The organism is Allobosea eneae, from assembly GCF_042657265.1.
GTDB classification, from domain to species: domain Bacteria; phylum Pseudomonadota; class Alphaproteobacteria; order Rhizobiales; family Beijerinckiaceae; genus Allobosea; species Allobosea eneae.
Genome location: NZ_JBHSLW010000007.1, coordinates 1 through 100310, shown reverse-complemented (window position 1 = coordinate 100310; position 100310 = coordinate 1). Strand labels below are relative to the sequence as shown.

The following is a 100310-nucleotide window of genomic DNA, read 5'->3' as shown; positions in this document are numbered from 1 at the left end:
CCACCATCGCCTCCGCGACGGCCTTCCTCTACGCAGCCGCCGCCATGGTTCTTATCCGCCGCATCGCGCGAGCGTCATGAGTTCCGGGACGGACTCTGAGCCCGTCCGGCGAGACCTCGACCTTTTCGGCCAGCAGCGGCTTCACCTCCGAATCCTCGCCATAGGCGACGAGCCCCTCGACGACGTGCAGCATCACGGCGTCGGTGTTATCGTCGCGGTTGACGCCCGGATTGATGCTGCGGATGTCGGCATTGAGGTGCACCCGCAGCGTTGCAGCCGCGGCCGGCAAGGCGGCTATGGTCGCAAGGCCCAGTCCGGCGAGGGCGAGGGAAAGGCGGCGTCGGCTGTGCATCGGCGGGTTCCCCTGGTTTTATGATTGGCTTGAAAGCTGAGCTGTACCAGCCGCCTATTCGGCGGCCTGCGCCAGCGTCACCGGCTCGTCGGTGAGGCTGTAGCGGGTGAAGATGCGGTTGAGCGCCGGCAGCGGTGCCACCTCCATCGTGCCCTTGGCCGGCTGCATGATCACCATCGCGACGGTGGCCGAGAGATTGCCGGTGTCGTTGAGGCGCGGCGGCCGGCAGACCGAATGCGGGGTCAGGAAATCGTCGAAGAAGGCCTCTTTCAGATCATCGACCGTGAGCTTGCGGCCGGCCTCGTTCAGCAGCTTCCTGACCCGCCAGTCGCGATAGAAGCTCTCGGGCACGCGCGGGATGCCGGTGTCGGTGATCTTGGTCAGCGCGACCTGGCCGATCCAGTGATTGGCGTGCACGATCAGCCCGTCTTCCGGATAGAGCGGGAAGGCGGCGTCGGGTGCGCATTCGAAGTCGATGCCGAAGCCGGCGACCGTCGAGAGCATCATGTTGTTCGAGCAGGCCTTCGGCGTCGTCGCCACCGCCTTGATCGCGTAGGCGAGATGCTCCTGCTCCAGCACCTTGCGGCGGATCAGGGCGAGCGGCACGCCGGTTTGCCTGAAGTCGCGCTCGCTTTCGAGATAATTGGCGGTGATCGAGATGCCGGCCGCGTTCATGCCGCAACGGGCGAGGCCGCCGGCCTCGACGAAGGTCAGGAAGTCCGGACCGTCCTCGCGGCGCACGCGCAGCACGATCGCCGTCTGAGCGCATTCGGCCTTCCAGTCCCAGTTCTGGCCGTGGATCAATTCGCCCGAGGCGCTGCGCTCGGGCAGGATGATCGCGCCGGTGCAGCCATCGTCGAGCTCCTCTTCAGCCCCGACCGACTTGCTCTTCTCCAGCTTTGCCTTGGCGATCACCTCGGTGCGGGCGTTGATCATGATAACGTCTTCGAGGGTGACGCCGGCGCCGTCGGCGATGCCGCGCATCTCCTCGACATAGTGCTTGCCGAAGGCCTCGATTTCGCGGGCGAACTCGCCGATCAGGCGCGACTTGGCGAGGGCGTCATAGCCGAGATCGCCGAGCTGTCCGCCATAAAGCTCGATCGAGCGCTTGACGCGCCCTGGCACCGCCGCACCATGCTGGCGGCCGCGCTCATAGGGCGTGCCGGAGACATCGACGAAGGGAAAGGGCTCGACCATGGCCGGGTCTCCGCAGGTTCGCGCTGGTGCTGTATTGGGCTATAATGTATTTCATTTCAAACTAAGACAATCAAGAGCCTTTCGATGACGACGCCGACACGATTGCAGCAGGAGATCGCCGAGCGGATCCTCCGGATGGTCCGCGAGGACGGGCTCGAAGCCGGCGCCTGGCTCAACGAGAACAGCGCGGCGCGGCGCCTCAACGTCTCGCGCACGCCGGTGCGCGCCGCGATCGATCATCTCGCCCGGCAGGGGCTGGTGCGACGGCATCCGAACAAGGGCGTCGAGCTGCTGAGCGCGCCCGAGCCATCAGCCGATCTTGGTGCCGGCTCCGATGCGACCGAGCTCGCCATGGTCAAGGTGGCGCAGGACCGCCATGGCGGGCGCCTGCCCGATGAGATCTCCGAGCTCGAACTGATGCGGCGCTACGAGCTCGGCCGGCCCGAGGTGCAGCGCCTGATGGCGCGGCTCGCCGATCTCGACATGGTCGAGCGCAAGCGCGGCTATGGCTGGCGTTTCCTGCACGAGGCGCGGGACCAGTCGGCGCATGACGAACGCTATCGCTTTCGCCTGCTGATCGAGCCGATGGTCTTTCTCGAGCCCGGCTTTGCGCTCGATCAAAGCTGGATCGACGAGATGCGCGCCAGGCACGAGCTGACCCTGTCGCAGCCCTGGAAGGAAAGCTCGGCGATCGGCTTCTATGAGATGAACGCCGATTTCCACGAGGGCCTGGCGGCGGCCTCGGGCAATCGCTTCATCCACTCCGCCATCCGCCGCCAGAACCAGATGCGCCGGCTTTCCAATTACGACTGGACCTATGGCTATGAGCGCGTCGTGGTGAACAGCCGCGAACACCTGCAGATGCTCGCGACGATCGAGGCCGGCGATCTCGAGCTCGCCAGCGCGCTGATGCGCAGCCATCTCCAGCGCGCCATGCAATTGCGCCGGCCGGACGGGCTGGACTGAGGCGGATCGGCATTCTCGCTATTGTCTTTTAAATTCAAGAAAGACATCATACGGCGATCCCTAGCGAGGACCCGCTGATGACCGCGCATACCTTTGCCGCCGAAAGCCGCCGCGACAACGCTCCCGACGCATTCTGGATGCCGTTCACGCCGATGCGCGCTTTCCGGCAGGCGCCGCTGCTGTTCGAGCGAGCCGAGGGCATGCACTACGTCACCCCGGACGGACGGCGCGTGCTCGACGGCATGGCCGGGCTCTGGTGCGTCAATGCCGGGCACGGCCAGGCGACGATCACCGAGGCGATCCGCGCGGCCGCCGGCCGGCTCGATTTCGTCTCGTCGTTCAAGATGAGCCATCCCGACGCGCAGGCCTATGCTGCCAGGCTCTGCGACTTCGCGCCGGAGGGCATCGACCACGTCTTCTTCGTCAATTCCGGCTCGGAGGCGGTCGACACCGCCCTGAAGATCGCCCGCGCCTATCATCAGGCCCGCGGCCAAGCCTCGCGCACCAAGCTGATCGGCCGGGCCAAGGGCTATCACGGCATGGGCTGGGGCGGGCTCTCGGTCTCCGGCATTGGCCGGCACAAAGCCGTCTTCGGGCCTTTGCTGCCCGATGTCGCGCATCTGCCGTTGCCCTATGATCGCGCCAGTATGGCGTTCTCGCGCGGCCGGCCGGAAGGCGGGCTCGCTGCGGCGGAGGCGCTGGAGACCCTGCTGCAGGTCCATGATCCCGCGACGGTCGCGGCTGTCATCGTCGAGCCGGTGACGGGTTCCGGCGGGGTCTATCCGCCGCCGCAGGGCTATCTCGAACGCCTGCGCGCGATCTGCGACCGGTACGGCATCCTCTTGATTTTCGACGAGGTGATCACCGGTTTCGGCCGCCTCGGCGCGCCCTTCGCGGCGCAAGCCTATGGCGTCAGGCCCGATCTGATGAGCTGCGCCAAGGGCATGACCAATGGCGCGGTGCCGATGGGCGGCGTCCTCGTCGCCGGTCCTGTCTACGAGGCCTTCATGCCCGGCCCGCCCGAGGCGATCGAGCTCCTGCACGGCTACACCTATTCGGCCCATCCGCTCGCCTGTGCAGCCGGCCTCGCGACGCTCGACGTCTTTGCCGAGCAGGACATCCTGGGTAGCCTCGCCAAAGTGCTGCCGCTCTGGGACGAGCGGGCGCACCGGCTGAAGGGCGCGGCCCATGTCGTCGACATCCGCACCGCGGGCCTGCTCTGCGCGATCGATCTTGCGCCGCGTCCCGGCGCCGATGGCGCCAGAGGCGGGGAGGCGAATGCGCTCTGCCTCGATGCCGGCGTGCTGATCCGCAATGCCGGCGACACGCTGGTGCTGTCGCCGCCACTGGTGATTGCGCCGGAGGAGGTCGAAGAAATCTTCGCCGCGATCGAAGGGGCGCTGGGGCAGATCGACTAAAGCCTGCGCTCCCGAACCTCGCCGTCTTTCCGGGGCGCTGCACAGCAGCGAGCCCGGAATCCAGAACCGACGCGTGTCTGTACTAGGGCGCGGCCATGGCAGCGCTTTTCCGGATGCCGCCTCGGCTCTGGATTCCGGGCTCTTCGCTCCGCGAAGCCCCGGAAAGACGAGCTTTCCTCAGGCCCACTCGCCCTTGCGGAAGACCGCTACGCGGCTGCCGTCCGGCTTGATGCCGTCGATATCAACCTCGCCCGAGCCGATCATCCAGTCGATATGGATCAGGCTCTTGTTGCCGCCCTGCGCCGCGATCTGCTCCGGCGTCAGCGTGGTGCCGTCGATGAAGCACTTCGAATAGCACTGGCCGAGCGCGATGTGGCAGGAGGCGTTCTCGTCGAAGAGCGTGTTGTAGAACAGGATACCGCTCTGCGAGATCGGCGATGAGTGCGGCACCAGCGCGACTTCGCCGAGCCGGCGCGCGCCCTCGTCGGTGTCGAGCACCTTGTTCAGCACCTCTTCGCCGCGGCTCGCCTTGGCTTCGACGATCCGGCCTTCCTCGAAGCGCACCTGGATATTGTCGATCAAGGTACCCTGATAGGAGAGCGGCTTGGTCGAGGAGACATGGCCCTCGACGCGGCGGGCATGCGGGGTGGTGAAGACCTCCTCGGTCGGGATGTTGGCGTTGCAGGTGACGCCGTTCTTGGCGGTCGAGGCGCCGCCTTCCCATTCATGGCCGTCGGCGAGCCCGATCGTGAGATTGGTGCCCGGACCGGTGAAATGCAGCGCCGAGAAGCGCTGGCCGTTCAGCCATTTGGTCCGCTGCGCCAAAGCGGCATTATGCTCCGCCCAGGCGGCGATCGGGTCGTCGCGGTCGACCCGCGATGCCGCGAAGATCGCCTCGGCGAGACGGGCGACCGCGACCTCCTCGGCATCGTCAGGGAAAACCTGCTGGGCCCAGGCCGCGCCGGGATAGGAGACGATGTTCCAGTTGATGTCGAAATTGGCGATCTTCTCCAGCGCCGGCTGGTAGGCGATCGAGTTCGCCTTGTTGGCGCGCGCGACCTTGGCCGGGTCCTGCTCGGCGAGCAGCATCGGATTGTCGCCGACGATGGCGAGGCGGGCCGTGTTAGCGGCGAAGGCCTTGCCGACACCCTCATAGAGCCAGGACGGGGCGCGGTCGAAGCTCGCATCCTGCCCAAAACGATAGCGCGCCAGCGTCAGCGCCTCGTCGGAGAGGATCGGCGTGACCAGACCGGCGCCGGCCTGGTAGGCGTGCTCGGCGATGCGCCGGACCAGCGGAAGCGCCGCGACCGGGGCGGTCAGGAAGAGATCCTGTCCCGGCTGCAGATTGAGGCCGACCTTGACCGCGACCTGTGCCAGCTTATCGAGCTTGGCGGCATCGATGCCGGAGACGTGCTTGTTCATGGAGGCCTCGTCGAACTGATTTTTGAGAGGCCGCATTGCTGGCGGAAATCCTGTCCGGGTCAACCTTTCCTGAGCAGATGACGCATTCGCTCAGCGCCGGTCGGGCCGGGTGCGCCTTGCCTTGGAGCGGTCGCCGCGCCAATCGGCGACGGACATGGTCGGCAGGTCGAAATAGTCGCGTGTCGTGGCATAGCCATGCCCGCCCATGCGGCCGATCGCATCGAGCGCGACCGGATCGACGTAGTGCTTGACCTGATCGACCGTGTCGGCGCGGAAATGCGCATAGACGACCTCGCCCAGAATGATCTCGCGCGAATTGCCGATGCCGAGCGTGGTGTGGTGGCGGCATTCGAAGGCGGCCGGCGCCTGGCCGATCCAGGGGCAGGGCACCTTGACCCCGGGCATGGCGGTGAGGCCGGCCTCGGCCAGTTCGTCCGTGCCCGGCTCGAACGGCACGGCACAGGCATTCATGCCGTCGAGCAGCGCGTCGGAGACGATATTGACGGTGAACGCCAGTGTCTCGCGGACATTTCGGCCGGTGTCCTTCTGCCCGCCGGTCTGGCGATATTCGACGCCAAGCGCCAGGATCGCCGGATCGGCCGAGAGGCAGTTGAAGAAGGAGAACGGCGCGGCGTTGACGACGCCATTGGCGTCGATCGTGGTCACCAGCGCGATCGGACGCGGCACCACCGCGCCGATCAGCAGCTTGTAGCGCTCGCGCGGGGTCAGCGCGGCAAAGTCGAAGGTGACGATCTCGGCGGCAGCCGGCCGGTCCTGCGTCAGGGGCTGGGTCACGATGGGGTCAATCCTTCGCTCAAGGCATAGGGTGCGAGCACGTCGCGGATGTCGCGTTCGCCGCGCGGCGCCAGCAAGGCGCGGGTGACGACCGATTGCAGGTGGTCGTCCATCAGCGCGGCGGCGCGGGCGGCGTCACCGGCGCGCAGCGCCTCGATCAATCGGCGATGCTCGGAGACGGCGCATTCGGAGGAGTGCGGCCGGCCATAGATGGCGAGGATCAGCGAGCAGCGCGACGAGGCCTCCTGGACATAGCGCAGAAGCAGCGCATTACCGGTCATCTCGGCGAGCTTGATGTGGAACTCGCCGGAGAGGCGGATCGACTCCGGCCCGTCCCGCTCATGCGCCTTTTCCTCCAGCCGGACATGGGCTTCGAGCTCGGCCGATTGCGCCGGCGTCAATCGGCCGGCGAGGTTCTCGGCGACGAGGCGCTCCAGCCCGCGCCGGACCTCGAAGACGTCGCGCGCTTCCTCCAGCGTCGGGTAGGCGACATTGGCGCCGCGATTGGGCTTGAGCTCGACCAGACCCTCGACGGCGAGCCGCCCGAACGCCTCGCGCACCAAAGTGCGGCTGACGCCGAGCTGCTCGCCGATCGCATCCTCCGGCAGCTTCACGCCCGGCTTCAGCGCCTGCTCGATGATCGCGCGCCGCAGCGCCTTGTAGACAGCCTGGGCACGCGGCACCGGCGCGCTCGCCTCGGCCGTCTTGCCGTCGGGTCTAGGCTTGTTCGCAGCGAGCGGGCGGGCAGGGCGCGGCATGAATCGAGTTTCCGCTTGTCTTCAATAATCGCATACAATACGGTTCTTCTATCGTATGCAAGTTTGCTGAATTATCGCACACGAGATGGCGCGCAAAGCGTCACGGTGATCGCAGAGGTGGCAACGGAACGGCATTCCCCGGCGCGCCACGCGGGCCGGCGAGCAACGAGAAGGGGAGAGATCGATGACGAAGGCCTGGTTGTTGGCGGCGGTTGCCGCGCTTGCGCTCAACGGCGCAGTCGAGGCGAAGACGCTGAAATGGGGCTCGGCCCGCGAGATCGCCTCGCTCGATCCCTATTCCTTCGGCGAAACCTTCACGCTGTCGGTGCTGAACCATGTCTATGAGGGGCTGGTCCGCTATACCGGCGATCTCAAGATCGAGCCGGCGCTGGCCGAGTCCTGGGAAACGGTGAGCCCGACCGTGTGGCGCTTCAAGCTGCGCCAGGGCGTCAAGTTCCACAACGGCAACCCGTTCACGGCCGACGACGTCATCGCCTCGCTGGCGCGCGTCACCCACGACACCTCGCCGCTCAAGGGCAATCTGCCGGCCTATAAGAGCTCGAAGAAGATCGACGACTACACCGTCGAGATCGAGGTCAACGGTCCCTATCCGCTGCTGCTCAACGATCTCACCAACATCTTCATCTTCGACAAGGAGTGGATGGAGGCGAACAACTCGCTCCTGCCTACCGATTCCGGCAAGGGCGTGAAGGGCTACGCCACCGACAACGCCAACGGCACCGGCCCGTTCAAGGTCGAGAGCCGGCGTGCCGACGCCAAGACGGTCTTCGCCAGGAACACGGCGTGGTGGGATAAGCCGCAGCACAATATCGACGTGATCGAGTTCGTGCCGATCACCTCGTCCTCGACCCGGGTGGCGGCGATGCTCTCCGGCGAGATCGACTTCACCAATGTCGCGCCGCTGCAGGACCTGCCGCGCCTCACGGCCTCGACCGAGGTCAAGGTGCTGCAGACCAACGAACTGCGCTCGGTCTTCTTCGCCTTCAACCTGACCGACAAGCTCATCGAGAGCGACGTCAAGGACAAGAACCCCTTCAAGGACATCAAGGTGCGCGAGGCGCTCTATCGCGCCATCGACATCGATGCGGTGCAGAAGCGGGCGATGCGCGGCCTGTCGCGCAACACCGGCGCGCTCGTCGCCCCGGCGATCCCCGGCTACGAGCCGTCGCAGGACCAGCGCCTGCCCTTCGATCTCGCCGGCGCCAAGAAGCTTCTCGCGGAGGCCGGCTACCCCAACGGCTTCTCCTTCCTGATGAACTGCCAGAGCGACTCGCTCGTCAACGAGGAGGAGTTCTGCCAGGCGGTGGCGGCGATGTGGTCGCGCGCCGGGTTGAAGCCCAATCTCAGCCTCGCCCCGCGCAGCCAGCAGGCGCCCAAGCGTGTGAAGGGCGATTTCGACCTGATCTCCTTCGGCTGGGCCAATGAGCCGATGATCGACGCCTATTCGCTGCTGGTCCAGGTGCTGCGCTCGAAGAGCGGCACGGGCGGCGTGTTCAACTGGGGTAATTGGGGCGATCCGCGCATCGACGCGCTGGTCGACAAGGCCGGCGTCGAGCTCGATACGCCCAAGCGCATCGCGCTGATGAAGGAGGCGCTGAAGATCGCCAAGGCCGAGCAGCTCTTCATCCCGCTGCACCAGCAGCCGATGGCCTGGGCGATGCGCAGCACCGTCGCCTCCACCGTGCAGGCTTCGGACAACAAGCCGCGGCTGTGGCTCACCATGATGAAGTGAAGGCGCGCATAGCGCTTCTGGTGTGAGGTCGTCCCGGCCGGAGCCGCGTAGCGGCGCAGAGCCGGGACCCATGCCTGAACCGTTCCGGAATGGATCCCGGGTCTCCCTTCGGTCGCCCGGGATGACCAGACATCAAGTCGGCAGCGGAGTCCCCCAATGCCCGCCTTCCTGTTCAAGCGCTTCGTCAACGCCGCCGGCGTCATGCTGGCGGTGGCGTTCCTCGCCTTCCTGACCTTCCGCTTCGTCGGCGACCCCGTCGAGCTGATGCTGAACGAGCAGGCGAGCCAGGCGCAGCGCGACGAACTGCGCACAAGGCTCGGGCTCGACAAGGGCTTTGTCCTCCAGTTCGCGACCTTCGTCGGCAATGCGCTGCGCGGCGATTTCGGCATCTCCTATCGCAACCAGCAGGAAGTGTTCACGCTGATCGCCGAGCGTTTCCCGGCGACCTTCGAGCTTGTGCTGGTCGCGACCTTCCTGTCGCTGGCGGTCGGCATACCCCTTGGCGTCTACACCGCGATCCGACGAGAGAGCGTCCTCGCCAAGGCGCTGCAGTTCGTCTCGGTGCTCGGCGTCTCCCTGCCGAGCTTCGCGCTCGGCATCCTGTTCATCCTGGTGTTCTCGGTGAACCTGCAATGGCTGCCGGCCTTCGGCCGCGGCGAAGTCGTCCAGATCGGCTGGTGGAGCACAGGGCTGCTGACTTCCTCCGGCCGCAAGGCGCTGATCCTGCCCGGCATCACGCTCTCGCTGTTCCAGATCACGCTGGTGATGCGGCTGGTGCGGGCCGAGATGCTGGAGACGATGCGGACCGATTTCATCCGCTTCGCCCGGGCGCGCGGCCTGCCGGCCCGGGCCGTGAACTTCCGCCACGCTTTGCGCAACTGCCTGATGCCGGTGATCACGGTGACAGGCCTGCAGATCGGCAATCTCATCGCGTTCGCACTGGTCACCGAGACGGTGTTCCAATGGCCGGGCATGGGCATGCTCTTCGTCCAGGCCGTCACCTTCGTCGATATCCCGGTGATGGCGGCCTATCTGATCGTCGTCTCCTTCATCTTCGTCTCGCTCAACACACTGGTCGACCTGACCTATGCCTGGGTCGATCCACGCCTGCGCGAGGACGCGCTCTCGGGAGGCGCCAATGCCCGCTGAAGCCGCCAAGCCCGGCCGCCTGCGCCGCTTCCTCGACAGCGATATCGGCTGGAGCTTCCGGCGCACACCGGCGGCCTGGCTCTCGGCGCTGGTGCTGGCGCTGCTGATCCTGACCGCACTGTTCTGCCCGCTGATCGCGCCGCAGAACCCGCACGACCTCGCCCAGATCTTCATCGACAAGGCCGAGATCCCGCCGATCTGGTCGGCGGACGGCGAATGGCCCTTCCTGCTCGGCACCGATCCGCAGGGGCGCGACGTGCTCTCCGCCATCCTCTACGGCACACGGGTCTCGCTGATCATCGGCTTCTCGGCCGTCATGGTCTCGATGGCGATCGGCGTCTCGCTCGGTCTGATCGCCGGCTTCTATGGCGGGCGCATCGACAACCTCTTGATGCGGCTCGGCGACACCGTGTTGTCGATCCCAACGCTGCTGATGGCGATCCTGGTTTCGGCGATCTTCCGCGAATTGCTGCCGCCCAGCCTGCGCGACCCCTTCGCCGCGGCAGTGCTCGTTCTCTCGATCTCGCTGACCAGCTGGGTGCAATACGCCCGCACCGTGCGCGCCTCGACCATGGTCGAGCGGCGCAAGGAGTATGTGCTGGCGGCGCGAATCATCAAGGTGCCGGCGGGGAGGATCATGCGTCGGCACATCCTGCCGAACACGCTGACCCCGGTGATGGTCGCAGCCACGCTCAATCTCGGCCTCGCCATCCTCTCGGAAGCGACTTTGTCCTTCCTCGGGGTGGGCATGCCGATCACCCAGCCCTCGCTGGGCACGCTGATCCGCATCGGCAACCAGTATCTTTTCTCCGGCTCCTGGTGGCTCGTCGTCTTCCCCTCGCTGCAGCTCGGATTGATCGTGCTCTCGGTCAACCTGCTCGGCGACTGGCTGCGCGATGCGCTGAACCCGAAGCTGAGGTGATGGGGATGAGACGGATGAACCTCTCCGTCTTTCCGGGGCTTCGCGAAGCGAAGAGCCCGGAATCTATGAACGCTGGCGGCGCAGAATCTTCGCTGCCATCGCCGCGCCTACCCTCTTGGCCCCGTGTTCATGGGTTCCGGGCTCGGCCCTTTGGGCCGCCCCGGAATGACGGGGAGGTTCCGAACCTAGAACAAGCACAAACGAGGATACGCTTGCGATGACCGCCTCCCTGCTGCTCCGCAATGTCCGCCCCTATGCCGGCAAGGCCGTCGACCTCCTGATCGAGAACGGCAAGATCGCGCAGCTCGGTACGAACCTTTCCGCGCCCGCCGGCGTCGCGATCGAGGACGGCAAGGGTGATATCGTCATCCCCGGCCTGGTCGAGGCCCACACCCATCTCGACAAGAGCCTGCTCGGCCTGCCCTGGTACACCAACGAGGTCGGCCCCAAGCTGCTCGACAAGATCGACAATGAGCGGGAGAACAAGAAGCGGCTCGACATCAATCCCGAGCGCCAGTCCGCCCGTCAGAGCATCCTCTCCTCGCTCAAGGGCACGACCCATATCCGCAGCCATGTCGATGTCGACACCGAGCACGGCCTGTGGGGCGTCGAAGGCGTGATGCAGACGCGTGACGCCTATCGCGACATCGTCGACATCGAGCTCGTCGCCTTCCCGCAATCGGGCCTGCTGCGCCGGCCAGGCACGCTCGAACTGATGGATCAGGCGATGCAGGCCGGCTGCGAGATCGTCGGCGGGCTCGACCCCTGCACGATCGATCGCGACCCCAAGGGCCATCTCGACGCCGTCTTCGGGCTCTGCCAGCGCTATGGCAAGCCGCTCGACATCCATCTGCACGAGCCGGGCGAAGTCGGCGCCTTCTCGCTCGACCTGATCATCGAGCGCACCCGCGTGCTCGGCATGACCGGCAAGGTCACCGTCAGCCACGCCTTCTGCCTGGGCACACCCGACCCGGCCCTGATCGATCCGTTGATCGAGGAGCTCGCCGAGCTCGACATCGCGATCATGACGACGGCGCCGGCGAGCCGCCCGGCTCCGCCGGTGAAGAAGCTGCTGCAGGCGGGCGTGCGCATCTGCTCCGGCTCCGACGGCATCCGCGACACCTGGAGCCCTTACGGCAACGCCGACATGCTGGAGCGGGCGATGTTCGTTGGGCTGCGCAACAATTTCCGCCGTGACGATGAGGTCAGGCTGGCGCTCGACGTCTGCACCATCGAAGGCGCCAAGGTGATGGAGATCGAGGACTACGGGCTCGAGGTCGGCTGCGTCGCCGATCTCGTCCTGCTGCCGGCCGAGTCGATTGCCGAAGCCGTCGCGACCCGTCCGCCGCAACGCCGCGTGATCAAGCGCGGCAAGATCGTCGCCCGCGACGGCGTTTCGATCAGGACCGCGCCGTGAGCCTGCAAGCCAAGCAGCGGCCGCAAGGCCGCATCCTGATGACCGCGCGCTGGGTGGTCGGCCACAAGGACGGCCGCCATCGCCTCTATGAGAACGGCGAGGTCGTGTTCGAGAACGGCGAGGTCGTTTTCGTCGGTCACGCCTTCCCGGGCGAGGTCGCCCGGCGCCTCGATTACGGCCACGCCCTGATCGGGCCGGGCTTCATCGATTGCGACGCGCTTTCGGACCTCGACACCACCATCCTCGGCTATGACAACCAGCCGGCCTGGAAGAAGGGCCGCGTCTGGCCGCGCAGCTATCTCGAGGCTGGCCCCTACGAGATGTATACGCGCGAGGAACTGGCCTTCCAGAAGCGCTATGCCTTCTCCCAGCTGATCCGCAACGGCATCACCACGGCGCTGCCGATCGCCTCGCTGTTCTACCGCGCCTGGGGCGAGACGGTGCAGGAATTCGAGGATGCCGCCGAAGCCGCCGCCGATCTCGGCCTGCGCGCCTATCTCGGTCCGGCCTATCGCACCGGTAACCAGCTGGTCGAGACCGACGGTCGTATCGTCACGCATTACGACGAGCCGCGCGGCCTCGCCGAGCTCGACGCCGCCATCGATTTCGCCCGGCGTCACGACGGCGCGGCCGGTGGGCTGATCCGGGCGATGCTCGCGCCCGACCGCATCGAGACCTCGACGGCCGAGCTGCTGCGCCGCACCGCCGCCGCGGCGCGCGAGGTCGATATCCCCGTCCGCCTGCACTGCTGCCAGTCGAAGATCGAGTACGATCTCGTTCTCGCCCAGCACGGCATGAGCCCGCCGGAATGGCTGGAAAGCCTCGGCTTCCTCGACCAGCGCTGCCTGCTGCCGCATGGCACGGTGGTTTCCGGCAGCCGCCTGATCGACCGTCCTGGCCGCGACCTCGAGATCATCCGCGATTCCGGCGCCAGCATCGTGCATTGCCCGCTCGTCTCGGGCCGGCACGGCAATGCCATCAACCATTTCGGCAGCTACCGTGCCATGGGCCTCAATATCGCCATGGGGACCGATACCGCCCCGCCGGACATGGTGATGAACCTGCAGGTCGGCATGATCCTTTCCCGCACCATGGCCGGCAATCTCGGCGCCGTGCGCTCCGAGGATTACTACGACGCTGCCACGATCGGTGGCGCCAATGCGCTGCGGCGGCCCGATCTCGGCCGCCTCCAGCCCGGCTCGCGCGCCGACATCACGGTCTTCGCGTTGGACCGGCCCCATAGCGGCCAGGTCATCGATCCCATCCAGACGATGATGCTGACCGGCCATGGCCGCGATTTTTCGACCGTGGTGATCGACGGCCGCTTCGTCATGGAGGACCGGGCCATCCCCGGCCAGGACGAGGCCGCCGACAACATCCGCGCCCAGAAGCAGTTCGAAGGCGTGATGGCGCGCTATCCGGAGCGCACCTTGGGCCATCCGCCGATGAGCGAGATCTTCTCGTCGAGCTACCCGATCGAACGCAAGGAGGACGGCGCGTGAACGCCCAGTCAGCGCTGCTTTCGGTGCAGGATCTGCGCATCGTCTTCGACGGGCGGCGCGGCCCGCTGACGGCGCTCGACGGCGTCTCCTTCGAGATCGCGCCGGGTGAGATTTTGGGCGTCGTCGGCGAGTCCGGCGCCGGCAAGTCGCTGACCGGCACGGCGGTGATCGGCCTGCTCGATCCGCCAGGACGGCTGGCCGGCGGCGAGATCAAGCTCTCCGGCCAGCGCATCGACAATTTACCGGGCGAAGCGATGCGCAAGCTGCGCGGCCGTCGGATCGGCGCGATCTTCCAGGACCCGCTGACCTCGCTGCATCCGCTCCTGACCGTCGGCGAGCAGCTGGTCGAGACCATCACCACGCATCTGCCGGTGAGCAAGAGTGAGGCGCGCAAGCGCGCGCTCGACCTGCTCAAGGAGGTCGGCATCCCCGCCGCCGAGACGCGGATCGACCACTACCCGCACCAGTTCTCCGGCGGCATGCGCCAGCGCGTCGTCATCGCGCTCGCGCTTTGCGCCGAGCCGATATTGATCATCGCCGACGAGCCGACGACGGCGCTCGACGTCTCCATCCAGGCGCAGATCACCACGCTGCTGAAGCGCCTCTGCCGCGAGCATGGCACCGCGATCATGCTGGTGACGCATGATATGGGCGTGATCGCCGAGACGGCCGACCGGGTCGCGGTGATGTATGCCGGGCGCGTCGTCGAGATCGGCCCGGTCGAGGAGGTGACGCGCCGGCCGCGCCATCCTTACACCGCTGGTTTGATGGCCTCGATCCCCAGCGTCCACCGCCGCAATGCCCATCTCAACCAGATCGACGGCTCGATGCCGCGGCTGAACGCGATCCCGACCGGCTGCGCCTTCAATCCGCGCTGCGGCTTTGCCACCGATCTCTGCCGCGAGCACAAGCCCGGCCTGCCGGCATCCGGCCATGCCGCGGCCTGCCATTTCCCGCTGCGGGAGATCGCCCATGGCTGAGGCGAACACCATCCTCGAGGTTACCGCCGCCTCCTGCCGCTTTGACGTCTCGGCGCCGGCGCTGTCGCGGCTGTTCTCAGCTGAGCCGCGCCGCATCCTGCGCGCGGTCGAGAACGTCTCGTTCAGCGTCGAACGCGGCACCACTTTCAGCATTGTCGGCGAATCCGGCTGCGGGAAGTCGACGCTGGCGCGCATGGTCGTCGGCCTGCAAAGGCCAACGCAGGGCATGCTCGACTTCAAGGACATCAAGCGCGCCGACGGCTCGGTCGGGCCGCCGCGCGTGCAGATGATCTTCCAAGACCCTTACGCCTCGCTCAATCCGCGCTGGCGCGTCGGCGACATCATCGCCGAGCCGATCCGCGAATTGAAGCTGCGCAAGGACGAGAGCGAGACGGCGACCCGTGTCGGCGATCTCCTAGAGATCGTCGGCCTGTCGCGCGCGGATGCGAGCCGCTTCCCGCATGAATTCTCCGGCGGCCAGCGCCAGCGCATCTCGATCGCCCGCGCGCTGGCGACCGAGGCGGACTTCCTGGTCTGCGACGAGCCGACCTCGGCGCTCGACGTGTCAGTTCAGGCGCAGATCCTCAACCTGATGGTCCGGCTGCAAAAGGAGTTCGGGCTGACCTATCTCTTCATCAGCCATAATCTCTCGGTGGTCCGGCATATGTCGGACCATCTCGCCATCATGTATCTCGGCCGCTTCGTCGAGAGCGGGCCAGCGGAGGACGTGTTTGGCCGGCCGCGCCATCCCTATACGCGGCTCCTCCTCGACACGATCCCCGATGTCGAGAGGCCGAACCGAGAGCGGCGGCCGATGTCGGGCGAGGTGCCGAGCCCGATCGCGCCACCGCCGGGCTGCGCCTTCCATCCGCGCTGCGTACAGGCGGTCGAGCGCTGTCGCACCGAGGCGCCGGCGCTGCGGCGCGAGGGCGAGCTGGAGATCGCCTGCCATTTGGCTTGAACGTTCCCGTCATGGCGAGCGCAGCGAAGCAACCCAGGAGCGGCAGGGCGAAGTGGCTTGTTCCCCATAGATCGCTTCGCTGCGCTCGCGATGACGACAGCGCTCAGCAGAAGTCGAAATCGACGCCTTCGTCGGCCTGGAGCACGTGCTCGTCATAGAGCCGATCATAGCCGCGGCGTTCTCTGGCCGGCGGCTGCGGCAAGGCAGCCCGCCGCGCTGCGAGCTCGGCCTCGTCGACCAGAAGGTCGAGCTTCCGCTCGGCGACGCTGAGCCGGATGCGGTCGCCATCCCGGACCAGCGCCAGCGGGCCGCCGACCGCCGCCTCCGGCGCGACATGCAGCACGATCGCGCCATAGGCGGTGCCGGACATGCGGGCATCGGAGATGCGGACCATGTCCTTGACGCCCTTGGCGGCGAGCTTGCGCGGGATCGGCAAATAGCCGGCTTCCGGCATGGCGGCGGCACTCTTCGGGCCGGCGTTCTGCAGGACGAGGATATCGTCCGGACCGACATCGAGATCGGGATCGTCGATGCGGGCGGCGAGATCTTCCAGCGAGGAGAAGACGACGGCGCGACCCTCATGCTCCAGCAGGCGCTTCTCGGCCGCTGCCCGCTTGACGATCGCACCGCGTGGGGCGAGCGAGCCGAACACGGCGACGAGCCCGCCATCGGGATCGACCGGCTCCGCCCGCGAGCGGATGATGGCGCGGTCGACCTGGTCGGCGAGGGGCAAGTCGATCAGCTCGCGCAGTGTCTGGCCGGTGATCGTCAGGCAGTCGAGATGGAGCAGATCGCGGAGTTCCTTCAGCACGGCCGGCACGCCGCCACCGGCGAAGAAATCCTCCATGTAGTTGTTCCCGACTGGCTTCAGGTTCACCAGAACCGGCGTCTCGTCGGAGAGCCGGTTGAGGCGGTTGAGGTCGACCTTGATCTCGGCGCGGCGGGCGATCGCGGTGAGGTGGACGACGGCATTGGTCGAGCCGGAAATGGCGAGCAGCACGCGCCAGGCGTTCTCGATCGCCTGCTCGGTGACGATCCGGCGCGGCAGCAGCGTTTGCGTGCCGATCAGTTCGACGGCGCGCTTGCCGCTTGCCTCGGCGCAGCGCAGGCGGTCGGCATGGACGGCCGGGATCGCGGCCGAGCGTGGCAAAGCGAGCCCCAGAGTCTCGGCGATGCAGGCCATGGTCGAGGCGGTGCCCATCACCGCGCAGGTGCCGGCCGTGGTCGCGAGCCGGCCTTCGACCACGTCGATCTCTTTCTGGTCGATCTCGCCGGCGCGGAAGCGCGCCCAAAAGCGGCGGCAATCGGTGCAGGCGCCCAGCCGCTCGCCCTTGTGGCGGCCGGTCGACATCGGCCCGGCGACGAGCTGAACGGTTGGGACATTGGCCGAGAGCGCCGCCATCAACTGGGCCGGCACGGTCTTGTCGCAACCGCCCATCAGCACGACGGCGTCGATCGGCTGGGCCCGGATCATCTCCTCCGTGCCCATCGCCATCAGGTTGCGGAACTTCAGGCTGGTCGGGTTGAGGAAGACCTCGCCGAGCGAGATGGTCGGGAACTCGACGGGCAGGCCGCCGGCCATCAGCACGCCGCGCTTCACCGCCTCCAGCAATTCTGGGAAGTGGCGGTGGCAATTGTTGAAGCCGCTATAGGTGTTGGCGATGCCGACGATCGGCCGCGCCAGGGCCTCGTCGGAATAGCCCATCGAGCGGGCGAAGGAGCGGCGCAGATACGCTGCGAAGTCCGGGTCGCCGTAATTGGTCAGCCCCCCGGCGATGCCGCGCCCCTTAGGCTTGTCGCCTGCCATGCCCGCTTCTCCCTCGACTTGTTCTGAAGAAGAAGCTTGCCGGGATCGCCGGCGCTGTCGAGGCCGCCTCATGCAGGGCGGTCTCGCACTGGACACTCAGTAGCCGAGGGCGCAGCCGTCCTTGCGCGGGTCGGAGCCGCCGGTCAGCGTGCCCTTCTCCCAGTCGATCCAGATCGCCTGGGCGCCGCCCATCGGCGATTTCGGCATCTCGACCTTGAAGCCGCGTCCGGTCAGGGCCGCGCCGACGCTGTCGCGCAGGCGCTTTTCCGTCTCGACCGTGTTCGTGCCCGGCAGCGGGAAGAGGCGCGGCAGGTCGATCGCCTCCTGCAGGTCGAGGCCGTGGTCGAACAGCTTCGCCAGGAAATGGGCATGGCCCATCGCCTGGTAGTGCCCGCCCATCACGCCGAAGGGCATGACGACGCGGCCGTTCTCGGCGAGCATGCCGGGGATGATGGTATGCATCGGGCGCTTGCGCGGGGCGATCGCGTTCGGGTGACCCTGCTGCAGCACGAAGCTCTGGCCGCGATTGTGGAAGAGCACGCCGGACTTCTTGGTCATCAGCCCGCTGCCATAGGGCGAGAAGATCGAGTTGATGAAGGAGACGGCGTTGCGGTCCTTGTCGACGACGCTGATATAGACGGTGTCCTTGTGCTCGGCCCCGCCGGGAATGACCGGCAGCGGATCGAGTGCGCGATTGGGATCGATCATCCCGGCGAGTTCGTCGGCTAGCTTGTCCGAGAGCAGATGCTCGACCGGCACCTCGGCCTTGTCGGGGTCGGCGAGGAAGCGGTCACGGGCGGCATAGGCGAGACGGGTGGCTTCCAGCTCGATATGCAGGTTCTCGGCCGCGAGCGGGCCGCCCTTGGGCTGGAAGCGCTCGAGGATCTTCATGATCAGCAGTGCGATCACGCCCTGGCCGTTCGGCGGGCACTCATAGACGGTGCGGCCGCGGAAGGTCGCGCTGACGGGCGTGACGTATTCGCCCTCGGCGGCGGCGAAATCGTCCGCCGTGTGCAGGCCGCCCGCGGCCTGGAGATAGTCGACCATCTCGCGGGCGATCGCGCCACGATAGAAGGCGTCGCGGCCCTCGCGGCCGATCGCTTCGAGCGTCTCGGCGAGAGCCGGCTGACGCTGGACCGTGCCGGCCAACGGAGCCTTGCCGTCGACGAGGAAGGTCGCGGTGGCGTTGGCGTCCTGGATCAGGGTCTCGTGCTGGGCGGCGAGGTCATAGGCGACGCGCGGCGTCAGCGCATAGCCGTCGCGGGCATAGGCGATGGCGGGCGCGAGGACCTCGGCCAGCGGCAGGCGGCCATGATCCTTGACGAGCCGGGTCCAGGCGTCGATTGCACCAGGCACTGTGACGACATGCGGGGAGTGCCGCTCCAGCGTGGTGATGCCGGCCTTCGCGTACCAATCCAGCGTCGCGGCGGCGGGCGTGCGGCCCGAGCCGTTATAGGCGATGAGATCGGTCGATCCGCCCTGCGAATAGAGCACGAAGCAGTCGCCGCCGACGCCGGTCGAGCCGGCCTCGACGACGCATTGCACGGCGCAGGCGGCAATCGCCGCATCGATCGCGTTGCCGCCGGCCTTCATGATGTCGAGCGCCGCGAGCGTCGAGGCAGGATGCGAGGTCGCCGCCATCGCATTGCGGCTGATGGCGAGGGAACGGCCGGGAAGCTCGAGATCACGCATAGGCTAGCTTTCGTGGAGATAGGGGCCGGCGCTCGTCGCCGGCCATGCGGAATGAAGCGAAGGGCGCTCAGCCCTTGCGCAGATTGGTGAAGACCGGGACGCCGTTCAGCATGCCCGTCAGGTTCTTGCGATAGGCGACCGGCTGGAGGTACTGCCCGGCGGGGACGTAAGGCACGTCCTGCATCGCCTGCAGCTCGATCTCGCGGGCGATTTCCTTCTGCTGTGCCGAGTCAGCCGCGGTCAGGAAGCGGGCGCGCAGTGCCTCGATCTGGGGGCTGTCGGGCCAGCCGGGGCTGCCCTTGGCGCCGTTGCCACGCAAAGGCGAGCTCGTCGCCGGCGAGCCGAGATCGAGCCCGGCCCAATAAGTGACGTAGCAGCTCCAGCCGCCCTGCTCGACCGGGTTGCGGCTGCTGATGCGTTGCAGGACGGTGCCCCAGTCGGCGGCGACGAAGTCGACATTGACGCCGATCTTGCGCAGCGCATCCGCCGCGACGTCGCAGACCAGGGCGATGCGCGGCACGTCCTGCGCCGCAAGGAAGACGGCGCGCTCGCCCTTGTAGCCGGCCGCGGTGAGCTCCTGCTTGAGCTTGCCGAAGTCCTTCGGGCCCTTCAGGACCTTGGCCGCGACGTCGGATGCCATCGGCGAGTTGTTCGGGAAGAAGCCGATGCTGCCGCGCTCGACCTGAGGATCGCCGCCGCAGACCGCGTTCATGCACTCCTCCTGGTCGATCGCCTGGAGGATGACGCGGCGGATCGCCGGATTGTTGAAGGGCGGCTGCAGATGGTTGAGCCGCAGTTGCCCGGCCATTCCGGTCCGGTCCTTGACCTCGACCGTGATGTTCGGGTCCTTCCGCAGCAGCGGCAGCAGGTCGATGATCGGCTGCTCGACCCAGTCGACCGCGCCGGTCTGCAAGGCCGAAACCGCGGTCGCGGCATCGGGCATGACGGTGAACTCGATGCGGTCGAGATAGGGCGTGCGCGGGCCGGCGGTGAAGCTCGGCGTGCCCTGACGCGGAACGTAACCCTCGTGCCTGGCATAGACATGGCGGGCGCCGGCGATGCGCTCGGCGGTGAGATAGCGATAGGGGCCGCTGCCGATCGCTTCCGGTATCTGCTTGAACGGGTCGGTTGCGGCGAGGCGCTCCGGCATGATCGCGGCGACGAGCGCGCTTGGGCGGGCGAGCGCCGCCGGCAGCTGTGGGAAGGGCGTTTTCAGGCGGAAGACGATAGTGCGGTCATCGGGCGCGGAAAGTTCGTCGGTCACCGCCATCAGTGCCTGGCCGAAGGTGTCGCGGGCGCCCCAGCGCCTGATCGAGGCGACGGCGTCGCGCGCCAGCACCTTGCTGCCATCATGGAAGACGAGGCCGGGCCGCAGCGTCAGCGTCCAGCGCTTGCCGTCCTCCTCGACGACATGGCCCTCGACCATTTGCGGCTGCGGCTGGAACTGGTCGTCGAGCCCGTAGAGCGTGTCCCAGACCAGCAGCGCGTGGGTGCGGGTCGAATAGCCGTTGGTCCAGATCGGATCGATGATCGCGACGTCGGAATAGGGCACGAAGCGCAGGGTCTTGGCATCCTGCGCCGTAGCGAGATGCGGCGCGGCCGGCAGGAAGGCGGCCGCGGCCGAGGCTTTCAGGAACTGGCGTCGATCCATGGTTGATCCCCTCATTGTTCTGGCTGGCCCTCGGGCGTCCCCGGCAGTGCGGCCTTCTGTCGGGCCGCTCTGTGTTCACGTTCAGATCTGGGCGCTGACAGACCGGGTCGATGACATGCCTGCCGCCTGATCGCGGCTGCGCAGGAACTCCGCGAGGCGCGGCGCGGTGCGCAGAACGTGGTCGCGCATCACCGCCTCGGCATGCTCGGCATCGCCAGTCCTGATCGCCTCGACGACCTCGTCCTGGCGCTCGGTGGCATGGGCGGGCTGGGCGACATGATGGAGCCAGACCCGCATAGAGGGCTCGACGGCGATGTGCAGCGCCGCGATCTGGGCGATCAGCTTGGGGCGCCGGCTGAGGCCGCAGATATAGGCGTGGAATTCCTGGTGCTTGGTCAGCCAGTCGGCGCCGCCGGCCGCACCGGCACGGTGCATGCGGGCGACATGGTCGTCGAGTTCGGCCAGCGCCGCTGCATCGAAGCGCGGCATGGCCAAGCGAACCGCGAGCCCCTCCAGCACGGAGCGGATCTCGAACAGCTCGTAGATTTCCTCGATGGTCAGGCCGGAGACGACGCAGCCGCGATTGGGGCGGATGAGGACGAGGCCTTCATTGGCGAGGCGCTGGAACGCTTCGCGCACCGGCATCCGGCTCATGGCGAGCTCGCGCGCAATCGTCTCCGGGATCAGGCGCTCGCCCGGCTGATAGCGGCCGCTGCGGATGTCCTGGAGGATGGCGCGATAGGCCTCGTCCTGCGCCGTCGCGGCCATGCTTTTCGAGGCGAAGCCCATCCCGTTTCCCCGCAAGCCGTCTGCACTCGGTCACGTGCTCTGTATGAGTGTATCCACTATTACAAAGCCAGAACTCAGCGTCGCGCAAGGGTTTCCTAGCGTGGGGCAGCGCGATAGCGTCGGAGGGTCAGAGCGCGGCGATGTAGAATTCGAGATAGCGGCGGGCGACTTCGTGCCAGGAATAGGATGCGAGGTTCGAAAGACGCGGACGCGTATTGCCGGGATAGCGGACCAGATCGGCATGAGCCTGCTCGACGGCCAGGGCAGACTCGTCCGCATCGGCGAAATCGACGGTGCGGACGACCGGGAACTTGCTGGCGAGGCCAGCGAAGGCGGCATTGGGCTGGACGACCGGCACGAGGCCGGCGCTCATCGCCTCGACCAGCGCCAGGCCGAAGCCCTCGAATTCGGAGGCCGAGACGAAGAACGAGGCGCGGCTCATCACCTGCCTTGCGGCGGTATCGTCGAGGCCGAGATGCAGGGTGACGTTCTGCGCCATGCCGGCATCGGCGATCGCCTTGCGCAGCGCCTCCTCGGTCCAGTCCGAGGCGACGCCGAGCATGTCGAGATGCCAGGACGGATCGCGCCGCGCCAGGGCCGCCATCGTCGCGATCAGCCGGTCCGGCCGCTTGTTCTTGGAGAAGCGGCCGATGCTGACCAGGCGCCGCTGCGGGTCGGGACTGGAGGCGCCGGCGAATTTGTCGAGGTCGACGCCGTTCTCGATCACCCGGACCTTGCCGGGCGCGAGCCGCTCGAACATGCGGGCATCGCTCGTGCTGCAGCCGGCGATGCCGCGATAGACCTGGGCCGAGAGCCGGGTCGGGCCGTTGAACCAGAGCTTCTTCAGACCGGCGAAATCGGCGGTGTGGAAGAAGCCGCCATGGGTGGTGGCGACGAGCGGCTTGCGGTGGAGCAGCCACCCCACAGCGAGCGCGTCGAAGAAGAAGTCGATCGCGTGGACATGGACGAGATCGGCCTCGCGCAGATGCTTGAAGACCTTGGGCGCGAGCGGATAGCGCGTCGAGCCACGGAACGGGATGCGGGTGATGGGGATGCCGTCGATCTGCTCGCTCGCAGGCAGGATGAGCTCGGGCCGGGAGAACAGCCGATCGAGCGTCACCACAGAGGGCTTGAGGCCGAGCGCCAGCTGCGCCCGACAGAGATTGGCGACGACGTCTTCCAGCCCGCCGCGATTGGGCAGGAATTGGCGCACGACATGGACGATCCGCGTGCCGGCCGGCAGAATGGGCGCGGCGCGATGGGAGAAGGGGGCGGTCACGGTTTGGCCTCCCGGCCGCAAATGGCGCTCGGCCGCTTGGTCTTCAAGCGTTCCAGCAGCACCTTCATCTGCGGGCGCTCACCGGCCTTGGTCGGCTCGAGGTTGAAGATGTAGTCCGCCGGCCACCAGGGTCCGGCGCCCCAGGCGGTCCAGCCGAGCCATTGCTGCGGATTGGCGTCGACCTTCGCCGCCATCTGCCTGAGCGCAGTCAGGCATTCCGGCCTGTTCGAGGCGGCGAACTCGCCGAGGAAGCCGCGGCGGCCATTGGTCTTGAGCCAGGCGGTGACGTCGTCGATCGCCTTGAGCGCATTGGCGGCGGCCGAGCATTCCGGGGCGCGGCCGGAATAGTCGGCATCGAGATATTGATGGAAATCGTAGGCGTAGCGATCGAGCGGGTCGACGACGCCGAGGAGGTCGCGGCCGTTGTTGCCGACCGGCAGGTCGGAGGTCCAGCTATGGGCGCCGCCATAGGCCGTGCCGGTGACCAGCAGAAGCTGCTTGGCGCCCGCCTTGCGGATCGCGGCGATGGCGGCGTTCTGGATCTTCGCCCAGTCGGCGCTGTGGATGTCGTGGGGCTCGTTCATCAGCGAGAAGGCGAGCTTGGGGCGGTCGCGATAGTGCTCGGCGAGCCGGCGCCAGACATCGGCGAGCGCTTCGGCCGGGAGATCCTTCGAGCCGAGCTGCTTCTTGGCGTAGTAGCCGTAATTGTGCAGGTCGATGATGGCGATCAGCCCAGCCTCGTTGATCCGGCGCACCGTCTGGTCGAGATAGGCCAACTCCATGATGTCGAGGCCACCATTGAGCCGGGGCTGGATGCGTTCCCAGCGGAAGGGCAGGCGGATGGCGCTCGCGCCGAGCTTGCCGAGCCGCTGGATCGTCTGTTCGCCGGGATAGGTGTAGTCGGTGTCGATCTTGCCGGGCGTCTCGCCGAATTCGGCGCCCGACAGGTTGACGCCGCGCAGGCACGTTTCCGCCTGCGCCGGCAAGGCGGTGAGCAAGGCCAGAGCGAGTGCGGCCAGCCTCATGGCGCGACGATCCGCAAGAGCGCATCGAGCAGCCGGCGCCCGGCGGCGAGATGGGTGAAGTTGTGGTCGGCGTTCGGAATGATCGTCAGCGAGGCGTTGGGATAGGTGGCGAGGCGTTTCCCGCCCTCATCAAAATAGGTTTGGAATTCTGCGATGCCGACATCGCCATCGGCATAGATCAGCGACACGTCGACCTCGCGCGCGGCGAGCTTGGCAAAATGGCGATGGCATTGGTGGTAGAGCCGGCCATGCTTGGTCAGTCGCCCGAGCACGGGCGCGAGCTTGATCGAGAGCTGCTTGCGGTAGCGATAGATCAGATAGCGTCCCGCCGATCCGACGCGCAGCTTGCCGGTGAGCAGGCGGCGCAGGCCGTCCTTGCGAGCCAGCGTCGCGCCGAGATCGCCCGTGCTGCGATGGGCATAGCGGATCGCGTCCTCGACACTCTCGTCGGGATCCCAGACGAAGCGCTCATTGTTGACGATGACGAGGCGGCGTATGCGCTCGTCGACCACGGCGGCGTGGAAGGCGGCGTAGGCGCCGCTGCAACGCCCGATCAGGACGGGCGCGTCGAAGCCGCGCGCCTGCATGGCGTCGATGGCGAGGCGGACATCATCGATCTGCGCCTGCGAATAGAGGGTCTCTTCCGGTTCGTCGGGAGCCGTGCCGCTATCGCCGACGCTGCTGGCATCGAAGCGCAGCGAGGCGATGCCGCGCGCCGCGAAGGCGCGCGCCTGGTTCAGGGTGACCCGGGCCCAGCCGATATGGTAGTCGCGGCCGGCATTGACGAAGAGGACGAGTTCCCGCGCCGCCGGCCCGAGCGGTTCGCAGAGCACGCCGAACAGGCGCCCCTCCGGGCCAAAGCGGATCGGCCGCTCGACGAAGCCGTCGCCGAGGAGGCCTTGTGCCGGGCCTGGCGGCTGTGGCGTCCTGGCATCGGGCGCGGAGCCCGCCGCCTGAGCGCGCGCGACGATCCAGTCGACGATACCGGCGATCGTCGCCTTGGGCGGGCGAGCCGTGACCGAATCTGTGGTCAGCGTGTCGTAGCCCTCGTAGTCGCGCTGCGTGACGGTGGCGCCGAGGCCGGAGAGCATTTCGGCCAGGGTCGCGTCGCCACCATGGCCGGGTCGCGACAACAGCAGCACTTGCTTGGATGGCGCCTGTCGCAGCGTACCTGTATCGAGCGTGGCGAACGCAGACAGGCGGCCGGGTGCGATGCGCAGGCCGGCCACGGCGCAGTGCGTTTCATCGTCGGGATCGATACCCATGCCGATCCGGTCCGAGACGATGCGCGACCAGACCGAGAGTTCCCGCACATAGCGCTTGCCGTTGCCGACGGGCGCCAGCAACACGCTTGCCGCGACAGGCGCGAGGTCCTCGGCGAGCTTGAGCGCCAGGGCGCCGCCAAGTCCTTGGCCGAGCAGGACGAGGCGCTCGCAGCCGCTGGCGCGGCGCAGAAGGTCGGCGGCGGCGCGGATCGTCTCGAACCAGTCGTCAAGCCCCTGCGGATCGGCGGCTTCATGGGCGTCGCCCTGGCCGGGGTAGTCGAAGCGCAGGCAGGCGATGCCCTTGTCCGAGAGCGCTTGCGCCAGGCTGCGCCAGGTCGCGCGCAGGCAGAATTCTTCATAGCCGATGGCGCTGAGCATCAGCACGGCGACCGGGGCGTGGCCGGAATGGAAGACGCCCATGCTGCTACCGAAGGTGACGGGCTCGCCAAAAGGCGAGGTCGTGGCGTCGGGGTCCAAGACGGGATGCAGCGCGCTCCGAACCGATGTCTGCATCGATGATGGAGCTGCTTCGGCGTAAGCGAAAGTGGGCTGAGATGTCATTTCGCCGCTTCCGAAGTCACCGCGCCGGGCGCGACAAGGCCCAAGAACCGCCTGGCTAGTCGCCCGGGCTCGGATGGAAGGCGCTCCAGCAGATGGTCGAGCATTTCGGCATCCTGTTTCGGCACTGCCGCCAGCAGGCGCAGCATCGCGCCATAAACGACGGCCCCGGCGACAATGCCGGCAATCAGGCCGCTCGCCCCTGGCAGCATCCGCGTCGCGGCCAGCGCTGCGAGGCCGCAGAGAGCGCCTGCCGCGGCGATCTTGACGATCACCACCGTCAGCCCGCGCGATTCTCTCCTCAGTTTGATGCTCCACAGCAGAGCCAGGCTCATGGCCAGGAACACCAGATCACGGATCACGGCGGCGCCGATGCCGCCCCATTGCGGGACGATCAGGAAGCAGCCGCAGACCATCAGGAATGCCCCGAGGCCGCTGATCGCAAGGCGGTACTTCATCCGGTCCATTGCGTAGAGATATTGCGTGACGAGCTGAATGAAGACGGCCGCAGGAGCGCCGACAGCCATAATCGCGACGATGACGCCGGCCGGCTCGAAGGCCGGGCCGTAAACGGAAAGGACGAGCGGGGTGGAGATGGCGGCTAGACCAAAGCAAAGCGGAAACGTGATGTAGGCGAAATTCCGCACGACACAGGCGAAGATCTCTGCCGACGCATCCTCCTCCCCGGTGTGTTGCCTCTCGACATAGAAGGGTATGAGGCTGCCGGTCAGCTGGATCGGTAGTTGCAGCGCCAGGTTGGTAAGGGTCAGCGCCACCGCATAGAAGCCGACCAGCTGCGCTCCATGGAAATTCTGGAGGAAAACCAGCTCGGGCCGGGTCAGGAACACGGAGGTGAGCACAAACTCGAAGAACAGGATCATCGAGCTTCCCGCCAGCGTCCGCGGGCTGTGGCCGGCGTTGTTGGGCGCCGTCAGCAGGATTCGAATCGAATACAGAAATAAGACGGATTGCCCGGCTATATAGCCGATCAGTGCGCCCTCCACGCCATGGAGATAGGCGCCTGCGAGCACGACGCTGATCTGAAGCGCGGAGACGATGCCGGTGAAATAGAAGAATGTGCGCAGGCGCTGCTCGCCGATGAGGTAATTCTTGGTGAGCGAGCCTATTGATTGGACAAACAGCAACACTCCCGTGAGCGCGATCGCCGCTGGCGTGGAAGCGATCCACTGCGTGCCGCCAAACCAACAGAAGCTCCAGAAGAGCCCGACGAGAATCGTGGTGGCGAGCGCGACCGGCAAGGCGAGATAGGCGGCAAATCCGCGCCGCGCCCTGTCGTCCGCGCCTTGGGCCTTCAGCTGCGGCAGCAGACGCAACAGCAGGACGCCGGTACCGAACTCGGCTATCAGCGCCCCCGTTGCAGCGATCCACAATGCGAAGGCGATCGTTCCGTTCGCCTCCGGTCCCAGCAGGCGCGCCACGATCACCGATGAGCCGAACCCGCTCACCAGCAGCAGCAAGCCAGCTGCTGCATTCATGACCGAGTTCGACATGATGCTGCTACCGCGGGTCATCGAGACACCGGTCCATCCTGCATCTGGCCGTCAGCGCCGCGCGATGTGTCAATGTTCGCCAGGTCCGTCCTCATGTCTTGCTCGATTCAGGCAGCGGGCCGCTTGTCCAGCCGGACCCGCGGCCGGAGCGCCTCGCCATCGTCAACCGACCGGTCAAGGCGTGGACAGCCACGCCTGCCAGGGGACGTAAAAGCCGCGGCAAATGGACCAGAAAGCCGTAGCCGTGCTCGCGCATTGCGCATCAGATGTCCACGCATGCTGTCTGGACCTGTTCCTCGTCACCGCGTGCCTGCAGAACCGGCCTTCGCGAGGGCAGGAATAGCGGGCACGAGCTAAGCAATGGTTGGCGTGACCTGGGAACTTCTTCCTGTTGTAAACGAGACATGAACGCGGTGAACCGGATCGCCGGCGTCTCGGCGCAAGGCGAGGCCGATCAGGCCAATTTTCGTCAATATTGAACTATCATTGACTCGTTTCGAGTGAAATGTTTCTTTGCTGCTCTTTGATCGATTAGTTAATTTTTGAGGAGTTATTCACTTGAATATTTGAATAGAATTGTAATTATTCCGTTGCCGAAATGTTAACCACGCACCGGCAGGATGCGCGGTGGAATTCCAGCCGAGTCCGTCGGCGCGTCCGGCCGCGGATGCGCCGTGCCGGGCCGGATCGAGGAGGCTAGTGTGTCGGCTGCGTTGGAGGCGGGAGGACGGGAAGAGGCGTCGGCGCAAGGCCGCGCCTCCGCTGCTTTCAGCCTGTCCGAACTGCTCCAGCTGCTGCAACGCCGCCGCTGGCTGGTGATCGCTAGCGCCGGCGTCTGCCTGCTGCTGGCGCTCGCCTATCTCTCGGTGCAGGTGCCGGTCTACCGCGCCACCGCCGAATTGCTGGTCGACCCGCAGGCGCTCCAGGTCGTCGGCAAGGACATCGTGCGCACCGACACCTCGGCCTCGATCGACTTCGCCAATGTCGACAGCCAGGCGCTGGTGATGACCTCCACCGGCGTGCTGCGGCAAGTGATCGAGGAACTCAACCTCGAGAACGACCCCGCTTTCGTCAGGCCGCCGGGGCTGGTCTCGCGGCTGCTCGGCAAGCTGGCGCAGCCGACGTCGGAGCAGCGCCTGGCGCAGGCGGTCGACACGCTGAAGAAAGCGATCGTGATCCAGCGCGTCGACAACTCGCTGGTCTTCCGCATCACCGTCTCGCATCCGCAGGCCCAGAAGGCCGCAGATGTAGCCAATGCTCTGGCCCAGGTCTATTTCCGCCAGGGTAATGACGGACGGCGCGCTGTGGTCGAGCGCGCCAACACGACGCTGATCGAGCAGATCGCCGGCTTGAGGACGCAGCTCGACACGGCCGAGCGGGCCGTCCAGGCCTTCCGCAGCCAGCACAGCCTGGTCAGCACCGGCGAGGGCGGGCTGATCATCTCGCAGCAATTGCGTGACCTCTACGGCCAGATCAGCCTGGCGGAGGCCGAGATGGCGCGCCAGCAGGCGCGGCGCGACCAGCTCGCCCGCTATCGCAATGGCGATCCGCTGTCCGACACGCTGCCGGAGGCGCTCACCTCGTCGGTGGTGACCTCGCTCAGAGGACAATATGCGCAGAGCGCGCGCGAGGCGGCGAGCCTGGCCCAGACATTGGCGCCGCAGCATCCGCGCCTGATCGAGATCCGGGCCGAGCTTGCCGAGACGCGACGGCTTCTCACCGGAGAGCTGGCCCGCCTGCGAGCCACGGTGCAGGAGAGCTATCGCCAGGCCGAGGCCAATCTCGCCAATCTCAGGAAGCGGGCGACCGAGCTGACCAAGTCACAGGAGGTCAGCGGCGCCGCGCAGATCAAGCTGCGCCAGCTCGAGAGCGAGGCGGAGGCGGTGCGCGTGGTCTACAACGCCTCGCTGCAGCGCGCCAAGGAGCTGGAGCAGCAGAAGCGGATCGAAACCAACAATTCGCGCATGCTCTCGGAAGCGGTGGCGCCGGGCGCGCCGACCAAGCCGCCCGCGCCACTGGTGCTGGCTGCGGCCCTGCTCTTCGGCGCCTGTGCCGGACTCGGCATCGCCTATCTGCTGGAGTGGCTGCCGTCCTCGCGCATCCTGCCCGAGCGGCTGAAGCCGTTGGCGCCGCTGACGCCGGAGGCGGCCGGCCAGGCGATCGGTGTCGGCACTGTGGTCTCGCTGCCCGCCGCGGCAGCGCGCCGCGAGGATGCGCTCATACCGGTGACGCGCCTGCTGCAGAAGACGCTCGGTCCACATCTGCCGGCCTCGGTGATGATCGCCGGCTCCGTCGACGAGGCCACGCAGAAAGCCCTCGCCGAGCATCTCGCCAACAGCCTGGCGGCGCATGGCGAAAGCGTGCTGCTCTGCCAGGACGGCTCCGGCCGCGACATGAACATCCGCCGGATCGAGCCGGCTGCCGCGGCTACGGCCCGACCGGGACGGCGGCGCAACTTCATCGTCATGCGGCAGGCCTCGCCATCGGACGGTAAGGCAGGTGCGCGACCGGACGCGATCGTGCTCGCCTCTTCGCTCACCGGCGAGACTCCGCGCAGCCTGGTGGACCAAGCGGCAGCGATCGATCCGGTCGGCGAGCACATCATCGCGCTGGTCGTTCCCGAGGATACGGGGGGCGGTGCGCGCGGCCTGGCGTCGCGCTGGCTGCGGCGCCCGGCGCGGGCCGCGGCGTGACCCCGCGGGCGGGCAGCGCGGGCGGCATCGACCCGGCTCGCCCGATGCCGATCCTGCCACTGGCGCTGCTGATCGGCGCGCTCACCTTCAACTTGGCGTTGTGCTTCATCAACACCAACGTCGTGGGCATCAACGACACCATGGTGATGGGCTGCGAGGTGGTGCTGGTGGCGACCGCGCTTTACCTCGGCCTCGGCCGCAACGCCGCGCCCTATCTGCTCCTGGCGATCTTCCTGTCCTACGCCGCCATGCTGATGGCGATGCGGCCGCTGATCGACCCCAAGGCCGTCCGCGACTTCCTGATCCCGGTCGCCTTCTATCTGCTCGGCAAGAGCTGCGACGACCCGCGCGTCGCCGACCGCGCCGCCTGGCTCTGCGGGGTCATCGTCGTCGCCTTCGGCCTGTTCGAGTTCGTCGCGCTCGACGTCTACGTGAAATATTTCAACATCATCAAATACTATGTCGCGCGCGGATCGGTGGCGCCGGGCGACATCAGCAACCAGACCGGTGCGCTCTTCACCAGCGGCCTGCGTCCGGATGCGCGCACGCTGCTGCCTTTCCTCGGGCCGCATCGGGCCTCCTCGGTCTTTCTCGAGCCGGTCTCGACCGGTAATTTCGGCGCGATCCTCTATATCTGGGCGCTCAACCGCCCGGAGATGGCGAAGCGCTGGCTGACCATGGCGGCAGGCCTGGCGGCGATCGTGCTCAGCGACTCCCGCTTCGGCGCCAATGTCTGCATCGTTGCGACCGTCGCCTATTTCGCGGCGCCGATCACGCCGCGCTTCGTCTGGCTGGCTGCGCCTTTCATCCTGTTGAGCGGCTTTGCGGTCTACGGCTTCATCAGCGCCGAGGTGAAATGGGAGAACAATTTCGCCGGCCGCATGCTCTGGACGGCGCGGCTGATCACCTCGCTCTCGCCCGCCGCGGTCTTCGGCCTGTCGCCGGACAAGCCGTTCCTGGCGGATTCCGGCTACGCCTATTCGCTGAACCAGATCGGGCTGCTCGGCGTCATCGGCTTCTGGAGCCTGTTCATCTTCGCGCCGGAAAAGTCGCCGCGGGCTTGGCGCTTCAAGGTCTGCGTCGCGACCTATATCTGCCTTTTGATGATCGTCAGCGACTCCGTCTATTCGATCAAGACGGCGGCCCTCCTCTGGTTCATGACCGGATCGAGCGATGGCGATCCGGGAACCGAGTCTGAACCGGCTGCGCGGCCTAACCCGGCCCCAAGCTTTTCTGCTGCCGCGGCTGGTTGAACCCCGGATCTTTCTGATCGGATCAGCTCGTCATCCCGGAGCTGTGCCGCTTCGCTGCGGCCGGAATGACTCAACAGGATGATCGAAAAATACTCTAGAAATCGAGTATTCGTCGCAATCTGCTGTTTACCACATCTCCAGACGCCAGGACCTGAAGCACATCAGCCAGTCTTTCTGCTGCGGGTGCAAGGTAACTTTAAATTTTATGCGTTAGCCCTGACGCAACGAACAAAACGGCGTCAAATCAGCCGACCGAAGCCCTCTGACGGCGATCGCGAGCGCCCTGGCGCAAGCGTCTCCCGCAGCATGGCAAAGTCGCACCATGACGGGGCCGCTAGGCGGCACCGGTCGATCAGACAGGGCAGGACCGAACGATGAAGACCAGGATCCGCGAAATCCTCAAGACCACCGGCAAGCTGCCGGTCGATGTCGCAACCCTCGCCGACGAGGCCGATCTCTACAATGCCGGCCTCACCTCCTTCGGTACCGTCGAGCTGATGATGGCGCTCGAGGAGGCGTTCGAGGTCGAGTTCCCCGACAACATGATGAACCGGCGCAACTTCGCCTCGATCGCCGCGATCGAGAACGCGATCCGCACCATCCAGAGCGAGCACGTCTGATGACGACCCTCGCCCGCCTGGCCGAAGCCGGCTACCAGCTCACCTCGGAAACATCAGGCGCCAGCGCCGAGGCGCAGAAGGCGATGATCGCCAAGGCGCGCAAGATCGCGAAGGTCGCAGCCGAGCACGCCGGCGACGTCGATGCCAAATCGCGTTTCCCGCATGAGGCCTTCGAGGCGCTGAAGCGCGAGCGCCTGCTGGGAATCATGATCCCGGCCGCCCATGGCGGCGAGGAAGCGAGCCTTGCGACCATCGCCGAGATCTGCTCGGTGCTGGCCCAGGCCTGTGCTTCGACGGGCATGATCTATGCGATGCACCAGATCAAGGCGTCGAGCCTCACCGTGCATTGCAACGACGATCCCTGGCACGCCTCCTTCATGGCCCGCATCGCCCGCGAGCAATTGCTGCTCGCCTCGGCCACAACCGAGGGCGGCGGGGTCGGTGGCGATCTGCGCTCGTCGATCTGCGGCGTGGTGCGCGAAGGCGACGACTTCACCCTCGACAAGGAAGGCTGCCTGATCTCCTACGGCGCGCAGGCCGACGCCATCCTGATCACCTCCAGGCGCACGCCCGAGGCCCCGCCCTCCGACCAGGTCATGTCCGTCCTGACCAAGGACCAGTACACGCTGGAGCGCAGCGCCGCCTGGGACACAATGGGCATGCGCGGCACCTGCTCCGACAACTTCACCTTTTCCGGGCGCGCGCCTGCCGAGCAGATCATCCCGGTCTCCTTCGCCGAGATCGCAGCGCAGTCGATGCTGCCCAACGCGCATCTGCTCTGGGCCTCGGTCTGGTACGGCATCGCGGCCGAGGCCGTCGCCCGTGCCGAGGGCTTCGTGCGCAGCGAGGCCCGCAAGCGCCCGGGTTCGACCCCGCCGAGCGCGCTGCGTCTGGCCGAATTGCTCGCCCGCCTGCAGCAGTTCAAGGCGCTCGTCGTCGCCGGGCTCGACCGCTATGAGCGCGCCCGCGGCGATGCCGACGAGCTCTTATCGATGGGCTTCGTCGTGGCGATGAACAGCATCAAGGTCGTGGCCTCGCAGAGCGTCGGCGAGATCGTGATGCAGGCCTTCCTGATCTGCGGCATCCAGGGCTATCGCAATGACAGCCCGGCCAGCCTGGCGCGCCTGATGCGCGATGCGCTCTCGGCGCCGATCATGATCAACAACGACCGGATCCTCGGCAACACCTCCAACCTGCTGGCCGTCTACAAGCACGACCCCAGCCTCTCCAGGTGATCGCATGTGCCAGAACTGCCCCCAGCCGCAGGGTTTCCTCGCGGAACTGATCGATAGCGGCCTGCTGATCGACACCGGCGTCGACGGCCTCTATGGCCGCAGCGGCTTGTTCGAGGAGGTCATCGCCCGCTTCGACGACCTGATCACCCGCCATGGCGGCCAGGACGGCGCCGAGATCGTGCGCTTTCCGCCGGCGATGAGCCGCAAGCATTTCGAGAAGAGCGGCTATCTCAAGAGCTTCCCGCAGCTCGCCGGCACCGTGCATTCCTTTGCCGGCGACGAGCGTGCCCATGCCCAGTTGCTGCACAATGTGGCTGACGGCGTCGACTGGACCGACGGGCAGATCTCGACCGAGGTCGTGCTGACCCCGGCCGCCTGCTACCCCCTCTATCCGGTCGTCGCCAAGCGCGGCCCGCTCAAGACCGAGGGCGCGCTGTTCGATCTCCAGTCCTATTGCTTCCGGCACGAGCCCTCGAAGGACCCGGCCCGGATGCAGCTCTTCCGGATGCGCGAATATGTCCGCTTCGGCACGCCCGAGCAGGTCACGGAGTTCCGTGCGACCTGGCTGGAACGCGGCCAGGCGATGATGGCCTCGCTCGGCGTGCCGCTCAATCTCGACGTCGCCAACGATCCGTTCTTCGGCCGCGCCGGGCGCATGCTCGCCAACAACCAGCGCGACCAGCGCCTGAAATTCGAGCTGCTGATCCCGATCGAGAGCGAGGAGAAGCCGACCGCCTGCCTCTCCTTCAACTACCATCAGGACCATTTCGGCACGACTTGGGGCATTCAGACCGCCGCCGGAGAGACCGCCCACACCGCCTGCGTCGGCTTCGGCATGGAGCGCGTCGCCCTCGCTCTCTTCAAGCACCATGGCTACGATGTCGAGCGCTGGCCCGCTTCGGTCCGCGACGTGCTCTGGCCGTGAGCGCGATGACGGCCCAGCACAAGATCGCCGCGCCCACCGCCATGGCGGGCCGGCTCCTGCCGGTCGATCCGCTCGCCTATGACCGGCATGCCATGCATGCCGGCGAGCGGCACTGGCCGCAGACCAATTGCTATGCCGATCTCTGGATCGAGATCCTGCATGCGCTCGGCCTGGAGCCGGCGGCGGCCTTCGGCTTCACGATCGCCCAGGATTTCGAGGGCGACCAGTTCACCTTCTTCAAGCCGCCGCTCGACGACCTCGAGGCGCTCTACGGCCTCAAGGTGACGGAGCTTGCGCTCTATGACGATCTGATCGGTCATATCGAGCAACAGATCGCGCTCGGCCGCCTCGTCCTGCTCGAACTCGATTCCTTCTACATGCCCGACACCCGCGGCGTCTCCTATCGCGACAGCCACGGCAAGACGACGATCGCGGTGAACCGGCTCGACCGCGCCGCCCGCGAGCTCGATTACTTCCACAATGACGGTCTCCACCGCGCTGAGGGTGAGGATTTCGACGGCTTGTTCCGGCTGCTGCCCGGGCAGATGCGCGAGGACACGCTCTTCCCCTATGCCGAGATGGTGCGCCTGCCGCAGCGCCGGCCGGATGAGGCAGCGCTGCGCGCCATCGCGCTGAAACTACTCGCCCGCCATGTCGCACGCCGACCAGTGGAGAATCCGGTCGCGGCCTTCCGGGCGGTAGCGACCGCACAGGCCGAGGCGCTGGCCGAGCGGTCGGGTGCGGCCTTCCACCATTACGCCTTCAACACGCTGCGCCAGCTCGGCGCTAATTTCGAGCTGCTCGCCAGCCATCTGACCTGGCTCGGCCAGAGCGTCGAAGGGCTGGACGCGGCGCGTGACGGCTCGCTGCGCATCGCCGAGGGTGCCAAGGTGGCGCAGTTCCATCTGGCGCGGGCGATGAAGCAGAAGCGCTTCGAACGCTTCGACGCGACTCTCGCCGGCCTCGTCGGTGAGCACGATCAGGTCAGCGAGGCGCTCGGGCAGCGCTTCCCCGGCTGAGCCATGGCCCGCATCGTCGCGCGTAGCGGTCAACGGGTAGAGCCGCTCGCAGGCTGGTCCTGGCTCGCGACGGCTGCCGATGCCGCCACGACGCCGGCCGATCTGCCGGAAGGCGGGGATTGGCGGGAGGCTGCGGTGCCCGGCACGGTCGCCGGTACGCTGCGCGCGCTCGGCCGGCTCGACGATGCCAGGGCGGATGCGATCGACCGGCAGGATCACTGGTACCGCACGCAGCTGATCGAACCGCTGAACGGACGCCTGCGCTTCGAGGGGCTGGCGACCGTCACGGAAATCTGGGTCGGTGGCGTCAAGCAGGCCGATAGCGCCTCGATGTTCGTGCCCGTCGAGCTTGCCGTCGATTGCCCGGCCGGAACCGAGATCGCGCTGTGCTTCCGCGCACTCGCCCCGAAGCTTGCCGCTGCCCCGCGCCGGTCCCGTTGGCGGCCGGCGATGATCCAGCCCAATGGCTTGCGCTGGTTCCGCACCAGCGCGCTCGGCTCGATGCCGGGCTGGTGCCCGCCCGGCCTGCCGACGGGGCCGTATCGGCCGGTGCTGCGGATCGAGAGCGAGGCGGGCGCTGCAAGGATCGAGGCCGCCGATCTGCGCACGAGCTACGACGGACAGACCGGCACCGTTGCGCTCAGCCTGTCACTGGCCGCGAATGCGCTGCTGCCAGATCGCGGGATTATGCATTGTGCGGGTGGCGAGACCGCTCTGCACGCGGACGGCGAAGGAAAATTAGCCGGCACATTGTCCTTGCGGAATGTCACACCCTGGTTCCCGCATACCCATGGCGAACCGGCGCTGCACGATCTCACCGTGACGCTCGACGGCGAGACGATCGGTCTCGGGCGCATCGGCTTTCGCTCGCTCGAAGTCGATCGCGGCGAGGATGGCGAGGGTTTCGGCCTGATCGTCAACGGCGTGCCGGTGTTCTGCCGCGGCGCCTGCTGGAGCAATGCCGACGTCACCACGCTGGCCGGCGGCCGCGCGGCTTACGAGCCCTGGCTCCGGCTGGCGCGCGAAGCCGGCATGAACATGATCCGCCTGCCCGGCGTGATGACCTATGAGGACGAGGCCTTCTTCGCGCTTTGCGACGAACTCGGCATCATGGTCTGGCAGGAGATGATGCTGGCCAATTTCGACTATCCGCAGGGCGATGCCGGCTTTCGCGCCGCGATCGCGGCGGAGGCCGAGGCGCTGCTCAGCCGCGCGCAGGGCTCGCCGAGCCTCGCCGTGCTCTGCGGCGGCAGCGAGGTCTTCCAGCAATCGGCGATGCTGGGCGCGCCGCCCGAGGCCTGGTCCGGCCCGGTCTTCGACGAGGTGTTGCCGCAGGCGGTCGCCACTTTCAGGCCGGACATCGCCTATGTCCCGAACTCGCCCTCGGGCGGGCCGCTTCCCTTCGTCGCCGACAAGGGCGTGACGCATTATTACGGCGTCGGCGCCTATATGCGCGGGCTCGACGATGCCCGTCGCGCCCATGTCCGCTTCGCCGCCGAGAGCCTCGCCTTCGCCAATGTGCCGGAGGAGGTCTCGCTTCGGTCAGGCAAGCCGCCGGCCATCACCCATCATCCCGACTGGAAGCGCGCCGTGCCGCGCGATGCCGGCGCCTCCTGGGATTTCGAGGATGTGCGCGACCACTATCTCGAACGGCTCTACGGGCTTGAACCGGCGCGTTTGCGCCGCGAGGATCCCGAGCGCTATTTCGCCCTGTCGCGCGCGGTCGTCGCTGAGGTGATGGAGGAGACGTTCGCCGAATGGCGCCGGCCGGCCTCGCCCACGCGTGGTGCGCTGGTCTGGCTCCTGCAGGACCTGCAACCCGGCGCCGGTTGGGGCGTGATCGCCAGCGACGGCGAACCGAAATCCGCCTGGCACGGGCTCGCCCGCGCCTTCCGTCCGGTCCAGCTCACGCTCACGGACGAGGGCGTCAACGGGCTCGGCCTGCATGTCCTGAACGAGCGCCCCGAGCCGCTGGCTGCGACCGTCGAGCTGACTTGCTGGCGCTCCGGCGAGGTCGCCGTGGTCCAGGCGAAGCGGGAGGTCGCGCTTGCTCCGCGTTCGGAGACGACGCTGTCGGCCTTCAATCTGATCGGTCGCTTCTTCGACATCGCCTATGCTTATCGCTTCGGCCCGCCCGGCCATGACGTGACCTCCGCGGTGCTGCGCGATGCTGTGAGCGGCAAGGTCTTGGCCGAGGCTTTTCATTTCCCGCTCGGGCGCGGCCATGAACGCCATCATTGCGGGCTTGCCGCAAAGCTGGAGCGCGAAGGCGACGATTGGAGCCTCGTCCTCTCGACCCGGCGCTTCGCGCAATCGGTCGAGATCGTCGATCACGGTTGGCGGCCGGAACACAGCTGGTTCCATCTCGCGCCCGGCGAGCCGCGGCGGGTCCGCCTGCATCGGCGCCCCGGCACCAGCAGTGAGCCCTGCGGCGAGGTCCGCGCGGTCAACGCACTCGACCGTGGCGGCTATGCGGCTGGGGCGTGAAGACTCGATCGATTTCGGCCTGATTGAAGCGCGCATCCGTCCCTGCGAGGAGCGGAGCGACGCAGGGCCACGGAGCTCTGGGCCGGAATTCACGCATAACCGGGCGACCGGTGCCTACTAGCCGCGATGGGCCCTCAGCGGGCATGCGCAAGCGTCGCTGCTCACTAGACGATCCGCGGGCTGGTCATTGCACTCCGATTTCTTCCCCTGGGCTAATTTGTCGCCCCAGGCCTGCCATGTCTCTAACTCGCCCTTAACCTTGATCCGTCATTTCGTTGGATGGGTAGTGGCTTCGCGCAGGCTGTAGCTGCTGTGGTGCGAGGGTAGCAAGCCATGCGGCTGATCGTCGGCGCAATCATTGTCTTCGTCTGCGTCTTTGGCAGCTACGCGGCCATGGGTGGCCACCTCGAGGTCCTCTGGCAGCCGTTCGAGTTCGTCATCATCCTCGGTGCAGCGATCGGCGCCTTCGTCATCGGCAATCCCCCGCCGGTGCTCAAGGCCGTGCCGTCCATGCTCGGCACAATCCTGAAGGGCTCGAAGTATAAGCAGGAATGCTATGTCGAGCTGTTGGGGATGCAGTATTCATTGTACAAGCTCGTGAAGCAGAAGGGCATGCTCGCGGTCGAGCAGCACATTGAAAATCCGAGCGAGTCGACGCTGTTCAATGCCTTCCCGACGTTTGCTGCGAACCATCATGCGGTCGAGTTCGTCTGCGACTACATGCGCATGTTGACGCTGGGCGCCAACAACGCTCACGAGATCGACGCTCTCATGGACGAGGAACTGGAGACGCACCACCAGGAGCAGGAGCGGCTGGTTTCGGCCATGCAGTCGATCGCCGACGGAACACCGGCGCTCGGCATCGTCGCCGCCGTGCTCGGCGTGATCAAGACGATGGGGGCGATCAAGGAGCCGCCGGAGGTGCTGGGACACCTGATCGGCGGCGCGCTCGTCGGCACCTTCTTCGGCGTCTTCGTCGCCTACGGCTTCTTCGCGCCCATGGCGGCGTCGCTCAAAAGCACCTTCGAGGCGGAGGCCAAATACTTCCTGTCACTCAAGGCGGGTCTCCTCGCTCACATCAGCGGCCAGCCGCCGGTGATGGCGGTCGAATTTGCCCGCAAGGCTCTGATGAGCGACGTTCGCCCGACCTTCAGCGAAGTGGAAGCGGCGACCGCCAAACTCGCCGCCTAACCCGGCCCAATCTCCCGCAGGGACTTAGATGACCAAGCCCGCCCAGACGATCATCGTCAAGAAGGTCAAGAAGGCCGCGCATGCGCATCATGGCGGCGCCTGGAAGATCGCCTATGCGGACTTCGTAACCGCGATGATGGCGTTCTTTTTGCTGATGTGGCTGATCAGCATGACGACCCAGGAGCAGAAGGAAGGCCTGGCGGAATATTTCGCGCCGGGCTCTGTTAGCCCCAGCACCAGTGGCGCTGGCGGCATGCTGTGGGGTACCTCCCTCGACAAATCAGGCGGCAAGCCGTTGGCGCCACGCGAGGTGGCGAGGGGGGCCGCCAAGCCGGAGGACAGCGCGCAGCAGACGAACTCGGGCCGCACCGGCGACCGCGAGATCAACCGCTCGGCTGCCGGCCAGCAGGCGAGCCACAGCGCGATAGCCAGCCTCCGGCAGGCGCTTCAGAGCATGCCCGAGATTGCCGATATGTCGCGCAACATTGTGATCGAGCCGACCAAGGAGGGGCTGGACGTTGCGCTCATGGACGAGTCCGGCCGCTCCATGTTCCCCGAGGGCTCGGTCCAGCCCTATCCGAGCACCCGTCGCGTGCTGGAGACGCTCGCGCCCACTCTGCGCCGCCTGCCCAACCGCTTGGCGATCACCGGCCATACGGCCGCCGCGCGCCCGGGCTCGGCGGCGGGCGTCGATCCCTGGAGCCTTACCACCGGACGCGCGCTCGCCGTGCGCGAGATCCTGTCGGGGGCTGGATTCCCCAATGACCGCTTCGCTTCCGTGGTGGGGCGCGCCGACACCGAGCCGGTCTTCCCCGACAATCCCTATATCTCGCCAAACCGGCGGGTGAGGATCACTCTACTTAATGAAGAGCCGCCATTGCCCCCGACCCCCCTGCGCTGAACACATCGTCCTGGCCGCCTCACGGTCCGCTCGCGATTGAGTTCAAGGTGACGAGACGCGAGAGGCTGATCATTGCGACGCGGGGCATGCGCGTCCGGCGTCGGCGCTGGTCGATCGCGAAACGCCATCCATAACGTCAGGCTGTTTGCCAGCCGGACGCTCGAGTCCGGGCACTGCACATGCCCACGATGGGGCGCGAGCGGACCGTCCCGCCGGTCTCTGGCTGCTTTAGCAGGCGCCGGCCTCCAGCCCCCGCAGCTCCGCCGCATGCCTGCCGATCAGGCGCTGCCGTGAGGAGAAGGCTGCATCATGACATGGCGATCGCCCCGTGCTCCAGCCCTCTTCGACAAGGTCGCGATCGTCACCGGCGGCGGCACCGGCATCGGCCTGGCGATCGCCAGGATGTTCGTGGACGAGGGAGCGCAGGTCGTGATCGCCGGCCGCTCCCAGGCTTCGCTCGACAAGGCCGCCGTCGGCCTCGGCGCGCCGGCCATCGCCGCCGATGTCTCGCAAGAGACCGATGTCGCGAGGCATCGCCCAACGGGACGAGGCCATGGCGATCAACATCCGTGGCACGATCCTGTGCATCAAGCATTGCGTGCCGTTGATGCGGGCGCGCGGCGGCGGCTCGATCATCAACATGTCGTCGCTAATGGGCCTGCACCGCTGTCCGATGCGCAGCGCCTACACCGCGACGAAATTCGCGGTGATCGGCATCACCGAGGCCGTCGCGGCCGGTCGGCACCCACCGCATCCGGGTCAATGCGCTCTGCCCTGGCGCAGTCGATGGCGAATTGAAGCAGCGCGTGGCGCGCGCCGCCCCGTTCCTGGCGAGCGACCAATCACCCTCGATCACCGCGGAGCGCCTCAAGGTTGACGCCGGCCGGATGTGACCCAGCCGGAATGGGGCTTATGCCGCCCGGCTGCGGTGCGCGGGGGCCATGGCGGATGGCCTGTGATCGCCTCGCGTGCGGAAGGTGGCGACGAGCTGGTTGAGGCGTTCGATCTGCGTCAGCAGCATGCGTGCCGAGGTCGCGCTCTGCTCGGCGAGCACGGAATTGCGCTGCGTGATCTCGTCCATATGGCTGACGGCCTGGCTCATCTCCTCGATGCCGCTGGCCTGCTCGCCGGCCGCAGTCGCGATCTCGCCGACCGTCGCCGAAACTCGCCCGGACGCGCCGACGATCTGCTCAAGCGTGTCGCCCGCTAGCCCGACCAGCCGCACGCCTTCGGTCACCTCGGTACCGGAGGTGCCGATCAGACCGGTGATGTCCTTGGCGGCCTCGGCCGAGCGCTGGGCAAGGGCCCGGACCTCGGCGGCGACGACGGCAAAGCCGCGTCCGGCATCGCCGGCCCGCGCCGCCTCGACCGCGGCGTTGAGCGCCAGCAGGTTTGTCTGAAAGGCGATGCCATCGATCACCCCCGTGATCTCCGAGATTTTCTTCGAGGCATCCTCGATCCGCGCCATCGCCGCAATGGCCTCGCGGATGATGCCGCCGCCGTTACGCGCGACCGCCGTCGCCTCATCGGCGAGGGCCGTCGAGGCGCGCGAGGCCTGGGCCGAGCTCTTTACAGAAGCCGCGAGCTCCTCTGTCGTCGCCGCAGTCTGCTCCAAGGCGGAAGCCTGCTCCTCGGTGCGCTCGGCGAGATCGGCCGCGCCGTCGCTGATCTCCTGCGAGGAGGCGGCGATGGCGGTCGAGCTCGTCTTGATCGTCGTGATCATTTCGCCGAGGCGGGCCATGGCGTCGTCGAAATGCGTGCCGATCTCGGCATACTCGGCCGGCATGTCCTCGGCGATGCGGACGGTGAGATCGCCCTTCGCCAGCGCCGCCATGCCTTCGCTCATCAGGCCGATCGCCTTGTCGCGCTCGGCCGCCTTGGCCTGCTCGCTGGCGCGCGCGCCGGCCTCCGCTTTAAGACGCGCCGCCTCCGAGGCTTCCAGATAGACCGAGATGGCATAATCCATGTCGAGTAGGCAGGCCTTGACGATGGCGCCGATCTCGGCCGTCCGCTCATCTGCCCCCGGCAATTTGGCGCCGAAACGGCTCTTCGGCCAGCGGGCTTCCAGCACCTTGCCGATCAGCTGCGAGAGCAGCAGCCCATAGCCGCCGATATACCAGCGCGGCTCGAGCCCGATCCGGGCATGGACCTGGCCGACGCGGGTGACGGCCGCGACATAGGTCTCGTCGAACTGGCCCTTGGCGATCGCAGCCCAATGCGCGGCCTGCCTCGTCTTGGCGCCGCCGAGCTGCTCCTGATTGCGGAACAGGGCCATGGTCTCCGGAAAGGCCTTGATCTGCGCATAAAAAGCGTCAAGCGCGCCTGGAAGCGCCGCGGTGATCGTCGACTCAAGATCGCGGATCCGTTGCCGGGCGGGTCCATCGAGTTGCAGGAATTCAAGCCGCCGGGCGAGATCGTCAGATGCAGACATCGGTTCTTTCCTCAACGCATCGCCGCTCTCGCGCGGTCGATGTGAGGAGCTGTGGAAGAGCCAGGATTAAGATTTCACATCCGCAGTCCAATTCACCGTGCCTTCGCATGGCTGATCGCAGCGGGATTGACCTGGATCAAGCTATCACGGCGCCGACCGACCGCGCCGACCGGGTCAAGGGGCTTAGCCAAGCTCGGCCTGCATGGCGTCGATCAGAGCATGCGCGAAGCTCTCGCTGGCCGGCGGCAGCGTCCGGCCCGATCGCTTGATCAGCGAGACGTCGCGAACGAAGGCGGCGCCGTCGATCGGCCGCGAGGCAAGCCCCGTTTCTGCCCGCACCTCCATCGCCGAGCCCGGGAGAATGGCAACGCCGAGCCCGGCGCGGACCATGCCCACGGCCGTCGTCATGTAGGTCGGCTCGGCGGCGATGACCACGGTCAGGCCCGCGGCGGCGAAGGCCGCGTCGACAAGGGCGCGCACGCTGGTGCTGGGGTGCATGAGCACCAGCGGATGCCGGCCAAGGGCGTCCGAGGTGACCTGTCCGACCTGCGCGAGCGGATGTTCCTTCGGAAAGACAACATGCATCCGGTCCTGCGAGACATGCAGTATGTCGAGCTCGTCGTCGAAGATGCGCCCGCCTGTCAGTCCGAGATCGACGGTTTCCTCCCTGACCTGCCGGACGATGCCGCTGGCGACGGTGTCGTTGATTACGAACGACATCCGCGGATTGGCCTTGCGGAAGCGTGCGATCACCTCGGGCAGGAAGCCGGAGGCCTGCGATGGCAAGGCGGCGAGGCGCACCACGCCATGGCGCTCGCCTGCCAGATCGCGCGCCTCCGACAGGACCGCGTCGAGATCGCCGATGATCCGCTGCAGCGCCGGTAGGAGCTCCCGCCCCATCCGCGTCAGCCCGACCGTCCGCGTGTTGCGGTCCAGCAGCTTGAGCCCGAGCGCCGCTTCCAGATTGCGGATCTGAACGGTCAGCGCCGGCTGCGACAGGTTCAGCACCTGCGCGGCCCTGGTGAAGCTCTCATACCGCGCCACAGCCAGAAAGGCGCGAATCTGCCGGAAATCGATGTTCATAGTTCAGTACTATTACTGATATCTAATAAATTCAATTGTATAATCAATGAGATCGGCCCAAGATCAGGAGGATCAGACGGAACGAGGGCATCGAGCCGACGGCCGAACCGATGGAGACGAGGCGTGAGAGTGGTTCGCATCGGCGCGGGAGCGGGCTATTCCGGCGATCGGATCGAGCCGGCCATCGAGCTCGCTCAGAAGGGTGCGCTCGACTATCTCGTCTTCGAATGCTTGGCTGAGCGGACGATCGCGCTGGCGCAACAGGCCCGCCGCAAGGACCCGAACGCCGGCTATGATCCGCTGCTCGCGGAGCGCCTCCGCGCGGTCCTGCCGATCTGCCGCAGGAACGGCGTCCGTGTTGTCACCAATATGGGGGCGGCCAATCCGCTCGCGGCCGCGAACCGCGTACGGGAGATCGCGCGGGACCTCGGCCTGTCCGGGCTGACGATCGCCGCGATCACCGGAGACGACGTGTACGCGCATCTGGCCGGTAGCGCGACCCCGCTGGAGGAGAGCGGCGCGCCGATCTCGAACCTTGGCGAGGCGCTGGTCTGCGCCAATGCCTATATCGGCGCCCGGCCGATCGCCGAGGCATTGGCCGTGGGCGCCGACATCGTCATCACCGGCCGGGCGTCCGATCCGTCGCTCTTCGTCGGACCGCTGGTGCATGACTTCGGCTGGCGCTGGGACGACTGGCCGCGGCTGGGGCAAGCGACGCTGATCGGCCATCTGCTCGAATGCGCCGGCCAAGTCACCGGCGGCTATTTCGCCGATCCCGGCTACAAGGATGTCGCGGACCTGGCGCGCCTCGGCTTTCCGATCGGCGAGGTGCATGCCGACGGGTCGGTCGTCGTCACCAAGGTCGCGGGCTCGGGCGGGCGAGTCACCCCTGCCACCTGCAAGGAACAGATCCTCTACGAGATCCACGATCCGGCGCGCTATCTGACGCCCGACGTAGTGGCCGATTTCTCGCAGGTCGCCGTCGAGGAGGTCGGGCTCGATCGCGTGTTGGTCCGCGGCGCATCCGGCTCGCCGAGGCCGCCGACGCTGAAGGTCTCGGTCGGCGTCGCCGAAGGCTTCATCGGCGAAGGCCAGATTTCCTATGCCGGGCCGGGCGCCCGCAGCCGGGGCGCACTCGCGCTGGAGATCGTCCGCGAGCGGCTGGCGATCGCCGGTGTCGATGCCGCCGAACTGTCCTTCGGCCTGATCGGGGTGGATGCCTTGCATGGCGCAGGCCTGTCGAAACCGGCCGGCGAGCCTTATGAGGTCAGGGTCCGCGTCGCCGGGCGCACCGGCGGCATCGACGAGGCCCGCAAGATCGGGAACGAGGTCGAGGCCCTCTACACCAACGGCCCTGCCGGCGGCGGCGGCGCCACCAAATCCATCCGGGAAATCATCAGCATCCAAGCGGCCTATCTGCCGCAGGAGCTGCTTCGCCCGGCCGTCCATCTCATGGAGTGCCGGCCATGAAGCTGCGCGAACTGGCCCATTCCCGCACGGGCGACAAGGGCGACACTTCGAACATCTCGGTGATCGCCTATGATCCGCGCGATTACGCGCTCCTGCGCGACTATGTCACTGCCGTGCGGGTGAAGGCGCATTTCGGCGCGATCGTCGGCGGCGAGGTGACGCGCTATGAGATTCCGAGCCTCGGCGCGCTGAACTTCGTGCTGAAGCAGGCGCTTGGTGGTGGCGTCACTCGCTCGCTCGCCCTCGATCCGCACGGCAAGAGCCTGAGCTCGGCGATGCTCGATCTCGAGCTGCCCGAGGCGGGCGTGAGCCGCGAGGCGGCGTCGTGAGTTGAATCAGCGAGACAACGAGGTTCGCTTCCTCGGCCACATGCAAATCCTGCAGGTCGGGCAGTTCGGGCCTGACCTCGACCAAGCCGGCATATTCTCCGAAGACCAGCGCAAGCCGATGGCGCAGCCGAAGACTGCTGCACCGACGTGACCATGCGGCGAAGGCGCTGGGAGGATCTGGTTTTGAAGCTGCCTTTATGGGGGAGCGCGCTGAGCGCGACGCTCCTCGTGCAGGTCGTGAGTTCCTTCGCCGCCGCAGCCGTTCCGCTGCTCGGCCCGATCCTGATGCAACGCTGGAACCTGCCGCCGGAAAGCATCGGCTATGTCTCCGCGGCCGTTTCGCTGGGCATCTGCTGGTGCCTGGCTTGTGGCGGCCCGATGCTCGACCATCACGGCCCGATCCGCACCTTGCAGCTCGGCCTCGCGGCGATTTGCCTGGGCCTGCTCCTTCTGTCGCAGCCTGCCGCCACGCTCGGCTTCGTCGGCGCCCTGGTGCTCGGCCTCGGCACCGCGCCGAACAATCCGGCGGGCAGCACGATGCTGATGCGCACGGCGCCGCCCCGGCATCGCAATCTGATCTTCTCGATCCGGCAAGCCGGCGTCCCGCTCGGCGGCGCGATCGCCGGCGTCTCGGTGGCGCCGGTCGTCGTCGCGCAGGGGCTCACCCAGACGCTCTGGCTGGTCGCTGCCATCGTCGGGCTTAGCCTGCTCGCCGTCCAGCCGTTTCGGAGGCCGCTCGACCTGGAGAGAGGGCCTGCAAACCGGCGCTGGCCCCGGATGTTCCTGTCGCCTTCGGCGCTGCGCCGGTCGGCCGAAGTCATCCGGTCCCACCCTTTACTGCCGCTGGTAACAGGCATGGGCATCTCGTTCTCGATCGCGCAAGCGAGCGTCCAGGCCTTCACCGCTACCTATCTGGTGACGCAACATGGCAAAGGGCTCGCCGAAGCGGGGTATTTCGTGGCTGTCCTGCTCGTCGCCAGCACGTTCTCGCGGATCGTCCTGGGCTGGCTGGCGGACCGCTGGCGCCGGGGTCTGCTGCTGCTGTGCCTGCTCCTGCTGGTCACGAGCGCAGCGCTGATCCTGTTCGTCTGGTCAGCGGCGGGGCCGCCCTGGGCCCTGTATGGCTGCGTCGCCTTGATCGGAGCGACGTCCCTGGGCTGGAACGGGGTCTATATGGCGGAGCTGGCGCGGCTCGCGCCTCCCGCGCGGATCGGCGATGTCACCTCGGCCGCGAACCTCTTCGGCTTCGCCGGCTCGTTCTGTGGCCCGCTCGTCTTCGCGCTCATCGCCAGCCGGACGGGGAGCTTCGACTGGCCCTATCTGCTGGTCGCCGGCCAGCTGGCTGCATGCGGTGTCTTCACATTGTGGCGCCGCGGCTGGCGCTGAAAAGCAGACCCTCGGCAATATCTACGACCTTGGCAGTAGATCGGGCTGTGCTAGCCTAGATTTAGAGCGGGATAAAAAATCCGCCATCGGCTCCGCCGTTGGACACCTTCGGCGCGGCCGTCCACGCAGGGAGGTGAATGCAATGCGGAAGGCACTGATGGCCGCCGTCGCGGCGTGCGCTTTGATTGCGGCCGGAGGCACCGGCCAGGCTCAGGAAAAACTCAGGATCGGCGTGCTGGCGACGCTCTCGGGCGCGCTGACCTCGGGCGGCGAGGACGGCGTTCGCGGAGCGCAGATCGCTCTGAAGCAGCGCGGCGGCAAGATCGCCGGGCGCGAGGTCGAGTTCATCATCGCGGCGACCGACGCCAGCCCGGACTCGGCGCTGCGGGCGGCGCGAAAGCTGGTCGAGCAGGACAAGGTCCAGCTCATCCTCGGCCCGCTCTCGGGCTCCGAGGGCATCGCGATGCGCGACTACTCGAAGACGGTGCCGAACGTCACGGTGGTCGATGCGTCGTCGGGCGCGCTCGAAACCACCTATGTCAATCCGTCGCCGAACTATTTCCGCTTCAACAGCAACGGCGCGATGTGGATGGCCGGCCTCGGCGAATACGTCTTCAAGGACAAGGGCTACAAGAAGCTCGCGGTCATCGCCGAAGACTACTCATTCCCCTACACGCAGGTCTTCGGCTTCGCGCTCGGCTACTGCAAGGCCGGCGGCCAGATCGTGCAGCGTCAATGGGTGCCGCTCGGAACCAAGGATTTCGGTTCGGTCATCGCCAATATCCCCGATGACGTCGACGCCGTCTTCCTCGGCCTTGGCGGCGGCGACTCCGTCAACTTCCTCAACCAGTACGGTCAGACCGGCGGCAAGGCGAAGTTCGTCGGCGGCTCGATTATGGTCGACCAGACCGTGCTGTCCTCGCGTGGCGCCGCCAAGCGCCTGCTGGTCGGCACCCCGTCTTCGGGCGGCGTCGCCGATGCTTGGGACGACCCGAAATGGAAGGCATGGGTGAAGGCCTATCAGGACGCCTTCCCGGCGGACAAGCGCTTCGCCAGCCCGTCGCTCTTCGCGACCAATTACTACAATGCCTTCAACGGCATGGCGACGGGTCTGGAGAAGGTCAACGCCGACCTCTCCGACGGCGGCGCCAAGTTCCGGGCGGAACTCGCCAAGGTCGAGCTCGATGCCCCGAACGGGCCGATCAAGCTCGACGACGACCGGCAGGCGATCGCGACGACCTTCATCACCGAGGTCGTCGAGACGCCGAACGGCGAACTCACCAACAAGTTCGTCCGGACCGTCCCGAATGTCTCGAAGACGATGGGCCTGTCACCGGAAGCCTTCAAGGCCGTTGGGCTACCGTCCCGGACCAATCCGGAATGCAAGCCCTGACCCCCACTGACTGATTCCCTGGACAGGACGCGACAAGGATCGCGTCCTGTCCGGCCAGCCGTCCCGCTTCGGTCAACGACGTCGCGCGCGATCAGCCTGCGCCGTCGGGCAAGGCTCACCTGATGAGGCAGCCTTAGGCCCACCGGGCATTGCTACGCGAGGAGCCATGAGTCGCGCAGTCGCGGTCTGCCACGGTCCGTTCGGACGGGTGTCGATCTACAATCTCGATCGCCCGATGGTGGTGCATGCCCACCGCGAAGCGCATTTGATCTTCTTTCTCGAGGGCTCGCGGGGCCTTGTGACCGTCAATGACCACATGGTCCGTGTCGATCCCTTCATGGGCGTTGCGGTCAATCCCTGGGAGCCCCACAATTTCCAGCCGGAGCAGCCGGGCTCCTTCGGGCTTTTCCTCGTCATCTACCTCAAGCCGGAATGGCTGGCGGCGCAGACCATGCCGTCGGCCGGGTCGCTGGTCTTCCCGTCATCCGAGCTGGTCGTGACCCGCGAGCTCGCGGCCTGGCGCGATCAGGCAGTCGAGATGCTGCTGTCGCAGCATCGCGATCTCAATCTCGCCCCGGTGCTGATGGCGCTGGCGCAGGCTTCCAGCGAGCCGATCGGGCCCGAGCTGGTCTCTTCGCTGTTACACGACACCTCGGCAGGCGCCCTCGATCGGCGGGTGCTGCGCGCCTGCCGGCTGCTGGAACAGCATACCTCGTCCGAAGGCGCGCTCGCCCAGATCGCACGCGCGGCCGGGCTGTCGCGCGCCCACTTCTTCAAGCTCTTCCGGCAACAGGTCGGCGTGACCCCGACCATCTTCGCCAATACCGCCCGAATCGACGCAGCGCTCGAGAGGATCGTGCTGTCGAGCGAGCCGGTGACCAGTATCAGCCACCGCCTCGGCTTCTCCGGCCAGAGCGTGTTCACGCGCTTCTTCACCGCTCATGTCGGCATGGCCCCCCGCGACTATCGCCGGGTGCTGCGCACTGTCAGCCTCCCGCAAGCGCAGGCGAGCCATGTCTGACTTCATCGGCCGCCGCCCGATCTGGTCGCTGGTGATCCTGATCGCAGTCGCTTTGCTCGCCTTCCTGATCTTCGCGGTCTGGACGCCGTGGATGGAGCTGACCTTCGGCAGGAAGCGCGTCTTCCTCAGCGCGCTCTTCAACGGCATCACCCTCGGCGGGCTGTATTTCCTAGTCGCCAGCGGCTTCACGCTGATCTTCGGCCTGATGCGCAACGTCAACCTGGCGCATGGCTCGCTCTATCTGTTCGGTGGCTATGTCGGCTACAGCATCGGCAACCTGACCGGATCCTGGTTCGCCGCGCTGATCGGCGCCTTCGTGATCGTCGCCCTCTCCGGCATGCTGATGCAGGTGCTGCTCTTCCGCTGGATGGAGGGCCAGGACCTGCGCCAGACGCTGGTCACGATTGGCCTCTCGATCATCGTCGCCGACCTCTTGCTCTGGGGCTATGGCGGCGACACCTTCCAGGTCACGACGCCCGACTGGCTCTCCGGGCCGATCCAACTGCCCTTCGTCGTGGCGCTGCGCAGCAATGGCGAGGCGGTGATGATGACCTATCCGCTGGTCCGCATCGCGATCCTGGTCGGCGCGATCATCCTGGGCGTCGCGATGTGGCTCGCGCTCAACCGCACCCGCATCGGCATGCTGGTGCGCGCCGGCGTCGACGACCGCGACATGCTCTCGGCGACCGGCGTGCGCGTGCAACTCGTCTTCATCATGGTCTTCGCCTTCGGCGCCGGTCTGGCGGGGCTCGCCGGCGTCGTCGGCGGCACCTTCCAGTCGCTTCAGCCGGGCGAGGACACCAAGATCCTGCTCTCCTCGCTCGTGGTCGTCATCGTCGGCGGCATGGGCTCGATCCCCGGCGCGGCGATGGGTGCGCTGATCGTGGGCCTCGCCGAGCAGTTCGGCTCGGTCTACATGCCGACCTATGCGGTGATGCTGACCTTCGTCATCATGGTCGTGGTGCTGGCGATCCGGCCGCAAGGCCTCGCCGCGGTGAGGCGCTGAGATGGCGCTGGCCGAACCCCGCCTTGCGATCGCGACCCCGCGTCCCCGCGAGGGCCTCGCCGAGGTGATCGCCCGGCAGGGCACGGGCTTCTGGATCGCCGCCGCCCTGCTGCTGGTGATGCCGCTGATCGCCAGCCCGTTCTGGCTCGTCCAGATCCTCGCCTATGCGATGATCCTCGGCATGATCGCGCTCAGCCTGATGTTCCTCGCCGGCTATGGCGGCATCGTCAGCCTGATCCAGATGACCGTCGCGGCCTTCGCCGCCTATCTCGTCGCGATCTTCGGCGAGAGCGCCATCACCCAGATCAGCCTGAAATGGCCGTGGTGGACGGCGGTGCCTGTCGCGATCCTGCTCGCCACCTTGTTCGGCACGCTGGGCGGCGCGCTCTCGGTCAGGACCGAGGGCATCTACACGATCATGATCACGCTCGCGATCGGCTCGGCCTTCTATTACCTGACGCTGCAGAACTACACGATCTTCAACGGCTTCAGCGGCTTCAACGGCGTGATGCCGCCGGTCTTCCTCGGCATCGACTGGGGCAGCACCGTGCCGTTCTATTACCTGACGCTGGGCTGCGCTGCGCTGGCGTATGGCGTGGTCGTCTATGTCTCGCGGGCGCCTTTCGGCCTTGCCCTGCAGGGCACGCGCGATAATCCGCGCCGCATGGCGGCGCTCGGCTTCGATGTCGTCGCCCATCGCATCGCCGCCTATGCCTTCGCTGCGGTGATCGCCGCCTTCGCCGGCGTGCTTCTGGTCTGGTACCAGCGCCAGGTCTCGCCGGGCACCGGCGGCGTCGGCCCGGTGGTCGACATGCTGATCATCGCCGTGGTCGGGGGCTTGAGCCGGCCGATCGGCCCCTTCATCGGCGCGCTAGTCTATGTCCTGCTGCGCACCTTCGCCCTCGATCTGCTCGACTGGGTCGGGCTCGAAGGCAAGCGCTATCAATTGCTGATCGGCTTCGGCTTCCTCATCATCGTGCTGTTCTCGCCGGACGGGCTGATCGGCATCTGGCAGCGCCTGCGCGAGCGTTATCGCAAGAGCCGCGAGGCGCAGGATGCGCAGATGCGGACCGGCGGAGGCGCGCCATGAGCGCCGTTCCGAGCCTGGAGCGGCTTAGTACGGGCAGCTCGGGCAATGCGCTCGAACTGCGCGGCGTCTCGCGCCTGTTCGGGGCGCTCGCGGCCCTGTCCGACGTCACGCTCTCGGTCCGCCCCGGCGAGCGGCGTGCCGTGCTCGGCTCGAACGGTGCCGGCAAGACCACTTTGTTCAACTGCGTCACCGGCGATTTTTCGCCGAGCTCCGGCGTCATCCGCTTCTTTGGCGAAGATGTGACGGCCTTCCCGCCGCATGAACGCATTCGCCGCGGCCTCAGGCGCACCTACCAGATCTCCTCGCTCTTCACCGGGCTGACGGTGATCGACAATGTCTATCTCGCCTGTCGCGGGGTCTCGCGGAACCGCTTCTCGTTGCGCCGGCCGCGCCGCGACGACACGCTCCGGCATGCCGCCGAAAGCCTGGTCGATGCCGTTCATCTCACGGCGGTGAAGGACCGGCTGGTCGGCGAGCTCGCCTATGGCCAGCAACGCCAGCTCGAGATCGCCCTCGCTCTGTCGGGCGCGCCGCGCTTCATCCTGTTCGACGAGCCGGCGGCAGGCCTGTCGCCGACCGAGCGGGCCGACCTCGTCCAGATCCTGACCTCGCTGCCGGCCCATATCGGCTACATCATCATCGAGCACGACATGGACGTGGCGCTACGCGTCGTCGAGAGCGTGACGATGATGCACAATGGCCGCATCTTCAAAGAGGGGCGGCCGGACGAGATCGAGTCCGATCCCGAGGTGCAGGAACTCTATCTCGGGGGCGGCCATGGCTGAGCGCCTGAAAGCCCCGCCCGCCTCCGGCATACCCGTCCTGCAGATCGCCGGTCTCAACGTCTTCTATGGCCGCTCGCACGCCGTCCAGGGCGTCGATCTCACGCTGCAGCACGGCGTCCTCTCGGTCGTCGGTCGCAACGGCATGGGCAAGACCACCATGTGCAAGGCGATCATGGGGCTGGTGCCGATCGCCTCGGGCTCGATCCGCTTCTTCGGCGAGGAGATCGCCGGCCACTCGCCGGCCGAGGTGGCGCGGCTCGGCATCGGCTACGTGCCGCAGGGCCGCCGGCTCTGGCGCTCGCTGACGGTCGACGAGCATCTGCGGCTGATGCAGCGCGGCAAGCGCGGGCCCTGGACGCCCGAGCGCATCTACGAAGTCTTTCCGCGTCTCGCCGAGCGCCGCAACAATGGCGGCGGCCAGCTCTCCGGCGGCGAGCAGCAGATGCTGGCGATCAGCCGGGCGCTGCTGCTCAATCCGCGCCTCCTCATCATGGACGAGCCGACCGAGGGGCTCGCGCCAGTCATCGTCGCCCATGTCGAGGAGATGCTGGTCCGCCTCGCCGAGCAGGGCGATGTCGCGATCTTGGTGATCGAGCAGAACATCGGCGTCGCCACGCAGATGTCCGATCCCGTCGCGATCATGGTCAATGGCCGGATCAACCGGATCATCGCCTCGGCGACCTTGGCCGGCGACCGCGACCTGCAGCAGCGCCTGCTCGGCGTCGGCCGCCATGGCCATGACGAAACCGATGCGGCGGCGGACGCGGCCCCGGCAGCCGGAACCTCCCGGCCTGCCGTGCCGGTGCCGGCCGGACCGACCCGCGTCTACATCTCCAACCCGGTCATCCCGAACCGCTGGTCGCAAGCGGTGCCCGCGGCGCGGATCGAGGCGCAGGCCCGCACCATCTCGCGCCCGACATTGGCGACGCGCGACGGCCAGCCGGTCCGGCCGCTTGCCGCTGCGGCGAGCAGCGAGCCTTATGTCGTGATCGCCGGCACGCTCGACACCAAGGGCGAGGAGCTGCGCTTCATCCGCGACCTGATCCGGGCCGAGGGCCTGCGCACCCGCCTCGTCGACCTCTCGACCTCGGGCCGCAGCGCCGGCGGCGACGTCAGCCCGCAGGAGATCGCGCTTGCTTCGCCGAGAGGGTCGGCGGGAATCGCCTCGGGCGATCGCGGCACGGCGGTGGCGGCGATGACCGAGGCGTTCAAGGCCTGGCTGCCGCGCCAGCAAGGTCTGCTCGGCATCATCTCGGCCGGTGGCTCGGGCGCGACCGCGATGGTGACGCCGGCGATGCAGGCGCTGCCGGTCGGCCTGCCCAAGCTGATGATCTCGACCATGGCCTCCGGCGACGTTCGCGCCTATGTCGGCGCCACCGATATCGCCATGCTGCACGCCGTCACCGACGTGCAGGGCGTCAACCGCGTCTCGCGCCTCGTGCTCGGCAATGGCGCACACGCCATCGCCGCCATGGCCAAGGCGCGCCTCGCCGAGCTGAAACCTGAGCCCTCGCGCCGCCGCGAGGTGGAGAAGCCGCTGGTCGGGCTCACCATGTTCGGCGTCACCACGCCTTGCGTGCAGCAGGTCTCCAGGCTCCTCGCCGACGACTGGGAGCCGCTCGTCTTCCACGCCACCGGCACCGGCGGGCGCGCCATGGAAAAACTGGTTGAGTCCGGCCTCGTCGGGGCGGTGATCGACGTCTCGACAACCGAGATCTGCGACCTGCTGATGGGCGGCTTGCTGCCGGCGACCGAGGATCGGTTCGGCGCGATCATTCGCACCCGCATTCCCTATGTCGGCTCGGTCGGCGCGCTCGACATGGTCAACTTCTTCGCGCCGGAAACGGTGCCGGAGCGCTATCGCGGCCGGCTGCTCTACCCGCACAACCCGCAGATCACCCTGATGCGGACCACGACGGAGGAGAACGCCCGGATGGGCCGCTGGATCGGCGAACGGCTGAACCAGATGGAAGGGCCGGTCCGCTTCCTGATCCCGGAGCTCGGCGTCTCCGCGCTGGATGCGCCCGGCCAGGCCTTCCACGACCCGGCGGCCGACGCCGCCCTGTTCCAGGCGCTGGAGCAGACCGTGCGCCCCGGTCCCAACCGGCAGCTGATCCGCCTGCCGCTCCACATCAACGACCCAGCCTTCGCCGCGGCCCTGGTCCAGCAGTTCCGCACGCTGCATGCCGGCCGACGTCGCGAGCGGGCGGGCGGAGGCAGGCCATGACGGCATTCGACAAGAAGACCCTACTGGAGCGCTTCCGGGCGATGATCGCCAAGGGCGAGCCGATCGTCGGCGGCGGCGCCGGCACCGGCCTCTCGGCAAAATGCGAGGAAGCCGGCGGGATCGACCTGATCGTCATCTACAATTCCGGCCGCTACCGCATGGCCGGCCGCGGCTCGCTCTCCGGGCTGATGCCCTATGGCGACGCCAATGCGATCGTCATGGAGATGGCGGCCGAGGTGCTGCCGGTGGTAAAGCAGACGCCGGTCATCGCCGGCGTCTGCGGCACCGACCCGTTCCGGCGCATGGACGTCTTCCTCGACGAGGTGAAGCGCCTCGGTTTCGCCGGCGTGCAGAACTTCCCGACTGTCGGGCTGATCGACGGCACCTTCCGCGCCAATCTCGAAGAGACCGGCATGGGCTATGGCCTCGAGGTCGAGATGATCGCGCTGGCCAATGCCAAGGGCCTGCTGACCACGCCTTACGTCTTCTGCGAGGACGATGCCCGGGCGATGGCCAAGGCCGGCGCCGACATCATCGTCTGCCATCTCGGGCTGACCACCGGCGGCTCGATCGGCGCCGAGACTGCGCTGAAGCTGAAGGACTGCCCGGCGCTGGTCGAGCGCTGGGCCAAGGCCGCGCTCGCCGTGAAGAAGGATGCGATCATCCTCGTTCATGGCGGGCCGGTCGCCGAGCCCGCCGACGCCGACTTCATCATGAAGAACACGACGCACTGCCACGGATTCTACGGTGCGTCCTCGATGGAGCGCCTGCCGGTCGAGGTCGCGATCCGCGACCAGACCCGCGCCTTCAAGCGGATCGGCCGCTCGGCGCCGACGGGAAAGCCGGCGCGCAAAGCCGGCGGGAGCAGGAAACCATGAGCATTCGGCTCTTCCTCAGCCCTCATCCTGAGGAGCCGCGGAGCGGCGTCTCGAAGGATGCTCCAGATGGTTCCGGAGGCTCCTGGAGCATCCTTCGAGACGCGCCTGCGGCGCTCCTCAGGATGAGGGCTGAGAAAGAAGACTCGAACGCGACGCTGGCGGGGAGAATGTCACCATGACCGGGCAACTGATCGGATCGCTGATCCTCTGGCTGATCGTGGCGGTGATCGTCATCGCCATCGTGGTCTACCTGGTGAACTGGCTCTATCGCCGCTCTTCGAAGGAGGTCTCCTTCGTGCGCACCGGCCTGTTCGGCGAAAAGGTGGTGATCAATGGCGGCGCCTTCGTGCTGCCGATCATCCACGACGTCACGCCGGTCAACATGAACGTGCTGCAACTCGCGGTGACGCGGGCGAACAACGACGCACTGATCACCCGCGACCGCATGCGCGTCGACATCGACGCCGAATTCTACGTCCGGGTGAAGCCGGAGCGGCAGTCGGTCTCGGTCGCCGCCGCGACGCTCGGTCGGCGTACCTTGCAGCCGGACCAGCTCAACGCACTCCTCTCCGGCAAGTTCATCTCGGCGCTGCGCACCGTCGCCTCCGAGATGACCATGGAGGAGATGCACGAGCAGCGCGGTTCCTACGTCCAGCGCGTCAAGGATGCTGCCGCCGAGGCGCTGGACCAGAACGGCCTCGTGCTGGAATCGGTCGCGCTCACCGATCTCGACCAGACCGACCTGCAATATTTCAACCCGTCCAACCGCTTCGACGCCGCCGGTCTGACCCGGATTATCGAGGAGATCGAGGACAAGCGGAAGCTGCGCAACGACATCGAGCAGGAGGCGATGATCCGCATCCGCACCCGCAATCTCGAAGCCGAGCGCCAGGCGCTCGACATCGAGCGCGAGAGCGAGGCGGCGCGGCTGGAGCAGCAGCGCGAGATCGAGATCAAGCGCGCCATGCAGCGCGCCGAGGTCGCCCGCGAGCGCGCCGTCCGCGATACCGAGGCCGAGCAGGCGCAGATCACCTCGCGCGAGGAGATCGAGAAGTCGCGCATCGCCAATGAGCGCGCGATCAGCGAGGCGCGCATCGCCTCGGAACGGGAGATCCGGCAGCAGGAGATCGCACGGACACAAGCCGTAGAGGAAGCCGAGATCGCGGCCCGCGAGCAGGTCGAGAAGGCGCGCATCGCCAATGAGCAGGCGATCAACGCCGCCCGCATCGCCTCCGAGCGCGAGATCCGGCAGAAGGAGATCGAGCGCACCAGGGTGCTGGAAGCGGCCGAGATCGAGGCGCGCGAGGCGACCGAGAAGGCCCGCATCCTGCAGGAAACCGCGGTGAATGCCGAGCGCATCGCCCGCGAGCAGGAGGTGCGCAACCGCGAGATCGAGCGGACCCGCACGCTCGACCAGGAGGACATCGCGGCGCGCGAGGCGGTCGAGTCGGCGCGCATCGTCCAGGAAGAGCGCGTCCGCGCTCTCCAGATCGCCCGCAACAAGGCACTCGACGAGGCCGAGATCGCTGCCCGCGAGGCGGTCGAGAAGGCCCGCATCGCCCAGGAAGACGTGATCACGGCCGACCGGATTGCGCTCGACCAGCGCAAGCGGCTGCTGGAGATCGGGCGCACCGAGGCGGTGGACGCTGCCGAGATCGCCGCCCGCGAAACCGTCGAGAAGGCCAGGATCAGCCAGGAGCGGATCGTCTCGGCCGAGCGCATCCGCCGCGACGAGGAGATCCGCAATCTCGAAATCGCCCGCAACCAGGCGATCGACACCGCCGAGATATCAGCGCGCGAAGCGACCGAGGCCGCCCGGATCGCACAGGAGAAGCTCGTCGCCGCCGAGCGCATCGCCGCCGAGCTCGCGACGAAGGAGCTCGAGATCCGGCGCAATGCCGAGCTCGACGCCGCCGAGTTGAAGCGCCGCGACGCGGTCGAGCGCCAGCGCATCGCTACCGAGCTAGGCCTCGATGAAGAGCGGATCAATTCGAGCAAGGCTCGCGAGATGCTGCAGATCGCCCAGAAGAAGGCGGTCGAGGTCGCCGAGGAAGAGCGCGCCATCGTGCTCGCCGCGAAGAAGGTCGAGCGCACCGACGCCGACAAGGCGCTGCGCCAGGCCGAGATCACGGCGCGCCAGCAGGTCGAGACCGTCGACATCGCCCGCGAGCAGGCGCTGGAAGCGGTCAGGATCGAACGCCGCCGCGCGCTGGAGCAGTTGGAGATCGCGCGCAATCAGGCGCTGCAGGAGGCGCAGATCGTCTCGAACGAAGAGATCGAGCGGGCCCGCATCTCCTCCGATCGCGGCCTCGACGAGGCCCGCATCGGCCGCCAGCGCGAATTGCGCAAGCTCGAGATCGAGCGCGAGCGCGAGGTCGAATCCGCGGCCATGGACAAGGCGATCGCGCTCTACGCCAAGTCGCTGGAGGAATCGGCGGCGCAGGCCAATGCCGAGATCGCCCGCGCCAAGGCCGTCGAGGCCGAGGAGAAGGTCAAGACCGTGCGCGAGAGCGAGAGCGCGCAGCGCCGCAAGACCGTCGAGGTCCTGCTCGCCGAGAAGGCCGCCGAGGAGGCGCGTATCGCGGCCGAGGCCGAGAAGGTGCGCCGTGCCGTCGAGGCCGAGGCGCAGAAGCTGCTCTACGAGGCCGAGAACGTGCTCAGCGACGGCGCACGCTACGGCCTGTTCCGGCGCCGCCTGCTCGACAAGATCGAGGGCATCGTGCGCGAGAGCGTCAAGCCGATGGAGAAGATCGAGGGCATCCGCATCCTTCATGTCGACGGGCTCGCCGGCGGAGCAGGAGCGAGCGGCGCAGGCGGCGCAGCGCGCTCGCCCACCGACGAGGTCATCGAGTCGGCGCTGCGCTACCGCGTCCAGGCGCCGATGATCGACCAGGTGCTGAAAGAGATCGGCATCGAGGGCGGGAATCTCGCCAAGATGGGTGGGCTGATGCGCGAGGCCTCCGACATGCAGCGCGTCGCCAAGGAAGCGCAGCCGGCCAAGCCGAAGGAGGCTGGCGAGCCCCCTCCCGCTCCTGAAGGCGGTGGCCGTTCCGGCTCCGGCAAGAAGTCGTGAGGCGCTGAGCGATGGCCCGCGTCTACGTCTCCAGCGTCATCGCCGCCCCAGCCGCCAAGGTCTGGGCCCGGGTGCGCGACTTTAACGGGCTGCCGAACTGGCATCCGCGCATCGCTGAGAGCCGGATCGAGAACGGCGAGCCGGCCGACAAGGTCGGCTGCATCCGCGCCTTCTCGCTGCGCAGCGGCGACCGTTTGCGCGAGCAGCTGCTCGGCCTCTCCGACTACGACATGTTCTGCACCTATTCGATCCTGGATTCGCCGATGCCGCTGACCAACTACGTCGCGACGCTCAGGCTGACGCCGATCACCGATCAGGAGCGCACCTTCATCGAATGGTCGGCCGATTTCGACTGTGCGCCAGACAAGGAGGCCGAGCTCGTCGCCGGCATCGGCACCAATGTCTTCCAGGGCGGGTTCGACGCCCTCAAGCGCGCCTTCGGGGGATAGCCATGCCCCATGTCGTCCGCAGCACGATCATCGATGCGCCGGTGGACCGGCTCTGGTCGGTCCTGCGCGACTTCAACGGGCATGATCGCTGGCACCCGATCGTGGCGAGGAGCGAGATCGAGCGCGCCTACCCGCCGGACCGGGTCGGCTGCATCCGGCGCTTCGTGCTGCGCGACGGCAGCGAATTGCGCGAGCAATTGCTGACCCTCTCCGATCTCGAAATGACCTTCAGCTACTGCCTGCTCGATACGCCGATCCCGCTGTTCAACTACGTCGCCCATGTCCGTTTGCTGCCGGTGACCGACGGCAATCGCAGCTTCTGGCACTGGGAGAGCCGCTTCACCACGCCGCCGGGACGGGAAGCCGAGCTCGCCAGGCTGGTCGGCGACGAGGTCTACACCAATGGCATCGAGGCGGTGCGCCGCCTGCCGGCGATCGTCGGCGAGGAGGCCTGACATGCTCGATCTGCGAACCTGCGCCAGCCTCTCGGAAGCCGCCGGCATCCTCTCCGGCGACCGCCAGGCGCTGCTGATCGGCGGCGGGACCCTCGTGATGCGCGACGTCAACGAGGGCCGTCTGACCGAGGGCACGCTGGTGCGCATCACTGATCCGGCCTTCCGCCAGATGAGCGCTGGCGGCGCCCGCATCGAGCTCGGCGCCGGCGTGACCATGGCGATGCTGCTGGCCAATCGCGAGCTCGCCTTTTTGCATGCCGCGGCGCGCGCGATCGGTGGTCCGGCAGTCCGGACGATGGCGACGATCGGCGGCAATCTCTTCGCCGCCGCGCCCTATGGCGACTTCACCGTGGCGCTGCTGGCGCTCGATGCGCAGGTCGTGCTGCAGTCCGGCTATGGCTCGGGCCGGGCGGTGGCGCTGGAGGATTTCCTCAGCGCCCGCGAGCGCGGCGGCCAGGGGCTGGTCACAGCTGTTCAGTTCGCGCGGCCGCAGAATCCGGCCGAGTTCCATTTCCGCAAGATCAGCCGGGTGAAGCCGAAGGGCATCTCGCTGCTCTCGATCGCGGCGCATCTGCCGCTTGCGGGCGGCCGGATCGCGCAGGCGCGCGTCGCCTATGGCGCGATGGCGCCGACCCCGATCCGCGCCCGCGGCGTCGAGCGCGCGCTCGACGGCAAGCCGCTCGACCAGGCCGCGGTCCAGGCGGCGAAGCAGGCCGCGCTCGAAGGCTGCCGCCCGGCGACCGACGCGATCGCGAGCGAGTGGTATCGGCGCGAGATCCTCCCCGTCCATCTCGGCCGGCTGCTCGCCGGCGAGCCGCGCTGAGGAGGCGCCGATGGCCAAGCTCCCCATCCAGTTCCGCCTTAACGGCAGCGACCGCGCCACCTTCGTCGATCCGGCGAGCAACCTGCTCGACACGCTGCGGCGCGGGCTCGGCGATTTCGGCCCGAAATATGGCTGCGGCCAGGGCACCTGCGGCGTCTGCACCGTGCTCGTCGACGGCGAGCCGCAGCTCGCCTGCCTGACCCTCGCAGTGTCCTGCGAGGGCCGCCAGATCGAGACCACCTCCGGCATGGCCGATGGGCCGAACCTGCACCCGCTGCAGGACGCCTTCATGGACCATTTCGCCGCCCAGTGCGGCTTCTGCACGCCGGGCATGCTGACCGCGGCGCGGGCATTGCTGGCGAAGAACCCGCAGCCGAGCCGCGAGGAGGTCGTCGAGGCGATCAGCGGTAATATCTGCCGCTGCACCGGCTACGAGCCGATCATCGCCGCCATCCTGGCAGCCGCCAGCGGAACCAGCGCGAGGCGGGTATGATGATGAAAACCTTCACCCCCACCGCGCAGTCGTCCCGGGCGGAGCGAAGCGCAGACCCGGGACCCATTCCGGAACGGTTCAGGCATGGATCCCGGATCAGCGCGGCCTCGCCGCTTGTCCGGGATGACGACGAGGGGGAAACGAAGGGAAGCGGGAGGCTGTCATGCTAGAACTCCGCAAGGACCTCTTCGCCGACGAGCGCGACGACAATCTCAACGTCATCGGCAAGGGCGTGCAGCGCCAGGACATGTCGGGCCATGTCACGGCGCGCACCCGCTTCTTCGACGATCACGGCTTCGACGGCATGCTGCATCTCAAGGTGGTGCGCAGCCCGCACCATCATGCCCGTATCCGGTCGATCGACACCTCGGCCGCCGAGCGCGCGCCCGGCGTCAAGCGCGTGCTGCGCGGCGCCGACGTGCCGGTTAACAAGAACACGCTGCTCAGCCTGATCAATTTCGGCAAGGACGACGAGCCCTCGCTGGCGGTGAACAAGGTCGCTTACAAGGGCGAGCCGGTGGTCGCCATCCTCGCCGACAGCGAGGCGCAGGCGCTCGCAGCCCGCAAGCTGGTGCGCATCGACTACGACCCGCTGCCGGCGGTGTTCGATGTCGAGGAGACGCTGAAGCCCGGCGCGCCGGTGGTCAACGAGACCTATCCCGGCAACTACTTCGAATATCACGAGCGCTTCGACCATCAGAAGCTGCGCTTCGGCGATGTCGAGCGCGGCTTCGCCGGCGCCGACATCGTGATGGAACATCGCTACCAGATGTCGCCGATCGAGCATGCGCCGACCGAGACCAACGGCTCGATCGCGGCGCCCGAACAGAACGGCCGTTATGTCGTGCATTCCTGCGCGCAGGGCCTGTTCTTTGCGCTAGGCACCACCGCCAAGATCGTCGATGTCGAGTCGAACCAATTGCATTTCATCGGCGGCACGGTCGGTGGCGGCTTCGGCGGCAAGGTCGACTCCCTGACCGAGCCGCTCGCCGTGCTCGGCGCCATGCTGACCGGCCGGCCGGTGCGCTTCGTGCTCGATCGCGAGGAGGAGATGCTCTACGGCTCGCCGCGCGGCGCCGAGCGCATCTATATCAAGGACGGGCTGATGCGCGACGGGCGCATCGTCGCCCGCCATGTCCGCAGCTATTTCGACGCCGGCGCCTATACGCGCCTGTCCAGCTACGCCGCGATCAAGTGCACGGCGCATCTGCCGGGGCCGTACTGGATCCCCAACGTCGCCTCCGACATCTACGTCTCCTACACCAATCGCTGCCCCTCGACCGCGATGCGCGGCTTCGGCGTCACCGCGGTCGACTTCGCGCTCGAGGTCCAGATGGACCGCCTCGCCGAAGCCGCCAGCATGGACCCGATGGAGTTCCGGATTCTCAACGCCTATCGCGATGGCGACATGAAGGCGCATCGGCGCGCCGCCAAGAACACGGCGCTGGTCGAATGCGTGCAGGTCGCGGCCGAGAAGGCGAACTGGCCGCTGTCCGAGCAGGCGATGCGGGCGTCTTCGCTGATCGGCGGCGGCGCCGGCGAACGCGCGCAGATCCCGGCGACTCAGCTCGACGCGCGTGGCCAGATCGGCAGGCCGGACTCGCGCAGCGGGCCGGCGACGCAGGTGCTGCCGGCGGGTACGAGCCGGATCGCGCCGAGCAAGCAGCCGGTGATGGAGGGCGCGCGCGACGGCCGCGCCACGCCGACGCAGGTGCCGCGCTACGAGCCGCAGCGACCGGCTGCACCGCCGTCACCTCCGGCCTACCAGCCGGCGCCGCCGCCCTATCAGCCGGCCAGTTCATATTCGCCAGCGCCCGCCCATCAACCGGCGAGCCCGCCGCCTGCCTCGCCACCGCCGGCCGCACCCGCGCAGACCCAGCATGGCGCGGTGCGGTTCTCGTCGGTCTTCGGCACGAGGAGGCGCTGAAATGGCCCGTCACGAAGGCCGCGGCATGGCCTCGGTCAACTATCCGATCGGCATGAACCTGGGCGGCGATCCGAGCCAGGCGCTGATCCATTCCAACCCCGACGGCAAGTTCACCGTCGCGCTCTCGGCGATCGATCTCGGCCAGGGCATGAAGCAGGTCTCGCGCCAGATCGCGGCCGAGACGCTCGGCGTTCCCGTCGAGGACGTCTATGTCGACACCGCCGACAGCGACACCGGCCCGCACGACATGGGCTCCTTCGCCTCGCGCGGCACGCACCGCATGGGCAACGCCATCATCGTTGCTGCCCGCGAGGCGCGCGGCGTCCTGCTCGAAGCTGCGGCCGAGGAGCTGGAAGTCAACGCCGCCGATCTCGTCACCGATGGGCGCGGCAACATCCATGTTCGCGGCGCGCCCTCGCGCAGCATCACGGTCAAGGCGACGGCGCAGGCGGCGCAGTTCAAGCAGGGCAAGACCATCGCCGGGCGCGGCATCTTCCTGATCCCGCTTTCGGCGGTCGATGCCGAGACCGGCGAGATGAACCCGAACACCGCCTTCGCCCATGCCTGTCTCGTCGCCGATGTCGCCGTCGACGACGAGACAGGCGAGGTCGAGGTGCTCCGCATGACCAGCGCCTATGAGCTCGGCCGTGTCATCAATCCGCGCATGGTCGAGCAGCAGCTGGTCGGCGGCGCCTGGATGGGGATCAGCCACGCGCTCTACGAAACGCCGGAACCGTACTATCCCAATCCGGAGCACGGCCCGCGCGACTTCAACGAGTACCTGATGCCGGGGCCGGGCGATATCGCGCCCTATCACGTCACGGTGCTGGAGCGGCCGGCGCCGGACGGCCCGTTCGGCGGCAAGGGCCCGGGCGAGATGTGCGCCAATCCGGTGCTGCCGGCGATCGCCAATGCCGTCTACAACGCCGTCGGAGTCAGGGTCGACGAGTTGCCGATCACGCCGGAGAAGATCCTGCGCGGCATCAAGGCCAATGGTGGCGCCAAGCCCGGTCCGCGCCGCGGCGGCCCGGTGAACTGGCGGTGACCCGATGGCGCTGAGGACGACCGTCGCCGGCATCTCCAGCCCCGAGGACCTCGCCGAGGCCCTGCAGGCGGCGATGTATCTCGCCGATGACGGCATCGCGACGGCCGGTTACCTCTCGCTCGCGCTCGGCAAGCCGCTGCTGCTGGAAGGCGCGCCCGGCGTCGGCAAGACCGAGGCTGCCAAGGCGCTCGCCGGCATCCTCGGGCGCCAGCTCATCCGCCTGCAATGCTTCGAGGGCATCGATGCGGCCGCCGCGCTCTACGAATGGAACTATCCACGCCAGATGCTCGCCATCCGGCAGGCGAAGGACGGCGAGCAGCTCGACATCTACCGCGACGATTTCCTGATCGAGCGGCCGATGCTGACGGCGCTGCGGCGGCCGGACCAGGTCGTGCTGCTGATCGACGAGATCGACCGCTCGGACCATGAGTTCGAGGCCTTCCTGCTCGAATTCCTCTCGGATTTCTCGATCTCGATCCCCGAGCGTGGCACTTTGCGCGCGCCCGAGCGGCCGGTGGTGATCCTAACCTCGAACCGCACCCGCGAATTGCACGAGGCGCTGCGCCGCCGCTGCGTCTACCACTACATCGCCTATCCCGAGCCGGAACGCGAAGCTGACATCATTATGCTGCGCTCCTCCGCCGTCGCCGAGAGTACGGCCCGCGCCGTCGTCCATGCAGTCGGCCTGCTGCGGCAGGAGCCGCTCGCCAAGCCGCCGGGCGTCGCCGAGGCGGTCGACTGGGCCGAGGCCGCGACGGCGCTGGCCCAGAGCGGCGCGCCCTGGCCGGAAGCGTTTCGTCGCTCGCTCGGCGCCGCGATCAAGGACGAGGAGGACCTCGCCCATCTGCGCCCGCGCCTGCCGCTCTTCATCCCGGGACTGGCGGCATGATCGCGCCGCTTCCCCCTGCTGCCCGGCTGTTCGTCGCCTTCCCGGCGCTGCTGCGTGAGCACGGCATTGCGGCTGCTCCCGAGCAGACGACCAGCTTCCTGATGGCGATCGAACTGCTCGGCCCGCGCAGTGTCGAGCACATCCGCAAGGCCGCGCTTGCGACGCTTGCGCCCCATCCCGAGCAGCGCGCGCTCTTCGATGTCTTGTTCGACTTACACTTCCTCGGCGGCGCCCTGGCCGAGCCCGGCGACGATGATTTCGCGCCGGACGAGGACATCTCCATCCAGGAGGACACCGGTTCGCGCGAGGTGCTGATCGGCGAGGAAGTCAACGAGACCGGACAGGCCGCGACCGGGGCCGAGGCCCTGTCGATCCGCCAGCTGAAGCCGCTCGACGACAGCGAGACCTTGCGCCGCTTCGGCCGGGCCCTGCCGGCCGCCTTGCCCCGCCGGCGCGGCTATCGCCACCGGGCGGCGCGCCACGGGCCGATGGTCGACCTCGCCCGCAGCCTCAAGGATGCGATCCGCCATGACGGCGAGGTGATGAGCCTGAAGCGGCTCAAGCGCGAGACGCGGCCACGGCCGATCCTGCTGCTGATCGACGTCTCCGGCTCGATGAAGCAGCGCAGCGACGCCAATCTCGCTTTGGCGCACACCATCGTCCATGCGACCCGCCAGGTCGAGGTCTTCACTTTCGGCACCCGCCTCACCCGCGTGACGCGGGCGCTCAGGCGCAAGCGCCGCGAGCAGGCGCTGATGGAAGCCTCCGGCCTCGTTGCCGACTGGGATGGCGGCACGCGCATCGGCGACGCGCTGCAGGCCTTCCTCGCAGTGCCGCGCTTCGCCGCTTACGCGCGCGGCGCGGTCGTCGTCGTGCTCTCGGATGGCCTCGAGCGCGGCGATCCCTCGGCGCTGGTCACGGCTGTCGGAAGGCTGGCGCAGCGCGCCCATCGTATCGACTGGCTGACGCCCTTGGCGGCCGATCCCGGCTACCGACCCGAAACCGAAGCGCTCAGGCTGATCGCGCCGCGCCTCGCGAGCCTGTCTGACGGCGGCAGCACGGCGCGGATCTGCCGGCACATCCTGTCACTCGGAGGCTCGCTGGCGGCATGACCGGTCTCGTCGATTCCCATTTCCACATCTGGCGGCAGGCCGATCTGCCCTGGCTGCTCGGCCCGATGCAGCCGCGCATCTTCGGCCCCTATGAGCCGATCCGGCGCGACTATCCGATCGCCGAATATCTCGCCGATTGCCGACCGGCCGGCGTGACGCAGGCCGTCTATGTCCAGGCCAATTGGGCAACGGACCGCTATCTCGACGAGGTGACTTACGTCTCGCAGGCCTCGGAGGAGTCCAGCTTCCCGATCGCCATCGTCGCCTATGCCGACATGCTGGCCGCGGATGTCCGCCCGCAACTCGATGAGCTAGCGCACAACGCCCGGGTGCGCGGCGTGCGCATGCAACTGCACTGGCACGAGAACGCGCTCTACCGCTTCGCCAGCGGCCCCGATCTCGCCCGCGATCCCCGATTGATCGCCAATGTCGGACGGCTGGCGGAGTATGGCTTCAGCTTCGATCTCCAGGTCTTCGCCGGCCAGATGGCGGGCGCGGCCGAGCTCGCCGCCGCCTGCCCGAAGGTGACCTTTGTCCTCCAGCATGCCGGCATGCTGGAGGACTTGTCGCCGGACGGCATCGCCGCCTGGCGCACGGGCATGGCGCTGCTGGCAGCCCAGCCGAACATCACCAGCAAGCTCTCGGGCCTCGGCACCTTCCAGCGTCGGAACGATCCCGAGCAGATCGCCTTCATCATCGGCGAGACGCTTGCCCTGTTCGGGCCGGAGCGCTGCCTGTTCGGCTCGAATTTCCCGATCGAAAAGCTCTGGACGTCCTATGCCGAGCTGATCGGCGCGCATCGCGCCGCCGTGCCGCAAGCCGCGCAGGCAGCCGTGTTCAACGACACCGCGAGGCGGGTCTACCGCCTCGGCCGATAATCAAAGGGGAGGACGTTCATGGCCCTCGAAATCAAGATCCTCGACTATGGCGACATCGAGCTGGAATCGAGCTTCCTCGTGCTCGGCCGCGATTGCGGCCGCACCCGCCGCGTGCCGACCTATGGCTTCCTGATCCTCGGCGGGCCCTGGCCGGTGGTGGTCGACACCGGCTACCGCCACAACCAGATCATGGAGAGCCTCGGCATGCGCGGCCTCCAGTTCCATGAGAACATGATCGAGAACCAGCTCGCCAAACACGGCGTGCGGATGGGCGACGTGCGCTATGTCATGCACACCCATCTCCATATCGACCATGCCGGCAAGGACGAGCTCTTCCCGATGAACACCACGGTGCTCGTCAACCGGCGCGAGCTCGAATACTCGGTCTCCGGGCTGATGCACCCGCAATACCCGGCGCCCGACATCAAGCACCTGATCGATCGCCTGCATACGCGTGACGCGCTGCGCTTCGAGGACCTCGAACTATCCGGGATGATCGAGCTCTTCCCCGGCTGCTATCTCGAAGCCGCCGGCGCCCATACCGAGGGCTCGATGAACGTCCATGTCGACACCAATGAAGGGCGCGCCATCATCTGCGGCGACGTGATCTACGACTTCAACGACCAGATCGTCTCGCCCTTCCACGAGCTGCATGCCAACGAGCCGCGCACCACCGGCAATCACGGCGTCTCCAAGCGGCAGGAGAAGGCGGCGATCAAGAAGCTGCTCGCCACCGGCGCCTTCCTGCTGCCGGTGCATGACAAGCCGGCCAAGATCGCCCATGGCCAGGTCGTCGGCCGCATGGACATGGCGGTGCCGGGGCCCGTCGTGCAGTCGCTGCCGGCGCGTAACTGGTTCGCGGCCTGACGGGGGTCGCCCATGACCACGCACACCGCCGTCCAGTCCGGCTTCGCCGATCTGATCGACCTCTGGGCGCCGGTGCGCCAGCTCGGCACCGGCTTCGAGTTCTGCGAGGGTCCGATCTGGCATCCGCAGGAGCAGCATCTCCTGTTCTCGGATATGCCGGGCGATGTGCGCCGCCGCTGGGACAAGAACGGCGTGCGCGAGGTCAGGCGGCCGGCGAACAAATGCAACGGCATGACCTATGATGCCGCGCTCGACCTGATCGTCTGCGAGCACGCGACCTCTTCGCTGGTGCGCGAGCGGCCGGACGGCCGGCGCGAGGTCATTGCCTCGCATTTCGAGGGCATGGAGCTCAACAGCCCGAACGACGTCGTCGTGAAGTCGGACGGGTCGATCTACTTCTCTGACCCCTGGTATGGCCGTATGCCGGTCTTCGGCGTCGAGCGGCCGCGCCAGCTGGGTTTCCAGGGCGTCTATCGTATTCCCCCGGAAGGTGGCGCGCCCCAGCTCCTGGTCGACCGCTATCTCTTCGACCAGCCGAACGGGCTCTGCTTCTGCCCCACGGAAGACCGGCTCTTCGTCAACGACACCGTCCAGCACAATATCCGCGTCTTCGAGATCAAGGCGGATGGCCGGCTCGGTCCCGGCCGCATCTTCGCCACCGGCATCGTCGGACCTGAGCCCGGCGTCCCCGACGGGATGAAATGCGATGCTCAGGGCAATATCTGGGTGACCGGCCCCGGCGGGGTCTGGGTCTATTCGATCAAGGGCGAGCTGATCGGCAAACTGCGCGTGCCCGAGCTCGTCGGCAATCTCACCTGGGGCGGGCCGGACTGGCGCACGCTCTTCCTCACCGCGAGCCATTCGCTCTATGCGGTGGAGACCAAGGTCGGGCCCCGCCTCGAGCCTTACATGAAAGCGAGCAATGCCGGCGCCGGGCGTTCGAGCCATGGACGGGACGCTGCAGAGCGGCCTACCCCAGATGTCGTCCCCGCAGCCTCTGTCTCGGCAAACGGCACCAAGAAGGCTGCCTCCGGCTACCAGCTTGATCCATCGCGCTGCGCCCTGATCATCCAGGACATGCAGAACGACGTGGTGATGGAGGGCGGCGCCTTCGCCAGTTCGGGCTCGCCGGAGCACTGCCGCCAGCAGAACGCGATCGCCAACGGCTCACGCCTGGCGCAGGCGGCGCGGGCGCGCGGCATCCCGGTCATCCATGTCTGGTTCATCGTCGAAGCCGGTGCGCCCGGCGTCACCATGAACGCGCCGTTGTTCGAGGGGCTCGCCGATGCCAAGGCGCTGGTGCGCGGCACCTGGGGTGCTGCGCCCGTACCGGGTCTGGAGGCGCAAGGCGGTGACCACATCGTCGAGAAGCAGCGCATGAGCGCCTGGGAGGGCACGCGGCTGGAGACCGTGCTCAGGGCGCTCGGCCGCGACATCGTCATCGTCACCGGCGCCTGGACCAATATGTCGATCGAGCACACCGCCCGCACCGGCGCCGACAAGGGCTATTTCATGGTGGTGCCGGAGGATGCCTGCTCGACCATGAACGCCGAATGGCATGCGGCCTCGGTCAACTACGCCCTGCAGAATGTCTGCGTCGTCACCGATGTGGCGGCGGTGATCGCCGCCACATCCGCTGCAGGGCATTAGACCCCGGGCACGGCGGCGTTTCAGGCCTTCAGCGGGATGCCGAGGATTTCCCGGGCCTGCTGCCAGGTCGCGACCGGGCGGCCATAGGTCCGGCAGAGATCAGCGGCTCGCTCGACCAGCGCGGCATTCGAGGGCGCGAGCCGTTCGCGGTCCAGCCTCACATTGTCCTCCAGGCCGGTGCGGGCATGGCCGCCCGCCGCGATCGCCCATTCGTTCAGCACGATCTGGCTCGAGCCGATGCCCGCGGCGCACCAGGGTACATTCTCGCCGAACAGCCGCTTCACGGTGTGGATGTAATAGTCGAACACGTCGCGATCGACCGGCATCGCGTTTTTCACGCCCATGACGAACTGAACGTAAGGGCGCTCGACGATCTGGCCGCGCTTCCACATCTCGTGCGCCTTGAGGATGTGCGAGAGGTCGAAGGCCTCGATCTCCGGCTTGACGCCATGGGCCACCATTTCGGCGGCGAGCCAGTCGACCAGATCCGGCGGGTTCTCGTAGACCCGGGTCGGGAAGTTGTTCGAGCCGACCGCCAGCGACGCCATGTCCGGCCGTAGCGAGAGCATCGCGCCGCGCGCCTGCCCCGCGCCCGAGCGGCCGCCAGTCGAGAGCTGGACGATCATGCCGCGGCAGTGCTTTTCAATGCCTTCCTTGAGGCGGCCATAGCGCTCGGGGTCCGAGCTCGGCTTGCCCTCGTCGTCGCGGACATGGCAGTGCGCGATGCTGGCTCCGGCCTCGAAGGCCTCATGCGTGCTCTCGATCTGCTCGGCGATGGTGATCGGAACCGCCGGGTTGTTCGCCTTCGTCGGGAGAGAGCCGGTGATGGCGACACAGATGACGCAGGCTTGCGACATCGCTCAGACATCCAGGAAGACGGTCTCGCCTTCGCCCTGGAGGCGAATGTCGAAACGATAAGTTCCAGGGGCGGTGCGGCGGGCGATCAGGGTCTGCCGGCGGCTCTCCTGCTCGACCAGGTTCAGCACAGGGTCGGCAGCGTTGTCTTCGTCCTCAAAATACATCCGCGTGTTGAGGCCGATATTGATGCCGCGCGAGACCAGCCAGAGGTTGATGTGCGGCGCCATGATGCGCTTGTTGCGCCCGGGCACGGGCCCCGGCTTGATCGTCTCGAAGCTCCAGAGGCCGCTGTCGAAATCAGTGATGATCCGGCCCCAGCCGCGAAAGCCCGGCGCGACCTCGCCATGGCGCGGATCCTCGGGATTGGGGTAGATGCCGTTTGCGTCGGCCTGCCAGGCTTCCAGCAGGATATCCTTCACCGGCGCGCCGGTGCCGTCATAGACGAGGCCCTCGATGCGGATGCGCTCGCCGGGCACATCCGGGCCGGCGATCTCCCAGCCGAGCTCGCGGCGATAGATGTCGAAGCCGGCCGCGCCCGGCGCCAAGCCGATATGGACATAGGGGCCGGCGGTCTGGGAGGCGGTTTCCTGCAGATAGGGCAGAGGCTGGACCATGATCAGTTGCCCTCCAGGCGGTTCTCGAACAGGGTCGATCGGCGGCCGCGCAGCACGATGTCGAATTTATAGGCCAGGCAATCCAGGGGGATGGCCGCGTTGGTGTCGAGCGGCGCGATCAGCTGTTCGATCGCGTGCGGATCCGGGATCGTCGCGATGATCGGGCATTTTGCGATCAACGGGTCGCCCTCGAAATACATCTGGGTGATCAGGCGCTGGACGAAGGCGGTGCCGAAGACCGAGACATGGATATGGGCCGGGCGCCAGCTGTTGACCCAGTTGCGCCAGGGATAGGCGCCGGGCTTGATCGTGCGGAAGAAATAATAGCCGTTCTCGTCCGTCAGGGTCCGCCCGCAGCCGCCAAAATTCGGATCGATCGGCGCGAGATAGCTGTCTTTCCGGTGGCGGTAGCGTCCGCCGGCATTGGCCTGCCAGATCTCGACCAGCGTGTTCGGCACCGGGCGGCCGTTCTCGTCGAGGACGCGGCCATGCACGATGATGCGCTCGCCGATCGGGTCGCCTGATTGGGCGTAGTTCTTGATCAGATCGTTGTCGATCGGGTCGATGTCGCTGTGGCCGAAGGTCGGGCCGGTGATCTCCGACATCGAGCTCTGGAGGGAGAGCATCGCCAGGCGCGGGCTGCGCCCGACTGAGGTCTTGTAGTTCGGCGTCAGCGCCGGCGGCTGCCTGAGACGGTCGCGCTGGTAGAACTCGGCGGGTTTCATGGCTTCCTCCTTCAGGCCTGTTCTTCCTGGGCCATGGCGGCGAAGATGTCCTTCGCGATCTTGATGGCGTGGTTGGCGCGCGGGACGCCGGCATAGATCGCGACATGGAGGAGGGCCTCCATCACGTCGTCCTGGCTGGCCCCGGTGTTGCGCGTGGCGCGCAGGTGCAGAGCGAGCTCCTCGTAATTGCCGAGCCCGGCCAGCAGCGCGATCGTCATCATCGAGCGCTCGCGCGTCGGCAGCGTGTTCCTGGCCCAGACATGGCCCCAGGCGGCATCTGTGATCAGCGCCTGAAACGGGGCGTCGAAAGCTGACTTGTTGGCTTCGGCGCGGTTCACATGGGCCTCGCCCAGGACGCGGCGGCGGATCGACATGCCTTTCTCGGCGAGTTCAGTCATGCGCATGGGCCTTCAGGAACGGGGACAGGATCGCAGCATAGGCCGTGGGGTTCTCGACGCAGGGCAGGTGCCCCGTGCCGGGAACGATGTGGAAGGTGGCGCCGGGGATCAGCGCGGCCGTCGCCTCGACCAGCTCGGCCGGGGAGGCGCCATCGGTATCGCCGGCGATTGCCAGGGCTGGCAGGCGCAGCGCTGCGGTGGCGGCGCTCTGGTCGGCCTTCGATAGCGCCCTGCAGGCGGCGATGTAGCCGGCCGCCGGGGTCCTGGTCAGCATGTTGCGCCAGAGCGCCAACTCGGGCTTCGCGCGGAAAGCCGGGGCGAACCAGCGCTCCATGACGGCGTCGGCGATATGCTCCAGTCCATGGCCGACGACCGCTTCGATGCGGGCCTGCCAGCTTTCGACCGTGCCGAGGCGGGCAGCGGTGTTCGAAAGCACGACCGCGCGGACGAGGTCGGGACGCCGGCTCGCCACGGTCTGGGCGATCAGGCCGCCGATCGAGAGGCCGACGAAGAAGACGGGCTTATCGGCGAGCGACTCGATCAATGCGATGGCGTCGTCGGCGTGATCGGAGATGTCGGTGCCGCCCCCCAGCGTCGAGAGGCCGTGGCCCTGCTTATCATAGCGGATGTAGCGCAAAGTGTGGGGAAGGAGCGGCAGGACCGGGTCCCAGAGCCGCAGATCGGTGCCGAGCGAGTTGGCGAAGATCACGGCGGGTGCGTCGGACGGGCCATCCACGCGACAATGGAGGGCTCCATAGGGACGGGTCAGGGCTTGCACGATCTTTCCTCCTGCTCATAACCTATCAGCACGAATTCGCGGCGAACAATGCAAAGGCCGCCTGGAGTCATAATCTAGTGATTATGCATCCTGCCATTAAGCTGCGGCATATCCGGGCCTTTCTGGACATCGCAGCCGAGGGCAGCCTGTCATCGGTCGCGCGTCGCCAGGGCATCACCCAGCCCGCCCTGAGCCGTACCCTTGCGGAGCTGGAGACCTTGCTGGCGACGCCATTGTTCCGACGCGAGAAGCGGCGTCTGGTGCTGACCGAGCAGGGCGCCCTGTTCCGCCGCCATGCCAGTGTGGGATTGCAGGCATTCGAAGCCGGCGCTGCGGCAATGCATCCGGGCGCGCCGGGCAGCACGATCCGCGTCGGGGTCCTGCCCACGGCGGCGACGCGCCTGTTTCCACGGGTGGCGCTGCGCTTCCGCGAGATTGCGCCCGAAACCGTGCTGGCGATCGAGACCGGGCCGCATTCCTATCTCGTCGGGCTGCTGCGCGAGGGGGCGATCGATCTGATGCTCGGCCGCATGCCGGTGGCAAGCGAGATGGCCGGCCTGGCCTTCACACATCTCTACGAGGAAGAGATCACGCTGGTCGCCCGCCATGACCATCCGCTGCGCGGCGAGCCGGTGGCGCAATTGCTGGCGCGCGTGCCGGTGCTGCTGCCGCCGGCCACCGCGATTATCCGCCCGGCGGTCGACGACTATCTGCTCACGTTCAATCTCGCCGGCCTGCAGCCCGCCTTCGAGACGGTGGCCCTGCCCGTCGGGCGCGCGATCCTGCTCGGCTCGGATGCCGTCTGGTTCATTTCGCGCGGTGTCGTGGCGGACGACCTAAATCGCAATGATCTCTGCGAGATCTCAACCGGCGCCCGCTTCCTGTCGGGCGCGGTCGGCCTCACCCGCCGTCAGGGCGGGCCGGCGGTGCCGGGCCTCGATCTGCTGGAGAGGCTGACCAAGGAGAACGCCGACCGGCAAGGGTAGAGCCTTCCCGGCAGCCATGTGCGGCAGCGTCGCCGGATGGCCAGTGGCTCTGGTCGCGCGCACCAGCATCTCGGCAACACGATGATCTACGGTCTCGGCTGCGGGGCAGCGGGCTGAGTACGCGGGTTTGACAGCTCTTCTCCGCTCTTATAAGTAACTAACCACTGAGTTATAAAATAGCGTGCCGGCGATGATCGGCATCGCGCAAAGCCAGGGAGGACAGCTCGTGCCAGTCCAGACACTCGGCGTCGTCATGAACGGCGTGACCGGTCGCATGGGGATGAACCAGCATCTCATCCGTTCCGTGGTCGCGATCCGTGCGCAGGGAGGGGTTCCGCTCTCCGACGGCTCGCGCGTGCAGCTCGATCCGATCCTGATCGGGCGCAACGCCGAGAAGGTCGAGGGGCTCGCCAAGGCGTATGGCATCGCGCGCTGGAGCACCGATCTCGACGCTGCGATCGCCGATCCGCGCAACCAGATCTTCTTTGACGCGGCAACCACACCGATGCGGCCGACCTTGCTGCAGAAGGCGGTCGCCGCCGGCAAGCACATCTATTGCGAAAAGCCGATCGCGACCAATCTCGACGAGGCGCTGAGCATTTGCCGCTTCGCCAAGGAGAAGGGCGTCAAGACCGGCACCGTGCAGGACAAGCTCTTCCTGCCCGGCCTGATGAAGCTGCGCTCACTGCGCGATTCCGGCTTCTTCGGCCGGATGCTCTCGGTGCGCGGGGAGTTCGGCTATTGGGTGTTCGAAGGCGACTGGCAGGCGGCGCAGCGGCCGTCCTGGAACTACCGCGCCGAGGATGGCGGCGGCATGATCCTCGATATGGTGTGCCACTGGCGCTACGTGCTGGACAATCTGTTCGGCGAGGTCGAGGCCGTGAGCTGCCTGGGCAGCACAGGCATTCCGGAGCGCGTCGACGAGACCGGCAAGCGCTACAAGGCCACCACCGACGACACCGCCTATGCCACCTTCCAGCTGGCCGGCGGCGTGATCGCACAGATCAATATGAGCTGGGTGACGCGCGTCTATCGGGACGACCTTGTCACCTTCCAGGTCGACGGCACCCTCGGCTCGGCCGTGGCTGGCCTGCACGATTGCGTCATCCAGCCGCGCAACGCCACCCCGCGCCCAGTCTGGAACCCCGACCAGCGCCAGAGCATCGACTTCCGCGACACCTGGATGACGATGCCGGACAACGCGACCTACGACAACGGCTTCAAGACGCAATGGGAGATGTTCATCCGCCATGTGGTCGAGGAGCTGCCCTATTCGCATACGCTGATCGAGGGCGCGAAAGGCGTGCAGCTCGTCGAATGCGCGTTGCAGAGCTGGAAGGAACGGCGCTGGGTCGACGTGCCCAAGCTCACGCTCTGAGAGGACGGGGTCGGAACACGCCATGCAGGACACGCGCCCCTTCGCCGCTGCCGTCACGCTCCCGAAGCCTGATCGCTCCACCGAACTCTATCGGCTCGGCGAGCCGGTGCGGCAGGCGCCCCGTTCGGGCAAGCCGTTCAACCGGCTGGCGCTCGCCGCCGCCCATGTCGTCGCCGATCCCTGGGCTGCGAGCGACCCCTGGCTCAAGGCCGCGCCGGATTGGGAGCGGACACTGGCCTATCGCGAGCATCTCTGGGATCTCGGCCTCGGCCTCGCCGAGGCGATGGACACCGCCCAGCGCGGCATGGGGCTCGACTGGCCGCTGGCCCTGGAGCTGATCAAGCGCTCGACGGCCCTTGCTCGGACCAGGCCTGGAGCCGTCATCTTCTCAGGGGCCGGCACCGATCATCTCGACCCGGCCGAGGCACGTTCGATCGACGATGTCGTCAGGGCTTACGAGACGCAATTCGAGGCGATCGAAGGCACCGGCGGCCGGATCATCTTCATGGCATCGCGCGCGCTCGCCCGCGTCGCCAGGAGCCCCGACGACTATGTCAGAGTCTATGATCGCATCCTGTCGCAGGCGAAGGAGCCGGTGATCATCCACTGGCTCGGCGACATGTTCGACCCGGCGCTGGCTGGCTACTGGGGCACGCGTGATCTCGATGCCGCGATGGATGTCGCCGTCGGCGTCATCAATGCCAATGCGGCCAAGGTCGACGGCGTCAAGATCTCCCTGCTCGACAAGGAGAAGGAGATCGCCATGCGACGCCGGCTCGACGAGTCGGTGCTGATGTATACCGGCGACGATTTCAACTATGCCGAGCTGATCGCCGGGGACGAGCAAGGCCATTCGCATGCGCTGCTCGGCATCTTCGATGCGATCGCTCCCGCCGCCGCCGCAGCCCTGGCGGCGTTGGCCGACGACGACCTGCCGGGATTCCATGCAGCCTTCGGCCCGACCGTGCCGCTCTCGCGCCATATCTTCCAGGCGCCGACGCGGTTCTACAAGACCGGCATCGTCTTCGTCGCCTATCTGAACGGGCACCAGGACCACTTCACCATGCTCGGCGGGCAGGAAAGCACCCGCTCGATGCTGCATCTGGCCGAGCTGTTCCGCCTCGCCGACAAGGCCGGGCTGTTCCACGATCCGCACCAGGCGGCAGCCCGCATGGCCCGAGTCATGGCAACCTACGGCATCGGAGCCTGAGACATGCGCGACTTCTCGCGTGACCACGCCTGGCTGTCGATCAACACGGCGACCATCCGCAAGCAGGGCGATCTGCTGCAGATCTCCGAGGCTTGCGCCCGGCATGGTATCCGCGCCATCTCGCCCTGGCGTGACCAGGTCGCCGCCGTTGGACTCCAAGCGACCAAGGCCGCAGTCCGGCGGCATGGCTTCAAGCTCTCGGGCTATTGCCGCGGCGGCATGTTCCCGGCCGATGCGTCGCGGCGGCAGGAGGCGCGCGACGACAACCGCCGCGCCGTCGACGAGGCGGCCGCGCTCGAAGCGGCCTGCCTTGTTCTCGTGGTCGGCGGCCTGCCGCAGTATTCGCGGCCGGGCTCGGCGGTTTCGCTGGACATGGCGCTTGCCCGCACTCAGGTCGAGGATGGCATCGGCGAGCTGCTCGACTATGCCAAGTCCGCTGGGATGCCGCTCGCCATCGAGCCGCTGCATCCGATGTATGCGGCCGACCGCGCTTGCGTGAACACGCTCGGCCAGGCGCTCGACATCTGCGATCGGCTCGACCCGGCCAGAACCGGTGCGCTCGGCGTCGCGCTCGACGTCTACCATGTCTGGTGGGATCCGGAGCTCCATGCCGGCATCAGGCGCGCCGGCCTGGCGCGCCTGCTCGCCTTCCATGTCTGCGACTGGCTGGTGCCGACGCGCGATCTCCTGCTCGACCGCGGCATGATGGGCGACGGCGTCATCGAGATCAGCAAGATCCGCCAGGCTGTCGAGGCCGAAGGCTTCGCCGGCTTCTCGGAGGTCGAGATCTTCTCCGAGGCGGATTGGTGGACGCGGCCGATGGACGAGGTCCTGACGACCTGTATCGCGCGGCACAGATCGGCGGTCTGAGGCGACGCTGAAACGAGGATGTTCAGCCCGCGTGCGGCCGCACCGCGTTCAGCACGAAATCGACGACATGCGCGCGCCTTGCCGCCAGAACCTCCGGCTCGTCGAACTTGGTCTCGAGGATGACGGACAGCGTGTAGATGTTCGAGAAGAAGAAATAGCAGGTCCCGATCATCGTGATCCAGAGCTGCAGCGGATCCAGGCCCTTGCGGATGGAGCCTGCGGCTTCGCCGCGTGCGATGATCCGGCCGACCGCCTGTATGATCGGCGAGTTGAAGCTGCTCACCTGTGCCGACTTCTTCAGGACCTTTGCCTTCTGCAGGTTCTCGGTCGCCAGCAGATTGATGAAGGTCCGGTCCCGCACGAAGGAATCGAAGTTGAACTCGACGAAGCGCTGCAGCGCCGCCAGCGGCTCCAGGCTGTCGAGCTCGAGCTTCTGCTCGGCGACGCGAGCCCTGCGATAAGCCTCCTCGAGGACGGCCAGGTAAAGCAGCTCCTTCGACGAGAAATAGTGGTAGATCATCCGCTTGTTGATCGCTGCCTTTGCCGCGATCTCGTCGGTGCCGGCTCCCTCGTAACCCTTGCTGGCGAATTCGCGAGCTGCAACGCGCATGATCCGGGCGCGTGTCGCTGCGCTGTCGCGGCGACGGACAGGCTTCTGCGAAACCTCTCCGGCCGCCGTCACGCCATCTGCATCCTTCTTTTGCACGTCGTCACGATCGCCTGGGTTGGATTTCCTCTCTTAGGCCATGTGACAAGAAAGCAGGGCCCGGACAAGCCGGAACGCATCATTCGATCGTGACATTGGCCGAGCGGATGACCTCGCCCCATTTCGTGACGTCGGCGGCATGGACCTGATGCAGCGCCTGAGGCGAGCGCTGGTTCTCCGGCGGCGGCTCTGCGCCCAGCTGCAGGAATTTCTCGCGCGAGGCGGGATCGGTGATGGCCTTGACCAGGGCGGCGTTGAGCTTCTCGATGATCTCGGGCGGCGTCCCTTTCGGGGCGAACAGCGCGTTCCACACGACCATGTCGATGCCGCTCATGCCCGACTCGGTGGCCGTCGGCACATCCGGCAGGACCGGAGAGCGGGTCGGAGCCAGCACGGCGAGAGGCCGGACGGCATTGGCCTTGACCTGCGACATCAGGCTCGTCACCTGATCGCAGAGATACCCGACCTGGCCCGATACGACATCCTGCAGGGCGGGCCCCGTGCCGCGATAGGGCACGAGGGTGACCGAGGCGCCGATGCGGTTGTTGAGCAGCAGGCAGGCGAGGTGCGACGTCGAGCCGACGCCGGCATTGCCATTGGTCAATTTGGCCGGGTTCGCCTTCAAATAGGCCGCGAACTCGGCGAGCCTGGTCGCCGGCACCGCCGTGTTGGACACGAGCATGATCGGCGCGGAGGCCGCGATGCCGATCGGCTCGAAATCCGTCAGCGGATTGAAGGTCAGCTTCGGATAGAGCGCCGGCGAAAAGCTCATCGTGCTCATCGGCCCGACCAGAATGGTGTGACCGTCCGGGGCCGCCTTGGCGACGCGGGCCGCTCCGGTCGTCCCGGCGGCGCCCGCGGTGTTCTCGATCACGATCTGCTGGCCCAGCGTGCGCGACATGTGGTCCGCCACGATGCGGCCGACGATGTCGGTCGGTCCGCCTGCGGCGAAGGGCACGACCATGGTGATGTAGCGGTTTGGATAAGTCTGCTGCGCATGTGCCTGGTGGCTGGCGAGCGCAAGCAATGCAGCGGCTAAGAGCGCTGCCTTCCATGGGGACATGGCTTCCTCCTCCGGTTGGTGTGTTCTTTTCCGGAAGGCTAGCGCGCGCTCCCAATCGCGTCAATTAAGTATCTAACCGGTGAGATACAAAACTGCGCGCGACGCGACGCGCGCCCCTGATGGACGGCGTCCTCGTCAAATCACGCAGGAAAGCGAGCTCGGCGCGATCAGGCCGTGAGATCGGCGTTTGCGAACTGGGCGCCGCGCTGAGCGCCAATCGATCATAGTGGGGCGTGTTTAAACTTGGAGTGCGCCCCTGAGGGGAGAGTGGATCAGGCTGCGGCTTTGACTGTGAGCCGGGTGTGTTGATCCTCGAACTGCTGCGGGCTGAGATAGCCGAGCGGAGCGCAATCGACTGGTGTTGCAGATCGGATCGATGAAGCGCGGAAGGTCGGCAGCGACGTCCTGGAAGGTCGCGTAGGCCATCGATAGACGGCCTCGACCTTGAGCGTTTTCATGAAGCTCTCGGCCTTGGCGCGATCGGAGGGATTGCCGCGGCGCCCCCTCGATCCGACGAGACCGTGTTCAGCAAGAGCTTCCCGATAACGCCCCGCAGCATATTGCGATCCGCGATCGCCGTGATGCACGCCGCGGGCGGCGGTTTTCGCCTTTCGACAGCGGAGCGCAGGGCGGCCAGCGTCAGCCGGACGTCGATCGAGCGGCCGATGGCATACCCGACGACCTTGCGCCAGTCTCCGAGCTAGGGTTGCCGGAATCCCGGGATGGACTTCATGCGCGGCCAAGCGGGGACGACCGCGCATCTGGCGAACCGAACCATGCCAGTGGCATAGTGGTGTCGCCTGGCATAGGCAGGCCCTAGCAGACTCTGCCGACCTCCGGTTTCGGGCAGTCTAGCTTGGCGATCGGGCGGCAAGGTCGCGGCCGGTCCATGCATAGGAGCCAACGCCTCCCTCCGCAGGCGTCGAACTGATTCTGTGTCTGCCGGCGTTGGCATGCGGCCGATCTATCCGCATCGGCACAGGCACTGACCCGCATCGGTAGACGCAAAAGCAGGACGTGGCCTCTCGCGATAATGAGGTTGCCTGCAAAATTGCGCGCTTCGCAATGCTCCGGTGCGGCTGAAAATCAGGCCGGAGTGAGCGCGGCCTCCACCTGGGTGCAGCGGACGAGCCGGCCTTCGCCAAGTGCCACGGCAGGAGGCAAGTTCGCTCGGCATATGTCTTGCGCCTGCTTGCAGCGTGGCGCGAATGAGCAGGAGGAAGGGGCCTCGTTCAGGGGTGGTGGCGCGCCGGGGATCGCCTCCAGCCGCTCGCCCTTCTTCGCGCCATGCAGGTTCGCCGCAAGGAGACCACGCGTATAGGGATGGCGCGGATCCCTGAGCAGTTCGCGCACCGTGCCGGTCTCGACGATCTGGCCGGCATACATCACGGCGAGACGGTCCGAGACCTCGACCGCGACGCCGATGTCGTGGGTGACGAAGATCACGCCCATGCCAAGATCGCGCTGGAGCTGGCGCAGCAGCAGCAGGATCTGGATCTGCACGGTCGCGTCGAGCGCCGTCGTCGGCTCGTCTGCGAGCAGGAGCTTCGGGCGGGCGGCGAGCGCAAGCGCGATCATGGCGCGCTGGCGCATGCCGCCGGACATTTCGTGCGGATAGGCCTTGAGGCGTCGCTCGGGCGAGGGGATGCGCACCAGCTCGAGCAGCTCGAGCGCGCGCTTCATTGCTTCCCGCCTGCCGATCTTCTCAAGCCGGATGATCGCCTCGGCGATCTGCTCGCCGACGGTGTAGACCGGATCGAGCGCCAGTGCCGGGTCCTGGAAGATCATCGAGGTGACGGCGCCGCGATAATCCGAGAGTTCCTGTGCGCCAAGCGCCAGCACGTCCTTGCCGTCGACCATGACCTTGCCGCCGATCTCGGTGCGGGTCTCCGGCAGGAGGCGCAGCAGCGTCTTCAGCGTCACGCTCTTGCCCGAGCCGGATTCGCCGAGGATGCCGAGGACTTTGCCCGGCTCCAGCGTCAGCGAGACACCGTTGACCGCATGAACCGTCTGCGCGCCCTTGAAGCGGACGGTGACGTTCTCCATCGCGACGAGAGGTGTCGTCATGCGGCATCCTCCAGCGCCGGGGCGCGGCTGTGACCGGAGCCGGGAATCTCCATGTGGCAGGCGGCCAGTCTGGCGCCCTCGCCGATCCTGGTCAGCGCCGGCTTGGCCTTGGAGCAGACCGTCTGCGCCTGCGGGCAGCGCGGATGGAAGCGGCAGCCCTCCGGCGGATTGATCGGGTTCGGCGGGTCGCCGGCGAGCGGCGCCTCCATGGTCCGGTTGTCCGGGTCCATCGACGGCATCGCCGAGAGCAGCGCCCGCGTATAGGGATGGCGCGGATCGTCGTAGAGCTCCTCGACCGGGCCGATCTCGACGACCTCGCCGAGATACATCACCATGACCCGGTCGCTGATGAAGCGGACGACGTTGAGGTCGTGGCTGATGAAGATGTAGGTCAGCCCGAACTCCTCGCGCAGATCCATCAGCAGGTTGAGCACCTGCGCCTCGACCGATTTGTCGAGCGCCGAGACGGCTTCGTCGAGGATGACGAGGCGCGGCCCCAGCGCCAACGCCCGGGCGATGTTGACGCGCTGGCGCTGGCCGCCGGAGAGCTCGTGCGGATAGCGTGCCGCGAAGCGGGCCGGGTCGAGCCCGACCCGGGCGAGCAGGTCGCGGGCCCGCAGGATCGCGCCCGACTTGGGGACGCCGTGCACCATGGGTCCGAAAGCGATCGAATCCTCGATGGTCAGCCGCGGGTTGAGCGAGGCGAAAGAATCCTGGAAGACCATCTGCGCCTGGCGGCGATAGTCCTTGAGCGACAGCGCCGAGCTGCCAACGGCCTCGCCATCGAACAGCATCTGGCCCTCGTCCTGCGGGATCAGCTGCATCACCACGCGCGCGGTCGTCGACTTGCCGCAGCCGGATTCGCCGACGACGCCGAGCGTCTCGCCCTTCATCACCGTGAAGTCGACACCGTCGACGGCGCGCACCACCGCGCCGCGCCCGAGCGGGAAATGCTTGGTCAGCGTCCGCGCCTCGAGCAGCGGGGTGCCGGCGCCGCCGCGATCGAGTCCGTCTTCGGCATGGAGCGAGAGCGACATGGCTCAGCCTTTCACGTCCATGGCCGAGCGCAGCCCGTCCGAGAGCAGGTTGAAGGAGATCGAGGTGATGAAGATCGCGACGCCCGGCAGCGCGGCGACCCAGGGCTGGACATAGATCGCCGTCCGCAGCGTGTTCAGCATCAGGCCCCATTCCGGCGTCGGCGGCTTGGTGCCGAGGCCGAGGAAGGACAGGCCCGAGGCCAGGATCATCGAGACCGAGATCAGGCTGGTGGCGTAGACGAAGATCGGACCGAGCACGTTGCCGAGGACGTGAACGCGGATGATCGTGCCGGAGCCGGCACCGCTGGCCCGCGCCGCCTCGACATAGTCCATCGAGCGCACCTGCGTCGTCACGCTCTCGGCGATGCGGGCGATCGGCGGGATGAAGACGATGGTCAGCGACAGCAGCGAGTTGAAGACACCGGCGCCGAGAGCGCCCGAGAGCGCGATCGCCAGCAGCACCGAGGGGAAGGCGTAGAAGATGTCGACGGTGCGCATCGTGATGGTGTTGAACCTGCCGCCGAAGAAGCCCGCGGCGACGCCGATGAGCGAACCGAAAAAGAAGGCGATGAAGACCGGCACCACGCCCATGAACAGCGACAGCCTGGCGCCGTGGATCAGGCGCGAGAGCATGTCGCGGCCGAGCTCGTCGGCACCGAGCGGATAGCCCGGCGTGCCGATCGGGCGCAGGCGCCGCAGCATCGAGGAGCGGGTCGGGTCGGCCGGGGCGATATAATCGGCGAAGACCGCCATCAGGATGATCGCCAGCACGACGATGCCGGCGCCGACCGCGACCTTGTCCTTGCGGAAGCGCCTGAAGACGCCGGACCAGTAGCCGGGAGAGCGCACCGGCTGGGGGACAGCCGGCATGGCGGCCGCAGACGTCACCGCACTCATCTCAGCGCCTCCTCACGCGTGGGTCGAGCAGACCCTGCACGATGTCGACCAGGACATTGAGGCCGACGAAGAACATGGCGAGGACGAGGATCGTGCCCTGCAGCAGCGGCAGGTCGCGCTGGAAGATGGCGTTGCCGAGCAGGAAGCCGGTGCCTGGCCAGGAGAACACCGTCTCGATCAGGATCGAGCCGCCGAGCAGGTAGCCGAGCTGCAAGCCCATCACCGCGAGCGCGGTCGGTGCGGCGTTCTTCACGACATGGCGGAAGACGCCGAAATCCATCAGGCCCTTGGCCCGCAGCGCCGGCACGAATTCCTGGTTCAGGATATCGGCGACCAGCGCCCTGACCGTGCGCGAGATGATGCCCATCGGGATCACCGACATGGTGATGGCCGGCAGGATCATGTGGCTGACGTGCTCCCAGTCCCATTTCCAGGCGGCGGAGCCGCCGGGGCCGGCACCGCCCGGCGGCAGCCAGCCGAGCTGCACCGAGAAGACGATGACCAGCACCATGCCGAGCCAGTAATGCGGCACGCTGACGCCGAGCACCGCCAGCATCGAGGCGAACTTGTCAAGGAAGGAGCCGCGGAAATACCCGGCGACGAAGCCGAAGAAGCAGCCGAGCACGAAGCCGATCACGGTCGCGAGACAGGCAATCAGCAGGGTGTTGCCGACGGCGCGCCAGACCTCGGCGGCGACCGGGCGGCCCGTCGCGATCGAGGTGCCGAGATCGCCCTGCACCGCCTTCCAGAGCCAGAGCCCGAACTGCACCGGCAGCGGGCGGTCGAAGCCGTAGAGCTTCCTGATCTCCTCCTGCATCTGCTGCGAGGCGTCCGGCGGCAGCACCGAGGTCAGCGGGTCGCCCGGCGCGATATGGACGAGCAGGAAGCAGAACAGGCTGACGCCGAGCGCCACCGGCAGCACATAAAGGATGCGCTTGGCGAGATAGGTCAGCATGGGGATATTCCCGCGCGCTCCACGTCATGCTCGGGCTCGACCCGAGCATCTCCTGAAAGAGATTCTCGGGTCTGCGCTACGCTTCGCCCGAGAATGACGGTTGGTCTGGGCGCCGCCATGCCGATCCTCACTTGTCCATCGAGATCGGCGAGAAGTCCTGGAACCAGTTCTGCGCCTGGACGAAGCCCTCGACCTTGGCCGACAGGGCGCGCGGGTTGACGTCGTGCGTCACCATCAGGAAGAGCGCGTCGTCGACGTATTTCTCGTGCGTCTTCTGCAGGATCTTGGTCTGCTCCACCGGGTCGAAGGTGGTGCGGATCTGGTCGAACAGCTTGTCCATCTCGGGGTCGCAATAGATGCCCCAATTGGTGCCCGCCGGCGGCTTCAGATCGCATTGCAGATGGCGGATGAAGCCGGTGAACGGGTCCTGGATGAAGTAGGTGTAGTTCATCCCCGTCGCCTTGCGCGACGAGTCGTGGCTGGCGCCTGCGCGCCAGATGTTGATCAGCGTGTTCCACTCGACCACCTCGAAATCGACCTTGATGCCGACCTCGGCGAGATTCTGCTGGACGAACTCGTTCATCGGCAGCGGCTGCATCTGGCCCGAGCCGGAGGGCGAGATCAGGATGCGGGTCTGGAGCGGCTTGGCCGGGGAATAGCCGGCCTCGGCGAGCAGCTTCTTCGCCGCCGCGGGGTCGTAGCTCAGCTTGAAGCTCGGCTTGCCGAACCATTGATGGCCGGGCGGATAGAAGCCCTCGGCCGGGATCATCATGCCGCCGAGCAGTTCTTTCAGCCCGGCGCGGTCAATCGCGAGATTGGCCGCCTTGCGCACGCGGATGTCGTTCCAGGGCGAACCCTCGACGCGTGAGAGATGCCAGGTCCAGTTGTGCGGATAGGCGTTGGTGACGATCCTGTAGCCGGCGCCTTTCAGCGACTCGACGAGATCGGGCGCCGGCGCCTCGATCCAGTCGACCTGGCCGGAGCGCAGTGCGGCGGCGCGCGCATTCGGTTCCGGCAGCGGCAGCAGCACGAGCTTGTCGAGCTTGGGTACCCGCGCCTTGTCCCAGTAGTCCTTGAACGGCGAGAGCTCGGCCCGCTCGCGCGGCTGGAAGGCGGTGAGCTGCCACGGGCCGGTGCCGGACGGCGTCCTGGCGAAGGCTTCCCAGTTCTTGCCGACCTTCTCCCACTGCGCGGGCGACGACATCATGATCCAGGCGAGCTGGTAGGGCAGGGTCGCGTCGGGCGACTTCGTCGTGATCTCGACCTTGTACTTGTCGATCAGCTTGTAGGCGGCGACGGCCGGGATGCGCGAGCGCCCTTGCGCCGCCTGGCGCTGGTCGAATTGCGGACTGTCGTTCTTGAGCAACTTGTCGAGGTTCCAGACCACCGCTTCGGCGGTGAACTCGGAGCCGTCATGGAACTTCACACCCTCGCGCAGGGTGAAGGTCCACTTGGTCTTGTCGCTCGCATCGACCGCCCAGGCGGTGGCGAGGCCGGGCTTCAGGTCGGAGGGCTTGTCGGCGCTGGAGAGCTCCCAGTTGATCAGCGCGTCATAGACGGTATAGCCCATGAACCGCATGCCCTCGCCGCCCTGGTCGGTCTGGCCTGTGGTCAGCGGAATGTCGGAGGCGGTCATCCCGATGCGCAGCGTGCCTTGCGCCAATGCCGGCTGGGCAAGGAGCGCGACGCCGGCAGCGAGCGAGAGGGCCAGTGCAGTGCGAAGCATCGGGCACCTTTGATCTGGAAGGGTTCTGAACCGGCTCAGCAAGGGCCGTGCCATGGGCGTGAAAGCGCCGGAACCGTGCCGTCATGCTCGCCCTTGTGGCGAGCACCCACGTCTTGAACGCTGCATGCGATCAGTCGCTGGAAGGCGTGGATGGTCGGGACGAGCCCGACCATCAGGGAAAACGGCAGGCTCGAACCCTGTCACTCTACCGACATCGGCGCGATGTCGATGAACCAGCTCTTGGGCTGCACCACGCCCTTGACCTTGGCGCTCATCGCGCGCGGGCCGACATCGTGCGCCACCCAGACGAAGGGCGCCTCCTCGACGATGCGGGCGTGCAGCTTGGCGAGTGCCGCATCGCGCGCCGTGCCGTCGAACGAGGTGCGGGCGTCGGCGATCAGCTTGTCGAACTCGTCATTGCCGAAATAGCCCCAGTTGTTGGAGACCGGCGGGAAGGTCTTGGTCGAGACGAAGCGGACCATGGCGAAGAAGGGGTCCATCGCCGCATAGGTGACATTGGTGGCGTTGGCGCCGCGGGCATTGGCGTGCTTGGCGCCCTCGCGCCAGTTGGTGAAGACGGCGTTCCACTCGCCGACCTCGAGCGCGACGTCGAAATAGCAATCCTTCAGCGCCTGCTGCATGAACTCGTTCATCGGCAGCGGCTGCATCTGGCCGGAGCCCGAGGCCGAGGTCAGCACCTTGACCTTCGCCGGCTTGGAGGCCGAGAAGCCAGCCTCGGTCATCAGCTTCTTGGCGGCATCGAGATCGTATTTGATCTCGAATTTCGGATTGCCCCACCAGGGATGGCCGGGCGGCACCGTGCCCTTCGGCACCTCCATCAGACCGCCGAGCAGGGTCTTCAGCTCCTCGCGGTTGATGCAGAGATTGGCGGCGTGGCGGACCTTCTTGTCGAGCCAGACCGAGCCCTCGACGAAGGAGAGCTGCCAGGGCCAGACATGCGGCTGGGCATTGGTGTAGACCTTAAAGCCGCGGCTCTGGATCTGCGGTACCGCGTCCGGCGCCGGCGCCTCGATCCAGTCGACCTGCCCCGAGAGCAGTGCGGCGGTACGCGCGTTCGCCTCAGGCAGCGGCAGCAGCACGACGCGGTCGATTTTCGGTACCCGCTTGGGGTCCCAATAAGCCTTGTTGGCGACCATCTCGAAGCGCTCGCGAGGCACGAGCCGGACGCCCTTGAACGGGCCGGTGCCCGACGGATCGGCCGAGAAGGCGGCCCAGGCCTGCTTGGCACGCTCGCCCGCATCGGTCACAGAGGCCGGTACGGCGGCGAGCTTGGCGGCCCAGTGCGTGGGCGAGGCCATGTAGAGATTGGTCAGGTTGATCGGCAGGAATGCATCGGGCTCCGACGTCGTGAGCTCGACGGTGAGCGGATCGATCGCCTTGGCCGACTTCAAGGTCGGCATGCGCGAGACGGTAACGCCCACTTGATCGGCAGCAAAATGCGCTGCCTCTTTGTTGAGCACTTTTTCGACGTTCCAGACTACCGCTGCGGCATCGAAGGCCGAGCCGTCTTGGAACTTCACACCCGGGCGCAGCTTGAACACCCATCTGGTCCTGTCGCCGGCATCGACCGCCCATTCGGTGGCGAGGCCGGGAATGACGACGCTGGCCTTGTCGGCCGAGGACAGGTCCCAATTGGTCAACCCGTCATACATCGGGATGCCGGTGAAGCGGTTGCCTTCGAAACCCTGGTCGGGCTGGCCGTGCGTGCGCGGGATATCGGCGGCGGTCATCCCGATGCGCAGGACTTTCTCCTGCGCCAGCGCGGCGCCCGCGAGCGCGCTCGAGACGCCGAGCGCCAGCATAACGGCGCGCGTGATGGATGTGGACGACATGACGGTGCTCCCCTCAAGGCCCGGCGTTGGTTCGCGCGGATTGGGGAGGGACTAGCAACGGACGTGCCACCCGTCAGGGTTAGCCGCTGCGAGCAAACAGAACGGAGGTGTCAGGTCTGCATGGCACCAATCTGCAGCATATAACCGGAACGACCGCTTTCGGGCTGTACGTCGATGTCTACTCGTGGCGCGTCCCGCCCGGAACCGAGAAAGCCCCTTCTGGCCCGTTGCCGACATCCGCAACGTCCTCTTTCAGGGAAAGGAACTACTGGTCGCGGTTTGCGGCTCCGCGGCCTGGGTAGTCGTCGGGCAAGATAAAGGGAAACGGCCCCGGTGCCCGGTCGACCATGGCGGCATGCGTGACGAACCCGGTTCCGTCAAAACGATGGAGCAGGAAGGCGGGCGGTTCCAGCATGAAGCAGGACGGCGCCTCGGCACGCAGATCGAGCGTGACCTGATGCCCGACCGAAGGCGCGATCTGGCAAAGTGTGCCCCCGAACATCGTCTGGATCGAGCGGTGGACATGGCCGCAGAGCAGGCGCTTCACCTGCGGGTTGGCGGCGAGTTCTCGTTCCAGCTGCTCCGCACCTGCCAGCAGACGGGTGCGGTCCATGTGTCCGATTCCGGTCTCGAAAGGCGGATGGTGCAGCATCACCAGCGTCGGGGCTTCCGGCGCCTCGGCACATCGGGCTTCGAGGAAGGCCAGCGTCTCGGCTGCGAGTTCGCCATGGCTCTCCCCCGCCACGAGACTGTCGAGCCCGATGATGCGGACCGGCCCGCAGGAAACCGCGAAGTTCAGAAAGCCGATCCGCGGCAGATACCCGTCCACGGCGAAAGCCCGGCGAAACGGTTCACGCCGGTCGTGATTGCCGGGCACGGCATAGACCGGCATGGGCAGGCGGGCGAGAAGCGCCCGGATGACCGTGTACTCCTCGTCGAGGCCGCAATCGGCCAGGTCGCCGGTGATGACGACGCAGTCGGGGCGTGGATCGAGCCGGAGCAGCGCGTGAACGGCGTGCTCTGCCAGAAGATTGGTCTCGGAGACGCCGTAAGCGAGCAGACCATGCGGCCGAATGTGAAGGTCGGAGATCTGGGCGATGAGCATGGTCAGGCTTCCGTCGTGAACTCGATGAGGGCTTCGGGATCGATGTCGAAGCCGACGAGCGCCCCGACCTCGAACGATCGATTCGATGGCAGATCGATCTGCAGCTTCTGTCCGGGCGTCACTTCGGCCACGAGCCGCTGCGTCGCACCGAAGAAGGTCGAGGCGGCGATGCGCGCCGTCATCGCGCCACCGGTGTCGGACGGGCGCGCCGCCTCGGGGCGGAACCAGATCGTGGTCTGCCGGTCGGCGCCGCCGACCGGCAGACGCGCTGCAACGCCCTGCCCGCCGATAGCCAGCACGCCGTCCCTTACGAAGCCTTCGAGACGGTTCACGGTGCCGACGAACTCCGCCACGAAGGCGTTGGCGGGTCGGTGATAGACCGCCTGCGGCCGGTCGATCTGGGCGATCCTCCCCTTCTGCATCACGGCGATGCGGTCGCCGATCGCCATCGCCTCGGCCTGGTCATGCGTCACATAGATCGCGGTAATGCCGAACTCCCGAAGCAGCAGGCCAATCTCGACGCGAAGCCGCTCGCGCAGCACCGCGTCAAGCGCCGCTAGAGGCTCGTCGAGCAGCAGCACGCGGGGCTTGATCGCCAGAGCGCGGGCGAGCGCCGTGCGCTGGCGCTGCCCACCCGAGATCGCCGTGACGCGGCGATCTGCGTATTCGTCGAGCCCAACGAGGGCGAGCAGACGCCTCGTCTCGGCCGCGCGTTCGGCAGCGGCAACGCGCCTGACCTTCAGCCCGTAGCCGACGTTCTCGGCGACCGTCATGTTCGGGAACAGCGCATAGGACTGGAAGACCATGCCGACATTGCGCTTCTCGATCGGGACATTGGACACATCTTCGCCGTCGAAGCGGATCATGTCGGAGCGATCGGAGCGTTCCAGCCCCGCGAGGAGGCGTAGCAGGGTTGTCTTGCCGCAGCCGGAGGGGCCAAGCAGCACGAGTATCTCGCCCGCCGGGACGGTGAGGTCGGTCGGGTGCAGGACGGTGGTGCCGTTGAAGCTCTTGGTGAGCTGTCGCGTCGTGATGGCGCAGCCGCGGCGGACGGCGGAGGGCTTGGTGGCGGTCATGGTTGGGATCGCCTTTCCGTGAGGCTTGCGACGAGCTGAAGCCCGATGAGCAGAGGAACGATCATAATGAGGAAAACGAGCGTGTAGGCCGAAGCGATCTCAAGCCGCATCGAGGCATAGGCATCGGCGAGGCCGACTGGCAGCGTCTTGGTCGTCGGCGTGTGCAGCATCCAGGTGAGGTTGAATTCACCGATGGAAAGCGTGACCACCGTCAGCGCACCGGCCAGGATGCCCTGCTTCACATTGGGCAGGATGACGTCGATGAAGCGCCGCCAGGCGGGCGCGCCGAGGCTGGCCGCACCCTCGTCGAGAACCTTCCAGTCGATGGTCTCGAGCACCGCCATCACCGCCCGCATCATGAAGGGCAGCGTGAAAAGCACATGGCCGGCCACGATGAACAGCGTCGATCGGCGGAAGTCGCCATAGCCGCCATAGATCAGGATGAGCGCCAGTGCGAGCGCCAGCCCCGGTATCGCGACGGGCAGCGTCACGATCTCCTCAGCGATGCGGGCGAAGCGGCCGCCGCGCCGTACCAGCGCATACGCGCCGGGCACGCCGATCAGAAGCGTCAGCACCAGCGTCGCGATTGCGACGACCAGGCTGCGCAGAATGGTATCGGCATAGAGATCCCAGACCTGGATCACCCAGTCGAAGGTCAAGCCGGCCGGAAGCCCGCGCGCATAGCTCACGCTCAGTCCCGCGACCACCGACATCAGGACAGGCAGCGTCAGGAACAGCGTCAGCAGCCCCGTGATCGCCGCGCCTGCGGCGAAAGTCCACCTGAACCGCATCTCAACGCCCCGTCGCATCGCGCATGGCGCGGTTGCGGGCGATGGCGAGTGCCAGCCAGGTGATCAGGCCAAGCGCGATCGAGAGCGCCGCGGCCATCGACGCGTTCGTCGCCAGCGTGAACTCGGTATAGATCAGCATCGGCACCACATCGACATTGGTGGCGAGGGTAAAAGCCGTGCCGAAAGCCCCCATCGCAGTGGCGAAGCAGAGCGCGCCTCCGGTGTACATCGCTGGAAAGAGCGCCGGCAGCACAACGTCGCGCTGGATCGCGATCGGACCGGCGCCGAGCGAGCGTGCCGCTTCGACGAGCGAAGCGTCGAGCTTCTCGGCCGCGGCCAGGATGGTGAGCAGCACGCGTGGCACCGAAAAATAGATGTAGCCGAGGAACAGCCCGACCAACGAATAGGCAAACACCACATTGGTGCCGGCTACGGCCTTGGTGACGCTGCCGACGAGGCCGAGCCGGCCGCCGAGCAGGATCACGAGGAAGCCCACCACCACGCCGGGAAAAGCGAGCGGGAAGGTCAGCAGCGATAGTAGGACTGAGCGGCCGGGAAAGCGTCGGTTGGCCAGCGTCTGGGCCGCGACTGTCGCGAGCGCCAGCGTGACTGCGGTCGTCAGGACGGCGAGGAGCAGCGTCGCGATCAGGCTCGTGCGATAACGGGCTTCCGTGAGGATGGCGAGGAAAGCCATCAGGCCCTGCTCGCCGTCTCCGGCCGCGATCGTGAGCCGGGCCAGGGGTAATGCCAGAAACGCCAGGACGAAGATCGCCAGCGGCAGGATCAGCACGAGATCGAAGTGCCTGTCGCGCATGACAGCCTCCTTGGCGAGGGCAGGGGTTGGCGGAAACCGCGGCGCCGGGCCGAGCTGGTGTGTCGGGGGGTCGACTGCGAGGCGGGCTTTCCGCCCCGCAGCCATGTCGTCTGCAGGTCAGCGGACCTCGGTCAGATATCGCGTCGAGAATCCCTTCTGCGCGGCCTGCGCCTTATCCCAATCGATTGCCCTGGCGCGTGCATATTCGCTCGCCGGCAGGAACTTCTCGGCGATGTCCTTCGGCATCTCGACCGGCAGCGCCGGGCGAAGATATGCCGAGGTCCAGAACAGCTGGCCCTTATCGGAGAGCAGGTAGTCGAGCACCTTCTTGGCGTTCGCCGCCCGCGGTGCGCCCTTCACCAGTGTCATCACATAGGGAAAGGTCACGGTGCCTTCGCAGGGCAGCACGAAGGCAAACGTGCCTTTTTCGGTATACTTCGCGCGATAGGCGTTGAAGTCGTAGTCGAGCAGGATTGGGATCTCGCCCGAGACGACACGGGCATAGGAGGTCTGCTTGGTGACGATCGCGCCATTGCTGGCGAGCGCCTTGAAGAAGTCGAGCGCCGGCGTGAAGTTTTCGAGCGTTCCGCCGAGCGCCGAGTTGACAGCGACCGAGGAGACATAGCCGACGGCGGCGGAGGTCGGATCGAGATAGCCGACGAGGCCCTTGTATTGCGGCTTCTTGAGATCGGCCCAGCAGGCCGGAGCCGGGGCGCCGCCAAGCGCGTCGAGATTGACGAAGAAGCCGAGGGTCCCCTGGTGAACCGTCCACCAGCGGCCCTGCGGATCCTTGAGCCCCTCGGGGATCTCGCCGAAGCGCGCGGGCTTCCAAGCCTCGACCAGATCCTGGCCGGCTGCGGAGATGCCGGCATTGATGCCGAGATAGGCGATGTCGGCGACCGGGCTTGCCTTTTCGGCGATGATCTGCGCGATCGCCTGGCCGGAATTCTTGTTGTCGCCCGGAATCTCGATGTTGAGATCGGCCTTGATGTTCTTCAACATCTGGCCCCAGTTGGCCCATTCGGGCGGGCAGTTGTAACAGATGGCATCGGCCGCCTTCGCCGGTGCGGAGAGGACACAGAAGGCGCCGACGATGGCGGCAAGACAGGTCAGATAGGAGCTCGGCTTCATGGCTGCTGGCTTTCTGCTGGGGGAACGGCTTTTGCGTCACGCCGGGCCGGCGCGATGGTCTCGCCACGCGAGAAGGTGAAATCAGCGCGGAGATGATGCGGCCGGCGCCGGCCGGCTGCGATGTCGAGCACCATCGAAGCTGCGAGCACGCCCATGGAGCGGGACGGCTGAACGATCGTGGTGAGCCTGGGTGAGATGTGCCGGGCCAGATCGATCCCGTCGAAGCCCGTCACCGAGACGTCCTCAGGCACGCGCAACCCCATTCGGCGCAGTGAGGCGATTACCGTGACGGCGAGGAGATCGTTAGAGACGATCGCCGCCGTCGGCGGGTCGGTCGCAAAGGCCTGCGTCAGGTCGACATCCTCGGCCGCATCGATGAAGTCGACCTCCAGGGGTGGCAGCGGCCGGCTGCCGGCCACCTCCATCGCATCGCAATAGCCGCGGTAGCGATGGGCTGCCCTGTCGGACGAGGAAAACCGGCCCCCGACGAAGAGGACGCGACGGTGGCCGAGAGCGATGAGCTCCTCCGTCAGCCGGCGCATGGCCGCGCGATTGTCGACCGAGACGGATCCGAGCCCTTCCGCGACATTTTCGTTGTAGACCGTCGCGGCGGGCAGCCCTTGCCGGGCGACGCTGTCCAGCACCTCGCTCGTCCGCGGATCGCACACCGTGAGGACGAGGCCGACCGGACGTTCCGCGAGCAGCGCGGCGGCGATCGCCACCTCCTGCTTCGTGTCGTAGTTCGACTGCCCCATGATGACGGAAAGACCGTTGGCCCGCGCAGACTGCTCGACGCCAGCGAGGACGCCGGCGAAGACCGGATTGGTGAGGCTGGGGAGCAGCACGCCGAGCACAGGGCGCCGACTTTCTCCGGCTGCGGCAAGCGGAAAGCCCAGCTCGAGCGCAGCCGTGACGACACGCCTCTGCATCTCCGAGCCGACCGCCGCATGGCCCGTCACGACGCGGCTGACCGTCGCGATCGAGCAGCCTGCGCGCGCGGCGACATCCCGGATCGTGGCAGCGGTTCGCGTCATAAGGAATTCCCGTGGACCGCCGATCCTAGCGGTGGCGATGGGAGCCGAACTAGCAACCGTGCTTGATAGTGAGATGACGTTGTTTCAGTCGTTTTCATTAGCCGAGAAACGACCTCGATCCTGGCACCACCCAGCGCGAACCGTGACTGTCTTGTCGGCGAGGGCCAGCCGGCACCGCCTGCCGGCCGGCGGATGACGGCTTATAGCGAATGTCGGAGATGGCTGCGTCGGCACGGTGGTCCGGATGACGCCTAGGATGATGAGCGCCGTCGAAAGCCCACCTGATCGGATGGCTCTCGAGAGGTCGCAGAAGGTGCCGTCACACAAACGGCACGGACATAGTCGCGCTGCGTACGCTAGCCGAACCGGCGGATCGTCATGTCCTCGATCATCCGCTGGCGCAGCGCAGTGACGGTGACGGCATCGATCATGCAACCTCCAGGGCTCAGGGGAAAAGACCCCCCAAATCCTCGGATGCAGCGCCTCACAGGCGAAATCTCAGCGATGAACGCGCCGCAGCGCCCTCCAGCGAGAGCGGGTAAGTCCAATTGGCGCAGGCGAGAAAGCGGGACCGCCATGACGCAGATGAAATCGAGAAGCGGCCGCGCGGGTCCGCCTCAACGGCATTACGGTCCCGGGTCATACGCACAGCGGAACCCGACATAGACGGCGTAAAAGTCGGCTGCCTTCCACTGCATTGACTCCGATTGCGTCTGGCTCGGCCCGTACCACCAGGATCCACCAGCAGTCAGCGCCTCTGTGCCGCGTCGATCGGCCAGCCATTCCCAGACATTGCCGCCCATGTCGTAGAGGCCGTTCACGCCACGCCGGGTAAGCCCGATCTGAGACTGCCGTTCCCATCGGTCGCCGGACGACAGGTTCATTCCAGCCGGCGCATTCCCAACCGGATAGGCGTATGTCCTGCCCCGCTCGAACCCGTCCGTCGGCATCTCTCTCATCTCGGTATAAGCAGCGCGCCGCCACTCGGCGGCGGAAGGCAGCCGACCGCCGATAGCGGTGCAGTATTCGCGCGCCTCCGCCCAGCTGACATGCGACACGGGATCGTTTGGCGCGCCGGCTTGCCCCGACGGCCTACGGAACGTCCAGCCTGGACGCCGGGTCCATCCTCCAGCGAATTCGAACCCACCACCCTCCCGCTCGGCCGCTGTGCGAAGGTTGCGGGCCGCAACATGACGCTCGAACGCCGCGATGGTCACCTCGTGAGCGTCGATCGCGAAGCCATCCAGTTCGACGCGATCAGGCACCTGAGCGTGACCCGCCGCGCAGATTGCCATCATGAGGAGGGCGGACATCATGAACAGGCGCATGCATCTTACTCCGTTTCGCCACCGGGGCAGCGGACCGATCATGGGCTCGTCAGATGCTCGACCTGCGACGGGTCGCCCGGGCTGAACCCATCGCAGGGATCGCAGAAGCGCGTAGCGCCGTCGCGTGCAATTCTGCTCGCGAAATCCTGATCCTGATGCCGGCTGCTCGCAATTGCCGATAAGTCGAGAACCCATAGAGTTCCGGGCGGCTGGAGCTTCTTGATGACCGAGACCATCTTGGCGGAACGGACGACGATCGGCCGGTTGAGCACGCAGCCCGATGGTTGGCGGCGGCTCGAGTGGAATGGCGGCTCCTTTGAGACGGCGCATCGTCCGCATACGACGCTGGTCGAAGGCGTGATTAAGTCCGACCGGCACCTGATCATGGCGACGCTGCGCGGTGGAGCCGAACGGCATGAAATCCGGACCGATGACGGGCATCGCTATGACGGTCCGGACCGGCCGGGCTCGATCTCGTTTCTGCCGGCAGGATGCGAGCGGCGCCTTCGGCTGCATAATGTCAACTGGCACTGGGCGGCGATCGGGTTGTTGCCTGACGCGGCCGCGCTTTCCGGCGTCGGCCCGGCCAGCGGCCTGGAGGACGGCATGGTCCTTGGCCTGCTTAGCGAGTTCGAGCGACTCGATGCGATCGATGGCGGCCTCGACCCTGGCTATTGCGAGACCATGGCGAGTGCCCTGTCGCGCTATCTCGGCCGCCGCTACGGCGGGATGAAACCCGTCGCCGCCCGCGCGATCACGCTTCCCGCCTGGCGGCTGCGCCGGATCCGGGACCACATCGATGCCCACCTGTCGGGCGTGATCCGCATCGCTGATTTAGCCCAATGTGCGGGACTGTCTGACGGGCACTTCCATCGTGCCTTCCGCAGCGCTACGGGCAAGACGCCGCTCGCCTTCATCCAAGAGCGGCGGATCGACGCCGCGGCCCAATTGCTCGCCAGAGACACCGCCTCGGTCTGCGACATCGCCCTGCAGGTGGGTTTCGTCAGTCCCACCCATTTCGCGCGGATCTTCCACGCGATCGTCGGGTGCAATCCGTCGGAATTCCGCCGCCGGCACTCGGTCGGCTGAAATGGCGAAGCATCCGCGTACCTGCTCTAACAATGCGATGCGGCACGACAAGGCGACCCTGCCAAGGACGCGCACCGGCAGGCCGCCGAGCGTTGATGGGCTGGACAGGCGGTCTTGCGTCCCGCGACCGTGGTTCGGTTACGAGCGAAAAGGCCAGGTCACCACGCCCCCATAGCTGCGACCGGGGTAAGGCGGCTGGCGCAGCAGGGCGTCGAAGCCGGCGATGCCTTCCATGTGCTTCACCAGCCGGGCCCGCATCGCCTGGTCAGGCAGCTCGCCATAGAGCGCGCCCATATTGTCGGCGACATGATCGGGGTTGCTGGTCGCGGGCACGACATTCGTCACCGCGGGCTGGGAGATGATGAACTTCAGGAAGAACTGCGCCCAGGTGGTGGCGCCGAACTCGCGAGCGAAGTCCGGGACCTTCTGGTTGGCCACCGGCGTGAACAGGCGCGCCTTCTCGAAGGGGATATTGATCTGGACCGCGACGCCGTTGTCGGCGCAGGCCGGCAGGATGCGCTGCTCTGCGGCGCGGTTGAAGATCGTGTAGTTGATCTGGATGAAATCGAGGTTGCCGGTCCGCACCAGGCGCTCGATGATCGGGTGATACTCGTTGCTCCACTGGGTGACGCCGATATAGCGCACCCGTCCTTCCTGCTTCCAGCGCCGCAGCAGGTTCAGGACCTGATCGTGGTTCTCGAGGCTGTGGACCTGCTGCACGTCCATCGCCTTGCGCCAGAGCCGCTCCTGCGACTTGCGGAATTGCGCCTCGGAATGACTATTGTCCGAGAGGTATTCGCCGGTCGTCCAGGTCTTATTGGTGATGAACAGGTCCGAGGCGATGCCGAGCTCCGTTGCGAAATCGCCGACGCTCACCTCCGCCATTCCGTAGAGCGGCGAGGTGTCGACGACCCGCCCGCCTGCGGCATGGAAGCGGCGCAGGACCTCACGGATATGGTTGCGCGGCTCACCCGGGGTGACATCGAAGGTCTCGAAGGTGCCGAGGCCGATGACCGGGATCTGCTGGCCGGTCTTCGGAATTGCGCGCAAGATGGGCGTGCGAGCCTGCGTCGCCTGCGCAAGAGCCGACGAAGCCGACGAAAGCCCCAGAGAGCCCGCACCGATGGTCGCGCCGAGGGCAGCTAGAACGGAGCGCCGGTTAACGGGCCGCGAGCCCTTGTTTGAAATCAGATTCGGCATTGCAGATATCCTCTTGGCAGCGCTGCGAAGGTGGCGCTTGATCCGAGCACCTAACGCAGCGACACGAGCCGCGCGCGTCCGATCCTGAGCCGATTGCGGCAATCCTGACGTGAGCTCGCTACCCGGGACGCGAAAGCGTGCGGTCGCATGCGATTTGCACAACGACATCGATGTCGATTTCGCCCTCGACGCGCTCCCCGGCCCCGTCCATCGGATGCTCGCCGGGCGTGCTCCCTAACCACGTACCAAGTGTCCGCTTGCGGGCAATGCTTCGACATCGGCTGTTGGGAAGGGTAGGCGGCGTCGACATCATCGTGCACATGCTGGGTGGGTCGTCGGCTCCTGCGGGGGGCTTTGAGGCCCTCTCCGATGAGGAGTGGCGCAAGGAACTCGACCTCAACCTGATGCCAGCCGTCCGCCTTGATCGCGAATTGGTCCCGGGGATGACTGCTCAAGGCAGGGGTGTTGTGGTGCACGTCACGTCCATCCAGCGCGTCATGCCCTTGCCTGAATCGACGATTGGCTATGCCGCGGCAAAGGCGGCGCTCTCCTCCTACAGCAAGAGCCTGTCCAAGCTGGTCTCGCCGAAAGGGGTCAGGGTCGTCCGCGTCTCGCCGGGATGGATCGCGACGGAGGGGTCGATCGCTTTCGCCGAGCGTCTTTCCGGCGAGCAAGGCGTCGATGTCGAGGCTGCCAAGCAAATGATCATGGCTGCGCTCGGCGGCATTCCGATCGGCCGGCCGGCCGAGCCCGAGGAAGTCGCAAACCTGATCGCCTTTATCTCCTCGGATCGCGCCGGCGGCATCACCGGGACCGAATATGTCATCGACGGCGGGACGGTCCCTACTGTCTAGGGTTCGCGATCGCCCGACTTGGCTCCGGACGCGGGCGCTGGTTCCGCAGCGTTCGTGGCGCCGGTATGTGCATAGATCGCGTCGCGCAGCTGCAGAACCAGGCGGTTGAGCTCCGCTAGGCTGCCGGGAGATTGCCCGGACGCCGTGAGCAGACTGTCGTTCACGCAGCCGGCACGGAAGCGCAGGCGGTCGCCTTCGGGCGTCAGGGCGACGATGACCTGGCGCTCATCGTCTGGATTGCGGGTCCGCCGCACCAGGCCGGCTGCCTCCATGCGCTTCAGCAGGGGCGTCAGCGTGCTGGGTTCGAGCGCGAGCCGCTGAGCGATGCCGCCCACGGTCTGGGCGTCTTCGCGCCATAGCACATTGAGCACGAGATACTGCGGATAGGTCAGTTCGAGCTCATCGAGAAAAGGCTTGTAGGTCCGCTGGATCGCCATCTCGGTCGAATAGATCGAGAAGCAGAGCTGGTCCTCCAATGGCACCGGGGGTGCTGCAGCTTTCTTCGCCATCCTCGGCTCTCCCGTCGCCGCTCACGCAGCCGTGATCGTCGAAACATATATCGCGATAACAAACCTGATTGACAAGGCGCAGCTCGTCTCATAAATTGATTATCGCAATAATAATTATCTCAACAATCACCTAAGGAGCAGGTTCATGATCAAGCCCCTTCGCAACGCTCTCGTCGCCGCAGCCGTCCTCGGCTCCGTTTCTCAAGCCGCTCTGGCCCAAACCCCGAACAACGGGCGGCCCGCCGCTGCCAAGAATGTCGTTCTCGTGCACGGCGCTTTCGCCGATGGTTCGGGATGGCGAGGCGTCTACGACCTGCTCACGGCTCGCGGCTACCGCGTGACGATCGTCCAGAATCCGCTGACCTCGCTCGAGGACGACGTAGCGGCCACCAAGCGGGCTCTCGGCAGGCAGGACGGTCCGACCATTCTGGTGGGGCATTCCTGGGGCGGCACGGTCATCACGGAAGCCGGGGTCGATCCGAAGGTCAGCGGTCTTGTCTATGTCTCAGCCCTCTCCCCCGATGCCGGCGAGACGACGGCCCAGCAGTATGAGGGCTTTGCGCCCGCGACCGAGTTCGTCGTCGACAAGGCGCAGGACGGCTTCGCCTATGTCGATCGCGACAAGTTCAAGGCGGGCTTCGCTCATGATGCCAGCGACGCCGATGCCGCCTTCATGCGGGACTCGCAGGTGCCGATCAATCTCTCGGCCTTCGCATCCAAGCTGAAGAACGCCGCCTGGCGCACCAAGCCGAGCTGGGCCGTGATCGCCAGCGAGGACAAAGCCTTCGATCAGGCGATGCTCGACCACATGGCCAAGCGCATCGGCGCCAAAGTCACAAAGGTCTCGGCCAGCCATGCGCTCTTCATGACGCAAGCCAAGGTCGTCGCCGATGTGATCGACCAGGCCGCCAAACAGGCCGCTGCCGCAGCGAAATAAACCCGCCTGCTGCCTTCAGCTGCTCTCAGGACAGCCCCAAGAAATCAGAAAGACCGAACGATGACTGACAATCATGCCCCCGGCGATGCCGGGGGCTTCGAACGACGCGCGCGCGAAAATCAGGCTGAACGCCGCGCCAATCTCCAATCGACCTACGACTTCATCATCTGCGGAGCCGGCTCGGCGGGATCCGTGATCGCGCGTCGCCTGGCCGACAACCCAGCCTGTAGCGTTCTGCTGATCGAGGCCGGGCCGGATGACGAGGCAGAGTCCGTGCTCAACCCGTCTCTGTGGCCCACCAATCTCGGCTCAGATCGAGACTGGGGGTTCCAGGCCGAGCCCAATCCGCATCTCGACGGCCGGGCGCTCTCGATGTCGATGGGCAAGGCTGGGAGGCGGATCCAGCGTGAACGTCATGGTCTGGGCACGGGGCCACCGCAGCGACTGGGATCACTTTGCGGCAGAGACGGGCGACACCGGCTGGAGCTACCGCTCGGTGCTCGACATATATCGCGGTATCGAGAACTGGCGGGGCAAACCGGATCATAAATACCGGGGCACGACCGGCCCGGTTTGGGTTCAGCCCGCCAAGGACCCGAGCCGCATCGCCGGTGCCTTGCTCGATGCGGCGGAAGGTCTCGGCATTCCTCGCTTCGATCATCCCAATGGTGAGATGATGGAGGGCGAGGGAGGGGTCGCCTACTCGGACATGCTGGTTCGGGAGGGCAAGCGGCACTCCCTCTACCGGGCCTATGTCCGGCCGATTGCCGATCGCCCGAACCTGACGATCCTCACCGAGACCAACGTGCGGCGCATCCTGTTCGACGGGCGTTGCGCCACCGGCGTCGAGATCGAGCGCGCTGGCACGATCATGACCATCAATGCTGGGACAGAGGTCGTGATCTCGACCGGCGCGATCAATACGCCGAAGCTGCTCATGCTGTCCGGCGTGGGTGATCGTGACGAGCTTTCTCTGCACGGTATCCCTGTCGTGCAACACCTTCCAGGTATCGGCCGCAATCTGCAGGATCACGTCTCATTCGGCTGCACGTGGGAATACCGCGAGCCTATCCCGCCGCGTAACAGCGGCAGTGAAGCGAAGCTCTATTGGAAAAGCCGTCCCGACCTGACCGAGCCGGACTTGCTCTTCTGCCAGGTGGAGTTCCCCGTCCCGAGCGAGCGGACGGCACAGCTCGGGGTGCCGGCCCATGGCTGGACGATGTTTGCCGGACTTGCTCGGCCGTTCAGCCGGGGAAGGATAAAATTGAAGTCTGCCGATCCCAGCGACATGCCTGTCGTCGATGCCAACATGCTGTCGGATCCGCGGGATTGGGAGGCGGCTCGAGCCTGCGTAAAGCTGAGCCGGGAGATCGGTCGCAGCGATGCTTTCCGCCCCTTCGTCAGCGGTGAGCGCATCCCCGGCGCCAATCGGCTGATCGACGACGCGTTCATTCGCGATGCAGCGGTCACCTACTGGCATCAGTGCGGCACTGCGAAGATGGGGTTCGACGACATGTCGGTGGTGGATGCCAGCCTCGCGGTCCATGGCATCAGCGGCCTGCGGATTGCCGACGGTTCGGTGCTGCCGCGCGTCACGACTGGCAACACCATGGCTCCTTGCGCCATTGTCGGCGAGCGGGCTGCCGACCTCATGCGACGGCAGTACGGGCTATAAGCCGGGCTCTCGAACCCAAACATGCTGAAGCGCGCTGTCCGCGCTTCAGCAATCCCAGCATCGCGGTGAGGCGCCTATCCATTCTCAGTCCGTTCTGACCTGAGACCCTTTTCTCCTCCGGTCTGAGGGAGAGTCCTGGGTTTCGTTTCTGGCCTCATGCGGCCTGTTTTTCCAGCGTGGATTTGAGGGCGAACTCGGCGGGCGTGATGTTGCCGAGGGCCGAGTGGGGTCTGTGGCGGTTGTAGTCCTCCTTCCATGAGGTGATGGCGCTGCGGGCCTCGACGAGCGTCGGGGAACAGCGTGTCGTTGAGGCACTCGTCCCGGAAGCGTCCGTTGAAGCTCTCGACGAAGGCATTCTGCGTCGGCTTGCCGGGGGCGATGTAGTGCCACTCG

84 protein-coding genes and 4 pseudogenes are annotated in these 100310 nt (G+C 66.8%); 50 read left to right on the top strand and 38 right to left on the bottom strand.

The features are described 5' to 3' along the window. Window positions 1-28: 28 nt before the first annotated feature. Complete coding sequence (locus ACFPOB_RS05255; RefSeq protein ID WP_377796468.1) at window positions 29-352, bottom strand: hypothetical protein; 324 nt, start codon at window positions 350-352, stop codon at window positions 29-31. A 54-nt stretch (window positions 353-406) separates the two neighbouring features. Beyond that, on the bottom strand, window positions 407-1549 hold the full coding sequence (locus ACFPOB_RS05250; RefSeq protein ID WP_377796466.1) for a C45 family autoproteolytic acyltransferase/hydolase: 1143 nt from the start codon (window positions 1547-1549) through the stop codon (window positions 407-409). An 84-nt stretch (window positions 1550-1633) separates the two neighbouring features. Here ACFPOB_RS05250 and ACFPOB_RS05245 point away from each other — a divergent pair, with 84 nt between their 5' ends. Then, complete coding sequence (locus tag ACFPOB_RS05245) at window positions 1634-2515, top strand: FCD domain-containing protein (RefSeq protein WP_377796465.1); 882 nt, start codon at window positions 1634-1636, stop codon at window positions 2513-2515. Window positions 2516-2592: 77 nt separating this feature from the next. Further along, window positions 2593-3933, top strand: a complete 1341-nt coding sequence (aptA, locus tag ACFPOB_RS05240; RefSeq protein WP_377796463.1) for an omega-aminotransferase AptA — start codon at window positions 2593-2595, stop codon at window positions 3931-3933. 177 nt (window positions 3934-4110) lie between these two features. Here the strand turns inward: aptA and ACFPOB_RS05235 are convergent, their stop codons facing one another. The 3 genes from ACFPOB_RS05235 to ACFPOB_RS05225 form a co-directional block, all read right to left on the bottom strand. Next, on the bottom strand, window positions 4111-5355 hold the full coding sequence (locus ACFPOB_RS05235) for an aminopeptidase (protein WP_377796461.1): 1245 nt from the start codon (window positions 5353-5355) through the stop codon (window positions 4111-4113). Window positions 5356-5445: 90 nt separating this feature from the next. Then, window positions 5446-6150: a flavin reductase family protein gene (locus ACFPOB_RS05230; protein WP_377796460.1), complete on the bottom strand. Its 705-nt coding sequence runs from the start codon at window positions 6148-6150 to the stop codon at window positions 5446-5448. Next, on the bottom strand, window positions 6147-6908 hold the full coding sequence (locus ACFPOB_RS05225) for a GntR family transcriptional regulator (protein ID WP_377796459.1): 762 nt from the start codon (window positions 6906-6908) through the stop codon (window positions 6147-6149). The genes ACFPOB_RS05230 and ACFPOB_RS05225 overlap by 4 nt, the downstream gene beginning before the upstream one ends. Window positions 6909-7092: 184 nt before the next feature. Between ACFPOB_RS05225 and ACFPOB_RS05220 the strand changes: the two genes are divergently transcribed. The 7 genes from ACFPOB_RS05220 to ACFPOB_RS05190 all read left to right on the top strand — a co-directional run bounded on the left by ACFPOB_RS05220 (window position 7093) and on the right by ACFPOB_RS05190 (window position 15592). Continuing rightward, window positions 7093-8661, top strand: a complete 1569-nt coding sequence (locus ACFPOB_RS05220) for an ABC transporter substrate-binding protein (protein WP_377796457.1) — start codon at window positions 7093-7095, stop codon at window positions 8659-8661. 156 nt (window positions 8662-8817) lie between these two features. After that, window positions 8818-9810, top strand: coding sequence for an ABC transporter permease (locus ACFPOB_RS05215; RefSeq protein ID WP_377796456.1), 993 nt, complete (start codon window positions 8818-8820; stop codon window positions 9808-9810). Continuing rightward, complete coding sequence (locus ACFPOB_RS05210) at window positions 9800-10732, top strand: ABC transporter permease (protein WP_377796454.1); 933 nt, start codon at window positions 9800-9802, stop codon at window positions 10730-10732. The genes ACFPOB_RS05215 and ACFPOB_RS05210 overlap by 11 nt, the downstream gene beginning before the upstream one ends. Window positions 10733-10949: 217 nt before the next feature. Next, window positions 10950-12149, top strand: coding sequence for an amidohydrolase family protein (locus ACFPOB_RS05205; protein ID WP_377796452.1), 1200 nt, complete (start codon window positions 10950-10952; stop codon window positions 12147-12149). Window positions 12150-12187: 38 nt separating this feature from the next. Continuing rightward, window positions 12188-13651 carry an amidohydrolase family protein gene (locus tag ACFPOB_RS05200; RefSeq protein ID WP_377796470.1) on the top strand — a complete coding sequence of 488 codons (1464 nt, stop codon included), beginning with the start codon at window positions 12188-12190 and terminating at the stop codon, window positions 13649-13651. Beyond that, a complete protein-coding gene (locus ACFPOB_RS05195) occupies window positions 13648-14631 on the top strand; it encodes an ABC transporter ATP-binding protein (RefSeq protein ID WP_377796451.1) in 984 nt (327 codons plus the stop codon). Before ACFPOB_RS05200 ends, ACFPOB_RS05195 begins: the two co-directional genes overlap by 4 nt. After that, window positions 14624-15592, top strand: coding sequence for an ABC transporter ATP-binding protein (locus ACFPOB_RS05190; RefSeq protein ID WP_377796450.1), 969 nt, complete (start codon window positions 14624-14626; stop codon window positions 15590-15592). The genes ACFPOB_RS05195 and ACFPOB_RS05190 overlap by 8 nt, the downstream gene beginning before the upstream one ends. A 103-nt stretch (window positions 15593-15695) precedes the next feature. Here ACFPOB_RS05190 and ACFPOB_RS05185 read toward each other — a convergent pair whose 3' ends face one another. The 8 genes from ACFPOB_RS05185 to ACFPOB_RS05150 form a co-directional block, all read right to left on the bottom strand. Next, entirely contained in the window at window positions 15696-17399 is a 1704-nt protein-coding gene (locus ACFPOB_RS05185; RefSeq protein ID WP_377796449.1) for an IlvD/Edd family dehydratase, read from the bottom strand. Between the two features lie 96 nt (window positions 17400-17495). Continuing rightward, window positions 17496-19091, bottom strand: a complete 1596-nt coding sequence (ggt, locus tag ACFPOB_RS05180) for a gamma-glutamyltransferase (protein WP_377796447.1) — start codon at window positions 19089-19091, stop codon at window positions 17496-17498. A gap of 67 nt (window positions 19092-19158) precedes the next feature. Next, the gene (locus ACFPOB_RS05175) at window positions 19159-20742 is read right to left on the bottom strand and encodes an ABC transporter substrate-binding protein (RefSeq protein WP_377796446.1); all 1584 of its coding nucleotides are present in this window, start codon (window positions 20740-20742) and stop codon (window positions 19159-19161) included. 81 nt (window positions 20743-20823) lie between these two features. Beyond that, window positions 20824-21531: a GntR family transcriptional regulator gene (locus ACFPOB_RS05170; RefSeq protein WP_377796445.1), complete on the bottom strand. Its 708-nt coding sequence runs from the start codon at window positions 21529-21531 to the stop codon at window positions 20824-20826. Window positions 21532-21658: 127 nt separating this feature from the next. Further along, entirely contained in the window at window positions 21659-22810 is a 1152-nt protein-coding gene (locus ACFPOB_RS05165) for a glycosyltransferase family 4 protein (RefSeq protein WP_377796444.1), read from the bottom strand. Beyond that, window positions 22807-23835, bottom strand: coding sequence for a glycoside hydrolase family 5 protein (locus ACFPOB_RS05160; protein WP_377796443.1), 1029 nt, complete (start codon window positions 23833-23835; stop codon window positions 22807-22809). Before ACFPOB_RS05160 ends, ACFPOB_RS05165 begins: the two co-directional genes overlap by 4 nt. Beyond that, window positions 23832-25613, bottom strand: coding sequence for an alpha/beta fold hydrolase (locus tag ACFPOB_RS05155; protein ID WP_377796442.1), 1782 nt, complete (start codon window positions 25611-25613; stop codon window positions 23832-23834). Before ACFPOB_RS05155 ends, ACFPOB_RS05160 begins: the two co-directional genes overlap by 4 nt. 44 nt (window positions 25614-25657) lie before the next feature. Continuing rightward, a complete protein-coding gene (locus ACFPOB_RS05150; protein ID WP_377796440.1) occupies window positions 25658-27190 on the bottom strand; it encodes a lipopolysaccharide biosynthesis protein in 1533 nt (510 codons plus the stop codon). A gap of 680 nt (window positions 27191-27870) precedes the next feature. Between ACFPOB_RS05150 and ACFPOB_RS05145 the strand changes: the two genes are divergently transcribed. From ACFPOB_RS05145 to ACFPOB_RS05095, 11 genes and pseudogenes are all read left to right on the top strand, one after another. After that, complete coding sequence (locus tag ACFPOB_RS05145) at window positions 27871-29862, top strand: GumC family protein (RefSeq protein WP_377796439.1); 1992 nt, start codon at window positions 27871-27873, stop codon at window positions 29860-29862. Beyond that, a complete protein-coding gene (locus ACFPOB_RS05140; RefSeq protein WP_377796437.1) occupies window positions 29859-31115 on the top strand; it encodes a hypothetical protein in 1257 nt (418 codons plus the stop codon). Before ACFPOB_RS05145 ends, ACFPOB_RS05140 begins: the two co-directional genes overlap by 4 nt. A gap of 374 nt (window positions 31116-31489) precedes the next feature. After that, window positions 31490-31735, top strand: coding sequence for an acyl carrier protein (locus ACFPOB_RS05135; RefSeq protein ID WP_291673656.1), 246 nt, complete (start codon window positions 31490-31492; stop codon window positions 31733-31735). Next, complete coding sequence (locus tag ACFPOB_RS05130) at window positions 31735-32970, top strand: acyl-CoA dehydrogenase family protein (RefSeq protein WP_377796436.1); 1236 nt, start codon at window positions 31735-31737, stop codon at window positions 32968-32970. The genes ACFPOB_RS05135 and ACFPOB_RS05130 overlap by 1 nt, the downstream gene beginning before the upstream one ends. 4 nt (window positions 32971-32974) lie before the next feature. Next, a complete protein-coding gene (locus ACFPOB_RS05125; RefSeq protein ID WP_377796434.1) occupies window positions 32975-33895 on the top strand; it encodes an amino acid--[acyl-carrier-protein] ligase in 921 nt (306 codons plus the stop codon). Window positions 33896-33900: 5 nt separating this feature from the next. After that, complete coding sequence (locus ACFPOB_RS05120) at window positions 33901-34914, top strand: DUF1839 family protein (protein ID WP_377796469.1); 1014 nt, start codon at window positions 33901-33903, stop codon at window positions 34912-34914. A 3-nt stretch (window positions 34915-34917) separates the two neighbouring features. Further along, entirely contained in the window at window positions 34918-37401 is a 2484-nt protein-coding gene (locus ACFPOB_RS05115) for a glycosyl hydrolase 2 galactose-binding domain-containing protein (RefSeq protein WP_377796432.1), read from the top strand. Between the two features lie 333 nt (window positions 37402-37734). After that, a complete protein-coding gene (gene motA, locus ACFPOB_RS05110; RefSeq protein ID WP_092162253.1) occupies window positions 37735-38592 on the top strand; it encodes a flagellar motor stator protein MotA in 858 nt (285 codons plus the stop codon). A 28-nt stretch (window positions 38593-38620) separates the two neighbouring features. Continuing rightward, entirely contained in the window at window positions 38621-39493 is an 873-nt protein-coding gene (locus ACFPOB_RS05105) for a flagellar motor protein MotB (RefSeq protein ID WP_377796430.1), read from the top strand. A gap of 309 nt (window positions 39494-39802) precedes the next feature. Further along, a pseudogene (locus ACFPOB_RS05100) lies at window positions 39803-39964 on the top strand (SDR family NAD(P)-dependent oxidoreductase); the annotation flags it as partial. A gap of 82 nt (window positions 39965-40046) precedes the next feature. Next, a complete protein-coding gene (locus tag ACFPOB_RS05095; protein ID WP_377796429.1) occupies window positions 40047-40370 on the top strand; it encodes an SDR family oxidoreductase in 324 nt (107 codons plus the stop codon). Window positions 40371-40403: 33 nt separating this feature from the next. Here ACFPOB_RS05095 and ACFPOB_RS05090 read toward each other — a convergent pair whose 3' ends face one another. Continuing rightward, window positions 40404-41924 carry a methyl-accepting chemotaxis protein gene (locus ACFPOB_RS05090; protein WP_377796427.1) on the bottom strand — a complete coding sequence of 507 codons (1521 nt, stop codon included), beginning with the start codon at window positions 41922-41924 and terminating at the stop codon, window positions 40404-40406. Between the two features lie 183 nt (window positions 41925-42107). Beyond that, complete coding sequence (locus tag ACFPOB_RS05085; RefSeq protein WP_377796426.1) at window positions 42108-43007, bottom strand: LysR family transcriptional regulator; 900 nt, start codon at window positions 43005-43007, stop codon at window positions 42108-42110. Between the two features lie 123 nt (window positions 43008-43130). Between ACFPOB_RS05085 and ACFPOB_RS05080 the strand changes: the two genes are divergently transcribed. The 22 genes from ACFPOB_RS05080 (at window position 43131) to ACFPOB_RS04975 (ending at window position 68253) form a co-directional block, all read left to right on the top strand. Beyond that, window positions 43131-44477 carry an acyclic terpene utilization AtuA family protein gene (locus ACFPOB_RS05080; protein ID WP_377796424.1) on the top strand — a complete coding sequence of 449 codons (1347 nt, stop codon included), beginning with the start codon at window positions 43131-43133 and terminating at the stop codon, window positions 44475-44477. After that, window positions 44474-44806, top strand: coding sequence for an AtuA-related protein (locus ACFPOB_RS05075; protein WP_377796422.1), 333 nt, complete (start codon window positions 44474-44476; stop codon window positions 44804-44806). Before ACFPOB_RS05080 ends, ACFPOB_RS05075 begins: the two co-directional genes overlap by 4 nt. A 183-nt stretch (window positions 44807-44989) precedes the next feature. After that, window positions 44990-46192 (top strand): MFS transporter, encoded by a 1203-nt coding sequence (locus ACFPOB_RS05070; RefSeq protein ID WP_377796421.1) that lies wholly within the window; start codon window positions 44990-44992, stop codon window positions 46190-46192. A 142-nt stretch (window positions 46193-46334) separates the two neighbouring features. After that, on the top strand, window positions 46335-47585 hold the full coding sequence (locus tag ACFPOB_RS05065) for an ABC transporter substrate-binding protein (RefSeq protein WP_377796419.1): 1251 nt from the start codon (window positions 46335-46337) through the stop codon (window positions 47583-47585). Between the two features lie 166 nt (window positions 47586-47751). Further along, window positions 47752-48606, top strand: a complete 855-nt coding sequence (locus tag ACFPOB_RS05060; RefSeq protein ID WP_377796417.1) for a helix-turn-helix transcriptional regulator — start codon at window positions 47752-47754, stop codon at window positions 48604-48606. Next, complete coding sequence (locus ACFPOB_RS05055) at window positions 48599-49612, top strand: branched-chain amino acid ABC transporter permease (RefSeq protein ID WP_377796415.1); 1014 nt, start codon at window positions 48599-48601, stop codon at window positions 49610-49612. The genes ACFPOB_RS05060 and ACFPOB_RS05055 overlap by 8 nt, the downstream gene beginning before the upstream one ends. A gap of 1 nt (window position 49613) precedes the next feature. Continuing rightward, the gene (locus ACFPOB_RS05050) at window positions 49614-50702 is read left to right on the top strand and encodes a branched-chain amino acid ABC transporter permease (protein WP_377796413.1); all 1089 of its coding nucleotides are present in this window, start codon (window positions 49614-49616) and stop codon (window positions 50700-50702) included. Beyond that, on the top strand, window positions 50699-51487 hold the full coding sequence (locus ACFPOB_RS05045; RefSeq protein ID WP_377796411.1) for an ABC transporter ATP-binding protein: 789 nt from the start codon (window positions 50699-50701) through the stop codon (window positions 51485-51487). The genes ACFPOB_RS05050 and ACFPOB_RS05045 overlap by 4 nt, the downstream gene beginning before the upstream one ends. Continuing rightward, window positions 51480-53714, top strand: coding sequence for an ABC transporter permease (locus tag ACFPOB_RS05040; protein ID WP_377796409.1), 2235 nt, complete (start codon window positions 51480-51482; stop codon window positions 53712-53714). The genes ACFPOB_RS05045 and ACFPOB_RS05040 overlap by 8 nt, the downstream gene beginning before the upstream one ends. Continuing rightward, entirely contained in the window at window positions 53711-54592 is an 882-nt protein-coding gene (locus tag ACFPOB_RS05035) for a phosphoenolpyruvate hydrolase family protein (RefSeq protein ID WP_377796407.1), read from the top strand. Before ACFPOB_RS05040 ends, ACFPOB_RS05035 begins: the two co-directional genes overlap by 4 nt. Before the next feature lie 175 nt (window positions 54593-54767). Continuing rightward, window positions 54768-57665 carry a flotillin family protein gene (locus ACFPOB_RS05030; RefSeq protein ID WP_377796405.1) on the top strand — a complete coding sequence of 966 codons (2898 nt, stop codon included), beginning with the start codon at window positions 54768-54770 and terminating at the stop codon, window positions 57663-57665. A gap of 11 nt (window positions 57666-57676) precedes the next feature. Continuing rightward, the gene (locus ACFPOB_RS05025; RefSeq protein WP_091838493.1) at window positions 57677-58114 is read left to right on the top strand and encodes an SRPBCC family protein; all 438 of its coding nucleotides are present in this window, start codon (window positions 57677-57679) and stop codon (window positions 58112-58114) included. A gap of 2 nt (window positions 58115-58116) precedes the next feature. Next, entirely contained in the window at window positions 58117-58569 is a 453-nt protein-coding gene (locus ACFPOB_RS05020; RefSeq protein WP_126111070.1) for an SRPBCC family protein, read from the top strand. Between the two features lies 1 nt (window position 58570). Next, complete coding sequence (locus ACFPOB_RS05015) at window positions 58571-59392, top strand: FAD binding domain-containing protein (RefSeq protein WP_377796404.1); 822 nt, start codon at window positions 58571-58573, stop codon at window positions 59390-59392. Between the two features lie 10 nt (window positions 59393-59402). Continuing rightward, window positions 59403-59885: a (2Fe-2S)-binding protein gene (locus tag ACFPOB_RS05010; protein WP_377796402.1), complete on the top strand. Its 483-nt coding sequence runs from the start codon at window positions 59403-59405 to the stop codon at window positions 59883-59885. A gap of 163 nt (window positions 59886-60048) precedes the next feature. Then, entirely contained in the window at window positions 60049-61812 is a 1764-nt protein-coding gene (locus ACFPOB_RS05005; protein ID WP_377796401.1) for a xanthine dehydrogenase family protein molybdopterin-binding subunit, read from the top strand. A gap of 1 nt (window position 61813) precedes the next feature. Beyond that, on the top strand, window positions 61814-62857 hold the full coding sequence (locus tag ACFPOB_RS05000) for a xanthine dehydrogenase family protein molybdopterin-binding subunit (protein ID WP_377796399.1): 1044 nt from the start codon (window positions 61814-61816) through the stop codon (window positions 62855-62857). A 4-nt stretch (window positions 62858-62861) separates the two neighbouring features. Then, window positions 62862-63746 carry an AAA family ATPase gene (locus tag ACFPOB_RS04995; protein ID WP_377796397.1) on the top strand — a complete coding sequence of 295 codons (885 nt, stop codon included), beginning with the start codon at window positions 62862-62864 and terminating at the stop codon, window positions 63744-63746. Next, entirely contained in the window at window positions 63743-64858 is a 1116-nt protein-coding gene (locus ACFPOB_RS04990) for a vWA domain-containing protein (protein WP_377796396.1), read from the top strand. The genes ACFPOB_RS04995 and ACFPOB_RS04990 overlap by 4 nt, the downstream gene beginning before the upstream one ends. Next, window positions 64855-65736: an amidohydrolase family protein gene (locus ACFPOB_RS04985; RefSeq protein WP_377796394.1), complete on the top strand. Its 882-nt coding sequence runs from the start codon at window positions 64855-64857 to the stop codon at window positions 65734-65736. Before ACFPOB_RS04990 ends, ACFPOB_RS04985 begins: the two co-directional genes overlap by 4 nt. 18 nt (window positions 65737-65754) lie before the next feature. Then, window positions 65755-66603, top strand: a complete 849-nt coding sequence (locus tag ACFPOB_RS04980) for an N-acyl homoserine lactonase family protein (RefSeq protein ID WP_377796393.1) — start codon at window positions 65755-65757, stop codon at window positions 66601-66603. 12 nt (window positions 66604-66615) lie between these two features. Further along, window positions 66616-68253, top strand: a complete 1638-nt coding sequence (locus tag ACFPOB_RS04975) for an isochorismatase family protein (protein ID WP_377796391.1) — start codon at window positions 66616-66618, stop codon at window positions 68251-68253. A 20-nt stretch (window positions 68254-68273) separates the two neighbouring features. Here ACFPOB_RS04975 and ACFPOB_RS04970 read toward each other — a convergent pair whose 3' ends face one another. From ACFPOB_RS04970 to pcaD, 5 genes are read right to left on the bottom strand one after another with little or no spacing between them, the layout of a single operon-like run. Then, the gene (locus tag ACFPOB_RS04970) at window positions 68274-69110 is read right to left on the bottom strand and encodes a 3-oxoadipate:acetyl-CoA acetyltransferase (RefSeq protein WP_377796390.1); all 837 of its coding nucleotides are present in this window, start codon (window positions 69108-69110) and stop codon (window positions 68274-68276) included. A 3-nt stretch (window positions 69111-69113) separates the two neighbouring features. Further along, entirely contained in the window at window positions 69114-69725 is a 612-nt protein-coding gene (gene pcaG / locus ACFPOB_RS04965; protein ID WP_377796388.1) for a protocatechuate 3,4-dioxygenase subunit alpha, read from the bottom strand. Window positions 69726-69727: 2 nt separating this feature from the next. After that, the gene (pcaH, locus tag ACFPOB_RS04960) at window positions 69728-70450 is read right to left on the bottom strand and encodes a protocatechuate 3,4-dioxygenase subunit beta (RefSeq protein ID WP_377796387.1); all 723 of its coding nucleotides are present in this window, start codon (window positions 70448-70450) and stop codon (window positions 69728-69730) included. A gap of 11 nt (window positions 70451-70461) precedes the next feature. Beyond that, entirely contained in the window at window positions 70462-70848 is a 387-nt protein-coding gene (gene pcaC / locus ACFPOB_RS04955; protein ID WP_092162204.1) for a 4-carboxymuconolactone decarboxylase, read from the bottom strand. Beyond that, window positions 70841-71626 carry a 3-oxoadipate enol-lactonase gene (gene pcaD, locus ACFPOB_RS04950; RefSeq protein ID WP_377796386.1) on the bottom strand — a complete coding sequence of 262 codons (786 nt, stop codon included), beginning with the start codon at window positions 71624-71626 and terminating at the stop codon, window positions 70841-70843. The genes pcaC and pcaD overlap by 8 nt, the downstream gene beginning before the upstream one ends. A gap of 83 nt (window positions 71627-71709) precedes the next feature. Between pcaD and ACFPOB_RS04945 the strand changes: the two genes are divergently transcribed. From ACFPOB_RS04945 to ACFPOB_RS04930, 4 genes are all read left to right on the top strand, one after another. After that, window positions 71710-72612: a LysR substrate-binding domain-containing protein gene (locus ACFPOB_RS04945; RefSeq protein ID WP_377796385.1), complete on the top strand. Its 903-nt coding sequence runs from the start codon at window positions 71710-71712 to the stop codon at window positions 72610-72612. A 226-nt stretch (window positions 72613-72838) separates the two neighbouring features. After that, a complete protein-coding gene (locus tag ACFPOB_RS04940; RefSeq protein ID WP_377796384.1) occupies window positions 72839-73990 on the top strand; it encodes a Gfo/Idh/MocA family protein in 1152 nt (383 codons plus the stop codon). A 22-nt stretch (window positions 73991-74012) separates the two neighbouring features. Beyond that, complete coding sequence (locus tag ACFPOB_RS04935) at window positions 74013-75200, top strand: dihydrodipicolinate synthase family protein (RefSeq protein ID WP_377796383.1); 1188 nt, start codon at window positions 74013-74015, stop codon at window positions 75198-75200. 3 nt (window positions 75201-75203) lie between these two features. Continuing rightward, entirely contained in the window at window positions 75204-76070 is an 867-nt protein-coding gene (locus tag ACFPOB_RS04930; protein WP_377796381.1) for a sugar phosphate isomerase/epimerase family protein, read from the top strand. A gap of 22 nt (window positions 76071-76092) precedes the next feature. On the opposite strand, the gene ACFPOB_RS04925 is transcribed toward ACFPOB_RS04930, so the two are convergent. From ACFPOB_RS04925 to ACFPOB_RS04855, 15 genes are all read right to left on the bottom strand, one after another. Next, complete coding sequence (locus ACFPOB_RS04925) at window positions 76093-76752, bottom strand: TetR/AcrR family transcriptional regulator (RefSeq protein WP_377796379.1); 660 nt, start codon at window positions 76750-76752, stop codon at window positions 76093-76095. Between the two features lie 103 nt (window positions 76753-76855). Continuing rightward, entirely contained in the window at window positions 76856-77839 is a 984-nt protein-coding gene (locus ACFPOB_RS04920) for a Bug family tripartite tricarboxylate transporter substrate binding protein (protein WP_377796377.1), read from the bottom strand. Window positions 77840-78925: 1086 nt separating this feature from the next. Continuing rightward, window positions 78926-79906 (bottom strand): ABC transporter ATP-binding protein, encoded by a 981-nt coding sequence (locus tag ACFPOB_RS04915; RefSeq protein ID WP_377796376.1) that lies wholly within the window; start codon window positions 79904-79906, stop codon window positions 78926-78928. Next, window positions 79903-80943 (bottom strand): ABC transporter ATP-binding protein, encoded by a 1041-nt coding sequence (locus tag ACFPOB_RS04910; protein WP_377796375.1) that lies wholly within the window; start codon window positions 80941-80943, stop codon window positions 79903-79905. The genes ACFPOB_RS04915 and ACFPOB_RS04910 overlap by 4 nt, the downstream gene beginning before the upstream one ends. A gap of 3 nt (window positions 80944-80946) precedes the next feature. After that, complete coding sequence (locus ACFPOB_RS04905) at window positions 80947-81840, bottom strand: ABC transporter permease (RefSeq protein WP_377796374.1); 894 nt, start codon at window positions 81838-81840, stop codon at window positions 80947-80949. A 1-nt stretch (window position 81841) separates the two neighbouring features. Beyond that, window positions 81842-82795, bottom strand: a complete 954-nt coding sequence (locus ACFPOB_RS04900; RefSeq protein ID WP_377796373.1) for an ABC transporter permease — start codon at window positions 82793-82795, stop codon at window positions 81842-81844. A 127-nt stretch (window positions 82796-82922) separates the two neighbouring features. Continuing rightward, window positions 82923-84521, bottom strand: a complete 1599-nt coding sequence (locus ACFPOB_RS04895) for an ABC transporter substrate-binding protein (protein WP_377796371.1) — start codon at window positions 84519-84521, stop codon at window positions 82923-82925. 200 nt (window positions 84522-84721) lie between these two features. After that, window positions 84722-86374: an ABC transporter substrate-binding protein gene (locus ACFPOB_RS04890; RefSeq protein WP_377796370.1), complete on the bottom strand. Its 1653-nt coding sequence runs from the start codon at window positions 86372-86374 to the stop codon at window positions 84722-84724. A 265-nt stretch (window positions 86375-86639) separates the two neighbouring features. Further along, window positions 86640-87479, bottom strand: a complete 840-nt coding sequence (locus ACFPOB_RS04885) for a phosphodiesterase (protein WP_377796368.1) — start codon at window positions 87477-87479, stop codon at window positions 86640-86642. Between the two features lie 2 nt (window positions 87480-87481). Further along, entirely contained in the window at window positions 87482-88555 is a 1074-nt protein-coding gene (locus tag ACFPOB_RS04880; protein WP_377796365.1) for an ABC transporter ATP-binding protein, read from the bottom strand. Continuing rightward, a complete protein-coding gene (locus ACFPOB_RS04875) occupies window positions 88552-89346 on the bottom strand; it encodes an ABC transporter permease (protein ID WP_377796363.1) in 795 nt (264 codons plus the stop codon). Before ACFPOB_RS04875 ends, ACFPOB_RS04880 begins: the two co-directional genes overlap by 4 nt. Before the next feature lies 1 nt (window position 89347). Further along, window positions 89348-90160 (bottom strand): ABC transporter permease, encoded by an 813-nt coding sequence (locus tag ACFPOB_RS04870; protein ID WP_377796361.1) that lies wholly within the window; start codon window positions 90158-90160, stop codon window positions 89348-89350. Window positions 90161-90277: 117 nt separating this feature from the next. After that, window positions 90278-91291 (bottom strand): ABC transporter substrate-binding protein, encoded by a 1014-nt coding sequence (locus tag ACFPOB_RS04865; protein WP_377796360.1) that lies wholly within the window; start codon window positions 91289-91291, stop codon window positions 90278-90280. Continuing rightward, window positions 91288-92325: a substrate-binding domain-containing protein gene (locus ACFPOB_RS04860; RefSeq protein ID WP_377796358.1), complete on the bottom strand. Its 1038-nt coding sequence runs from the start codon at window positions 92323-92325 to the stop codon at window positions 91288-91290. Before ACFPOB_RS04860 ends, ACFPOB_RS04865 begins: the two co-directional genes overlap by 4 nt. Before the next feature lie 626 nt (window positions 92326-92951). Beyond that, complete coding sequence (locus tag ACFPOB_RS04855) at window positions 92952-93653, bottom strand: formylglycine-generating enzyme family protein (RefSeq protein ID WP_377796356.1); 702 nt, start codon at window positions 93651-93653, stop codon at window positions 92952-92954. 222 nt (window positions 93654-93875) lie between these two features. Between ACFPOB_RS04855 and ACFPOB_RS04850 the strand changes: the two genes are divergently transcribed. Continuing rightward, a complete protein-coding gene (locus ACFPOB_RS04850; protein ID WP_377796354.1) occupies window positions 93876-94742 on the top strand; it encodes an AraC family transcriptional regulator in 867 nt (288 codons plus the stop codon). A 138-nt stretch (window positions 94743-94880) separates the two neighbouring features. Here ACFPOB_RS04850 and ACFPOB_RS04845 read toward each other — a convergent pair whose 3' ends face one another. Beyond that, window positions 94881-95792: an aldo/keto reductase gene (locus tag ACFPOB_RS04845; protein ID WP_377796352.1), complete on the bottom strand. Its 912-nt coding sequence runs from the start codon at window positions 95790-95792 to the stop codon at window positions 94881-94883. A gap of 434 nt (window positions 95793-96226) precedes the next feature. On the opposite strand from ACFPOB_RS04845, the pseudogene ACFPOB_RS04840 reads away from it, so the two are divergent. Beyond that, window positions 96227-96796: pseudogene (locus ACFPOB_RS04840) on the top strand (SDR family oxidoreductase); the annotation flags it as partial. Here the strand turns inward: ACFPOB_RS04840 and ACFPOB_RS04835 are convergent. Then, window positions 96793-97305, bottom strand: a complete 513-nt coding sequence (locus tag ACFPOB_RS04835; protein WP_377796351.1) for a MarR family winged helix-turn-helix transcriptional regulator — start codon at window positions 97303-97305, stop codon at window positions 96793-96795. The pseudogene ACFPOB_RS04840 and the gene ACFPOB_RS04835 overlap by 4 nt on opposite strands. A 145-nt stretch (window positions 97306-97450) precedes the next feature. Between ACFPOB_RS04835 and ACFPOB_RS04830 the strand changes: the two genes are divergently transcribed. Together ACFPOB_RS04830 and ACFPOB_RS04825 are read left to right on the top strand one after the other, a co-directional pair. Then, on the top strand, window positions 97451-98242 hold the full coding sequence (locus tag ACFPOB_RS04830) for an alpha/beta fold hydrolase (protein WP_377796349.1): 792 nt from the start codon (window positions 97451-97453) through the stop codon (window positions 98240-98242). A gap of 60 nt (window positions 98243-98302) precedes the next feature. Next, window positions 98303-99917, top strand: a pseudogene (locus ACFPOB_RS04825) (GMC family oxidoreductase). 154 nt (window positions 99918-100071) lie between these two features. Here the strand turns inward: ACFPOB_RS04825 and ACFPOB_RS04820 are convergent. Continuing rightward, window positions 100072-100310 (bottom strand): annotated as a pseudogene (locus ACFPOB_RS04820) (integrase core domain-containing protein); the annotation flags it as partial.

Coding starts and splice junctions, on each gene's coding strand:
- ACFPOB_RS04860 (WP_377796358.1), bottom strand. CDS start 92,325: ATGACGCGAACCGCTGCCACGATCCGGGATGTCGCCGCGCGCGCAGGC.
- ACFPOB_RS05250 (WP_377796466.1), bottom strand. CDS start 1,549: ATGGTCGAGCCCTTTCCCTTCGTCGATGTCTCCGGCACGCCCTATGAG.
- ACFPOB_RS05170 (WP_377796445.1), bottom strand. CDS start 21,531: ATGGGCTTCGCCTCGAAAAGCATGGCCGCGACGGCGCAGGACGAGGCC.
- ACFPOB_RS05255 (WP_377796468.1), bottom strand. CDS start 352: ATGCACAGCCGACGCCGCCTTTCCCTCGCCCTCGCCGGACTGGGCCTT.
- ACFPOB_RS05090 (WP_377796427.1), bottom strand. CDS start 41,924: ATGTCTGCATCTGACGATCTCGCCCGGCGGCTTGAATTCCTGCAACTC.
- ACFPOB_RS05040 (WP_377796409.1), top strand. CDS start 51,480: ATGGCTGAGCGCCTGAAAGCCCCGCCCGCCTCCGGCATACCCGTCCTG.
- ACFPOB_RS04870 (WP_377796361.1), bottom strand. CDS start 90,160: ATGCGCGACAGGCACTTCGATCTCGTGCTGATCCTGCCGCTGGCGATC.
- ACFPOB_RS05005 (WP_377796401.1), top strand. CDS start 60,049: ATGCTAGAACTCCGCAAGGACCTCTTCGCCGACGAGCGCGACGACAAT.
- ACFPOB_RS04895 (WP_377796371.1), bottom strand. CDS start 84,521: ATGCTTCGCACTGCACTGGCCCTCTCGCTCGCTGCCGGCGTCGCGCTC.
- ACFPOB_RS04890 (WP_377796370.1), bottom strand. CDS start 86,374: ATGTCGTCCACATCCATCACGCGCGCCGTTATGCTGGCGCTCGGCGTC.
- ACFPOB_RS04990 (WP_377796396.1), top strand. CDS start 63,743: ATGATCGCGCCGCTTCCCCCTGCTGCCCGGCTGTTCGTCGCCTTCCCG.
- pcaG (WP_377796388.1), bottom strand. CDS start 69,725: ATGGTCCAGCCTCTGCCCTATCTGCAGGAAACCGCCTCCCAGACCGCC.
- ACFPOB_RS05055 (WP_377796415.1), top strand. CDS start 48,599: ATGTCTGACTTCATCGGCCGCCGCCCGATCTGGTCGCTGGTGATCCTG.
- ACFPOB_RS05065 (WP_377796419.1), top strand. CDS start 46,335: ATGCGGAAGGCACTGATGGCCGCCGTCGCGGCGTGCGCTTTGATTGCG.
- ACFPOB_RS05175 (WP_377796446.1), bottom strand. CDS start 20,742: ATGGATCGACGCCAGTTCCTGAAAGCCTCGGCCGCGGCCGCCTTCCTG.
- ACFPOB_RS04945 (WP_377796385.1), top strand. CDS start 71,710: ATGCATCCTGCCATTAAGCTGCGGCATATCCGGGCCTTTCTGGACATC.
- aptA (WP_377796463.1), top strand. CDS start 2,593: ATGACCGCGCATACCTTTGCCGCCGAAAGCCGCCGCGACAACGCTCCC.
- ggt (WP_377796447.1), bottom strand. CDS start 19,091: ATGCGTGATCTCGAGCTTCCCGGCCGTTCCCTCGCCATCAGCCGCAAT.
- ACFPOB_RS04975 (WP_377796391.1), top strand. CDS start 66,616: ATGACCACGCACACCGCCGTCCAGTCCGGCTTCGCCGATCTGATCGAC.
- ACFPOB_RS05115 (WP_377796432.1), top strand. CDS start 34,918: ATGGCCCGCATCGTCGCGCGTAGCGGTCAACGGGTAGAGCCGCTCGCA.
- ACFPOB_RS05120 (WP_377796469.1), top strand. CDS start 33,901: ATGACGGCCCAGCACAAGATCGCCGCGCCCACCGCCATGGCGGGCCGG.
- ACFPOB_RS05130 (WP_377796436.1), top strand. CDS start 31,735: ATGACGACCCTCGCCCGCCTGGCCGAAGCCGGCTACCAGCTCACCTCG.
- ACFPOB_RS04830 (WP_377796349.1), top strand. CDS start 97,451: ATGATCAAGCCCCTTCGCAACGCTCTCGTCGCCGCAGCCGTCCTCGGC.
- ACFPOB_RS04995 (WP_377796397.1), top strand. CDS start 62,862: ATGGCGCTGAGGACGACCGTCGCCGGCATCTCCAGCCCCGAGGACCTC.
- ACFPOB_RS04850 (WP_377796354.1), top strand. CDS start 93,876: ATGACCGAGACCATCTTGGCGGAACGGACGACGATCGGCCGGTTGAGC.
- ACFPOB_RS04905 (WP_377796374.1), bottom strand. CDS start 81,840: ATGAGTGCGGTGACGTCTGCGGCCGCCATGCCGGCTGTCCCCCAGCCG.
- ACFPOB_RS05015 (WP_377796404.1), top strand. CDS start 58,571: ATGCTCGATCTGCGAACCTGCGCCAGCCTCTCGGAAGCCGCCGGCATC.
- ACFPOB_RS04980 (WP_377796393.1), top strand. CDS start 65,755: ATGGCCCTCGAAATCAAGATCCTCGACTATGGCGACATCGAGCTGGAA.
- ACFPOB_RS05085 (WP_377796426.1), bottom strand. CDS start 43,007: ATGAACATCGATTTCCGGCAGATTCGCGCCTTTCTGGCTGTGGCGCGG.
- ACFPOB_RS05190 (WP_377796450.1), top strand. CDS start 14,624: ATGGCTGAGGCGAACACCATCCTCGAGGTTACCGCCGCCTCCTGCCGC.
- ACFPOB_RS05060 (WP_377796417.1), top strand. CDS start 47,752: ATGAGTCGCGCAGTCGCGGTCTGCCACGGTCCGTTCGGACGGGTGTCG.
- ACFPOB_RS05210 (WP_377796454.1), top strand. CDS start 9,800: ATGCCCGCTGAAGCCGCCAAGCCCGGCCGCCTGCGCCGCTTCCTCGAC.
- ACFPOB_RS05155 (WP_377796442.1), bottom strand. CDS start 25,613: ATGCAGACATCGGTTCGGAGCGCGCTGCATCCCGTCTTGGACCCCGAC.
- ACFPOB_RS04855 (WP_377796356.1), bottom strand. CDS start 93,653: ATGCGCCTGTTCATGATGTCCGCCCTCCTCATGATGGCAATCTGCGCG.
- ACFPOB_RS05105 (WP_377796430.1), top strand. CDS start 38,621: ATGACCAAGCCCGCCCAGACGATCATCGTCAAGAAGGTCAAGAAGGCC.
- ACFPOB_RS05245 (WP_377796465.1), top strand. CDS start 1,634: ATGACGACGCCGACACGATTGCAGCAGGAGATCGCCGAGCGGATCCTC.
- ACFPOB_RS05200 (WP_377796470.1), top strand. CDS start 12,188: ATGACCGCGCGCTGGGTGGTCGGCCACAAGGACGGCCGCCATCGCCTC.
- ACFPOB_RS05025 (WP_091838493.1), top strand. CDS start 57,677: ATGGCCCGCGTCTACGTCTCCAGCGTCATCGCCGCCCCAGCCGCCAAG.
- ACFPOB_RS05205 (WP_377796452.1), top strand. CDS start 10,950: ATGACCGCCTCCCTGCTGCTCCGCAATGTCCGCCCCTATGCCGGCAAG.
- ACFPOB_RS05160 (WP_377796443.1), bottom strand. CDS start 23,835: ATGAGGCTGGCCGCACTCGCTCTGGCCTTGCTCACCGCCTTGCCGGCG.
- ACFPOB_RS04900 (WP_377796373.1), bottom strand. CDS start 82,795: ATGCTGACCTATCTCGCCAAGCGCATCCTTTATGTGCTGCCGGTGGCG.
- ACFPOB_RS05220 (WP_377796457.1), top strand. CDS start 7,093: ATGACGAAGGCCTGGTTGTTGGCGGCGGTTGCCGCGCTTGCGCTCAAC.
- ACFPOB_RS05150 (WP_377796440.1), bottom strand. CDS start 27,190: ATGACCCGCGGTAGCAGCATCATGTCGAACTCGGTCATGAATGCAGCA.
- ACFPOB_RS04865 (WP_377796360.1), bottom strand. CDS start 91,291: ATGAAGCCGAGCTCCTATCTGACCTGTCTTGCCGCCATCGTCGGCGCC.
- ACFPOB_RS05045 (WP_377796411.1), top strand. CDS start 50,699: ATGAGCGCCGTTCCGAGCCTGGAGCGGCTTAGTACGGGCAGCTCGGGC.
- ACFPOB_RS04935 (WP_377796383.1), top strand. CDS start 74,013: ATGCAGGACACGCGCCCCTTCGCCGCTGCCGTCACGCTCCCGAAGCCT.
- ACFPOB_RS05215 (WP_377796456.1), top strand. CDS start 8,818: ATGCCCGCCTTCCTGTTCAAGCGCTTCGTCAACGCCGCCGGCGTCATG.
- ACFPOB_RS05135 (WP_291673656.1), top strand. CDS start 31,490: ATGAAGACCAGGATCCGCGAAATCCTCAAGACCACCGGCAAGCTGCCG.
- ACFPOB_RS05095 (WP_377796429.1), top strand. CDS start 40,047: ATGGCGATCAACATCCGTGGCACGATCCTGTGCATCAAGCATTGCGTG.
- ACFPOB_RS05050 (WP_377796413.1), top strand. CDS start 49,614: ATGGCGCTGGCCGAACCCCGCCTTGCGATCGCGACCCCGCGTCCCCGC.
- ACFPOB_RS04970 (WP_377796390.1), bottom strand. CDS start 69,110: ATGTCGCAAGCCTGCGTCATCTGTGTCGCCATCACCGGCTCTCTCCCG.
- ACFPOB_RS04885 (WP_377796368.1), bottom strand. CDS start 87,479: ATGCTCATCGCCCAGATCTCCGACCTTCACATTCGGCCGCATGGTCTG.
- ACFPOB_RS04920 (WP_377796377.1), bottom strand. CDS start 77,839: ATGTCCCCATGGAAGGCAGCGCTCTTAGCCGCTGCATTGCTTGCGCTC.
- pcaH (WP_377796387.1), bottom strand. CDS start 70,450: ATGAAACCCGCCGAGTTCTACCAGCGCGACCGTCTCAGGCAGCCGCCG.
- ACFPOB_RS04875 (WP_377796363.1), bottom strand. CDS start 89,346: ATGCGGTTCAGGTGGACTTTCGCCGCAGGCGCGGCGATCACGGGGCTG.
- pcaC (WP_092162204.1), bottom strand. CDS start 70,848: ATGACTGAACTCGCCGAGAAAGGCATGTCGATCCGCCGCCGCGTCCTG.
- motA (WP_092162253.1), top strand. CDS start 37,735: ATGCGGCTGATCGTCGGCGCAATCATTGTCTTCGTCTGCGTCTTTGGC.
- ACFPOB_RS05010 (WP_377796402.1), top strand. CDS start 59,403: ATGGCCAAGCTCCCCATCCAGTTCCGCCTTAACGGCAGCGACCGCGCC.
- ACFPOB_RS04835 (WP_377796351.1), bottom strand. CDS start 97,305: ATGGCGAAGAAAGCTGCAGCACCCCCGGTGCCATTGGAGGACCAGCTC.
- ACFPOB_RS05125 (WP_377796434.1), top strand. CDS start 32,975: ATGTGCCAGAACTGCCCCCAGCCGCAGGGTTTCCTCGCGGAACTGATC.
- ACFPOB_RS05185 (WP_377796449.1), bottom strand. CDS start 17,399: ATGGCAGGCGACAAGCCTAAGGGGCGCGGCATCGCCGGGGGGCTGACC.
- ACFPOB_RS04915 (WP_377796376.1), bottom strand. CDS start 79,906: ATGACGACACCTCTCGTCGCGATGGAGAACGTCACCGTCCGCTTCAAG.
- ACFPOB_RS05020 (WP_126111070.1), top strand. CDS start 58,117: ATGCCCCATGTCGTCCGCAGCACGATCATCGATGCGCCGGTGGACCGG.
- ACFPOB_RS04910 (WP_377796375.1), bottom strand. CDS start 80,943: ATGTCGCTCTCGCTCCATGCCGAAGACGGACTCGATCGCGGCGGCGCC.
- ACFPOB_RS05030 (WP_377796405.1), top strand. CDS start 54,768: ATGACCGGGCAACTGATCGGATCGCTGATCCTCTGGCTGATCGTGGCG.
- ACFPOB_RS05235 (WP_377796461.1), bottom strand. CDS start 5,355: ATGAACAAGCACGTCTCCGGCATCGATGCCGCCAAGCTCGATAAGCTG.
- ACFPOB_RS05000 (WP_377796399.1), top strand. CDS start 61,814: ATGGCCCGTCACGAAGGCCGCGGCATGGCCTCGGTCAACTATCCGATC.
- ACFPOB_RS04930 (WP_377796381.1), top strand. CDS start 75,204: ATGCGCGACTTCTCGCGTGACCACGCCTGGCTGTCGATCAACACGGCG.
- ACFPOB_RS05035 (WP_377796407.1), top strand. CDS start 53,711: ATGACGGCATTCGACAAGAAGACCCTACTGGAGCGCTTCCGGGCGATG.
- ACFPOB_RS04880 (WP_377796365.1), bottom strand. CDS start 88,555: ATGACCGCCACCAAGCCCTCCGCCGTCCGCCGCGGCTGCGCCATCACG.
- ACFPOB_RS04985 (WP_377796394.1), top strand. CDS start 64,855: ATGACCGGTCTCGTCGATTCCCATTTCCACATCTGGCGGCAGGCCGAT.
- ACFPOB_RS05225 (WP_377796459.1), bottom strand. CDS start 6,908: ATGCCGCGCCCTGCCCGCCCGCTCGCTGCGAACAAGCCTAGACCCGAC.
- ACFPOB_RS05075 (WP_377796422.1), top strand. CDS start 44,474: ATGAAGCTGCGCGAACTGGCCCATTCCCGCACGGGCGACAAGGGCGAC.